The 110874-nt window shown below is 63.9% G+C and carries 111 protein-coding genes, 3 tRNA genes and 3 pseudogenes; 72 read left to right on the top strand and 45 right to left on the bottom strand.

The window, feature by feature from the left end:
- The first annotated feature begins 115 nt into the window (after positions 1-115).
- Positions 116-544 (top strand): RNA polymerase-binding protein DksA, encoded by a 429-nt coding sequence (gene dksA, locus FCS99_RS13380; protein WP_138513397.1) that lies wholly within the window; start codon positions 116-118, stop codon positions 542-544.
- Positions 545-806: 262 nt separating this feature from the next.
- Here the strand turns inward: dksA and FCS99_RS13375 are convergent, their stop codons facing one another.
- Positions 807-1313, bottom strand: coding sequence for a hypothetical protein (locus FCS99_RS13375; RefSeq protein ID WP_138513395.1), 507 nt, complete (start codon positions 1311-1313; stop codon positions 807-809).
- A 20-nt stretch (positions 1314-1333) separates the two neighbouring features.
- Positions 1334-3172: an aminopeptidase P family protein gene (locus tag FCS99_RS13370; protein ID WP_138513393.1), complete on the bottom strand. Its 1839-nt coding sequence runs from the start codon at positions 3170-3172 to the stop codon at positions 1334-1336.
- 143 nt (positions 3173-3315) lie between these two features.
- Between FCS99_RS13370 and FCS99_RS16150 the strand changes: the two genes are divergently transcribed.
- On the top strand, positions 3316-3477 hold the full coding sequence (locus FCS99_RS16150) for a hypothetical protein (RefSeq protein WP_171036380.1): 162 nt from the start codon (positions 3316-3318) through the stop codon (positions 3475-3477).
- Here the strand turns inward: FCS99_RS16150 and FCS99_RS13365 are convergent.
- On the bottom strand, positions 3474-4949 hold the full coding sequence (locus FCS99_RS13365) for a LytTR family DNA-binding domain-containing protein (RefSeq protein WP_138513391.1): 1476 nt from the start codon (positions 4947-4949) through the stop codon (positions 3474-3476). The two genes, FCS99_RS16150 and FCS99_RS13365, sit on opposite strands and share 4 nt — an antisense overlap.
- A gap of 82 nt (positions 4950-5031) precedes the next feature.
- Between FCS99_RS13365 and FCS99_RS13360 the strand changes: the two genes are divergently transcribed.
- A complete protein-coding gene (locus tag FCS99_RS13360; RefSeq protein ID WP_138513389.1) occupies positions 5032-5697 on the top strand; it encodes a serine hydrolase domain-containing protein in 666 nt (221 codons plus the stop codon).
- 525 nt (positions 5698-6222) lie between these two features.
- Here FCS99_RS13360 and FCS99_RS16420 read toward each other — a convergent pair.
- Together FCS99_RS16420 and FCS99_RS13355 are read right to left on the bottom strand one after the other, a co-directional pair.
- The gene (locus FCS99_RS16420; protein ID WP_407658291.1) at positions 6223-6618 is read right to left on the bottom strand and encodes a GIY-YIG nuclease family protein; all 396 of its coding nucleotides are present in this window, start codon (positions 6616-6618) and stop codon (positions 6223-6225) included.
- 2 nt (positions 6619-6620) lie between these two features.
- Entirely contained in the window at positions 6621-7733 is a 1113-nt protein-coding gene (locus FCS99_RS13355) for a transposase (protein ID WP_138513387.1), read from the bottom strand.
- Between the two features lie 86 nt (positions 7734-7819).
- On the opposite strand from FCS99_RS13355, the gene FCS99_RS13350 reads away from it, so the two are divergent.
- Positions 7820-8233, top strand: a complete 414-nt coding sequence (locus tag FCS99_RS13350; RefSeq protein WP_138513385.1) for a DUF6471 domain-containing protein — start codon at positions 7820-7822, stop codon at positions 8231-8233.
- Positions 8234-8238: 5 nt separating this feature from the next.
- Here FCS99_RS13350 and FCS99_RS13345 read toward each other — a convergent pair whose 3' ends face one another.
- The 3 genes from FCS99_RS13345 to FCS99_RS13335 form a co-directional block, all read right to left on the bottom strand.
- Entirely contained in the window at positions 8239-8724 is a 486-nt protein-coding gene (locus FCS99_RS13345) for a hypothetical protein (RefSeq protein WP_138513383.1), read from the bottom strand.
- A gap of 409 nt (positions 8725-9133) precedes the next feature.
- Positions 9134-9373, bottom strand: a complete 240-nt coding sequence (locus tag FCS99_RS13340; protein ID WP_138513381.1) for a helix-turn-helix transcriptional regulator — start codon at positions 9371-9373, stop codon at positions 9134-9136.
- A gap of 770 nt (positions 9374-10143) precedes the next feature.
- The gene (locus FCS99_RS13335; RefSeq protein ID WP_138513379.1) at positions 10144-11271 is read right to left on the bottom strand and encodes an RWP-RK domain-containing protein; all 1128 of its coding nucleotides are present in this window, start codon (positions 11269-11271) and stop codon (positions 10144-10146) included.
- A 196-nt stretch (positions 11272-11467) separates the two neighbouring features.
- Between FCS99_RS13335 and FCS99_RS13330 the strand changes: the two genes are divergently transcribed.
- From FCS99_RS13330 to FCS99_RS13320, 3 genes and pseudogenes are all read left to right on the top strand, one after another.
- Positions 11468-12601 (top strand): hypothetical protein, encoded by a 1134-nt coding sequence (locus tag FCS99_RS13330; RefSeq protein ID WP_138513377.1) that lies wholly within the window; start codon positions 11468-11470, stop codon positions 12599-12601.
- A gap of 585 nt (positions 12602-13186) precedes the next feature.
- Positions 13187-14473, top strand: a complete 1287-nt coding sequence (locus FCS99_RS13325) for a TolC family protein (protein WP_138513375.1) — start codon at positions 13187-13189, stop codon at positions 14471-14473.
- Positions 14470-15039 (top strand): annotated as a pseudogene (locus FCS99_RS13320) (efflux RND transporter periplasmic adaptor subunit); the annotation flags it as partial. The gene FCS99_RS13325 and the pseudogene FCS99_RS13320, both read left to right, overlap by 4 nt.
- A 51-nt stretch (positions 15040-15090) precedes the next feature.
- On the opposite strand, the pseudogene FCS99_RS13315 reads toward FCS99_RS13320, so the two are convergent.
- Positions 15091-15380: pseudogene (locus FCS99_RS13315) on the bottom strand (transposase); the annotation flags it as partial.
- A 307-nt stretch (positions 15381-15687) separates the two neighbouring features.
- Between FCS99_RS13315 and FCS99_RS13310 the strand changes: the two are divergent.
- Together FCS99_RS13310 and FCS99_RS13305 are read left to right on the top strand one after the other, a co-directional pair.
- A complete protein-coding gene (locus FCS99_RS13310) occupies positions 15688-16074 on the top strand; it encodes a hypothetical protein (protein ID WP_138513373.1) in 387 nt (128 codons plus the stop codon).
- Positions 16075-16145: 71 nt separating this feature from the next.
- The gene (locus tag FCS99_RS13305) at positions 16146-16715 is read left to right on the top strand and encodes a hypothetical protein (RefSeq protein WP_138513371.1); all 570 of its coding nucleotides are present in this window, start codon (positions 16146-16148) and stop codon (positions 16713-16715) included.
- On the opposite strand, the gene FCS99_RS13300 is transcribed toward FCS99_RS13305, so the two are convergent.
- Positions 16712-17572: a 50S ribosomal protein L11 methyltransferase gene (locus tag FCS99_RS13300; protein ID WP_138513369.1), complete on the bottom strand. Its 861-nt coding sequence runs from the start codon at positions 17570-17572 to the stop codon at positions 16712-16714. The genes FCS99_RS13305 and FCS99_RS13300 overlap by 4 nt on opposite strands.
- Before the next feature lie 58 nt (positions 17573-17630).
- Positions 17631-18545 (bottom strand): alpha/beta hydrolase family protein, encoded by a 915-nt coding sequence (locus FCS99_RS13295; protein ID WP_171036379.1) that lies wholly within the window; start codon positions 18543-18545, stop codon positions 17631-17633.
- A 123-nt stretch (positions 18546-18668) separates the two neighbouring features.
- On the opposite strand from FCS99_RS13295, the gene FCS99_RS13290 reads away from it, so the two are divergent.
- Positions 18669-19448 (top strand): outer membrane protein, encoded by a 780-nt coding sequence (locus tag FCS99_RS13290; protein ID WP_138513366.1) that lies wholly within the window; start codon positions 18669-18671, stop codon positions 19446-19448.
- Positions 19449-19509: 61 nt separating this feature from the next.
- Here FCS99_RS13290 and FCS99_RS13285 read toward each other — a convergent pair whose 3' ends face one another.
- The 6 genes from FCS99_RS13285 to FCS99_RS13260 all read right to left on the bottom strand — a co-directional run bounded on the left by FCS99_RS13285 (position 19510) and on the right by FCS99_RS13260 (position 25825).
- Positions 19510-21795, bottom strand: a complete 2286-nt coding sequence (locus FCS99_RS13285; RefSeq protein WP_138513364.1) for an ATP-dependent helicase — start codon at positions 21793-21795, stop codon at positions 19510-19512.
- A gap of 266 nt (positions 21796-22061) precedes the next feature.
- Positions 22062-22403 (bottom strand): GIY-YIG nuclease family protein, encoded by a 342-nt coding sequence (locus FCS99_RS13280; protein ID WP_138513362.1) that lies wholly within the window; start codon positions 22401-22403, stop codon positions 22062-22064.
- A 138-nt stretch (positions 22404-22541) separates the two neighbouring features.
- Positions 22542-22952, bottom strand: a complete 411-nt coding sequence (locus FCS99_RS13275; protein ID WP_138513360.1) for a bacteriohemerythrin — start codon at positions 22950-22952, stop codon at positions 22542-22544.
- Between the two features lie 105 nt (positions 22953-23057).
- Positions 23058-23408, bottom strand: a complete 351-nt coding sequence (locus FCS99_RS13270; protein ID WP_138513358.1) for a hypothetical protein — start codon at positions 23406-23408, stop codon at positions 23058-23060.
- A gap of 172 nt (positions 23409-23580) precedes the next feature.
- The gene (locus tag FCS99_RS13265) at positions 23581-24111 is read right to left on the bottom strand and encodes a hypothetical protein (protein WP_171036378.1); all 531 of its coding nucleotides are present in this window, start codon (positions 24109-24111) and stop codon (positions 23581-23583) included.
- A gap of 79 nt (positions 24112-24190) precedes the next feature.
- Positions 24191-25825, bottom strand: a complete 1635-nt coding sequence (locus FCS99_RS13260; RefSeq protein WP_233352831.1) for a chloride channel protein — start codon at positions 25823-25825, stop codon at positions 24191-24193.
- Positions 25826-25941: 116 nt separating this feature from the next.
- Here FCS99_RS13260 and FCS99_RS13255 point away from each other — a divergent pair, with 116 nt between their 5' ends.
- The 3 genes from FCS99_RS13255 to FCS99_RS13245 all read left to right on the top strand — a co-directional run bounded on the left by FCS99_RS13255 (position 25942) and on the right by FCS99_RS13245 (position 27378).
- Positions 25942-26271 carry an ArsR/SmtB family transcription factor gene (locus FCS99_RS13255; RefSeq protein WP_138513354.1) on the top strand — a complete coding sequence of 110 codons (330 nt, stop codon included), beginning with the start codon at positions 25942-25944 and terminating at the stop codon, positions 26269-26271.
- Complete coding sequence (locus tag FCS99_RS13250; protein WP_138513352.1) at positions 26264-26701, top strand: SRPBCC family protein; 438 nt, start codon at positions 26264-26266, stop codon at positions 26699-26701. Before FCS99_RS13255 ends, FCS99_RS13250 begins: the two co-directional genes overlap by 8 nt.
- Positions 26702-26766: 65 nt before the next feature.
- A complete protein-coding gene (locus FCS99_RS13245; protein WP_138513350.1) occupies positions 26767-27378 on the top strand; it encodes a hypothetical protein in 612 nt (203 codons plus the stop codon).
- On the opposite strand, the gene FCS99_RS13240 is transcribed toward FCS99_RS13245, so the two are convergent.
- The gene (locus tag FCS99_RS13240) at positions 27375-27593 is read right to left on the bottom strand and encodes a ribbon-helix-helix domain-containing protein (protein ID WP_138513348.1); all 219 of its coding nucleotides are present in this window, start codon (positions 27591-27593) and stop codon (positions 27375-27377) included. The two genes, FCS99_RS13245 and FCS99_RS13240, sit on opposite strands and share 4 nt — an antisense overlap.
- A gap of 104 nt (positions 27594-27697) precedes the next feature.
- On the opposite strand from FCS99_RS13240, the gene FCS99_RS13235 reads away from it, so the two are divergent.
- Together FCS99_RS13235 and FCS99_RS13230 are read left to right on the top strand one after the other, a co-directional pair.
- Entirely contained in the window at positions 27698-28366 is a 669-nt protein-coding gene (locus FCS99_RS13235; RefSeq protein WP_138513346.1) for a DNA-3-methyladenine glycosylase I, read from the top strand.
- Positions 28367-28480: 114 nt separating this feature from the next.
- Complete coding sequence (locus FCS99_RS13230; protein WP_138513344.1) at positions 28481-28786, top strand: hypothetical protein; 306 nt, start codon at positions 28481-28483, stop codon at positions 28784-28786.
- Here the strand turns inward: FCS99_RS13230 and FCS99_RS13225 are convergent.
- Complete coding sequence (locus tag FCS99_RS13225) at positions 28780-28989, bottom strand: DUF4169 family protein (RefSeq protein WP_138513342.1); 210 nt, start codon at positions 28987-28989, stop codon at positions 28780-28782. The two genes, FCS99_RS13230 and FCS99_RS13225, sit on opposite strands and share 7 nt — an antisense overlap.
- Positions 28990-29077: 88 nt before the next feature.
- On the opposite strand from FCS99_RS13225, the gene FCS99_RS13220 reads away from it, so the two are divergent.
- Positions 29078-30514 (top strand): S41 family peptidase, encoded by a 1437-nt coding sequence (locus FCS99_RS13220; protein WP_138513340.1) that lies wholly within the window; start codon positions 29078-29080, stop codon positions 30512-30514.
- 48 nt (positions 30515-30562) lie between these two features.
- Positions 30563-30892 (top strand): GIY-YIG nuclease family protein, encoded by a 330-nt coding sequence (locus FCS99_RS13215; protein WP_138513338.1) that lies wholly within the window; start codon positions 30563-30565, stop codon positions 30890-30892.
- Between the two features lie 396 nt (positions 30893-31288).
- Here the strand turns inward: FCS99_RS13215 and fumC are convergent, their stop codons facing one another.
- Positions 31289-32683 carry a class II fumarate hydratase gene (gene fumC / locus FCS99_RS13210; RefSeq protein WP_138513336.1) on the bottom strand — a complete coding sequence of 465 codons (1395 nt, stop codon included), beginning with the start codon at positions 32681-32683 and terminating at the stop codon, positions 31289-31291.
- Positions 32684-32867: 184 nt separating this feature from the next.
- On the opposite strand from fumC, the gene FCS99_RS13205 reads away from it, so the two are divergent.
- The 5 genes and pseudogenes from FCS99_RS13205 (at position 32868) to FCS99_RS13190 (ending at position 35699) form a co-directional block, all read left to right on the top strand.
- The gene (locus tag FCS99_RS13205; protein WP_138513334.1) at positions 32868-33206 is read left to right on the top strand and encodes a RusA family crossover junction endodeoxyribonuclease; all 339 of its coding nucleotides are present in this window, start codon (positions 32868-32870) and stop codon (positions 33204-33206) included.
- Between the two features lie 3 nt (positions 33207-33209).
- Entirely contained in the window at positions 33210-33632 is a 423-nt protein-coding gene (locus tag FCS99_RS13200) for a hypothetical protein (RefSeq protein WP_138513332.1), read from the top strand.
- 289 nt (positions 33633-33921) lie between these two features.
- The gene (locus FCS99_RS16305) at positions 33922-34329 is read left to right on the top strand and encodes a hypothetical protein (protein ID WP_233352828.1); all 408 of its coding nucleotides are present in this window, start codon (positions 33922-33924) and stop codon (positions 34327-34329) included.
- A 115-nt stretch (positions 34330-34444) separates the two neighbouring features.
- A pseudogene (locus tag FCS99_RS16300) lies at positions 34445-34696 on the top strand (terminase large subunit domain-containing protein); the annotation flags it as partial.
- 82 nt (positions 34697-34778) lie between these two features.
- Positions 34779-35699 carry a phage portal protein gene (locus tag FCS99_RS13190; protein WP_233352848.1) on the top strand — a complete coding sequence of 307 codons (921 nt, stop codon included), beginning with the start codon at positions 34779-34781 and terminating at the stop codon, positions 35697-35699.
- Positions 35700-35732: 33 nt separating this feature from the next.
- Here the strand turns inward: FCS99_RS13190 and FCS99_RS13185 are convergent, their stop codons facing one another.
- Genes FCS99_RS13185 through FCS99_RS13175 form a run of 3 tightly spaced genes read right to left on the bottom strand, consistent with a single transcriptional unit; the run spans position 35733 to position 37341 of the window.
- Positions 35733-36695 carry a hypothetical protein gene (locus FCS99_RS13185; protein ID WP_138513328.1) on the bottom strand — a complete coding sequence of 321 codons (963 nt, stop codon included), beginning with the start codon at positions 36693-36695 and terminating at the stop codon, positions 35733-35735.
- Positions 36677-37159: an NlpC/P60 family protein gene (locus FCS99_RS13180; protein ID WP_138513326.1), complete on the bottom strand. Its 483-nt coding sequence runs from the start codon at positions 37157-37159 to the stop codon at positions 36677-36679. The genes FCS99_RS13185 and FCS99_RS13180 overlap by 19 nt, the downstream gene beginning before the upstream one ends.
- Entirely contained in the window at positions 37156-37341 is a 186-nt protein-coding gene (locus FCS99_RS13175) for a phage BR0599 family protein (RefSeq protein ID WP_138513324.1), read from the bottom strand. The genes FCS99_RS13180 and FCS99_RS13175 overlap by 4 nt, the downstream gene beginning before the upstream one ends.
- A 221-nt stretch (positions 37342-37562) precedes the next feature.
- Here FCS99_RS13175 and FCS99_RS13170 point away from each other — a divergent pair, with 221 nt between their 5' ends.
- The 17 genes from FCS99_RS13170 (at position 37563) to FCS99_RS13090 (ending at position 56759) form a co-directional block, all read left to right on the top strand.
- Positions 37563-40427 (top strand): baseplate multidomain protein megatron, encoded by a 2865-nt coding sequence (locus tag FCS99_RS13170; RefSeq protein WP_138513322.1) that lies wholly within the window; start codon positions 37563-37565, stop codon positions 40425-40427.
- An 84-nt stretch (positions 40428-40511) separates the two neighbouring features.
- On the top strand, positions 40512-41423 hold the full coding sequence (locus FCS99_RS13165; protein WP_138513320.1) for a DnaJ C-terminal domain-containing protein: 912 nt from the start codon (positions 40512-40514) through the stop codon (positions 41421-41423).
- A 63-nt stretch (positions 41424-41486) separates the two neighbouring features.
- Complete coding sequence (locus FCS99_RS13160) at positions 41487-41828, top strand: PepSY domain-containing protein (RefSeq protein ID WP_138513319.1); 342 nt, start codon at positions 41487-41489, stop codon at positions 41826-41828.
- Positions 41829-41837: 9 nt separating this feature from the next.
- The gene (locus FCS99_RS13155) at positions 41838-42515 is read left to right on the top strand and encodes a response regulator transcription factor (RefSeq protein ID WP_138513317.1); all 678 of its coding nucleotides are present in this window, start codon (positions 41838-41840) and stop codon (positions 42513-42515) included.
- Positions 42512-43897 carry a sensor histidine kinase gene (locus tag FCS99_RS13150; protein WP_138513315.1) on the top strand — a complete coding sequence of 462 codons (1386 nt, stop codon included), beginning with the start codon at positions 42512-42514 and terminating at the stop codon, positions 43895-43897. Before FCS99_RS13155 ends, FCS99_RS13150 begins: the two co-directional genes overlap by 4 nt.
- Before the next feature lie 64 nt (positions 43898-43961).
- Complete coding sequence (locus FCS99_RS13145; protein ID WP_138513314.1) at positions 43962-45323, top strand: hypothetical protein; 1362 nt, start codon at positions 43962-43964, stop codon at positions 45321-45323.
- 58 nt (positions 45324-45381) lie between these two features.
- Positions 45382-46041, top strand: coding sequence for a DUF938 domain-containing protein (locus FCS99_RS13140; RefSeq protein WP_138513312.1), 660 nt, complete (start codon positions 45382-45384; stop codon positions 46039-46041).
- Complete coding sequence (gene ccmE, locus FCS99_RS13135; protein WP_171036377.1) at positions 46041-46490, top strand: cytochrome c maturation protein CcmE; 450 nt, start codon at positions 46041-46043, stop codon at positions 46488-46490. Before FCS99_RS13140 ends, ccmE begins: the two co-directional genes overlap by 1 nt.
- A gap of 62 nt (positions 46491-46552) precedes the next feature.
- Positions 46553-47803, top strand: coding sequence for a bifunctional alpha/beta hydrolase/OsmC family protein (locus FCS99_RS13130; protein ID WP_138513308.1), 1251 nt, complete (start codon positions 46553-46555; stop codon positions 47801-47803).
- A 102-nt stretch (positions 47804-47905) separates the two neighbouring features.
- Entirely contained in the window at positions 47906-49411 is a 1506-nt protein-coding gene (locus tag FCS99_RS13125; RefSeq protein WP_138513306.1) for a Do family serine endopeptidase, read from the top strand.
- Positions 49380-50093: a response regulator transcription factor gene (locus tag FCS99_RS13120; RefSeq protein WP_138513304.1), complete on the top strand. Its 714-nt coding sequence runs from the start codon at positions 49380-49382 to the stop codon at positions 50091-50093. Before FCS99_RS13125 ends, FCS99_RS13120 begins: the two co-directional genes overlap by 32 nt.
- Before the next feature lie 9 nt (positions 50094-50102).
- On the top strand, positions 50103-51536 hold the full coding sequence (locus tag FCS99_RS13115; protein ID WP_138513301.1) for a sensor histidine kinase: 1434 nt from the start codon (positions 50103-50105) through the stop codon (positions 51534-51536).
- Between the two features lie 50 nt (positions 51537-51586).
- Positions 51587-54466, top strand: coding sequence for a bifunctional [glutamine synthetase] adenylyltransferase/[glutamine synthetase]-adenylyl-L-tyrosine phosphorylase (locus FCS99_RS13110; RefSeq protein WP_138513299.1), 2880 nt, complete (start codon positions 51587-51589; stop codon positions 54464-54466).
- 74 nt (positions 54467-54540) lie between these two features.
- Complete coding sequence (locus FCS99_RS13105) at positions 54541-55110, top strand: EF-hand domain-containing protein (RefSeq protein WP_138513297.1); 570 nt, start codon at positions 54541-54543, stop codon at positions 55108-55110.
- Positions 55111-55117: 7 nt separating this feature from the next.
- Positions 55118-55786 (top strand): RNA polymerase sigma factor, encoded by a 669-nt coding sequence (locus FCS99_RS13100; RefSeq protein WP_138513295.1) that lies wholly within the window; start codon positions 55118-55120, stop codon positions 55784-55786.
- Positions 55783-56208 carry a hypothetical protein gene (locus tag FCS99_RS13095; RefSeq protein ID WP_138513293.1) on the top strand — a complete coding sequence of 142 codons (426 nt, stop codon included), beginning with the start codon at positions 55783-55785 and terminating at the stop codon, positions 56206-56208. The genes FCS99_RS13100 and FCS99_RS13095 overlap by 4 nt, the downstream gene beginning before the upstream one ends.
- The gene (locus tag FCS99_RS13090; protein WP_138513290.1) at positions 56205-56759 is read left to right on the top strand and encodes a periplasmic heavy metal sensor; all 555 of its coding nucleotides are present in this window, start codon (positions 56205-56207) and stop codon (positions 56757-56759) included. The genes FCS99_RS13095 and FCS99_RS13090 overlap by 4 nt, the downstream gene beginning before the upstream one ends.
- Before the next feature lie 70 nt (positions 56760-56829).
- On the opposite strand, the gene FCS99_RS13085 is transcribed toward FCS99_RS13090, so the two are convergent.
- From FCS99_RS13085 to FCS99_RS13070, 4 genes are all read right to left on the bottom strand, one after another.
- On the bottom strand, positions 56830-59661 hold the full coding sequence (locus FCS99_RS13085; protein ID WP_233352827.1) for a PAS domain-containing sensor histidine kinase: 2832 nt from the start codon (positions 59659-59661) through the stop codon (positions 56830-56832).
- A gap of 52 nt (positions 59662-59713) precedes the next feature.
- A complete protein-coding gene (locus FCS99_RS13080) occupies positions 59714-60268 on the bottom strand; it encodes a response regulator (protein ID WP_138513288.1) in 555 nt (184 codons plus the stop codon).
- 21 nt (positions 60269-60289) lie between these two features.
- The gene (locus FCS99_RS13075; RefSeq protein ID WP_138513286.1) at positions 60290-61852 is read right to left on the bottom strand and encodes an EAL domain-containing protein; all 1563 of its coding nucleotides are present in this window, start codon (positions 61850-61852) and stop codon (positions 60290-60292) included.
- An 81-nt stretch (positions 61853-61933) separates the two neighbouring features.
- Entirely contained in the window at positions 61934-62485 is a 552-nt protein-coding gene (locus tag FCS99_RS13070; protein ID WP_138513284.1) for a hypothetical protein, read from the bottom strand.
- 132 nt (positions 62486-62617) lie between these two features.
- Between FCS99_RS13070 and dusA the strand changes: the two genes are divergently transcribed.
- Positions 62618-63616, top strand: a complete 999-nt coding sequence (dusA, locus tag FCS99_RS13065) for a tRNA dihydrouridine(20/20a) synthase DusA (protein ID WP_138513282.1) — start codon at positions 62618-62620, stop codon at positions 63614-63616.
- A 3-nt stretch (positions 63617-63619) separates the two neighbouring features.
- Positions 63620-64438, top strand: a complete 819-nt coding sequence (locus tag FCS99_RS13060) for a sulfite exporter TauE/SafE family protein (RefSeq protein WP_138513280.1) — start codon at positions 63620-63622, stop codon at positions 64436-64438.
- Here FCS99_RS13060 and FCS99_RS13055 read toward each other — a convergent pair.
- Together FCS99_RS13055 and FCS99_RS13050 are read right to left on the bottom strand one after the other, a co-directional pair.
- Positions 64435-65139 (bottom strand): retropepsin-like aspartic protease family protein, encoded by a 705-nt coding sequence (locus tag FCS99_RS13055; RefSeq protein ID WP_171036375.1) that lies wholly within the window; start codon positions 65137-65139, stop codon positions 64435-64437. The genes FCS99_RS13060 and FCS99_RS13055 overlap by 4 nt on opposite strands.
- Position 65140: 1 nt before the next feature.
- Entirely contained in the window at positions 65141-65335 is a 195-nt protein-coding gene (locus tag FCS99_RS13050) for a DUF1289 domain-containing protein (protein WP_138513276.1), read from the bottom strand.
- 97 nt (positions 65336-65432) lie between these two features.
- Here FCS99_RS13050 and FCS99_RS13045 point away from each other — a divergent pair, with 97 nt between their 5' ends.
- On the top strand, positions 65433-66710 hold the full coding sequence (locus FCS99_RS13045) for a NupC/NupG family nucleoside CNT transporter (RefSeq protein ID WP_138513274.1): 1278 nt from the start codon (positions 65433-65435) through the stop codon (positions 66708-66710).
- Here the strand turns inward: FCS99_RS13045 and FCS99_RS13040 are convergent.
- Complete coding sequence (locus FCS99_RS13040; RefSeq protein ID WP_138513272.1) at positions 66707-67429, bottom strand: acyltransferase; 723 nt, start codon at positions 67427-67429, stop codon at positions 66707-66709. The genes FCS99_RS13045 and FCS99_RS13040 overlap by 4 nt on opposite strands.
- 133 nt (positions 67430-67562) lie before the next feature.
- Between FCS99_RS13040 and FCS99_RS13035 the strand changes: the two genes are divergently transcribed.
- The 4 genes from FCS99_RS13035 (at position 67563) to FCS99_RS13020 (ending at position 70019) form a co-directional block, all read left to right on the top strand.
- Positions 67563-67994 carry a PaaI family thioesterase gene (locus FCS99_RS13035; RefSeq protein ID WP_138513270.1) on the top strand — a complete coding sequence of 144 codons (432 nt, stop codon included), beginning with the start codon at positions 67563-67565 and terminating at the stop codon, positions 67992-67994.
- Between the two features lie 9 nt (positions 67995-68003).
- Entirely contained in the window at positions 68004-68261 is a 258-nt protein-coding gene (locus FCS99_RS13030; protein ID WP_138513269.1) for a DUF3253 domain-containing protein, read from the top strand.
- Positions 68248-68838 carry a uracil-DNA glycosylase family protein gene (locus FCS99_RS13025; RefSeq protein ID WP_138513267.1) on the top strand — a complete coding sequence of 197 codons (591 nt, stop codon included), beginning with the start codon at positions 68248-68250 and terminating at the stop codon, positions 68836-68838. The genes FCS99_RS13030 and FCS99_RS13025 overlap by 14 nt, the downstream gene beginning before the upstream one ends.
- Before the next feature lie 107 nt (positions 68839-68945).
- On the top strand, positions 68946-70019 hold the full coding sequence (locus tag FCS99_RS13020; protein WP_138513265.1) for a Leu/Phe/Val dehydrogenase: 1074 nt from the start codon (positions 68946-68948) through the stop codon (positions 70017-70019).
- A 68-nt stretch (positions 70020-70087) separates the two neighbouring features.
- Here the strand turns inward: FCS99_RS13020 and FCS99_RS13015 are convergent, their stop codons facing one another.
- The 5 genes from FCS99_RS13015 to FCS99_RS12995 all read right to left on the bottom strand — a co-directional run bounded on the left by FCS99_RS13015 (position 70088) and on the right by FCS99_RS12995 (position 74777).
- On the bottom strand, positions 70088-70672 hold the full coding sequence (locus FCS99_RS13015; protein WP_138513263.1) for a DUF805 domain-containing protein: 585 nt from the start codon (positions 70670-70672) through the stop codon (positions 70088-70090).
- A gap of 29 nt (positions 70673-70701) precedes the next feature.
- Positions 70702-71745, bottom strand: a complete 1044-nt coding sequence (locus tag FCS99_RS13010; protein ID WP_138513261.1) for an ABC transporter ATP-binding protein — start codon at positions 71743-71745, stop codon at positions 70702-70704.
- Entirely contained in the window at positions 71742-73367 is a 1626-nt protein-coding gene (locus tag FCS99_RS13005; protein ID WP_233352826.1) for an ABC transporter permease, read from the bottom strand. The genes FCS99_RS13010 and FCS99_RS13005 overlap by 4 nt, the downstream gene beginning before the upstream one ends.
- Complete coding sequence (locus FCS99_RS13000) at positions 73367-74428, bottom strand: extracellular solute-binding protein (protein WP_138513257.1); 1062 nt, start codon at positions 74426-74428, stop codon at positions 73367-73369. The genes FCS99_RS13005 and FCS99_RS13000 overlap by 1 nt, the downstream gene beginning before the upstream one ends.
- 274 nt (positions 74429-74702) lie before the next feature.
- Positions 74703-74777: transfer RNA gene (locus tag FCS99_RS12995), tRNA-Val, on the bottom strand.
- Positions 74778-75028: 251 nt separating this feature from the next.
- Between FCS99_RS12995 and FCS99_RS12990 the strand changes: the two genes are divergently transcribed.
- A complete protein-coding gene (locus FCS99_RS12990; RefSeq protein WP_138513255.1) occupies positions 75029-75247 on the top strand; it encodes a phosphoglycolate phosphatase in 219 nt (72 codons plus the stop codon).
- Between the two features lie 9 nt (positions 75248-75256).
- On the opposite strand, the gene FCS99_RS12985 is transcribed toward FCS99_RS12990, so the two are convergent.
- Complete coding sequence (locus FCS99_RS12985; protein ID WP_171036374.1) at positions 75257-75940, bottom strand: HAD hydrolase-like protein; 684 nt, start codon at positions 75938-75940, stop codon at positions 75257-75259.
- A 126-nt stretch (positions 75941-76066) separates the two neighbouring features.
- On the opposite strand from FCS99_RS12985, the gene FCS99_RS12980 reads away from it, so the two are divergent.
- The 5 genes from FCS99_RS12980 (at position 76067) to FCS99_RS12960 (ending at position 82369) form a co-directional block, all read left to right on the top strand.
- Positions 76067-77071, top strand: coding sequence for an NTP transferase domain-containing protein (locus FCS99_RS12980; protein WP_138513251.1), 1005 nt, complete (start codon positions 76067-76069; stop codon positions 77069-77071).
- Between the two features lie 102 nt (positions 77072-77173).
- Positions 77174-78664, top strand: coding sequence for an NAD-dependent succinate-semialdehyde dehydrogenase (locus tag FCS99_RS12975; protein ID WP_138513249.1), 1491 nt, complete (start codon positions 77174-77176; stop codon positions 78662-78664).
- Positions 78661-79362: a ribose-5-phosphate isomerase RpiA gene (gene rpiA, locus FCS99_RS12970; protein ID WP_138513247.1), complete on the top strand. Its 702-nt coding sequence runs from the start codon at positions 78661-78663 to the stop codon at positions 79360-79362. The genes FCS99_RS12975 and rpiA overlap by 4 nt, the downstream gene beginning before the upstream one ends.
- Positions 79363-79611: 249 nt before the next feature.
- Positions 79612-81000, top strand: coding sequence for a glutathione-disulfide reductase (gene gor / locus FCS99_RS12965; RefSeq protein WP_138513245.1), 1389 nt, complete (start codon positions 79612-79614; stop codon positions 80998-81000).
- 1 nt (position 81001) lies between these two features.
- Entirely contained in the window at positions 81002-82369 is a 1368-nt protein-coding gene (locus FCS99_RS12960; RefSeq protein ID WP_138513243.1) for a class II 3-deoxy-7-phosphoheptulonate synthase, read from the top strand.
- A gap of 288 nt (positions 82370-82657) precedes the next feature.
- Here the strand turns inward: FCS99_RS12960 and FCS99_RS12955 are convergent, their stop codons facing one another.
- The 4 genes from FCS99_RS12955 to FCS99_RS12940 form a co-directional block, all read right to left on the bottom strand.
- Positions 82658-82924, bottom strand: a complete 267-nt coding sequence (locus tag FCS99_RS12955) for an HU family DNA-binding protein (protein ID WP_138513241.1) — start codon at positions 82922-82924, stop codon at positions 82658-82660.
- A gap of 399 nt (positions 82925-83323) precedes the next feature.
- The gene (locus FCS99_RS12950; RefSeq protein WP_138513239.1) at positions 83324-84064 is read right to left on the bottom strand and encodes a DUF3667 domain-containing protein; all 741 of its coding nucleotides are present in this window, start codon (positions 84062-84064) and stop codon (positions 83324-83326) included.
- Positions 84064-85059: an NADP-dependent oxidoreductase gene (locus FCS99_RS12945; protein WP_138513237.1), complete on the bottom strand. Its 996-nt coding sequence runs from the start codon at positions 85057-85059 to the stop codon at positions 84064-84066. The genes FCS99_RS12950 and FCS99_RS12945 overlap by 1 nt, the downstream gene beginning before the upstream one ends.
- A 25-nt stretch (positions 85060-85084) precedes the next feature.
- Positions 85085-85864 carry a DUF3667 domain-containing protein gene (locus FCS99_RS12940; protein ID WP_171036373.1) on the bottom strand — a complete coding sequence of 260 codons (780 nt, stop codon included), beginning with the start codon at positions 85862-85864 and terminating at the stop codon, positions 85085-85087.
- An 87-nt stretch (positions 85865-85951) separates the two neighbouring features.
- Here FCS99_RS12940 and FCS99_RS12935 point away from each other — a divergent pair, with 87 nt between their 5' ends.
- From FCS99_RS12935 to FCS99_RS12920, 4 genes are all read left to right on the top strand, one after another.
- Positions 85952-86437, top strand: coding sequence for a GNAT family N-acetyltransferase (locus FCS99_RS12935; protein ID WP_171036372.1), 486 nt, complete (start codon positions 85952-85954; stop codon positions 86435-86437).
- Positions 86438-86540: 103 nt separating this feature from the next.
- Complete coding sequence (locus FCS99_RS12930) at positions 86541-87470, top strand: Gfo/Idh/MocA family protein (protein WP_138513231.1); 930 nt, start codon at positions 86541-86543, stop codon at positions 87468-87470.
- A 73-nt stretch (positions 87471-87543) separates the two neighbouring features.
- Entirely contained in the window at positions 87544-89214 is a 1671-nt protein-coding gene (locus FCS99_RS12925) for an NAD+ synthase (protein WP_138513229.1), read from the top strand.
- Between the two features lie 314 nt (positions 89215-89528).
- A complete protein-coding gene (locus FCS99_RS12920; protein WP_138513227.1) occupies positions 89529-89963 on the top strand; it encodes a hypothetical protein in 435 nt (144 codons plus the stop codon).
- On the opposite strand, the gene FCS99_RS12915 is transcribed toward FCS99_RS12920, so the two are convergent.
- A complete protein-coding gene (locus FCS99_RS12915) occupies positions 89960-92275 on the bottom strand; it encodes a pentapeptide repeat-containing protein (protein ID WP_138513225.1) in 2316 nt (771 codons plus the stop codon). The two genes, FCS99_RS12920 and FCS99_RS12915, sit on opposite strands and share 4 nt — an antisense overlap.
- Before the next feature lie 149 nt (positions 92276-92424).
- Between FCS99_RS12915 and gltX the strand changes: the two genes are divergently transcribed.
- The 4 genes from gltX (at position 92425) to FCS99_RS12900 (ending at position 94654) form a co-directional block, all read left to right on the top strand.
- Entirely contained in the window at positions 92425-93762 is a 1338-nt protein-coding gene (gltX, locus tag FCS99_RS12910) for a glutamate--tRNA ligase (protein WP_138513223.1), read from the top strand.
- 165 nt (positions 93763-93927) lie between these two features.
- The gene (locus FCS99_RS16145) at positions 93928-94071 is read left to right on the top strand and encodes a hypothetical protein (protein WP_171036371.1); all 144 of its coding nucleotides are present in this window, start codon (positions 93928-93930) and stop codon (positions 94069-94071) included.
- Positions 94068-94457 (top strand): hypothetical protein, encoded by a 390-nt coding sequence (locus tag FCS99_RS12905; RefSeq protein ID WP_138513221.1) that lies wholly within the window; start codon positions 94068-94070, stop codon positions 94455-94457. Before FCS99_RS16145 ends, FCS99_RS12905 begins: the two co-directional genes overlap by 4 nt.
- Entirely contained in the window at positions 94454-94654 is a 201-nt protein-coding gene (locus tag FCS99_RS12900) for a helix-turn-helix transcriptional regulator (protein ID WP_138513219.1), read from the top strand. Before FCS99_RS12905 ends, FCS99_RS12900 begins: the two co-directional genes overlap by 4 nt.
- A 202-nt stretch (positions 94655-94856) precedes the next feature.
- Here the strand turns inward: FCS99_RS12900 and FCS99_RS12895 are convergent, their stop codons facing one another.
- Complete coding sequence (locus tag FCS99_RS12895) at positions 94857-95408, bottom strand: LOG family protein (protein WP_138513217.1); 552 nt, start codon at positions 95406-95408, stop codon at positions 94857-94859.
- Positions 95409-95541: 133 nt separating this feature from the next.
- On the opposite strand from FCS99_RS12895, the gene FCS99_RS12890 reads away from it, so the two are divergent.
- From FCS99_RS12890 to FCS99_RS12880, 3 genes are all read left to right on the top strand, one after another.
- Positions 95542-96549 (top strand): LysM peptidoglycan-binding domain-containing protein, encoded by a 1008-nt coding sequence (locus FCS99_RS12890; RefSeq protein ID WP_138513216.1) that lies wholly within the window; start codon positions 95542-95544, stop codon positions 96547-96549.
- Between the two features lie 131 nt (positions 96550-96680).
- A complete protein-coding gene (locus FCS99_RS12885) occupies positions 96681-98594 on the top strand; it encodes an ABCB family ABC transporter ATP-binding protein/permease (RefSeq protein ID WP_171036370.1) in 1914 nt (637 codons plus the stop codon).
- Between the two features lie 51 nt (positions 98595-98645).
- Positions 98646-99371, top strand: coding sequence for a prephenate dehydrogenase (locus tag FCS99_RS12880; RefSeq protein ID WP_138513212.1), 726 nt, complete (start codon positions 98646-98648; stop codon positions 99369-99371).
- A gap of 255 nt (positions 99372-99626) precedes the next feature.
- Here the strand turns inward: FCS99_RS12880 and FCS99_RS12875 are convergent.
- Positions 99627-99702 (bottom strand) — tRNA-Asn (locus FCS99_RS12875).
- Positions 99703-100072: 370 nt separating this feature from the next.
- On the opposite strand from FCS99_RS12875, the gene FCS99_RS12870 reads away from it, so the two are divergent.
- Positions 100073-100429, top strand: a complete 357-nt coding sequence (locus FCS99_RS12870; protein ID WP_138513210.1) for a DUF962 domain-containing protein — start codon at positions 100073-100075, stop codon at positions 100427-100429.
- Positions 100430-100466: 37 nt separating this feature from the next.
- On the top strand, positions 100467-100649 hold the full coding sequence (locus FCS99_RS16335) for a DUF2256 domain-containing protein (RefSeq protein WP_138513208.1): 183 nt from the start codon (positions 100467-100469) through the stop codon (positions 100647-100649).
- On the opposite strand, the gene FCS99_RS12860 is transcribed toward FCS99_RS16335, so the two are convergent.
- Positions 100610-102124 (bottom strand): cryptochrome/photolyase family protein, encoded by a 1515-nt coding sequence (locus tag FCS99_RS12860; RefSeq protein WP_325053221.1) that lies wholly within the window; start codon positions 102122-102124, stop codon positions 100610-100612. The two genes, FCS99_RS16335 and FCS99_RS12860, sit on opposite strands and share 40 nt — an antisense overlap.
- A gap of 63 nt (positions 102125-102187) precedes the next feature.
- On the opposite strand from FCS99_RS12860, the gene FCS99_RS12855 reads away from it, so the two are divergent.
- Complete coding sequence (locus FCS99_RS12855; protein ID WP_138513204.1) at positions 102188-102883, top strand: SDR family NAD(P)-dependent oxidoreductase; 696 nt, start codon at positions 102188-102190, stop codon at positions 102881-102883.
- A gap of 8 nt (positions 102884-102891) precedes the next feature.
- On the opposite strand, the gene FCS99_RS12850 is transcribed toward FCS99_RS12855, so the two are convergent.
- Positions 102892-102965, bottom strand: a tRNA-Cys gene (locus tag FCS99_RS12850).
- A 169-nt stretch (positions 102966-103134) separates the two neighbouring features.
- Between FCS99_RS12850 and FCS99_RS12845 the strand changes: the two genes are divergently transcribed.
- The 6 genes from FCS99_RS12845 to FCS99_RS12820 all read left to right on the top strand — a co-directional run bounded on the left by FCS99_RS12845 (position 103135) and on the right by FCS99_RS12820 (position 110745).
- Positions 103135-103788 carry a protein-L-isoaspartate O-methyltransferase family protein gene (locus FCS99_RS12845; protein WP_138513202.1) on the top strand — a complete coding sequence of 218 codons (654 nt, stop codon included), beginning with the start codon at positions 103135-103137 and terminating at the stop codon, positions 103786-103788.
- A 234-nt stretch (positions 103789-104022) separates the two neighbouring features.
- Complete coding sequence (locus FCS99_RS12840; RefSeq protein WP_138513200.1) at positions 104023-105417, top strand: TolC family outer membrane protein; 1395 nt, start codon at positions 104023-104025, stop codon at positions 105415-105417.
- Positions 105418-105511: 94 nt separating this feature from the next.
- A complete protein-coding gene (locus tag FCS99_RS12835; RefSeq protein ID WP_138513198.1) occupies positions 105512-106111 on the top strand; it encodes a DUF2497 domain-containing protein in 600 nt (199 codons plus the stop codon).
- Between the two features lie 173 nt (positions 106112-106284).
- The gene (locus FCS99_RS12830) at positions 106285-106668 is read left to right on the top strand and encodes an endonuclease domain-containing protein (protein WP_233352821.1); all 384 of its coding nucleotides are present in this window, start codon (positions 106285-106287) and stop codon (positions 106666-106668) included.
- Positions 106669-106957: 289 nt separating this feature from the next.
- A complete protein-coding gene (locus FCS99_RS12825; RefSeq protein ID WP_138513194.1) occupies positions 106958-109762 on the top strand; it encodes a valine--tRNA ligase in 2805 nt (934 codons plus the stop codon).
- A gap of 2 nt (positions 109763-109764) precedes the next feature.
- Complete coding sequence (locus FCS99_RS12820) at positions 109765-110745, top strand: DUF3137 domain-containing protein (protein ID WP_233352820.1); 981 nt, start codon at positions 109765-109767, stop codon at positions 110743-110745.
- Positions 110746-110874 lie beyond the last annotated feature (129 nt).

Genomic DNA, 110874 nt, shown 5'->3' with positions numbered 1-110874 from the left:
TGACTGGTATCGGCAGGCAACAGCGCTTGCGCGTTGACTCCGGAAGGTCCGTGCATATTCTCCGGCCCGCTTTCTGGGGGAGAGCACACAACGGCGTAGAGTTGAGTGGAAAGCGATGAGCGAAGCTGAACGCATTGAACTTCCGAAAGACTACGTCCCCTCCGAGGACGAGGATTTCATGAATGATCGGCAGAAGGAGTACTTCCGCCGCAAGCTCATGGCCTGGAAGGACGAGATCCTCCGGGAAAGCCGTTCAACGATTTCAAACCTTCAGGAAGACATGGGCGCGCTGCCGGACCTGGCTGATCGTGCCTCGACCGAGACCGACCGCTCCCTGGAGCTTCGTGCCCGCGACCGCCAGCGCAAGCTGATCTCCAAGATCGAGAGCGCGCTGCGCCGGATCGAGGAAGATGATTACGGCTATTGCGAAGAAACCGGCGAGCCGATCTCGCTGGCCCGCCTGGATGCCCGTCCGGTTGCCACGCTCAGCCTCGAGGCGCAGGAACGCCACGAGCGCAAGGAACGCGTCCACCGCGACGATTAGACGGTGAAGCGCTGCGCGCTTCCGGTTTTGATGTAAGCACCCACTCCACCGCGCATCCGCGCGGTCCCCCTCGCCCGTGAAGGGCGAGGACCCAGCGCTTGTCATCCACGGTTTTGCCGCTCTCATAGCCAAAAATCGTCGTCATCCCCCGGCTTGTTCGGTGGACCTCATCCATCCTGTCTGCGGGTTAGCACAGGTCCCCCGGATGGGGCTGCGCCCCACCGTGGGATGACGGATTAGGGGGTGGTGGACGTCAGAAACCTTAATCCACCCGCCGGTAGACACCATCCACCGGAACCTCGCCCTCATGCTCGCTGATATAGCTCAGCAGGGCGCCGGACAGGCGGTCCCAGTCGCTGATTTCGCAGGCGCCGCGTTCCTCGTCGTGTTCAACGAGTTCGTATGTCTCCCGGGCCGTGTCTGACAGGTCGGCGCATTGGGGCTGGTGATAGGTGGCAACGCGGCCGCCTTCATAGACCCAGACCAGACCGTAGAGATAGCGGCCCTCGCTCTCGCGCTGGGCGGCATAGACGCCCGGGGCGAGTTCGCGCAGGCGGGTGTTCTGGTGCGGGAAGTTTTCATCATCCGAGACATAGCGGCCGCCGCTGCGTTCGATCTCGCCGGACCAGGCCGGCCGGTCGAACGGGGTGCCATCGGGATGATAGGGCGTGTGGCTGTAAAAGCCCTCTCCCAGGGGCGTGTCCAGCGCGAACCGGCCGATCAACGCCTCTTCGGAATAAAAGCAGCCGCCCAGAAGGGCGGCTGCCATGAGCACAAAACCGGCTCGGATCACGGATGTGCGCCAGCGAGCGGCTCGGTGGCCCGGACCAGCCAGTCCGCCACATCACCCTCGACCAGGGGCAGGACGCGCTCACGCACCAGGGCGTGATAACCGTCCAGCCAGGCTAGTTCCTCGGCGGTCAGGAGACCGGTATCGATCAGCCCCTTGTGGATGGGTGCCACGGTGAGGGTTTCAAAACCCAGCATCGGGCGTTCACCGCCGGGAATGTCCGCCGGGTCGGTGACGACCTGGAGATTTTCGATCCGGATGCCATAGCCGTCAGCCTTGTAATAGCCCGGCTCGTTGGAGACGATCATGCCCGGCTCCAGCGGCACGGCATTGGGCGCCTTGGCAATGCGCTGCGGGCCCTCATGCACGCCCAGGAAGCTGCCGACGCCATGGCCGGTGCCATGATCATAGTCGAAGCCGGCCTGCCACAGGCTGAAGCGCGCCAGGATGTCCAGCTGGGTACCGGTCGTTCCTTTCGGGAAGCGAACCATGGACAGGGCGATATGCCCCTTCAGCACGCGCGTGAACTGGGTGCGCATTTCCGCGGTCGGTTCGCCGATCGGCACGGTCCGGGTGATATCCGTCGTGCCATCGGGATACTGGCCGCCACTATCGACGAGGTAGAGTGAGCCCTTGGCGAGTTTGAGATTGGTCTCTTCGGAAACACGATAGTGGGCGAAGGCGCCATTGCCCTGGGCCCCGGAGATCGTGTCGAAGGAGAGGTCGCGCAGTTCCGGCAGGGTCTTGCGGAGGCTTTCCAGCTTTTGCGCCGCCTGGATCTCGTCGATCTCGCCGGACTGGGCCTCGGTATCGAGCCAGTGCAGGAATTTCACGATGGCGCCGCCATCGCGGATATGGGCCTGGCGCGAGCCTTCCACTTCGGCCGCATTCTTCTGGGCCTTGGGACGCATGACCGGGTCTTCCAGCTGCTGCACGCTGGCACCGCCGGCTTCGAGCGTTTCCAGCACCCAGGCCGAAGCGGTCGTCGGGTCGACGCGGACGGTCTTGCCCTGGCAGGCCGCCAGGCCGTCACCGAACTCGCTCTCCGGACGCAGGGCGATCTCATTGCCCAGATGCGCGCGGGTCTCGTCGGTGATCTTGTCCGGGTCGACGAAGAAGGTCGCCGTGCCGTCCGCCTCGATGATGGCGGCGGAGAGGGGCAGTGGCGAACGGGACACGTCGCTGCCGCGGACATTGAACAGCCAGGCGATCGAGGGCGGAGCCGTGATCACGGCGGCGTCAGCGCCGCCCTTGCGGATGGCAATGCCGATGCGTGAGCGCTTGGAGGCATGGTCCTCGCCGGCAAACTCAATCGGGTGCGGCACGACCGGTGTTTTCGGCGCGGCCGGACGGTCGGTCCAGGCGGTGTCGACCGGATTGGTGTCGACGGAGACCAGGGTCACGCCGGCGCGCTGGGCGGCGGTGCGCAGGAGGTTGAGCGCGGCGGGGGAGTGGAGACGGGCGTCATAGCCGATCTTTTCACCCTTGCGGCCATGCTCCTCGATCCAGCCATACAGGCCCTGACCGACGAGGTCGCAATAGTCGAAAATGCTGCCATCGACCTGGTCCTTGACCTGCAGCGTATAGCGGCCGTCGACGAAGACGGCGGCCCGGTCCTTCATGACCAGCGCAGCCCCGGCGGAACCGGAGAAGCCGGTCACCCAGAGCAGGCGCTCATTGCAGTCGGGCAGGTACTCATTGTCGTACTCGTCCTCGTGCGGGATCAGGAAACCGTCCAGGCCGAGTTCATCCAGCGCGGCACGGAGCTTGGGGACGTTCTCGCGACCGTAGTGCGGGCCGCCTTTGACGTCGAAAGTCTGGGAAATCATCTGGGTCATGGCGCGGACACTAGGCCTCTGGCGGGCTCCATTCAATGGGCGACATTCAGGGCATGCAAAAGCGCAAACGGGGCTTGCGCTTGCGGGGATTGTGAAGCGGCGCAAAGGCGCGCAAACGGCGCGCCAACCCCAAGGAGTTCCCGATGTTCTACGGCATTGATGACTGGCGCTACATGAACGCCAATTCCATGATCAACCGCGCGATGGAGCGGTCCCGCGAGCGCGCCGGTGTGAAGTCGCAGCCGCGCAGCACGGATGTCGACGCCTACCTGGCCAATAACGGTCTGGCCGCCAAGCGCCGCTAGCGCGCCAGCCGGGCCCTGAGCCCGGCGACCTGGCTGCGGCTGACCGGCAGGCTTTGGCCGCTTTTCAGCTGCAGCCGGTAACGGCTTCCCGCTGAGGCGGTGAGCGCTTCGGCCTCATCCAGATTGACGGCATGGCTGCGATGCAGCCGGAAGAAGCGGTCCGCCGGCAGGACGTCCAGCATCTGCCCCAGATTGCGGTTGTCCAGGTGCTGCGCGCCGCTGCGCAGATGGATTTCGGTGTAATTGCCGGCCGCTTTCAGGAAGCTGATCGCCGCGATCTCCACATACAGGGTCCGTCCCGTCATCTGCAGGGCCACGCGCTCGCGCGGGGCCTCCGGATCGGGCAGGAGAAAGCCGGGCTGGCGAATGGCCGGCCAGGCGAACAGGGCCAGGGTGAAGGCGTAGATGCCCCGGTCGATGATATCGCTGGGCCAGCGCAGGGCGTAGGCCGCCATCACAGCCAGTCCGACGGCCAGAACCCGTCCCGATGCGTCGCCGCGCCAGGCCAGCCAGGCGGTGGCGGAGACCGCCATCACGGCCGTCGCCACGGCGGATTTGCCATCATATCCCGTCATGCCGAGCGCGGCCGCGAGAACGAGCAGGCCCGTGACCCCGATCCAGGCCTGGGCGATGCGGACCGCGCCGGCGGGCCATCGCACTTGCAGGAAACGCAGAAGGCCGAGCCCGAACAGGATCAGGCCGAGCAGGCTGATCGCCTGGCGTGGCTGGTGCCAGTCATAGGGATAATTGATCAGGGAGCGTGAAATTTCCGCTGCACCGGCCAGGATCAGTCCGACCATGGCGGTGATCAGCCAAAGTCCGCGCCGGTCTGCAGTCTGTCGGGTCCGCAGGATGAGCGCGATGACCAGGGCGAGCAGGATGCTGCCGGTGATGACCAGAGGGAGGTAGTAGCGGACCGGCCGGCGGGCATCATCCATGTAGGGAATGACGAAGACGGCCTGGACCAGGGTGTGCGGCTGATAGCCCGCATGATGGCTGGACAGGCGCAGGGCGATCCAGTTGCCCTCATCCCGGATCAGGCGGGCGGGCAGGGCGGTGACATGCTCGATCGGTCCGGCGCGCTCGCGCGTGGCATCCGGACCCGGCTGGCCCTTGGCGCCGATCACCTCACCATTGAAGACAATCTCGGCCGAGAAGGGGCCGGCGAGCAGAAGGGCGGGCGGAACCCCGTCCCGGTCGAGCGGCACATCTTGCCAGATCAGCCAGGCTTCTTCGTCCGGCCGGTCCAGCGCGTAGAAGGGCAGACGCTCGCCGGTCTCCGGGGCGGCCTGCCAGCGTGCCAGTCCGTCAGACCCGTCGACATGGCGCAATGGCGGCGGCGCGGTCAGGTCGATCCGGGGCTGGGGACTGAAGAGCAGGGCGGCCAGGACGAGGGCACACAGCGCCAGCGCTTCCAGCCCGGTGCGGGCCGGCTGCAGGGCGTTGAGCCATTCATCCGGGATACGAGCCATTCAGCCGATTTCACTTCTGGAACAAGGCATTGTCTGCGCGATTGTGCGGGCCGAGACGGCATTCGCAATCACAGGATAAAGCATGTTGAATTCAAGAAGTCAGCTGGGCACCGAGTTGCTGGCGGGCCTGTTTCTGTCCACGGCGGCCTGCGCGCAGACCGTGCCCTCGCCGGACGAACGGGCGCAAGCCCTGTTCGACACGATGGCGGCGCAATACCCCGCGCTCAACGCCACGGTCATGGTGGATGGCGAGATCGCCTGGGAGGCCGAGGGCGGCATGAACCGCCTGCCCAGTGATGGTGTGGCGCAGGACTATAATGTCTATTCCGTCGCCAAGCTGATGGTGGCGCTGGCCTATCTGCGCCTGGAACAGACGCGGGATCTGGATCTGGACACGCCGGTGCGCGCGATCGATCCGGACCTGCCCGCGCATTATGACGCCGTGTCCCTGCGCCAGCTGATCGATCACCGCGCTGGGGTGCGTCACTACACGTCCGAGGCGGACTGGATTGCCTTCTCCGAGCGGCGTTGTGCGGTGCCGGCTGATGCGCTGGGGCATTTCATCAATGATCCGCTGAGTCCGCCGGCCGAGGGGGAGAGCGAATACACGACCTATGGCTATGTCCTGCTGTCGCATCTTCTGGTGCAGATCACCGGCGCGCAGACGTTTGATGCCGCGATGAGCGAGGTGCTGGGCGAGACCTATACGGCGCATCGTGACAGCGAGGATGCGGTGAAGGCCGGCTAGTTGGCGCAAATGCACAAAAATTTGTGCGGTACATCATTTACGATGCGTCAAATTCCAGTATGCTTGGCGTATGTCAAACGAACTCATCCCAACCGACGCCGTCGCGCCGAACTTGCTGCATGGGCTGGTTCGCAAGCGCGCTGAACTCGCTGGTGAGCTGGAACTTACGCAATCGCGAGTGAGAGCTTGTGAAGCAGATAGATCATATCGACTCCACAATCCGGATCTTTGAGCCGCGGATCGACATCGATAGCATCTCGCCCAAACCCGTTCCGCCTCCCTATGGAGCCTTCCGAGGCGAGGTAACGCGTATCATTTTGGATCTTATGTACGCGGATACTGAGCGGACCTTTACGACCGAAGATTTTACAGACGCTCTACTAGCCGACCGCGGCTTGACTGACGCAAACGCAGAAATTCGTAAGGTTATGGTCAAACGCGCGGGAGCGTGTCTCAGAAAATTACGGGATCGAGATCAGGTTGTCTCAGTTCCAGCCGAGGGCAGATATACCGGTTGGAAGCTGGTTATTGACTGATCTCCTGCGCAAAACGGCGCTTCGCCTGAACGAGCAAGTCCTTCACTCGGCCCTTTTGGCCTTGGATATTACATGTGAAGTCATACCTTTTAAGCAAGAACGCCTCAACACTGCGCGGATAGGTGCAATCGGCCCAGATCAGAGAGGCGTTCTTGCTCAAGAAACCAGTTAGCCATCTCTCAGCTGCTTGGTATTCCAAACAAGGGGCTAGTCCAAGCGAGCGGAAGAGGGACCAAGCGGAAACACGAAAGCCGGAAGCTTTTGCCGATCCGTTAAAGTGCGTCCAACATCTTTCTCTTAGATTGGTCGCGACACCTATATAGGCGACAGTCTCGTTCGAAGGTGCAAGCAATTCGCGGTCCGCGTCGAGCCCGTGGATGTTCATTGCTATAGCGTAGAGGCCAGGGTCCGTCGGAACTTCGGTTGAAAGTGTTGTTTCCACTCCTCTGATGATCGCGTGTGGACGCCCCTTGCGCAGGTCGAAGGCTCTTCGTTCGTTCTGTACCATTGCCAATATCCCTTGAACTTAGACACCCCTGTTACCGCCAGCGCATTGCCAAGCTCATAGAAGGTGTCAATCGCGTCGCGATTCGAGCACTCGCGTCGAAAGCACTCCTCTGCACACCTGAGATGCGCGTATTTCGGAGACCACCCTCTAGCAAAACGCTCGCGCGCACGAAGTCCCGCGAAGACCGCCTCGGCATGGTTTGTATGACGGTCGGGCTCGCCTTCGCTGCCTTTCGCCCAGTAAGACGTCTTGTGTTTGATGGTTATCTGCTTGTGGTAGCCCCAAAGCCGCTTCCAGCCGGCCGCTTCATCGATAAAAGTGGTCGTATTTCTCGCTATTTTTGATTTCAGATACTTTGTTATTTCTGGGGCCTGCAAGTTTTGGAATGGCTTCAATACCATTCGACCTGCATGCCGATTTTCTTTGATGACAAGATAGTGGAGCCGCGTCTTCGAATTGCGCCCTTTTGCGGCCTTGCCTCGGGTACGTAGATTCTGGTTTCTAAGACGGCCATGAAACTCCGCGGTGTCATACGAAACTGGCGTAGTAAAAACACCATCAAACTGACGTCCAAGCGCTAACTCTCCAAATTTTTGGATCCATACACACGCCGTTTTTCGTGAGAGCCGAATACTGCTTGCGAGATTGCTTACCGTGAGATGTTGGTGCTCTAACGCGATCTCACACATTGCCTTGAGAATATCGCGAAGAGGCTTTTTGCGCCGGTGGAAGGGTGTTCCCGCTGTCAAAGAGAAATTCTTGCCGCAGTTAGGCCGGCGGCACCGGAATGAACACCTGGATTTTATGTAGTAAGGGTCTTCGCTACCGCATTCAGGACATTTAGGTTTGCCACCGTTTTGAGAAAACCTTAACCGCACCCAAAGCTCAACGACCTGCTCGTCGGTGAGTGCGTCAAAATCTTCACGACGAAGATTCTGACTTTCTGAGAGGTGCTTAACTGGCGTACCGATTGTGGTCGTTCGGCGTTTCAAAATGGGCTCCCTTGCGATTGCATCAAAAACGATGCAAACTGGGTGCCAATAGCATCAATATTGATGCGAAAACACGGGGCAGGGAAATGGATGAAGCGAAACTTGACCTCGACGCCGCACGCGCGAAATGGGCTAAGTGGACAATTTTCAGCGCGATGAAAAACGCGGGTCTCACTTATCGGGACTTAAAAAAGCGTCTGGAACTGATCGGTGTGTTCGAGGACGAGCGTGTGCTTCGAAACAAGGTGGCCCGGGGCACATTCAGTGCTGCGTTCTTCTGCGAGTGCTTGGCGGTCCTTGGAGTCAATGAGATCCAAAATACTGTGATTCAAGGAACGCGAGGAGGGCGATCCGACTGTGCGCTACGGAAGACCCTAGAAAACCTGTCGGAGGGCATAGCCCTTGAGGACGCTATAGTGGATCCACAATCTCTTACCGATGAGGACGCAATAGAATATCGGAAAGAAGTGTTCGGTTCGACATTTTTCGATAAACCATAGTTTCATTATACATCCCAGTCGAGCACCCATTTATTCGGTTTCCCGGGAATTTTGCGAACCAGATCCCCCTCTAAACGAAACAAGAAAACCGCAACCTGATCTCGTAGGTACTTATTGTTATCTACACGCTTTCCCTTGTTTTCGATTATCTCCTTTATTTTTTTAAATGCATAAGTAGCAGTAAATTCTTCGTCTTGCGCCCACAGAAATTCATAAAAACTTTCTGACAAAACACCCCTATAGCCAAGGTTTTTGCGCGGAACTATTGCGCGGATTCGCTCACCGTCCCAATTTGGTTCTTCTAACCGAATGACTACCGATATCGACACCATTATCTTTTGTATTATCTTTTGCCGACTCTCTATTTCATCCCATTTTTCATAGAGATCGGCCCCGCTCAGGTCCTCACATTCCCGCTCAGCCGCCAAGCTGGCTCCTTTGAGACGGGCATACTTTTTCTCAAGCGTTACGACATGCTGCTTCCTTGCCATCCTCGTCGCTCTCCAAAGTGTGGCTCTCGCCTGCTGGTGGTGTGCAGAGCTTAATATTCTGTGAGCTGGTCTTGGAAAGTCGGACTGTCGCTTAAGGTGTACTCCGCCGGACAACGGTAGAATGCGAGATGGTGGGACGACGCCGGTTTGCGAGCGGTTTCGAGGAGCGTGTAGCGTTTGAGCCGCTGGTTGACACAAGACGACACGAAAGATCTCAAAGCACCTTGGGGGGCAGCCAGGGCGTGCGAGTGAATGGATTGGCCTCGCGTCCCTCGATAGCGCCAGAACGCATGCAGAGCGCCTCATCCCCCATGGGGTGGAGGAATGCCGAAAATGCCTCGGGCAATACCAGACTCTCGGGAGACGATTGTGAGTTTCCCGCACGAGCATGGCGTTACCTATGGAAAGCTTACAGTCGGCCTGCACTCGTCTGGAAGTGTGACCAAAACTGCTCGCTTCCACCCAACCCGGTGGATAGTTTTTTGATCATTCGTTCGGTCAAGATTCCGCCAGCCAGCAGCCACTCCACCTCTCCAACCGCCGCGCCTATCTGGCGCGCCAAGTCTTCTTCATCCCAGCCGTACTCAGCCATGAATTCCTCGCGAAGGATTTCGGCCACGCTGGTCCGCTTGCGCTTGTTCTGGGGCATGGCGTTTCTCACAGGGCCCAGGCTTCGCCAGGCGGCTTTGGTTCAAATGCCGCCCTGGGACGCTCGGGTGTGTAGCTGGTGTACTTCACACGCAGAGAGCCAGACGGCAGGTCTCGGATCAAGTCAGTATGACCATATGTGGGGCGGAACCACTCCGGCAGCTCGTAGGGGCGCAACACCAGGGGGAACCAGGGCGTTACCCGGCCGACGTCGGCCGGCGACCGGACAATGCACGGCCAAAACACAGAATCATCGCTATCGTGAGCCCCATAGACCTCCCCGGCGAGAAACAGGATTGGCCCCTCGGCGGACGTAACGTCCAGATGGCCGTTGAAGTTGACACTCCTGCAATCGCCTTCGATGGCTGCAACGGCCAAAACTGCCCGCTCAGTGTATTGCATGTAGGGCTCGGATTGCGTGAACCGAACGCCTTCAGTGTCATCAGGAAACCGCTCACACCGAACCATGCGGCGAGAGACGCTGCCTGGAGATCCGAAGAAGCACGGGAAGCGCTGGTCGAGGCCTTGCCGCTTGCCACCCACCCATTCCGGTATGCGCCGGGGCGAACCTGCCCGGCCCAGCTGGTCATTCACGCATGCAATAGCCGTCTCTTCCGACGGCAGACGGAAACAAAAAAGCCGCATCCGCGACCTCCGATTATTTTTGGAACAATGGATTATTGTTATAGCACAAAAATCAAACTATACAAGAAAATAATGAGTTTCCAATTGTCAATACATGGGTGACAATTCGAATATGTGGTGAATACTCTAACCGCGATAGGTCCATTCGTGGATCCTGCCGATTTCGGATGCGATCGTCTGCGGATCCGTCAGCGCTTCCCGCTCGCTTTCCAGGCGCGTTCGCGCCCAGGCAACGACACCGGCTGCGTCATTCCCTTCCCGCTGTGCCAGCGCATCGATCATGCGCTCTGCTGCGTCTAGGTCTTCCAGTTGCCGCGATAATTCCTTGAAGCGACGCCAACGATTATTGTCCAGACGGCGGGCGCTCTCGATCTCTCGCTGTTTGGCCTCCTCGATCTCGCGCAAACGCCACGCCTCCTCGGCACACCGGCGCTCGTCATGAATGACGGGAAATGCGGCTTCTATCGTACCCGCAATCTTGCCGACCTGCTCTTCGAGCGATTGCCTGGCGCTATCGGCCCAGGTGTGTTCGAACCGGTTGGGCATCCCGAATTTGACCTCGAACACCAGCGCTCCCGTGCCCACCATCACTTCGCATTCTGTCTTGCCGCTGGACGCCCAGATCGACCTCTCCCAGTCGTCGAGCGGCCGCACGCCCTTCTTCTTTTTCTCGCGGATGGCGATGACGATATTGGCCTCACCGTCGTGAACGCAGATGGACCGGCGCTCGCCGAGTTCCACCTTCAACCCCACCCGCTCAAACCGTTTGAAGAGGGCATCGAGAATGCGGTATCGGCGATCCGCTGCTTGCGTGAACGGCTCCGGCAGGTAACGGGTCAGCCAGCTCTCGACATGCCGTTCGCGTTTCTTTCGGGCGCGTCGGTCCTCCGCGATCCATTCGCGCACCAGGCGGTGAGGTCGACTGATCTCCTCTGGAACCGTCAGGTCTGCAGGGTCGACGCTGACACGTGATGTATCTGTATGAAGGGGCGGTGTCCGGCGGATCGTGACCTCTCGATCGGGCGGCACCTTGGCCTTCGACAACCGATATTTCACTACCGGCTTGCCGGCGGCCTTCTTGGCCCAGTATCCCCGGTAGGGGACCGGGATATCGTGTCGCTCGCAAATCTTCTTCAGACCGCGGCCCGACACACCGAACTCCTCTGCAAGTTGGCTGATCGGTGTTTCCCAGACGCGGTTATAGAGTTGCTCGCGGGTCAGGCGGGCGAGCGCCGGAATGCTGGGTTCATCCATCGTTGTCTCCGAGCTGGAATACGGCGTGCCAAAGAGTATGGCCATTTCGGTGCCGCTCGCTCTACCTTGAATTGGCACGTCTTTGAGGGGATCGGGGCGGACCCATGAACGCCGTTGAGATTGAAGAAGCCGTATCGAAGCTTGCGGAGAGCCCAGCGCGCAGAGCGAAGCTGCACAGGATGATGACGAGGCCGACATGCCAGCTGTGGAAGCGCACAAGCGATGGGATCGCAATGGCGTCAGGCAGCCGGTTTGGTGTGACTCACCCGTTGTCGCGCTTGGCGAACGTGGCCTTGTACCAGTTACCGTTTTTTGTCCCGGCGCCCGAGGCGAGGAGGCACTGAACGCCTGGGAGGAGGCTTTAGAGGAAAGCAACTTGCTTACAAGGCCACTGACGCGAAGGGCCGAGGCCTTGCGACAACGCGTGGCCAATTATGATATCCCCTTCCTGTCATTGGACGTGCGGACTGGCCGAGAAACAGCCCTGGATGTTTTCATCAAGATGAACACGTCCGCCTCGCCTCTGAAGGATTTTGATATTGTGGTGGCCCAGCTGGAAAGCGCGACCGGCGAGTCTCTGCACGACATGGTCCATGAACTCGTGGAGGCGGTTCCAGCGGTAAAGGATTACGGGCGCGTCGAAGACAACATTCTGTCGATCGCGGCTCTACTCATGGGGCGGCCGCCGATCAAAAAGACATATCTTGAAGCCGAGTTCGGCGATCAATTCAGCTCTGTCTGGGAACGCCTGAAGCATGGCGTTCGCCACGGAACCGAATTCCTACGCTCTGAAGCCATTTTCAATGAAAAATGTGTCCCGAGTGACGTAGCAATCTATCTGGCATGCGCGCTCTGGGCCGACGTGCCAGAACATGATTTTGACCGTGGAGGAAATGCTCGCACACTCATCCGTAGGGCCTTGTGGCGTGCTTGTTATACCTCTCGTTATGGTAAGACGTCCGCGACGCGGGCTTTCGCTGACTACAAAACCCTAAGCGCACAGATCGCCGGCGCTGAAACCGGACCGTGCGAGTTGTTTAATGAAAAGCTTTACCCGCTTCCTACTATCGACGAGATGGTCTTGGCTGGCTGGCCGGGCCGAAAAGATCGCCTGCCTCGCGCGATCATGGTCACCGGTCTTCGGCGTGGTGGTCACGACTTCGCAGACGGCGCAGCCATTACGACGACAAACTTTAACGGTCGCGAGTTCCACCACCTCTACCCCGTTGGAATACTCGGCGGAGACCGCGGGGACGAGCGAGTCAACCGTTCGCTCAATTGCGCGGTAATTTCGTGGGCGACCAAGGGTCTGCAATCAACCTGCGTTTAGTCAATTGGCAGCCACCACGATTGAGACAATGTAAAAAGATTCGAAAACCGCTTGCTTCTACAGCCGCTATAGGAAGTAAGGCTTTTCGTAGTTCAATCTGAACGAATCCATTTTGCTCACCAAATTGGGTGTTGGATAACTGAGTAGAGGCGACATCATAGCGGCATCGACCAATATACTCTTGCCGATCGGCCTGACGCTAAAACTTGCAGCCTCACTTCTCGTGGCCTGCGCTTTTTTGTTGGCTCCCATAGCTGATGCCCAGCTATGTGACGACAAGTTCGCTATCGCTTGCGTGATTGGCCAAGAGCCGAACAGCGCCGAGCAGCAGGACGAAGGTCGGGGAGAACACGAAGACCGTGCGAAAAATTGCGGTCCCTGTCACGCGTACAAAACGCGACAAGTATCATACGAGGCAGGTTTGGCACCGAGTGGCGCGCCCTCAGTTAGACCGCAGCCAGTCGACAATTTGCGATCTCGACCGATCGGTAGTCTCTATCGTCCCCCTCGAGCCTGATCCTTAGCAGAACATCGGTCCGCACTTGCGGGCACGCTTTAGCTGGATCCGCTTGAGGAACATACAACATGTCATTTTTTCTAAAGGGCGCTACCGCAGCCCTGGCGCTCGCCGCATTGACCGAAGGCGCGCTGGCCTCACCTTGCGATGGACGGATTGGCGGTTCGCCACAAATTTCGCCGGGAAGGCCCCTAACACTTTCCACCGTACTTTCAGAAGTTCGCCATGCCTCGCCTGCTGTTCGCGCGGCTGGATTGGAGGCCCGCGCCCTTGGTGCAGAGGCGGACCAAGCCGGGCGGCGGCTCAACCCGACCCTATCGCTCGAACTGGAGAATTTTGCGGGCAGCAACGCGTTGTCGGGTTTTGATCAAACTGAATCAACATTCGCATTGGAACAAACGCTCCGTCTTGGAGGGAAGCGAGCGCTCGAGGAACGAGCTGCGCGGGCTCGCCAGGCGCTCGCCAGCGCGGAATGCGCGGTTATCCTGAGGGAGACTGAACTAGAGGCCGCGATCGTCTTTGCTGAATTGGTGGCAGCCGTCCAATTACGAAACCTTGCAGAAGAAAGTGCGGATCTCGCGGATGAACTGGTGAGCGTTGTTGCGCGCCGAGTCGATGCGGGCGCTGCGGCACCACCGGAGCTCTCGCGGGCGCGGGCGGACGCGACCGCTTTGCGCGCGTCTGTCGAAACGGCGCAGGCAGGTATTGATCGCCGCAGATACGCGCTTGCTCTCTTGTGGGGCAGTGCCGAGCCCACATTCTCAGCACCGATGGGAGTGAGCTTTAATTCCACCATCGCGGAAGTCGAAGCAGACGTGACACACCCTGCGCTAAGTGCAGCAGATGCAGCCGTTCGTGTCCGACAGGCCGAAACCAGCTTTGCCCGAAGCGCCATCATCCCAGACATAAGCGTATCGGCAGGAATCCGGCGGTTTGAAGAGACCGGCGATGAGGCTTTCGTCGCGGGTGTTAGCCTGCCGCTCCCAATCTTCGATCGCGGGCGGGATGCTGCGCGAGCGTCGGCGATCCGGAGCGATGCCGCCACACTCAATCGAGCAGTTACCGAACAACGCTTGTTAGCTCAGCAACGGGCTGCAGCTGCGGCTCAACGCACGGCACAAAGCCGATTGCAAATCCTAAAACACGATACGCTGCCCGCGGCGACGGAGGCCTACGAGGCGGCCTCGCGTGGCTATCAGATTGGTCGTTTCGATCTCACCGCCACCCTAAATGCCCGCGCGGCCCTGTTGAGCGCCCAACTCGCTGTGATTGATGCAGAGTTTGCCTTGCAGAGCGCAGAGCTGCGTCTGCGAGCTCTGATTGGGGCAGCCCCCTTTGATGGAGATATCCGATGATTGGTAAACCGCATCTATTCGCGGTCATCGCCGCTACTTTGGCCATTACCGCTTGTGGCAATGGTGGGGACCGAGACTCGGATCGTTCCTCCGCAACGGAAGTGGATCACGATGATGGCGAACAATCTGCCCAAGTTGAGCTAAGCCGGGAGGTGGCGTCAGAGGCTGGCATTGTGACCGCGCGAGCGACACGTACTCCCCTGAGACAGTTTCTCTCTCTCCCGGCCGAGTTGAGGTTTGATGCAGATCGCGTCGCCGCAGTCTCACCGCAAGTGAGCGGGCGGATCATCCAAATCACAGCAACCGAAGGCGATCTCGTCTCTCCCAATGAAACGCTGGCAATCCTCTCCAGCCGTGAACTCGCCGACCTGAAGGCTGAGTTTCTGACAGCCGCCACTTCCGAAAATCTTGCCCAGCAAGCCCTGGCACGTGAGGAAACGCTTTTTGCAGAGCGAATTACACCCGAGGCTGACCTGCAGGCTGCCCGCGCTGCGCTCATCGCGGCCAGCGCCGCACGCGAAGGCGTTGAGAACAAGCTCATTGCTGTGGGCGTTCCTCGCAGTGAGCTCGCATCTCTCGGCGACGCGCCCGACCTAACGCTCGCCCACCCCAACCGCCGCATCCCGCTTCATCCGGGGCGTCGTCAATGCTTTCCCAGCAGGTCTTTCAGGACCGAGTTGTCCAGCAGGCTGTCGGCCAGCAATTTCTTGAGCCGCGCGTTCTCGGTCTCAAGCACCTTCAGCCGCCGGGCATCGGACACGTCCATCCCGCCGAATTTGGCCTTCCACTTGTAAAACGTGGCCGAGCTGATGCCGTGCCGCCGGCAAACCTCTGCCGTCGCCATGCCGCGTTCCTGTTCAGCCAGGATCGCGATGATCTGTTCCTCGGAAAATTTGCTCTTGCGCATCGTCTGTCTCCGTAATGACAGACTCTCAATTCAAATGAGGGACCAAATGGGGCTCAGGTCAGGCTCTAGTGGCGGTGCGATGGAGGCGACAATATTTTCATCGGTCGTGAGCCGGGTGCGCCGGTGAAGCGCGCGTTGTTTTACAAACGGTACAATCGCCACAGCTGCCGGGCGCAAACCAAGCTTCCGCTAAGAAACTGTTTCGAAGGGTGTTTTCGTTCTTCTCGCGGAGGCGCTGCAGCGATCATCGAGCATAGTATGCATTTATAATGATGCTAGGCATGAAATTTGGTGCATTTGCGCCAACATGCCGGTGAAGGCGGCCAACTGGATCGACCTGGGCGAGGGGCTGGAGCAGGTCGAGGGGCTGTCGGCGGAGTGCAAGTTCGGCGGCGGTGGCCTTTTGGCGAGTGCGCGCGGCATGGCTCTGATGCTGGACCGGCTGGCGGCCGGCGATCTGGTGGAGATATCCCGCCTAGGCGATGTGGACGGTCATTGGGCCGGTTATGACCCGCGCGCCGATCTGCATTACGCCGCCCATTCCGGTGGTTCACCGGGCGGGCGGGCCTTCATGATCACCTATGCCGAACCGCGCGTCTCCGTGGCCCTGACCGCCAATGCCGATGGCGAGAATTTCTACGCCCTCTCGGTCGGATTGGCGGACATTTTCGCGGGGCTGGGCGATGCCGAGTAGGGCAGACCCGTTCAGCGCTTGATTGCGACCTGGTCTTCCAGCTACCTCTTTGAGGTGCTGGGGGATCAGGAATGGCAGAGTCTTGGACATTCGAACAGGAAAGCCAGCTGTGGGAGAAGTTTTCCCAGCAGGTGCAGAAGGAATCGGGACTCTTCCACAGCTGGTTAATGCTTCTCGTCCTGGTGAACGCCGGACTGGTTGCGGCCTTCGTAAGCCTGTTGGGCGACCCGCTCTCTGCTGCGCAAGCCAGCAATTGGACGCTCTTCCATGTCGCCATCGCCATTCTGATCTGTGGCGTGGGTCTGTTGTCGTCCGGCTATTTCCACTTCGCTCTGTCAGCGGCCTCGGAACGTTTCGAGGAGTTGCGCGATGCCTATCTGGCGCTGGAAGCGGAAGGACGCTTTGTCAGCTACAGATTTCCGCGCCCGTTCGGTGACGAAAATGAGGAGCCGTTCAATGCGCCGGAGAAGCCCGGACCAAGCTACTGGTTGGGTGTCCAGCTCTACAACTTGGTCGGAAAGCCGGAAGTCATTCCCCGCGCCTTCATTCTGGGCTGGTTTGCCATAGTGGTCGTGGCCGTCGTGAATACGAGTGCTGCCTGGGGCGCCCAACTCAGTGAGGCCATCGCGCTGTCCTTCTAGTCGCGTACGGCGACCAGGGTTTCCCAGTTTTCCAGGGGCGGCTGGCGGTGGACGGTGAGGCCGGCGGCCTCATAGACCTCGCGGACCATGGCTTCCTGTTCGGTCAGCAGGCCGGACAGGATGACCTTGCCGCCCGGTTCCAGGGCGTTCGCAATGTCCGGGGCGAGCTCCATCAGGGCGCGCGCCAGGATGTTGGCGAAGATCAGCTCGAACTTGCGGCCGGCCAACCGGCCGTGGTCGAGGCCTTCAGCGACAAAACACTCGATCCCGGGCGTGCCGTTCTTGCGGCAATTCTCTGCGCTCTCGGTGACGGCTTCCGGATCGATGTCGGAGGCCAGGATATCGGCGTCGGGCAGGGTCTTGGCGGCGGCGATGGCCAGCACGGCCGTGCCGCAGCCCAGATCGAGCACGGTCTTGGGCGAGGCGCCGGCATCCAGCATTTCCGAGAAGGCAATGAGGCAGCCGCGCGTGGTGCCGTGATGGCCCGTGCCGAAAGCCGGCCCGGCCTCGATCTCGATGCCGATCTGGCCTTCGGCCACGGCGTCGCGATCATGGGCACCGAACAGGGTGAAACGGCCACCCTCGACCGGTTTCAGCCCGGCCAGGGAGAGGCGCACCCAGTCCTCGTCCGGCATTTTCTCGCAGGTGAGGTCCATGCTGTCGGGAATGTTCGCGAAACGGCGCACATCGGCCAGGTCCGGCTCGATGTCGAAGATCAGGTCGAGACGCGCGATATCGCCTTCATCGAAGAGCGACCAGGAGGTCATGCTCTCCGGCGCAACATCATCAAGATGCTCGACAATATTCCCGAGAAGGGCGAAATCCGCATGCGTCGTCACGCGCCAGAACTGGGTCATGAAGTCTCCTTTGGCGCGTGGGTGTGGACGCTTTGCGGGCGCTTGGCAAGCGCGGCGTCTATTCCGGTGTCAGCGTCTCGCGGATCACCGCCCAGGCGGGCGCTGTCGGGTCGATCAGTTCGAAATGCCCGGCGTCGGGCAGCACGATGTGGCGGACCGTCTCGCCGCGTTCCTGCGCGCGCTGGAGATAGTGCTCACCCAGACGGGGCGGCACGATCGGATCGAGGGCGCCGGAGATCAGGATCTGGTCCACCGGGATGGCCGGCATGTCGCCGGGGGAGACCTGGGCCAGCAAGGTCGGGGTCTGGGTCTCCAGCGGACCGATCAGATTGTCGACCGTGTCCGGCTCGCCGCAGCGGCCCGGGCCGTTTTCGCGGTAATCGGCCAGGTCATTGATGCCCGCCAGCGTCACGACGCGGCGTGGCAGAAGCGGGTCGGCGACATGGACGGGGCTGTCTTCGGGCAGGCTGTCGCGACCCGCGGCCCACAGGGCCAGATGGCCTCCGGCGGAATGGCCGGTGAAGACGAGGTTTTCCAGGTTCAGATCATGCTCCGGCGCAATCTCGCGCAGGGCATCGATGCCGTCGGCGACATCCTGGAAGGTGCCGGGCCAGCCTCCGGTCTCGTGGCCGATGCGGGCATATTCCAGGTTCCACACCGCGACGCCGCGTGCCCGCAGATCGGCTGCGAGATAGTCCTGAAGGATCGTGCCCGGGATCTGGGACAGCCAGCAGCCGCCATGGATCATCGCCACGACCGGGAAGGGGCCGTCGCCATCGGGAAGCCAGAGCTCACCGAATTCCTGTTCACCCGTGCCGTAGGAAATGCGCAGGTCGGCCGCCTCGCGGGGGCGGTCGAGGAGGTCGTTCCAGGCAATGGGTCGCTGGTCCGAATGGGGATCGCCCTGGAAGGCCAGCTGGCTCAGCGCCAGGGCGGCAATCAGGAGGGGACGCAGAAAAAAGGTAGAGCTCATCCGGAGCAAAACTAGGGCGTGCATCCGGCTTGGCAAGAGGATTTGTGAATTAAAAACTTCTAATAATCCAATGCCTTGCCTTGTCCGTAACCCCTATTGCGTTCTAAATCGATAGGAGAAGACATGACCCAGTCGTCGAAACTGCTCTACGGAACGGCGTGCGCGCTGATCCTCTCGGGCGCGGCTTCCGCGCAGACCTATGTCTCCGGATCGGCAGGCTTCAACTTCCAGAATGACAGTGACAATGCCGGCGCCCTGACGCGCGATTTCGCGACGGGTGACGGGGTGGCCGTGCCGCCGGGCACGGTCCTGCCGGCCAGCACCGACATCGCCTGGACGACCGAATTCGAGACCGGCAGCTTCCTCGCAGGGGCTCTGGGCTATCGCTATAACGAGGCCTGGCGGGCGGAGTTGGAGATTTCGCGCACCACGGCTGATGTGGACACCCACATGGATGTGACGGCCGGCGGCGGGGCGATCGGTGCCGCGGATGCGGCCGTCCTGATCACGGGTTCTGCGCCGCTGGGCGTGACCGTGGCCGATCTGGTGGCCGATGGACAGGGTGACATCACCACGACGGCCTATGCGGTGAACGGATATTACGACTTCACGGTCCAGGACCTGCCGGTCGGCTTCTATGCGGGTCTGGGCGTCGGTCTGGCCGAGGTGAAGGTGGATTACAGCCCGTCGGGTGTTGCCGTGATCGATGACACGGAAATGGTCAGCCTGTTCCAGGTCATGCTGGGCGGCACCTATCCGGTATCGGACACGATGGAGGCCTTTGGCGGCTATCGCTACCGGATGACCGGGGATGCTGAGACCAATTCGGTTCTCTTCCCGACATCACTGGATGTTGAGAACAACAGCCATGTGATCGAGGCCGGTGTGCGCTTCTACTTCTAGCGCCCAGGTCGGATGAAAGCGAAAGGCCCGGCTGTCCAGCCGGGCCTTTTTGCGTTCGGGGTCACGGCAAATCCCGCAGGAAACTCTCCACCACCTTCTTTTCGCCCGCCTTGTCGAAGCGGACGGTGTATTTGGAGCCGTCGGCCTTCTTCACCACGCCATAGCCGAACTTGTCGTGGAAGACGCGGTCGCCGTTTTTCCAGCGGCCGTTCTCATCGCCGCTTTCGATCAGGGTGGCCTTGGCATTGATGGTGGGCGCCGAAGTGCGGCGACCTTCGGCCTGGCTGGCCTGATAGCGTTTCCAGCCGGGGCTGGAATAGCTGGACGCGCTGGCATCGGCGGTCTGGCGGACGCTTTCAAAGCCGGGGCCGCCATCATAATAGCCGGTCTCCGAACGGGCCTCGACATGATCCATCGGCAGCTCGTCGATGAAGCGGGAGGGGATCACGGTCTGCCAGCGGCCATAGATCATGCGGTTGGCGGTGAAGGTGATGATGGCGCGTTCGCGGGCACGGGTGATGCCGACATAGGCGAGGCGGCGTTCTTCCTCGAGCGAGCGCGTGCCGCCCTCATCCAGCGAGCGCTGGGAGGGGAAGACGGTCTCTTCCCAGCCCGGCAGGAAGACGAGCGGGAATTCGAGCCCCTTGGCGCCGTGCAGCGTCATCAGGGAGACCTCGTCCTCGTCCGGCGCGCGATCGGCATCGGTGAGCAGGGCGACGTGTTCCAGATAGGCTTCCAGCGTGTCGTACTCGCCCATGGAGCGGACGAGCTCCTTGAGGTTTTCCAGCCGGCCGGCGGCCTGGGGCGTCTTGTCCTCGCGCCACATGGCGGTGTAGCCGCTTTCGTCGAGCACGATCTCGGCCAGCTCGTCGAGGCGCGATTGCTCCGCCTGTTCGCGCCAGCGATCCATGTCGCGCAGGAAGACGGTGAGGGCGGTGCGGGCCTTGCCGCGAATCTCGTCCGTACCGACCATGATGCGGGCGGCCTCGGTCATTGAGGTCTGCATCTGGCGCGCCGTCATGGCGATCTTCTGGACCGAGGTATCGCCGATGCCGCGCTTGGGCGTGTTGACGATGCGCTCGAAGGCGAGGTCATCCTCCGGCGAGCGGATCAGGCGCAGATAGGCGTGGGCGTCGCGGATCTCGGCGCGCTCGAAGAAGCGCGGCCCGCCGATCACCTTGTAGGGCAGGCCCAGCATGATGAAACGGTCTTCAAAGGCGCGCATCTGCCAGGCGGCCCGCACGAGGACGGCGGTGTCAGAATAGGCGCGGCCGCCGGACACCCAGTTCTCGATCTCTTCGGCGACATAGCGGGCCTCCGCCTCGCCATCCCAGATGCCGCGCACCTGGACTTTTTCGCCGGCCTCGTCCTCGGTCCACAGCGTCTTGCCCAGACGCGAGCGGTTGGCCGCGATCAGGCCGGAGGCTGCGCCCAGGATATGGGCGGTGGAGCGGTAATTGCGTTCCAGGCGGATCACTTCGGCGCCCGGAAAGTCCTTCTCGAAGCGCAGGATGTTGTCGACCTCGGCCCCGCGCCAGCCATAGATGGACTGGTCGTCATCGCCCACGCAGCAGATATTCCCCGTGCCCTGGGCCAGCAGGCGCAGCCAGAGATACTGTGCGATATTGGTGTCCTGGTACTCGTCGACGAGGAGATAGCGGAATTTGGCGTGATAGGTCGCCAGCACGTCCGGATGATCCTTGAAGATGTGCAGGGTGTGCAGGAGAAGATCGCCGAAATCGCAGCAATTGAGCTGTTTCAGGCGCTCCTGGTAGATCTGGTAGAGGCTCTGCCCGCGCCCTTCGGCGAAGGACCATTTGTCCTCTTCATTGAGTTGGGCCGGCATCAGGCCGCGGTTTTTCCAGCCATCGATGACGGAGGCGAGATGGCGCGGCGTCCAACGCTTTTCGTCGATATTCTCCGCCTGGAGGATCTGTTTCAGCAGGCGCAGCTGATCGTCCGTGTCGAGGATGGTGAAGCCGGACTTCAGATCAACCAATTCGGCATGACGGCGCAGGATCTGGGCGGAGACGGAGTGGAACGTGCCCAGCCAGGGCACGCCTTCGACAGCCTCGCCGATGATTTGCCCGACCCGTTCCTTCATCTCCCGCGCGGCCTTGTTGGTGAAGGTCACGGCGAGGATTTCCCACGGTCGCGCCCGCCCGGTCGCCAGGATGTGCGCCAGCCGGGTCGTCAGCACGCGGGTCTTGCCCGTCCCCGCACCGGCCAGCACCAGGACCGGCCCTTCGACCGCTTCCACGGCCGCGCGCTGCTGCTCGTTCAGGCCTTCAAGATACGGCGTCGGCGGCGCGGGGCGCGCCATGTCGGAAATGGAAAGATTGGACATCCTGCCCTGCGTCCGTTGCGAGTCGTGTGACCGCGCAGTGTGGACCGATTGGCGCTGCGGCTAAAGGGGCGGATGTGAGATTGTTCGAGTTTTGTTCGCGTTGGGTGCAGGGTGAAAATCCGGTCGGCCCCGGAACGCGCTGTGCGCGTCCGGGGGAAATCTTCTTGTGTGGGGGAGTGGGGTTGTTCGAAGGAGATGCTCCATTTTTCCCGGATGCGCACAGCGCGTTCCGGGACCTGCGTTGGGCTTATCGATGCAGGATGATCTCAGTCGGTGACGGAGCCCACGGTGGGAATGGGGGCGTCGAAATCGCCGCGAATATCGAACCAGAGGTCCTTCCAGCCAGGGTTCATGGCTTCGATGAGGTTGATCTTCCAGGCGCGTCGCCAGCGTTTGATGAGGTGCTCCCGGTGAGCGGCGGATTCGAAGCCGTCATGCCATTCGAACCAGACCAGCTGTTTGATGCCGTAGCGTTTGGTGTGCCCGGGAATGGCGCCAGTACGGTGCTGCCAGGTGCGCCAGACCAGGTCGCGAGTGCGGCCGACATAGAAGGCGCCATGGGGGTGGCTGGCCATGATGTAGACGGCTTCGGGAGCAAGCATGGTCATGCAATTAATAATTGCATTTTGTGACCATTTCTACAATCGCGGGTTCTCTTTCTGCGATGGGGCTCTTTGGGTGCGGTTGGCCCCGGAACGCGCTGTGCGCGTCCGGGGAAAATGGAGCATCCAGCTTGACGTGAAGGACTAACCCGCCTTTTTCAGCTGGTCCGCTTTCGGGCCGTATTTCATGTCGATGCCCTTGATGTGGGCGGTGAGCCAGAGTTTGAGGAACATGAGGAATTTGTCGGGCAGGACGCCGTTGGCGGTGCGGATGTCGGCGGCGTAGCCGGTGTATTTTTCCAGCAGGTCCTTGTGGATCAGCTTGTGGGTTTTCAGGCCCTCATAGCCGACTTTCTCCATGTAGATTTCTTCATCGCGGAAATGGTCGATCGTGACCTGGGCCAGGTCGTCCACGAGCTTGACGACGGGCGCGCCGGTCTGTCCCGCGGTGGAGGCGTCATGGATGCGATTCATCAGATCGAGGATCTGCTTGTGTTCATCATTCATGGCCTCGACGCCGACATCGAGATCGCTGTTCCATTCCATGATCGGCATGACCGGTCTCCTGACTTGCTTCAGGGCCTGATGCAGTATCCCGATTGAATTTGAGGTTAATGGAGTGTGGGCATTTGCAGATGGACTGACAGCCCGGTGAGGGCCTCAGGCTGCGGCGCGCGGGGTTTCCACCGGCAGGCTTTCCACCAGTTGGAAGAACGCGTCGTCCAACTGGCCGTTCGAACGAATGATCCGGTCGTAATGGGCTGTCAGCCGGACAAAGAACTGGTCGGAAGCCGGGCAGCAGGCACCGCAGGGATGGCCGTTCCCGTCACAGCGATAGGCCAGGATTTCCTCGGCCAGACAGGTGAGTTCATTGACCAGGGCGAGCACGGTGGGGCCGGCCGCCTTGTGGTCATGGGCCTGGCGCAGGGCGACCAGCGTGCGATCATAGTCGCGCATCCGGTAGCGGGCGAAATCGGAGATATTGGAGGTTGGGGTGGGGAAAACAGACATGACAACACCGTTTCTTGCGGTCGCGTCCGGCCCTGCGGAGATCAATCCGGCGCCGGACGCAGCCTTTCCGCGGTCCAGTGTATTCATAACATATGACATGTCGCGTGTCGGAGATCACACCGGTTTACAAAGTGCTGAGAGGGGCTGAGCGAGCCGCAGGCCGGGTGTCGGATCAGCCGAACAGGGCGTCGACATCGGCCTGGGCCGAGTCGTCGGAGAAACCGTCTTCCCCGTCAATGCGGCCATGGATGGCCCCGGAGGCCGCACCGATCAGTGGTTTGATCTCGTGGGTGGCCAGACGGGCAATACGGTTGCAGGTCTCGTCATCGACACCGGAGCGCAGCGCGTCCTGCGCGTCGAGGACTTCGGAATTGATCTGCAGGATCAGGGTTTCCAGATGCGCCCGTACGGCATTCGGGGCTGCGGCATAGGCCTGGACGGCGAGGTCCTTGTCCTTGAAGCCTGACTGGAGGAAATGGTCGCAATAATCGACCGGCTCCCACTCCAGGACATCTTCGGCGCAGTCCGGCATGTCGGGCAGCATTTCCATCAGCATGACCACCTCGTTGAAGTGGTTGAGATAGTCGGTCGCCAGTCCGGTGTCGGGATTGATATTGGCCGCACGCAGGGCGTCCGCGTCCAGCGCGCCCTGGCCGAGCGTCTGTGCGCTCCCCGTGTCCCCGTGCAGCCCTGCCTGTGTCATGCTGCAACCCTAGCCGGAACATCCTTTCCAGAGCGCTAACCGCGCTGATCCTCGACACAATTCGGGGTGGGAGCGGGGATCAGCGATGCTCTTCTTCGCTGATCTCCGCCAGCCGCCGGGCATAGGCGGCCTGGGCATCGGCCTTGGTGACAACACCGATGATCGACTGGTCGCCCCCGCGGGCGCGGACGGCCGCGCTGTCGACCTGTTCGGCGTCGAGAACGCCGAGCGTGCGGCCCAGCGTGTCATCCTCGAAGACGACGGTGCTGTCGGAGATTTCCGACCGGCCCCAATCGTCCAGCGGGACCATGACATCGCGGGTGCGGATGGTCTGCAGGATGAGGCGCCCGGATCCGCCGGACACGTCATAGCCCTTGCGCTGGACCTGGAGCTGGAAGAGCGAGCCGCCCAGGGCGGACTGGGCCAGAACGGTGGCCAGGGAGACGGCCAGCAGGACGGCGACGGAGGCTTCGTAGCTCGTGGTCAGTTCGAACACGATCAGCGTGGTGGAGAGCGGCGCTCCGAGCACGGCGCCGGAGACGGCCCCCATGCCGATGACCGCGAAAAAGCCGGGTCCGGCGGTCTGATCGCCGAAAATCAGCGCAGCCGTCAGGCCGAAGGCCGAGCCGAGCATGGCGCCGAGATAGAGGGAGGGCGAGAAGACACCCCCGCCAAAGCGGAAGCCCAGCGTGACCACGGTGGCCAAGGTCTTCATGCCGATCAGGAGCAGGAGGAGGGGCAGGGCGTATTCGCTGCGCAGGGCGTTGGACGTGGCTTCATAGCCCACACCCAGGATTTCCGGCGCGATCAGGGCCATCAGGCCGATCAGGAGACCGCCGGGCAGGGGCAGGATCCAGAGCGGGATGCCGGTGCGTTCACACCATTGGGCGATGCGGGCCGGCAGGAAAATGGCGCCGCGATTGAACAGGATGGCGAGCCCGGCGGCGGCAACACCGAGCATGGCGGCGAGCGGGAAGTCCCAGACGGTCGCCGCGGCCATTTCCGGCAGGCCGAAAACGGGGTCCTGGCCGAGATGGTGGCGGACAATCAGCGCGCCGACGATGGAGGCGGAGGCCACCGGGGCGATGGAGCGCAGGGCGTAATGGCCGAGGATGACCTCGAAGGCGAACAGGGCACCGGCGACCGGGGCGTTGAAGCTGGCGGACACGGCGGCAGCGGCGCCGCAGGCGAGCAGGACCCGGCTGCCCCGGGCCGGCATGTTCAGCCAGCGGCCGAGCGAAGCGGCCAGGGAGGCGCCCAGATGCACCGCCGGACCTTCACGGCCGGCGCTGGCCCCGCCGCCCAGGGAGATGGCGGAGATGATCGCGGAATAGAGACCGGAATTGAGGTCGATCCGGCCGGCCTTCACGGCGCGGGATTCAATCACGTCGGCGACGCTCTGGCTGCGCGTGTCCGGGGTCAGGTTGAGCCGGTGTCCCAGCCAGAGCAGGAAGGCGACCAGTGCGCCCGTGGCGAGCGGGATGAGGATGATCCGCCAGGCAGGCAGGTGCGCGGCGGCGGAGGCGAGGTGGATTTCGGTGACGCCGAAGGCGGTCTGTTCGACAAAGGAAATGCCCAGGCGGAGACCCAGCGTGGCATAGCCGGCGATGATGCCGATGGCGATGCCGAGCGCCCAGAGGGCCGGTCCCCGTCCACCCCGGAAGGCTTCAACGAGGCGATCAATCCAGCCTGCCTGTTCTTTTGAGTCGCTCACCCTTTTGGTTTCACTGCCAAAAGCGGGTCGGGTCAAGCGCTGCGCGGTGACGGGTTGACATGAAACCAAAGGGTTTCCTATATAAGAAACCACAAGGTTTCATATTGGAGATGCCGATGACCCCCTCCGGCCCACAGGCTGACGAGATCTTCCGCGCCATCGCGGATCCGACCCGTCGCGCCATTCTCGACCTTCTGGCCGAGCGCGATCTGAGCGTGGGGGATGTGGCGGAACGGTTCGACATGACCCGGCCCGCCGTGGCCAAGCATCTCAAAGTCCTCTCCGATGGCGGACTGATCGCGGTCGAGGTGCGAGGCCGACAGCGGATCAACCGGCTCAATGCGGCCCCGCTGGCGGATGTCGTCGGCTGGCTGAACCGGTTCGAGGGCTTCTGGAATGACAAGCTGAATACCCTGAAACAGGAAGTGGAGCGCAAGCATGACTGACCCCCGGATCGAAAAGAGCCTGTACCTGGATGCCAGCCCGTCACGGGTCTGGGCCTTCCTGACGGAGCCGGACTGCCTGGCCCTCTGGTTCCACCCCTCCGATCGCGCCCTGACCAGTCCGGGGCCGTACAATTTCTGGAAGACGACGTCCGAGGCCGGCCGGCCCTATTGCTGGGGCGAGGTGCTGGAAGCGGAGCCGGAAACCCGGCTGGTCTATACCTTCACCCATGAATGGCTGTCCGGGCATCCGACCCGTGTCGCCTGGACGCTGGAGGCGGCCGGCGAGGGCACGCGCCTGAGCCTGGTCCATGACGGGTTCGGCGGCGGTCCGGTCGACGGGCTGGACGCCCTGTTCGACCATGATGCCGGCTGGGACGCGCATTTCACCACTCTGCGCGAGGGCCTTAAACTCGCTGAACCGGTCGTTTGACGCCTTTGACTTGCGCCCTCCGGACGGATGGTTAATGTGCCTCGCGAAACTGGGGGCAGGGCAAGATGAAGCAGATGACGAGCGGGTTGGTCGCCGCCATGGTGATGGCCGTGGCCGGGGCCGGATGGGCGCAGGCCCAGGCGATTACAAGTGTCTATTCGCGGATTGATGCCCATTGCAGGGAACACGCGCTGGAGGACGAACCGGTCGTGCTGATCCGGTGCAATGCGCCGGATGCCTGGCAGATCGAGATCCAGGCGTCCGAACATGGCGCGTCGATCACCTACACCTATGATCAGGGCCCTGTCTCACCGGCGCTTCATACGCCGGCACGCGGGCTGTTCGGCCGTTTTCACGATGTGATCGAGTGGCGCGAAGTCCTGGGTGTGCCCTTTGCGAGCATCCATCGCTATTTCGATGAAACGCCGGGCATGATGTCCGGAGGCGAGGACGAGAGCTATCAGACGCTGATGGTCACGGCCCTGCGGCCCGAGACGCCGGATACGGCCTGCGTGGTGGCGTATATCGATGCGTCCGGCCTGCCGGATGCGAACACGCTGGCCCGGGACGCGGCCGACCGGCTGGCGCGGGGCTGGGATTGTGCGCTGGATCCGATCTGGTTCGATGCGGACATGCCCAGTGTGGACGCCTATATCGCCCACCTGGGACATCACTAGTCTTCGGCTGGTTTCGTCAGTCTTTTCAGGACGAAAACGCGCAGTGACGAGGCCAGGGGCTCTTCGCCCCGGGCGATGTCGATCGCGCCCACCAGGCCGGCGAGACTGTCGCCCTGTTCCGCCGCAGCCCGGTCGATCTCGGCCCAGAATTCCGGTTCCAGGGAGACGCTGGTGCGGTGACCGGCGAGGGAGAGGGAGCGTTTGACGAGCGGCATGGCGGCAGTTGAACCGGCGTCGGGGAGACTGGCAAGTCCGTGCTTGCATCGGACGCAAAACCCGCCATATCCAATCAGCGCACCAGACAGGCGGGAGAGGCCGGATGAAATCCTTTGTACAGATCGAGGACGAGGCCCGGACGCATCATCCCGACCTGGAGGCCCGGCTGGCGGCCCATTCTCCGCCCAAGAGCGCCTCAGAACTGGCGGATATCCCGGATGATCGCTGGCTCTCCCTGATGACCCGAAGCGTCTTCCAGGCCGGCTTCGTCTGGAAGGTGATCGAGGCGAAATGGGACGGGTTTGAAGCGGCGTTCGCCGGCTTCGACCCGGCCCGCCTGTCCTTTTATGCGGATGAGGATGTCGACCGGCTTCTGGGGGATGCGCGCATTGTGCGCAATGGCCAGAAAATCATGGCGACGATTGCCAATGCAGGCTTTGTCACCGAAATCGCGGCGGAGCATGGCAGTTTCGGACGCTTCCTCGCGGACTGGCCGGTCAACGACCAGCCGGGTCTGCTGGACGTGTTCAAGAAACGCGGCTCACGCCTGGCCGGCATGACGGGCCAATATGTGCTGCGCTTTGGCGGCTGGGATGCCTGGATCCTGTCGAAGGATGTCGGCACGGCGCTGGTGCGGGCCGGGATTGTCGACAAGGCGCCGAGTTCGAAATCGGCCCTGGCGAAGACCCAGGCCGCCTTTGATGCCTGGCGCGAGGAAAGCGGGAGAAGCCAGAGTGAAATCAGCCGGATACTGGCCTTGAGCGTGGGCTGAATTCGAATATACAGCAGCCTTAATTCCGCAGTTACCCTGTTTGGGGGAAAGTGTCGCGCATTTTAATGAAATGCCTCACAATCGGGTCGATGAGACTGAAAAAGCAGGATGTTGATGCGTCGCTGGCATAAGCCCGTGCCCCTCCAGATCAAGTGGGCCGACGAGGTTCCGGACACGCCCGGGGTCTGTGTCCTGCTGCGTCGGGCCAATGATATTTCCAGCGTCCTGAAAATCGGTCCGGCCCGGTCCCTGCGCCGCATGTTCCAGCGCGAATGCCGGACGGATTATTCCAGCCTTCCCGATCAGCCCGGCGCCATGATGTGGATGGAAAGCTGGTCGGATGCGGAAGAAGCCTCGCGTCTGGTCGGCGAGTATCGTCGCCGTCATGGCCGGGTGCCGCCACTCAACTCGCCCTACTGATTATCCCCGTCTTTCGCCCGTGGCGTATCCTCGCGGCGATGACTGTCGACCTTCTTGCCCTCCAGCGCCTGCCGCGCCTTTGCCAGATCGCTGACCGCCTTGGGCGTGCCATGGGCGATGCGGTTGGCCTCGGCTGTCTTGGCCTTGTCCTCACGCTGTTTGCGTTTGCGGTATTGGCGCAGATTGATCGGTTTGCTGGTCATGAAGGGTCCGTGATGGCAGCGCAGCCGCATCCATTCGCAGTACGCGGCGCATCTCAGCCTAAACCGCTCGCGGGCTAGGGAGAAGTGCATGCTGCGCCAGGTCTTTCGTTTTCTGGGAACCCCGTTCCGGGTGATCCCCTGGTATATCTGGCTCGGTGCGATCGCCGTCGCCGGCTGGTTCGGCCGGAATATCCTTCTGATCATGGCGACCATCATCGCCTTCCACCCCATTCCCGTGCCGCCGCTCTTCCAGGGTGAACCGGAGACCGTGGCTGAGGCCCGGCTCCAGGACCTGCAGCATTTCAATCATGTCCGCCGCAATGAGCGCTCCATGACGCCGCAGATGCGGGACCGCTTTGATGCCCGGATCGCCGAGCTGACCGATGCGGTCGACACGCTCACCGATGCCGAATTCCTGCTGGGCCTGGCCCGGGCGCAGGCGGAGATCGACAATGGTCACTCCAATACTTCGACCACGCGCCTGGTCGCGCGCTTCCCGCGTCTGCCGGTGCGCTTTGCGGACATGGCCGGAGAGCTGCACATTCTGCGGGTTCGCGCCGGACGGGATGCGATCCTGGGGGCACGGGTGGAGGCGATCAATGGCGTGCCGGCCGGTGAGGTTATGGCCCGTTTCCGCGATACGCTGGGCGGCAATGATGCCTTTGCCGCGACCCTTCTGCCCGGCCTGATGGATGCACCAGACTTCCTGGCCGCAGTGGATGTGGGCGAGGCGCAGGAGGCCGTCACGCTGGACCTGGTCCTGACCGATGGCCGGTCCATGCGGACAAGCCTGCGGGCGGAACCCGCCGATCCGGACGCGCCGCGTGCCTTCCCTGGCGATCTGCCCCAGCCCTGGGTGATGGCCGAGGGCTGGCAGGTCGCACGATCGCAGACGACGCCGCTCTACCTGCAAAATTCCGAACGCGGTTACTGGTTGGAACGGATCGCGGACGGGTCGATCGCCTATCTCAGCCTGCGCACGAATTTCGACGATGAGAGCGGGGAAAGCCTGCGTGACTTCGCGCTTCGGGTTGAGGCCGAACTGGCCGCCAACCCGCCGCGCGCCATCATCGTTGACCAGCGCTTTTCCGGCGGCGGCGACCTGACCATGACCCATGATCTGATGGCGGCCCTGCCGGATCTGACCGATGGCCGCGTTTATCACCTCGTCTCGGGCAATACGTTCTCGGCCGCCATCGTCAATCTGGCCTCCACGGTTGAGGTGGCGCCGGACCGAACGCTTCTGGTCGGCGAACCGATCGGAGACCGGCTGCAATTCTGGGCCGAGGGCTGGGCCTATACCCTGCCCAATTCCGGCTTCCGGGCGCGCTATTCGACCGGTTTCTACGATCTGCAGAATGGCTGTGAAGGCCTGTTCCGCTGCGCCTGGGGCAGTTTGCACATCTTCCCGATCCTGGTGGAGGATCTGGATCTGGATGTGTTTGCACCGCTGACATTCGAGGCCTATGCCGCCGGGCGTGATCCGGCGCTGGAGGCGGTTTTGGGTATGGAGTTGTCTGACTAGACATCCGTCAGGGATGATAAGCTCCAATTTACAACTTATTAGTGCAGTATGGCTCATGGCTATTATGTTTACATGCTCGCATCTCAGCGTATGGGGCCGCTGTATTGCGGCGTGACCAACGATCTGATGCGCCGGGTGTACGAGCACAAGCTGGGTCAGGCAGACGGGTTTACCCGAAAGTATGACGTGGACCGGCTGGTCTGGTTTGAGCACCATGAATTGGTGAACAATGCCATCACGCGCGAGAAGCGGATCAAACGTTGGCGCCGCGACTGGAAGATCGAGCTGATAGAGACAGAGAATCCGAACTGGGATGATCTTTATGTGTCATTGGGCGGCGTCGAACCGCGCGATGTTGTCAGTCGGTTCGAGGAATAGCCCGCACTTGTCATCCCGGCCGTCCGCCCCGCGAAAGCGGGGCATAGAGCCGGGACCTATTGTGCCGCGCGGCGAAATGGGTCCCTGATCTGCGCCCGGCTCAAGGCCGGGCATCCGTCAGGGATGACAAGAATAGAGTTTGCAAGTTTGAGTGGGATCTGAAGGTTGTGGCACTTCCGTTGTCATCCCGGCCACCCGCCTTCGCGGGCGCAGGCTTCCGCCCCGCGAAAGCGCGGCATGGAGCCGGGACCTATCGTGCCTCGGTTGCAAATGGGTCCCTGATCTGCGCCCGGCTCGAGGCCGGGCATTCGTCAGGGATGACAAGGTGTAGATCAGAAACCAAAAAGGCGCGCCGGACGGTCCGGCGCGCCTTTTGTCTGTCGACGGTGTGAAGCCCTAGTCCTTCGGGCCCAGCATGTTTTCCGGGCGGACGATGGCGTCGAATTGTTCTTCGGTGACGAAGCCGAGTTTGACGGCTTCTTCGCGCAGGGTCGTGCCGTTCTTGTGGGCGGTCTTGGCGACCACGGTGGCATTGTCATAGCCGATCGTGGAGTTGAGGGCGGTGACCAGCATGAGGGAGCGTTCCATCAACTGGCGGATATTGTCCTCGCGGGCCTCGATGCCGACGACACACTTCTCGGTGAAGGTGTTGGCGCTGTCGGCCAGGAGACGGATCGACTGCAGGACATTGTAGATGATGACCGGCTTGTAGACATTGAGCTCGAAATGGCCCTGGGAGCCGGCGAAGCTCACCGTGGTGTTATTGCCCATCACCTGCGAACAGACCATGGTCATCGCCTCGCACTGGGTCGGGTTCACCTTGCCCGGCATGATCGAGGAGCCCGGCTCGTTTTCCGGCAGGGCCAGCTCGCCCAGACCCGAACGCGGGCCGGAGCCCAGCAGGCGGATGTCATTGGCGATCTTGAACAGGGAGACGGCAGCCGAGTTGAGCGCGCCATGGGCTTCCACCAGGGCATCCTTGGTGGCCAGGGCCTCGAACTTGTTCGGGGCGGTGACGAAGGGCAGCTTGGTGAAGCCGGCGACTTCCTCGGCGAAGGCTTCCGCGAAGCCCTTCTTGGTGTTCAGGCCGGTGCCGACGGCGGTGCCGCCCTGGGCCAGCTCGTAGAGGGCGGGCAGGGTGGCCTCGATGCGGCGGATCGCATTCTTGACCATGGCGACATAGCCGGAGAATTCCTGGCCCAGTGTCAGCGGCGTGGCGTCCTGGGTGTGGGTGCGGCCGATCTTGATGATGTCCTTGAAGGCCTGCGACTTGTCGTTGAGGGCATTGTGCAGGGTCTGCAGGGCCGGGATCAGGCTGTGCGAAATCTCCTCGGCGGCGGCGATATGCATGGCCGTCGGGAAGGTGTCGTTGGAGGACTGGGACCGGTTTACATGATCATTCGGGTGGATCGGATCCTTGGAGCCGACCGTGCCGCCGAGCATCTGGATGGCGCGGTTGGAGACGACCTCATTCGTGTTCATGTTGGACTGCGTGCCCGAGCCGGTCTGCCAGACAGAGAGCGGGAAATGGTCGTCCAGCTTGCCTTCGGCGACTTCCAGCGCGGCGGCGGCAATGGCGTCCGCATACTCCGCTTCCATATTGTCCAGGCGCTTGTTGGCGAGGGCGGCGGAACGCTTGACGATGCCCAGGGCGCGGATCAGCGGTTTGGGCATGGTCTCCGTGCCGATCGGGAAGTTGATCAGCGAGCGGGCGGTCTGGGCGCCGAAGAGTTTGTCGGCGGGTACTTCAAGCGGTCCGAAGCTGTCGGTCTCGGTGCGCATCTCGCTCATCAGGGGAGGCTCCTTGCAGCCCGCTGCGTGCGGGGGGTAGATGGTAAAGATCGAGTCGAACGTGTAGCACTCGGACATGATGGATCAAGCAGGCGATGCGCTTCGCCGCGGCCCGTCGGGGAAATCCCGGGCCAAAGGGGGGCAGGCGCAAAACTGGACAGGACGCGGGAAGGTTCAGGCTCTGATGTCTGGCGACGAACTCAATTTGCGCGTTGACGCGGTGACCACGCAGACGCGTCGCTTCAAATCCCTGATCGGGGAATTCTTCCGGCTTGAGTTCAAGCGGGCGCGCCCGAAATGGGGCCCGTACGAAGTCACCATCGAGATCCAGCGCACCCCGCAAAGCCCGACCCACGACGTCGACAATGTCGCCAAGGCCGTGCTCGATGCCCTGACCGGCGTGGTCTTCCATGATGACAGCCAGGTGGAACGCCTGCTCGTCACCAAGGTCGAGGGCGACCGCCCGCGCATTGCGGTGACGGCCCGGCCGATGAGTGAAGTGCGGGTGCTGGAAGAGGCTTAGGTTTTGGCTTCCGCCCGGCAGCTCTTTCTCGACTGGATTGACCGCGAACTCAGCGATGATCGGCTGGACGCTGACAATCTCAAGGCTCGAGCTCTGTCGGTTGCTATGGCGGAACTGGTGCAGGATCGTTTTTCTGAAACGGAGCTTGAGGCACTTGAAACAGCCAAGGCCTGCCTGACCGGCTCTGTGCCAGAGCCTGATCGCATGGCCAGGCTTGTTTCCTTGTTCAAGCTCCGTGATGCGCTGGTGAAGGCCGGGCAGGAACGGTCTGAAGCCTTTTTCCTGAATCAGATCCTCCTTGCATCTCTCGTGACACATGGCGGGTTGGACCAGCAAATGTATGAGCTGCTGGACGAGGTGAGGGAAGGGCTGGGGCTTAGCGATGTGGTTTGCATCAAGGTCGCGCGGCGCGTGATCTGCGGCTGAGCCTGCTTTCGGGCTGGTTCTGTGTTTATGGGTCCCGGCTCTGCGGCCTGCTTTCGCAGGCCATTCGGCCGGGATGACAAGGAGATGGGGGGATAAAAGCTTTGCTACCCAGTCTTTTGGAAAAAACTTCCCCAATCCGCCCAATCCCTTCCGGCAAACACGCCGCAAGAAATCCGACCGTCTCGGCGGGGCGGTAGAGTTGGGCATGGTCGGAAAAGAGCGAAACAGACGGGTGGGGCACTGGGATCTTCCAGACTGGCTCCCCTGGTTGCGGCTCGGCGAAGCCGGGATGCGTGACAAGGAAATTGCGGAACTGACCCGCAAGAATGTCAGTTCAATCGGGCATGCGCGGCGGCGATTGGCAGCCTGCACAGCCGATGAAATCGCGGAGATCGAGGCAGTATCCAGACGCCGACTGCAAGGTCGAGTGCCCGGCAAGTTGCTGGTGGGCGACGAGCGCGGCGCGCGGATCTGCAAGCAGGCCAATGCCGAACTGCAGCAGCAGGGGATTGTGATGATTGAAGACAAGACCGGGACGATGGCCGCCCCAGACAAGGAGGCAGGGCCCTATGACCACATGTCCGACGACGAGATCAAAGCCGTCCTCCGAAGCCGGATCGAACGTCAGGCCGATCGCCTTGGATTTAGACGAGAGCTTGACGAGGCTAGAGCGCGCCGAGCTGGAACGGAGCCTTGATGCGTTCTGTCTGAGCGCAAATGACGCCCAATTTGCCCCACCCGAGGACGACTGGCTGATCTGGCTGTTCCTCGGTGGGCGCGGGGCCGGGAAGACACGGGCGGGTGCAGAATGGGTGCGCTTGCAAGTAGAGGCCGGGGTGCGGCGCATCGCGCTGGTCGGGCCGACTTTCAATGATGTGCGTGAGGTGATGATCGAGGGGCCGTCCGGGCTGATGGCGGTGGGGCCGGCGGAGGATCGGCCGCGTTATGAGGCGACGCGCAAGCGGCTGGTCTGGGCGTGCGGCGCGGTGGCCTATGCCTTTTCGGCGGAGGATCCGGACGGGTTGCGCGGGCCGCAATTCGAGCGGGCCTGGGGGGATGAGTTTGCTGCCTGGGCGAAGCCGCAGGCGACGCTGGACATGTTGCGCATGGGGCTGCGGCTGGGCGCCGCGGGCGCTGCCGGTGCAGATGCAGGCGGGTTATGGGCGCAATGCGATTGCCAATCGCTGTGTGCGTCTGGTGGCGGAGGCGGCGGCCTCGCTGGGGTTTCAGGCCTCGGACGCGGCTGCACAAACACTGTTGGACCGGCCGAATGCGGAACAGTCCGGCGCGGAGTTGTGGGAGGGCGTTTATGGCTTCCTGCAGCTGGCGGGCAATGCCTATCTGGAGCTCTCCAGCCTGGAGGGCGAGCCGCGCGAACTGTTCGCTCTGCGGCCGGACCGGATGCGGGTGCTGGCGGACCGGACGGGCTGGCCGGCGGGGTGGGAATACTCGGCAGCGGGCTCTGTGCGGCGTTTCGAGCGCGACCGGGCGAGCGGGCGCTCGCCGGTGTTTCATCTCAAACTCTTTCACCCGGGCGATGATCATTACGGGCTGTCGCCGCTGGAGCCGGCGGGGCGGGCGCTGGATCTGCACACGGCCTCGGCGGACTGGGCGCGGGCGCTGATCTCCAATGCGGCGCGGCCGTCCGGGGCGTTGGTTTTCAACGGGGCGGACGGGCATCTGACCGAGGACCAGTTTGACCGGCTCAAGGCGGAACTGACTGGCGCCCATTCCGGGCCGGACAATGCCGGGCGGCCGCTCTTGCTGGAAGGCGGGCTGGACTGGAAACCGATGGCGCTGAGCCCGGCGGAGATGGATTTTATCGCGGCGCGGCGGGAGGCGGCGCGCGAGATCGCACTGGCCTTCGGCGTGCCGCCGCTCCTGCTGGGCCTGCCCGGCGACAATACCTACGCCAATTACAAGGAGGCCAACCAGGCCTTCTGGACCCAGACCGTCCAGCCGCTGGCGCGCAAGGCGGCGCGGGCGCTGGAAGTGTGGCTGGCGCCCTGGTTCGGGGCGGATCTGAACATTTCGGTCGAGACAGGCAAGCGGGAGGTGAGCGAATGACGGTGTCACAGGGATGGACGCTGCAGCGGCAGGTCACGCTGGGGGTGTTGCTGGCGATCGTGCTGCAGACCTCCGGCGCGCTGATCTGGTCCGGCCGGGTGTCCGCTCGAGACCTGCCACCGACCAGTCCGTCGGACGGGTCGCCTTGTCCGCGGTCTCGACGCAGGGCCGGATCGTGCACTGTCCGCAACGCAGATCATCGCCGAACCAGGCAACGACCAGCTGCACCGAGCGGCAATTCGGCAAATCGCGCTCCAGATCGTCCAGGGCCGCCATGAAGTCCGGCAGGCCGCGCCCGTTATGGACATTCTCCGCGACCTCCTCGCCCTCACCGAAGACGCGCATCACGACGCTGTCGGAATAGGCGAATTCGCCCGTGCCCGGGATCAGGTTCACGCCCGGCACTTGCCGCTCCAGCCCACCCGTTCCCGCCTGCCGGAAAATCTCGAAGGACAGATTGGGAATGCGATGCCCGAACACCTCCAGCGGCCAATCCTCCATCACGACATAGGCCGTGCCCCGGAAAGCCGGCGCCGTCTCGCCCTCAAGGGCCTGGATCAGGGCATCCGGTGCCTGGTCCTCGCCTCCCGCATGGACCCGCACCGGGTAAAGCGATTGGTCCAGCAGTGACCCGTTCGCCCAGATTCGACCGATGCCGGAGATCTCGCCTTCGCACAGGCCCACGGCGAAAGAGAGTGTGTAGTGATAATCCCGCTGCGTCGGCCCGCCCTTGCCACCGCCTGTGTCTTCGAAATGCTCTGCGAAGCGCGCCGCCCAGATCACTTGGCCGGTGATCCGCGCCCGTCCCCAGACGCGGGCCATGGGCGCGCCGTCCGTGGAGGTCTGCACCTCGATCTCGGCCAGGCGTGGCCCGTCCTTGCGGGTGCGGAACAGGGCATCGACCGCCGTGTCCGCCGCCAAGCGGGCCACAGCCGGGCCGACATGCTGCACGCCTTTCAGCGCGGCCTGTCCCGCCGTTACGACAAGCTGGGCCATAGCGTCTCCTTGCTGATGAGGCCGGTGTCCGGCGCGGGCAGATCGGGAAAGGCGAACGCCGCCACACAGCGTCTTCGCCACCAGGGCGTCAGCGCCGTCTCCGCCACGGCCTGGCCCCAATAGGCATGAATAATCCGGTCGGGGCCCGACAGGATCGCGCAATGCTTGGCAGGCCCTTTGAGGTCCGGCCGGAAGAGGAGGACATCCCCCGGCTTCGCCGCCGCTCGATCGATCTCGACCAGATGCCGCAACGCCGCCTCACGCAGGGTCTCCGCGCCCGCCACCTCCGCCCAATCGGGCGTATAGGGCGGCACGCTTTCCGGCTCCGCGCCGTAGAGCGCCCGCCAGATCCCGCGCAGCAGGCCCAGACAATCACAGCCCGCGCCGCGGCAGCTGGCCTGGTGGCGATAGGGTGTCGCGATCCAGCGCCGCGCCTCGCGCAGAACCGCCCCGCGCGCCCTCATGCCAGCCCCCGCGATCCGCCATCGCGCACCGGCTCGTCGCCGGCCGCACGCTGCAGGACATCATTGCCGACCATGTAGGGAAAACCGCGAAAGTTCAGCGTATTGGCAAACCGGTCCCGGCAAGTGCCGAAGGCCTGGTCACAGCCCGTACCGAAATCCGGATGCGCCGGGTCAGGTGCCATGCCCTCCTTCTCCCCTCGCGGGAGAAGGTGGTCCGAAGGACCGGATGAGGGGGCAGACGAAGACTACTCCTCCATCCGCCGTTCAATCCGCACCAGGCTCTCCCGCGCTAGGCGCATCTCCGCTTCCAGGCTGGCCAGGCGTTCCGCCAGCGGCCCCTGCCGCGCATCCATGCGTTCCAGCTGGTCCAGCCGCTCGCTCAGACGCCCGTGCGGTGAGTCAGGTGGAGGGGCGTCCGGCCTATGGCGGCACGCCGGATGATGCCAGTGTGATCGCGGCGATCCGCCAGCTCAAGGCGCGCGGTTTCTCCGTGACGCTCTATCCCTTCATCCTGATGGATATTCCCGCCGGAAACGGTCTGCCGGACCCGTATGGCGGCGGGGAGCAGGCCGCCCATCCCTGGCGCGGACGGGTCAGCTGTCATCCGGCACGCGATGTGGCGGGCTCGGTGGACGGAACGGCAGTGGCGGCGTCTCAGATTGCCGCCTTTTTCGGCACGGCTGCGGCGTCGGACTTTGCGGTCGGCAGTGAGGCTGTCAGCTATGCCGGTCCGGCGGAATGGTCCTGCCGCCGCTTCATCCTGCACATGGCGGCGCTCGCGAAGGCGGCCGGCGGGGTGGACGGCTTCCTGATCGGGTCGGAAATGGTCGCCCTGACGACGGTCAGCGATGCGGCGGGCGGGCATCCGGCCGTGGCGGCGCTGTGCGATCTGGCAGACGAGGCGCGCGACTTGCTGGGTCAGGAGACGCGGCTCTCCTATGCGGCGGACTGGACGGAATATGCCGGGTATACGCGGCCGGACGGGACGCGGCGGTTTCATCTGGACGATTTGTGGAGCCATTCCGAGATCGATGCCGTCGCGATCGATTGGTATGCGCCGATGGGCGATTGGCGCGACGGGGCGGCGCATCGGGATGCGGCCCTGGCGCCCTCACCGCGGGATGCGGACTATCTTGCTGCCGCGATCGAGGGCGGGGAAGGGTATGACTGGTATTATGCCAGTGAGGCCGACCGGGCGGCCCAGATCCGCACCCCGATCACGGACGAGGCCCATGACGAGGCCTGGATCTGGCGGGTGAAGGATGTGCGCGCCTTCTGGCGCGAGCCGCATCATGAGCGGATCGCGGGTGTGCGGTCGGCTGACCCGACGGGCTGGGTGCCACAGAGCAAGCCGGTCTGGTTCACCGAGATCGGGTGTCCGGCGATCGACAAGGGCGCCAACCAGCCCAATCTCTTCTTCGATCCCAAGAGCGCGGAAAGCGGCTGGCCGCATTTCTCCGACGGGACGCGCGATGACCTGATCCAGCGGCGGGTCCTGGAAGCCCTGCTGACCCATTGGTCGGATCCGGCGAAGAATCCGGTCTCCCCGGTCTATGGCGAGCCGATGGTGGCGGTCGAACTGATGCATGCCTGGTGCTGGGATGCGCGACCCTGGCCGGCCTTTCCCGGCCGCAGCGATGTCTGGTCGGATGGCGAAAATTGGTCGCGCGGGCACTGGCTGAATGGCCGGGCCGGGCAGGTTCTGCTGGCCGACATGGTGAAGGAGCTGACCGCACAGGCCGGGCTGGAGGCGGTGGATGTCTCGCAGCTGGAGGATGTCGTGTCGGGCTATTGGCTCGACCGGCCGATGAGTGTGCGGGCGGCCCTGTCGCCCCTGGTCACCGCGCTGGGGATTGGCGTGCATGCGCGGGCACAGGCGCTGCACTTTGTCTCTTCCGGTGCGAGAGCGGCGCAATTGGAGCTGGATGAGCCGGCCTTTGACGGTGGGGCCGTGTGGGAGATGCATGAACCGGCGCGGGCGGAACTGCCGGGTGATGTGCAGCTGCGCTTTGCCGATGACACGGCCGACTACCGGCCGGGGCTGGCCCAGGCGGTCGAGGCGTTCGAGACGGTGCGCAGTGCGGGCCTGTCCCTGAATGTCGTGGCCGATCCGGATCTGGCGCGGCGCTGGTGCCGGGACTGGCTGGCAGACATCCAGACGCGGGCCTCCAGCCTGACCCTGACCGTGCCGCCCCTCGCGCTGGGGCTGGAAACGGCGGACCGGCTGACGGTTGCGGGACGCGGCGGCGAAGTGGTCTGGCGCGAGGGCGACGGGGCGGGCCGTGTGCGCCTGCGTCCGCCGTCACAGCGGGCCCGGGGCGTGGCCGGCAGTGTGGCCGGACCGGATGGTGCCGGACCGCGCCCGCCTGTCCGCCCGGCGCTGGCCGTGATCGACAGCGCGCTGGGGCATGAGGCGGGCCCCTTGCTGGCCGCCCGCGTGGCCGACTGGCCGGGCGCGCTGGACGTGCATGCCGGCGGTCGCTGGCGGACCCGGATCGAACGGCCCGCCGGCCTGGGACACCTGGTCGGTGAGCTGGCGTTGGGGCCGGTGGGTTATTGGGATGAGGCGGGCCGGCTGGAGGTCGAGATGCCGGGGGTCAGCCTGGCCAGCCGGCCGAGGCCGGACGTGCTGAATGGTGCGAACCGGCTGGCCGTGCAGCAGGCGGACGGGGATTGGGAAATCCTGGGCTTTGCCGAGGCCGAACTGGTCGGGCTGAACCGCTACCGTTTGGGCACACTCTTGCGGGGGCTGGCCGGCTCGCCGGTGACGGATGTGCAACCCGGTGCGCGGGTGGTGTGGGTGTCCGACGCGCTGGTGCCGCTGGCACTGGATGCGCACGAGCTTGGTGCGCCGCTGGATGTGCAGGCGGTGGCCGCCGGCTGGCCGGTGACAGACGGGTCGGCGGTGTCCGTGTCTCATACCCATCAGCAAAGAGCGCTGCGGCCCCTGCCGGTCGTGCATGTCCGTGCGGCCTGGCAGGGCGCGCACTGGCAGGTGCGCTGGGTCCGGCAAACGCGGACGGGAGGTGATGACTGGACGGCTCCGGAGGTGGATCTGGGCGAGGCGCGCGAAGCCTATCGCGTGCGGCTGCTGGACGGGGAGATGACCGTGTTCGAGACCGAGGTCACGACGCCGGAGCTCACCCTGGCGGAGGCGGAACTTGCAGGCGCCTTCGGGGGACTTCCGCAGGCCGTCACGGTCGAGATTGCCCAGCTTTCGGCAAGGCTTGGTGCAGGCCGCAGCGTGCGCCGTGTGCTGACACTCTAGCGCCGGCCTGACGCCGTGCTTTGCGAACCGGGCCGAAGCCGCTTACATGAAGGGCATCATCACCGTTCTTGACCGGTATTTCGCATGGACGATCCCTACAAGACGCTGGGCGTCGAAAAGACGGCTTCTCAGGACGAGATCCGCAAGGCCTATCGCAAGCTGGCGAAGGAGCTGCATCCGGATGCCAATCCGGGCAATGCGAAGGCCGAGGAAAAGTTCAAACACGTCTCCCAGGCGTTCAAACTCCTGTCCGATCCGGAAAAGCGTGCCGAATACGATGCGGCCGCACGGGCCGGGTTTGCCGGCATGGGCATGGGTGGCGCCAGCGGAGCGGGCGGCGCGGGCGGACGCGGTCCGTTCAATTTCCGCCAGGGCCGCAACCGGTCCGGGTTCGAGGATTTCGGCGATATCTTCTCCGACCTGTTCACCGATATGGGCGCACAGCAGCGCCAGGCACCGCCACGCAAGGGCCAGGATGTGCGCTATTCCCTGACGCTGGATTTTCTCGACGCGGCCAATGGCGGCAAGCACCGGGTCAGCCTGCCGGGTGGCCGGACGCTGGATGTCGCCGTGCCGCCGGGGGCCTCGGACGGCCAGGTCCTGCGCCTGCGTGGCCAGGGCGAACCCTCGCCGGGCGGTGGCCGGGCCGGGGATGCCTATATCGAGATCAAGGTCGCCGACCACAAATACTTCGCCCGCGACGGCGAGAATGTGCGGCTGGAATTGCCGGTGACGGTGAAAGAGGCCGCGCTGGGCGCGAAGGTGCGCGTGCCGACGATTGACGGACCGGTGGATCTGCAGATCCCGGCCGGTTCCTCCAGCGGCACGCTGCTGCGCCTGCGCGGGCGCGGGTTTGCGACCGCCAAGGGCAAGCGCGGTGACCAGCTGGTCCGCCTGATGGTCGCGCTGCCGTCCAGCGACAAGGCCCTGTCGGAATTTCTGGAAAACTGGACGCCGCCGAAGGGCTATGATCCGCGCAAGGGCATGCGGTCCTGATATGAATGTTTTGGTAGCATGTTGTTCAGGACGGGTTCAGGGGCCCCGGGTAAGATCGCAGTCATGTTGAAACACCTGATCATAATTGCCGGCGCGTTCAGCGCTTTTGCGGTTCCCGCCGCGGCTCAGGCCAAGCCTGATGATTTCGCCATGGCGCAGACCCGCGATCCGCGGGACCGGTATACGCCGAGCGAAGCCCGCGATGCGCGCCGCCAGGGTGATGTGGTCCCGGCCTTGCGCGTGATTTCCACCGTGCGCCAGCGCTATCCCGGCGCCGATGTCCTGGATGCGGAACTCGAGGGCGGGGCGTCGCCGCGTTACGTCATCAAGATCCTGACGCGCGATGGCCGCCGGGTGGATGTGGTTGCCGATGCCCGCACGGGGCAGATTCTGTACGAACGCTAGGGGGCTGACATGCGTGCACTCGTTGTTGAAGACGATCCGGACCTGAACCGCCAGCTGACGCGGGCGCTGGAAGATGCCGGCTATGCCGTGGACGGCGCCCTGGACGGGGAAGAAGGCCATTTCATGGGGGATACCGAACCCTATGATGTCGTCGTGCTGGATCTGGGCCTGCCCAAGCTGGACGGGGTCAGCGTTCTGGAACGCTGGCGCCAGGACGGGAAGGGTTTCCCGGTCCTCATCCTGACGGCGCGGGATCGCTGGTCGGAGAAGGTGGCGGGCTTTGACGCCGGCGCCGATGACTATCTGACCAAGCCCTTCCATACCGAGGAATTGCTGGCGCGCCTGCGGGCCCTGACCCGCCGTGCCGCCGGACACACGACCTCCACGATCGAATGCGGCGATCTGTCGATCGATACGCGCGGCGCGCGGGTCTTCATCGATGGTGCGCCGGTAAAGGTGACCTCGCACGAATTCCGCATGCTGTCCTATCTGGCCCACCATCAGGACCGGGTCATTTCGCGGACCGAGCTGGTCGAGCACATCTACGACCAGGATTTCGACCGCGACAGCAATACGATCGAGGTCTTCGTGGGCCGTCTGCGCAAGAAGATCGGCAATGACCGGATCGAGACCGTTCGCGGTCTGGGTTATCGGCTGGTGGATCCGGAAGCGCGCCCCGTCTCGTGAAGCAAACCCGCTCGTCCCTGGCCTTCCGGCTGTTTGCCGGTGCCGCAGCCTGGGCCCTGGTCCTGCTGCTGCTGGGGGCGGTCGCGCTGACCACGCTGTATCAGCGCTCGGTCCTGCGCACGCTGGACCAGCGTCTGGAGAGTGTGGTCGATGCGCTGGTCGCAGCGGCCGAGACGGACCCGGCCGGTGATGTCGTGCTGGCCCGGCGTCCCTCGGACGTGGCCTATGATCGGGTTTTTTCCGGACGCTATTGGCAGATCGTCGAGAATGGCGAGGCGGAAGAGGGCGGCGATGTGCTGGCCGTCTCCCGCTCCCTCTGGGACGAGGTCCTGATCCCGCCTGCCGAGATTGTCAGCGCCGCCAACCAGGATCCGGGGACCCCTTTCACCGCTGATTCCAAAGGTCCGTCGGGCGAGCCCTTGCGGGTGACCGGCCAGGCCATCCAGCTGTCCGGGCGGACGGGGCTGGTCCTGGTCCTGGCCGCGGAGGACCGGCGTCCGGCCGACCGCGATGTGCGCAACTTCGCCATTGTGTCGGGCGGCATGTTCCTGGGATTCGCGGCGGCGATTGCGGCGGGCGTGTTTTTCCAGGTCAGGATCGGTCTGGCACCGGTCCTGCGCATGCGCGACAGTGTCGCCGAAGTGCGCGAGGGGCAGACGCAGCGCGTCGACGGACAGTTTCCCGCCGAGCTGCAGCCCCTTGCCGACGAGCTCAACGCCATGCTGGACCATTCCCGGGAACTGGTCGAACGCTCGCGCACCCATGTCGGCAATCTGGCCCATGCGCTCAAGACACCCATCGCGGTGCTGAAGAATGAAGCGCACACCCATGACGGCCCCCTGGCGGACATGGTCGACAAGCAGACCTCCGTGATGACCAGCCAGGTGGAGCACCATTTGCGCCGCGCCCGGGCGGCGGCCCATGCCAAGGCCATCGGTGCGCGGACCGATGTTGCGCCGACGGTGAAGGATCTGGCCCGGACGCTGGAAAAGATCAACAAGGCCAAGGGGCTGACCATCAAGGCGGAGGCGCCGGACGAGTTGCGGTTCAAGGGTGAGCGCCAGGATCTCGACGAAATGGTCGGCAATCTGATGGACAATGCCTGCAAGTGGGCGGGCTCCACCGTGACGGTGCGGGCGGAACGCACCGGCGACCGCAGCCTGGCGATCACGATCGAGGATGATGGTCCCGGTCTGGATGTGGCGGAGTGCGAAGCCGCCCTGAAACGGGGGGTGCGCCTGGACGAACAGGCGCCGGGATCGGGCTTGGGGCTGGCGATCGTGGGCGATCTGGCCCGGGCCTATGATGGCGAGCTGACGCTCGGTCGATCTGAGATGGGCGGGTTGAGCGCAAGGATTATGTTGCCAGCGACCTCGCGTTAAAAAAATAATCTTTTAACCTAAATTGTCGAATAGTCTAATCGGGCAAGAACTCATGTCTCATTAGATGATCAGAATTTCGCAGTCACAAAAAGCAAAGCTTGAAGCGCTTTGGCGCTCCATGTCCGCCGAACAGCGGACGGCTCTGCTTGCCACGGCGAAGGCTGGCAAGGATACGGACGCCTCTGCGGCGCAGCTGTTCGAGGTTCTGTCCACGGTCGACGAAGCCACGCGCGATCCGGCCGGCGAACTGGCCAAGCCCTATGTCCTCGCCCCGCTGCGCAATCTGGTCGGCGACCCGAGCAAGGTCCCGCCATCCCGTTTCCGTTTCAGCCCGGAAGACCTGTCCAAGATCTGGGGCTGGCTGGCCCGTCATCTGGCCAAGGACATGGTGGAAACCGCCAAGAAATGCCGAAAGCCGGAATCCGATCCGATCTGGTTCGAATTCCGCCGCACCGCCGGCAAGGCGCTGAAGGATGCGATCGCAGCGGCTGAGCGCGTGCCCAAGGACATGACGGCCCTGATGAAGCGCTTCGGCGGCGGCGATGCCAAGGGCATGCTGGTCGACGCGGCCTCCCTGCTGACCCATTGCGAGGAAATCAGCACGGCCATGAAGACCTTGCCGGACAAGATCGTCGAACTGGATCCCGACCTGGTCGAGCAGATCCGGGAAATGCACGAAAGCCTGTCTGAAGAGACGCCCGAAGCGGCCCTCTGGGTCCTGCTGCTGACGATCGGCCGCCTGGCCGAGCCCTGGCAGATCTTCCGTGTGGTCGCGAAGATCGGGAACCGGGAAGATGATCTCGTCGTTTCCAAGACGGATCTGGCGGCCGTGGGCGACGCCATTCTGGCCGATACGGGCTTCTTTGCGTCCAAGCTCAAGCAACCGCCGCAGACCCTGGAGGAAGCCAAGGCCAGCGCGCATGTGTTCGACCAGTTCGTGGCCCACTCCAATGGCATGACCAGCGAATTCGGCATCCGCAAGGCCGGGCGCTGGGGCCAGGTCCTGTTCTCGCTCCGGGCCGAGGCGTCCAGCAATGTCGAAAAGACGTTGAACAAGATCCCGCTGGCCCTGGACAATGGCCTGCCCGAGCCGCGGCGCGGCCGGTCCGGCCGGATCATCCCGGCGCAATTGCCCAGCGAAGCGGCCATCGACAAGGCGGAAGGCCTGCTCTTCTTCCTCAACAGCTGCCGCGAACACACGAATGCGGCGGCCATTGCCTCGACGCACAAGCGCATTCTGGATGTCTGCGAAAAGCGGATGACCGATGCCGGCGCGCTTCTGGTGGACCTGGTGGCCTCCAGCGAAGGGCAGAACCGGACCACCGCCCAGGACGGGCTGGAGATCACTGCCCGGCTGATGGAGTCCGGCGGCATGGTCGAGCCGGCCAACCTCCTGCGTCGTCGGGGACTGGCAGCCGCGGCATAGCGTCCCGTCCGGCGCTTGCATCTTGTCAGGAGGGAGGCGGGCTTCTAAGTCCGGCATCATGACGTCTTCAGACCCCAATGACCCGATTGCCCTGGAAGCGCGGACCGCAACCGACGGACGCCTGTTTTCGCCTTCGGCTGCCCGTAATCGTGCGGCGATTGCTGATGTTTTGGACGTAGTCCTGCCGCGTCAGGCGCGGGTGCTGGAAATCGGCTCCGGGACGGGAGAGCACGCGGTTGCGGCCTGCGAGGTCCGGCCGGACATCCACTGGCAGCCGTCTGATCCCGATGCTGACTCGCGGGCCAGCCAGCAGGCGTGGGCGTCGGCCGTCGACGGCCGCATCGCGGCGCCGCTGGCGCTGGATCTGACGCAGGACCATTGGTGGCAGGACGTGCCGGAGACGGACGCGATCGTGTGCATGAACGTCATCCATATTTCACCTTGGCGGGTGGCCGAGAATCTGGCGGCCGGGGGAGCGGCTCTCCTGAAGCCCGGGCAACGGGTCTTCACCTATGGGCCCTACAAGGAAGGCGAGAAGACCGCGCCGTCCAATCTGGCTTTCGACGAAAATCTCAAATCCCGCAATCCCGACTGGGGCGTGCGGGACCTGGACGCCGTGATCGCCCTGTTCGACGCGGCCGGTTTCGTGCTGGAACGCCGCATCGACATGCCGGCCAATAATCTCTCCCTCGTCTTCGAGAAAGCGGAGTCCCGTTGATGCGCCATCGCAATCGCCGCCTGGCCACGATCGCCCTTGCCGGACTGGTCCTGATTGCCGCTGTCGGGCTGGGCCTGACCGCCATGCGCGGCGCCATTGTCTATTTCTATTCGCCCAGTGAAGTCATGGCCGAACATCCGGGAACACAGGAGCGGCTGCGTGTTGGTGGGCTCGTGCTGGAAGGCTCTGTCGCCGACCATGACGAAGGGGGTGTCACCTTCACCATCACCGATGGTCGGGCCGAGGTGGATGTGCGCTATGGCGGCATCCTGCCCGACCTGTTCCGCGAAGGGCAGGGCGTGATCGTGCAGGGGCGGTTTGACGAAGCCGGCCCGCTGGTGGCCGAGACGGTGCTGGCCAAGCATGACGAGACCTACATGCCGCCGGAAGTGGCCGAAGCGCTGCGCGAATCCGGCGTCTGGCAGGGCGAAACACCGGATAGTGAATAGCGCCTTGCTTGCGTTGTCCGGCCAAGCTCCTAACTCTGGGACCAGAGTGATGGAGCGCAGGCATGGCCAGAACACAAGCGGTTGAATTCAAAGGCGCCGACGGGCAGACCCTCGCGGCCCGGCTGGAATGGCCGGAGGGGCCGGTGCGGGCCTTTGCCCTGTTTGCCCATTGTTTCTCCTGTTCCAAGGATTCGCATGCGGCGACCCGCATTGCGCGCCGGCTGGCCGGGCAGGGCTTTGCCGTGCTGCGGTTCGACTTCACCGGTCTGGGCGGGTCGGACGGGGATTTCGCCAATACGAATTTCTCCTCCAACATCGAGGATCTGGAAGCGGCGGCCCGGTATCTGGAGGCGGAGCATGAGGGGCCCAGCCTGCTGGTTGGCCACAGTCTGGGCGGTGCCGCGGTTCTGGTGGCCGCTGCGCGGATCGGCTCGGTAAAGGCCGTGGCCTCGCTGGGCGCGCCTGCCGATGCCGCCCATGTCACCGCCATGTTCTCCGAGGATGTCGCGGAAATCCGTGAAACCGGTGAGGCCGAGGTCTCGCTGGCCGGGCGGCCCTTCCGCATCCGCAAGCAATTCCTGGATGATGTGGACGGTCACAGGGTGGAGGAGGCGGTGCGGGCGCTGGACCTGCCGGTCCTGATCGCCCATTCGCCGATCGACCAGACCGTGGGTATCGAGAATGCCAGCCGCCTCTTCCGCGCGGCCCGGCACCCCAAGAGTTATGTCTCGCTGGATCATGCGGACCATCTGATCAATGACCCGCGCGATGCCGCCTATATCGGCGATGTCATCGGCGCCTGGGCAGGGCGCTATGCCATCGAGGCGGCGGGCTATCCCGCACCCGAGGCCCGCCAGGGCGAAAGCGTCACGGTCGCCGAGACCGGGGGCGGCAAATTCCAGAACTATGTCCTGGCCGGCGATCATGCCAGCTATGCCGATGAACCGGCCAGTGTGGGCGGGCAGGACACGGGCCCGTCTCCCTATCAATACCTGGCGGCGGCCCTGGGCGCGTGCACCTCGATGACGCTGCGCATGTATGCCGAGCACAAGGGATTGCCGCTGGAGCGGGTCAGTGTGACGCTGCATCATGAGAAAGGGCATGCCGATGATTGTGAGGCGTGTGCCGAGGGGCAGGAGCGCAAGGTGGACATCATCGAGCGGACGCTGACCCTGGAGGGTGATCTGAGTGACGAGCAGCGAGAAAGATTGCTGGAGATTGCCGACAAATGCCCGGTTCATCGCACGCTCAACGCCCCGGTCGTGATCCGCACACAGCTGTCCGCGCCTGCCCACACTGAACATGACGGGTAAATTACCGTTTGTAATGTTATTGTAATCTTTGAGACAGACCCGGGATAACCGGTGTTTGAAAGATTGCCCCTGTAACCCGCAGAGAAAAAGGTTGTTGTTTCCATGATTTCTGTCGAACGCATGCGCCGCCTCGGTGGCGTCTCGCTCATCGCCCTGTCCACCCTGGCCGCCGTCGCAATGATCGACCCGCTGGCCGGTCCGGCGCACGCCCAGAGCACGGAAGTCCAGCCTCCCTTCGCCGCTGCCGTTCCCAACGGTGCCCCGATGTCCTTTGCAGACCTGATCGAGAGCGTCAGCCCGGCCGTGGTGACCATCCAGGCGGAAGGCAGCGCAGACCCGCAGGGTGCCGGTCCGGACCTGGAAGGCATGCCGCCGCAATTCCGCGAATGGCTGGAGCGCCAGTTCGGCGACCGTTCGCCGAGCCAGCCGACGCCGCGCCAGTCGCTGGGATCGGGCTTCTTCATCTCTGCGGAAGGCCATATCGTCACCAATCACCACGTTGTCCGCGGTGCCGACCAGATCACGATCGGCATGAGCGATGGCGAAGAATACGAAGCGCGCATCATCGGTACGGACGAGCAGACCGATCTGGCGCTGCTGCAGGTCGAAGCCGATATCGACTTCCCCTATGTCAGCCTGGACACCGAGCATGATTACCGCGTCGGTGACTGGGTCGTGGCCGTGGGCAATCCCTTCGGTCTTGGCGGCACCGCCACGGCGGGGATCATCTCCGCCATCGGCCGCCCGATCGGCAATTCCACCTATAACGACTTCATCCAGGTCGATGCCCCGATCAATCGCGGCAATTCCGGCGGTCCGACCTTCGACCTCAATGGTCGCGTGATCGGCGTGAACTCGCAAATCTTCTCCCCGACCGGCGGCAATGTCGGCATCGGTTTCGCCATCCCCTCCGATGTGGCCGCGCGGATCATCGACGACCTGCTCGACGATGGCCGTGTGGCCCGCGGCTGGCTCGGCGTGTCGATCCAGAATGTGACCGACGATATCGCCCAGGCCCTGGAGCTGGACGAGACCCGCGGCGCCATCGTGTCGTCGATTGTCTCCGGTGGTCCGGCCGACCAGGCCGGGTTCGAGCGCGAGGATGTCGTGCTGGAGGTCAATGGCGAGGCTGTCGAGACCTCCCGCGACCTGACCCGGCGTATCGGCGATATCGCGGTCGGTGAGACCGTGCGCTTCCGCATCATCCGGGATGGCCGCGAACGCACGCTCCGCGCCACGCTGGGTGACCGCCCGACCGATGATGAACTCGATGCGATGCAGAGCGGCACGCAGGTCCCGGTCGAGGTCCGCTATTTCGGCATGAGCCTGGTGGAACTGAGCGAAGAAGACCGGGCCGTGCGCGGTCTGGACGAGGACACGCCCGGCGTCGTCGTGGACGATCTGGAGCGGGGCAGTGAAGCCGCGCGCAAGGGTCTGACCACGGGCGATGTCATTCTGGAAGCGGGCGGTGAGCCCGTTGCGACGCCGGACGCGTTCAGCGCCGCCGTCGATGAGGCTCGCGAGGATGGCCGCAGCGCCATTCTCCTGCTGGTCGAGACGCGGGGCGGTCAGCGCTATGTGGCGCTGCAGCTCGACGCGGAAGAATAGGAGAAAATCCGTGCGCATTCTGATTGTTGAAGACGACCGCGAAGCGGCGAGCTACATCCGCAAGGGCCTGCGCGAGAGCGGCCATGTCGCCGATCACGCCGCCGATGGCGAGGAGGGTCTGGAAATGGCCCGGGCGGCGGATTACGACGTGCTGGTCGTCGATCGCATGATGCCGCGCATGGACGGGCTGACCATGGTCAATTCCCTGCGCAAGGACGAGGACCGCACCCCGGTGCTGATCCTCTCCGCCCTGGGCGAGGTGGATGACCGCGTGGAAGGCCTCAAGGCCGGCGGCGACGACTATCTGGTCAAGCCCTATGCCTTCGCCGAGCTGCTGGCCCGGGTCGAGGCCCTGGCCCGCCGCCGCGATCCGGAAACCGTGCGCACCAAGCTGGTGGTCGGGGATCTGGAAATGGACCTTCTGGCCCGCACCGTGATGCGCGGCGAAGAGGAGATCCTGCTGCAACCGCGCGAATTCCGCCTGCTGGAATTCCTCATGAAGCATTCCGGCCAGGTGGTGACCCGCACCATGCTTCTGGAGAAGGTCTGGGACTATCATTTCGACCCCCAGACCAATGTGATCGACGTGCACATCTCGCGTTTGCGCTCGAAGATCGACAAACCCTATCCGCGTGCACTCCTGCACACGGTGCGGGGTGCCGGCTACCGCCTCCAGGCCTAGCCGGGACGGATGGCGCGCCGCTCGACAGCCTTTCTCAGGACAACAGCGTTCCGGCAGACCCTCCTGTCGGCAGCGCTGTTTGCCCTGTCCAGCTTCGTCACCCTGGGCTTCGTGTATGCGGCCTCGGCGGGGATGATGCTGCGCCGGGCGGATGCGGCCATCAATGAAGAGGTCGAAGTGCTCGACCAGCGCTTCCAGGCGGGCGGGATCGCCACGGTGAACCGCTATATCCTGCAGCGCACCGTCGGCGGTGGTGCCGATTATCTCTATCTCCTGATCAATCCCAACGGACGCACCATGTCCGGCAATCTGACCGGCCTGCCGAATGTGCAGCCCGATGCCGAGGGACGCCTGCAATTCACCTATCGCCGCCCGCTGGCGTCCGGCGGGGTGGGCGAGGGGGAGAAGGATGACCGCACGGCGCGGGGCCAGATCATCAATCTGCCCTCCGGCTATTACCTGTTTGTCGGCCTGGATGTGCATGAGGAGACGCGGCTCGTCTCGCGCATGCTCAACACCATCCTGGCGGCCTCGGCCCTGGCCCTGGCTCTCGGTGTGGCGGCGGGGATTTTCGTCAGCCGGCGCTTCGTGCGCCGTCTCGACCGGATCAACAATGTCGCCCGGCGCGTGCGGGCCGGCGATCTCCAGCCGCGCGCCCCGCGTACCTATTCCGGTGACGAACTGGACGAGCTCTCCGAGAATTTCAACAACATGCTGGACCGGGTCGAGGCGCTGATGCTGCGCATGCGCCATACCGGCGACAGCATCGCCCATGATTTGCGCACCCCGCTGACCCGGATGCGCAACCGGCTGGATGAAGCCCTGCGCGAGGATGGCGATCTGGAAGCGCGTGAACAGGCGCTGGAGCGCGCGGTCGCCGACACGGACGAGCTGCTGGGCATTTTCAACGCCATCCTGTCCCTGTCGCGGCTTGAGGCGGGCGAAAGCCGCGCCTCCATCGTGCGCCTGGACCCGGCCGATATCGCCGGCGATCTCGCCGAACTCTACGAGCCGGTGTGCGAGGATGAGGGGCTGGCCTTCGACAGCGAAATCCAGTCCGGCCTGTGCATGCTGGGTGATCGCGGCCTGGTCTCCCAGGCGCTCGCCAATATCCTCGACAATGCGGTCAAGTACACGCCGGAGGGCGGGGCGGTGACCCTGCGCCTGCGCGAGACCGGGGACGGGATGATCGAATTCTCCGTCACCGATACCGGGCCGGGCGTGCCGGATGCGGACCGCGACCGGGTCGTGCAGCGCTTCGTCCGTCTGGACAATTCGCGCACCCTGCCGGGCTCCGGTCTCGGCCTGTCGCTCGTCCAGGCCATCACCGATGTCCATAATGGCCGCTTCGAACTGGCCGAAGGACCCGGCGTGGTGGCTGACGGCCATGGTCCGGGCCTGCGCGCCGCCCTGGTCTTCCCCAAGGCCCCCGCCGAGACGTAATCGGCTGCCAGGGCTTCACCTGTCCGCCGGATCAGGTCAGTTTGCCTGCCATGACTGATACACCGCTCCTTTCGTCCGATCTGCCGGTCCCGCCGGGCCGCAACGGGGCCCGCTGTGCCCATATCCTGGACGGGCTGGAGGAGACGGTGCGGACACCGCTGGCGCCGGCGCGGGATTTCCTGTTGGGCGTGTTCGATGCCGCGCCCTATCTGGGACGGCTGGCGCAGCGGCGGCCGGCAACGCTGGCCGCCTGTGCCACGGCCACGCCGGAGGCGCTGATTGATGCGGCGATCGACAATCTGCGCATTGCCGGTGAAGCGGCCCCGGACAAGACGGCCCTGGATGCCGCGCTGCGGGCCGCCAAGGCCGATTCCCATCTGGTGATTGCCCTGGCCGATCTGGCCGGCCGCTGGCGGGTGGAAGAGGTCACCGCTGCCCTGACCCGGCTGGCCGATGCCGCGGTCGCGGCAGCGCTGCTGGCCCATGTCCGCTTCATGGCGGAGGCCGGCCGTGCTGTGCCGCCCGCCGATCCCGCCAACCCGCTGCCCGGCCTGTTCGTGCTGGCGCTGGGCAAGATGGGGACGGGCGATCTCAACTATTCGTCCGATATCGACCTAGTCATCTTCTATGATGCCGAGCGTCTGGTGATGCCCGAGGGGCAGGAGCCCCGCCAGCGCCTGCCGCGCCTGGTGCAGGCCGTCTCAAAATCCCTGCAGGACGTGACCGAAGACGGGTATGTCTTCCGGGTCGATCTGCGCCTGCGGCCTGATCCGGGTGCCACCCCGGTCGTGATCTCCACCGATGCCGCGCTGAACTATTATGAAAGCCTGGGCCAGACCTGGGAGCGGGCGGCCTGGATCAAGGCACGCGCCTGTGGCGGGGATGCGGAGGCGGCCGCGGACTTCCTGGCCCACATGCAGCCCTTCATCTGGCGGCGCTCGCTGGATTATGCGGCGGTCGATGACATTCGCGGTCTGGCCCGCCAGATCCAGACCGTGGGCCGGCGCGCGGAAATCCGACCGGCCGGACATGATCTGAAACTGGGACGGGGCGGGATCCGCGAGATCGAGTTCTACGCCCAGATTCCCCAACTCGTCTTCGGCGGGCGAAACGCGCCGCTCCGCAAGCCGGCCACCCTGGACGCGCTCCGGGTGCTGGCCGAGTTCGACATCATCGAGGCCGATGCCGCGGATTCACTGGCGTCGGACTATCGCGATCTGCGCGCCTGGGAACACCGGATCCAGATGCGCCAGGATGAGGCCAGCCAGACCATCCCGGAGAGCGAGGAGGCGCGGGCCGCGCTGGCCGCCCTGGCCGGGTTCGACACGCGGGCGGCGTTCGAACAGGCGGTGGAGACCTGCCTGCGGCGGGTGCACGGGCATTTTTCCGACCAGTTCGCGGATGACAAACCGCTCGCCTCGGCGGCCGGGACGCTGATCCTGACCGGGGTGGAGCCGACACCGGACACGCTGAAAACCCTGGAAGCGCTGGGCTTCACGGAACCGGACGCCGTCTGGAAACGCCTCAATGCCTGGTCGGCGGGCCGGGTGCGGGCAGTGCGCAGTACCCGGGCGCGGACCCTGTTTGCCCGCATCGCCCCGCAATTGGTGGACCGGATGTCGGCGACCGGGGAGCCGGATGCGGCTCTGGTCCGCTTTGCCGGCTTTTTCGAAAGCCTGCCCATGGGCGTGCAGCCGCTCTCCCTCCTGTCCAACGAGCCGGGCCTGGCGGCGGATCTGATCGGCATTCTGACCCTGGCCCCGCGCATGGCGACCGATCTGGCGCGGCGGCCCAACCTGCTGGACGCGATGCTGGACCGGCGTTTTTCCGTACCCCTGTCGGAGGAACCGCCCGGTGCTTTCGCGCACCTCATGAAGGACGCGATGGAGCGGGCCGGCGGCTATGAGGAGGCGCTCAATGCGGCGCGTCGTCTGGTGCGCGAGGAACGCTTCCGCATCGGCGCCCAGATCCTGCGCGGCCAGGTCGATGCCGACAGTGCCGGCATGGCGTTCACCGAGATGGCAGAGGTCGCCCTGCACGCCATGGCCGAGGCGGCGCAGGCGGAGACCGAGCGCCGGTTCGGCCCCAAGCCGGGCTGTTATTCCATCCTCGGCATGGGCAAGCTGGGCGGACGGGAGCTCGCTTCTGACAGCGATCTGGACATGATGATCATCTATCAGGCTGACGGCGAGGGCGGCGAGGCCCAGTCCTGGTTCGGCCGCTTCGCCCAGCGCCTGATCAGCGCCATTTCCGCCCCGACCGAAGAGGGCGATCTGTTCGAGGTCGACATGCAATTGCGGCCTTCGGGCAAGGCGGGGCCGGTGGCGGTCAGCATCAACCGGTTCGAGGGCTATTATCCCGGCGAGGCCTGGACCTGGGAAATGATGGCACTGACGCGCGCCCGCGTCGTCGCCGGGGATGATGAACTGGCCCGCCGCGTCGAAGCCGCGATCCGCGCCGCGCTGACGGAATACCGGGACGGGCGCGGCGTGCGCGAGGACGCCCTGTCCATGCGCAAGAAGCTGGAGGAGGCCAAGCCGGCCAAGGGGATCTGGGATCTGAAGGCCCGGGCGGGCGGAATCCAGGACATCGAATTCATCGCCCAGACCCTGCAGCTCATCCATGCGCCGCGCCGGGACGTGCTGCGGCCGCCGACCAAGGTGGCTTTGCGGGCGCTGCAGGATGCCGGCGCCCTGCATGCCCGGGATGCGGCGGTGCTGACGGGCAATCTGGAGCTTTATCTGGGCCTGTTGCAGATGCTGCGCAGCGCCCACGGGTCGGGCTTTGATCCGGCCACGGCCAGTGCCGGTTTCGCGGAACGCCTGGCCGGCCTGGCGGGCCTGCCGGACCTGGACGCCCTGGCTCTGGATCTGGAAGGCCGCACCCAGGCGGTCCGCAAGCTGTTTCGCAGGCTGATCGGAAAAATCTGAGTGTGTCGCGACGGAATGCCGTCACCCGTGCGTTGAATATTCAGCGAGGCGGACAAGACAAAGGATTTCTCCTCATGAAACATTCCAAGCTGATCATTCTGCTGGCCGGGTCGAGCCTGATGCTGGCTGGAACCGCCGCTCAGGCCCAGGGCCCGCATGGCGGACATCATGGTGATCGCGGCCGCGGGGGACCGGGTCATGCGATGATGATGCTGCGCGCGGCTGACGCCAATGGCGACAATTCCATCACCGCGGCCGAAGTCGATGCCCTCCAGACCGAGATGTTCGACTGGATGGACCGCAATGCCGACGGTTTCCTGGACGAGGCGGACGAGAACCCGATGCGCGCCCGCATGCGGGCGATCCGGGAGGCGGACCGCGCCGAGCGGGGCGATGATGCGCCGCGCGAAGGTCGTGGGCACCGTCGTGGCCGGGGCGGGCATGGCGGCATGCCGCCGCACCTGCGCGCCGACGCCAATGAGGATGGCCGGGTTTCCCGCGCCGAATTCCTCGAGCGAGACAACACCCTGTTCAACCGCCTGGATGCGGACGAGAATGGTGTGGTGACCCCGGAGGAACTGGATGCCGCCGTCGAGCAGCGCCGGGAACGCCGTGAAGACCGCCGCCGCTGGTGGCGCAACTGAGGTCACAATGTTTGACGGACGCGGTATGGATATAGGCCAATCGCCTCAGACACGCCTGGCTTCCCGCCGCGTCCGCGAACAAGGGGACGCGTCCGATGATGATGCGCTGATGTCCCGGATCGCCCAGGGCGACCGGGACGCGGCCCAGACCCTGATGACGCGTCATCTGCCACGGATCCTGGGCCTCGCCCGTCGCACGCTGGGTGACGGGATCGAGGCCGAGGATGTCGCGCAGGAGACCTTCATCCGGGTCTGGAACGCGGCCGGGCGCTGGCAGACCGGGCAGGCGCAGGTGTCCACCTGGATGTGCCGGATCGCGATCAATCTCTGTTATGACCGGCTGCGCAAGCGGCGTGAGGTCCTGACCGATGAAGTGCCCGAACAGGCCGATGAGGCGCCGGACCAGGAAATGGTCATGCGCCGGGCCGAGACGGGCGACCGCATTGCCCGGGCTCTGCGCGACTTGCCCGACCGGCAAAGACAGGCGATCGAACTCGTCCACTTCCAGGAAATGAGCAATATCGAGGCTGCCGAGATCATGACGGTGTCGGTCGATGCGCTTGAATCCCTGCTGGCCCGCGGCCGGCGCAAACTGAAGACCATCCTGGCCGGAGATGCATCCGGCCTGATGGAAAGCTATACAGGGCCCTCTACGGCCCGGCATGGTGCAACATGATGAAGCAAGACCGGTTTTTCGAGATCATTGAGGCCTATGGTGCCAATCCGGCCCGCTGGCCGGAGGCGGAGCATGACGCCATGCTCGCCTTCATCGACGCCTATCCGGACACCGTCGGGGAGGCCCTCGCCGAGGCGGCCGCCCTGGATGCGATGATGGAAGCGGACGAGGTCATGCCCTCCGACCTGTTGCAACGGCGGATCCTGAAAGCCTTTCCGGCCGCACCGGCTGCGACACCGGTCGCCCGGCCGCGCTGGCAGATTCCGGTGGCCGCGGCTGCGGCCTTGCTGGTCGGCGTGTTTGCCGGCTTTGCCAGCGGTGCGCTGACGGCGTCGGACAGTACAATCGACGACATCGTCTATGCCGATGCGTTCAATGGACTCGACCAGGACTGGGTCGACTGGCTGGGAGGTGATGTGTGAGACCGTCCACACCCTGGATCATTGCGCTTCTCGTGTCCGTGCTCGCCAATGGCGCGCTCGCGGGCTTCCTGATTCACCGCACGGCGGACGGGCCCGACTGGCGGCCGCGTCATGCCCATGATGACGGCCCGCATCACGAGCGTCGCCGCGGAGGACGCGGCGGACCGGCGGAGGGGTTCGACATGCGCAGCTTCCTCTTTGCCCTGCCGGACGAGGCCCGTGACGAGGCGCGCACGCGCCTGCGCGCCGGGCTGGAGGACATGCGGCCGCATTTCGAGGCCAATCGCGAAGCCCGGCAGCGCCTGGAAGCCTTGCTGGTGGCCGAAACGCTGGACCCGGAAGCCGTCTCTGCGGAACTGGCCGAGATGCGGGCGGCCCGGGAAGTCCTGGAACTGAACCTGGAACGGGTCGTGCTGGATATTGTCGCGGATCTGGATCCGGAGGTGCGGGCTGCGGCGATCGAGGCTGGTCGCGGTTCCTGGCATCGCCGCCGTCACAGGGACGGGCCACGCGGCGACCGCCCGCCACCCGGGGACGAGCCCGGCCGGTAGGATGGTCCAAGAGAAAAGCCCGGCTGCACGTGCAGGCCGGGCTTTTTCGTGTCCGTATCCGGAAGGAGGATCAGCCCTTGCGGCCGGCGATGGCGGCATCGCCATCGACGAATTCATCCTCGGCCTCGAACTCGATATCATCGCCGTCCAGCGCATCGCTGAGCAGGCTGGCCACGCGGGCCATGTCGGCATCGGCGGGGTGCTCCTCGGCCTCATAGCGCGCGATCAGGGCCGCATCGACCTCATCGAGAAGGGCGGCTTCGTCCGCCTCTTCCTCCGCCGCCAGCGGGGCGTTCGGAGCCGGCTGCATTTCCAGATCGGTGATGTCTTCGCCGGCTTCCACGCGCGCCAGCGAGGCCGGGTCGAGCGGCTGGTCCTGGCTGATCGGAATGACGACGGTCACGGTGGTGCCTTCGCCCAGCACGGAATCAATGCTCAGCGTGCCGCCATGCAGTTCGACCAGGGATTTGGACAGGGCGAGGCCCAGGCCGGAGCCCTGGTAGGACTTGGAGTGCTGGCTTTCGATCTGTTCGAAGGGACGGCCCAGGCGCGGCAGGTCGTCCTTGGCAATTCCGATCCCGGTATCGCGGATCTGGAAGGCCACACCGAGACCGGACATGAAGCCGTGCACCGTGACGCGACCGCCTTCCGGCGTGAACTTCACCGCGTTGGAGACCAGATTGATCATGACCTGTTTGAAGGCGCGCGGATCGACATCCATTTCCGGCAGGTCGGAGACGTCGGCGCGCAATTGCAGGCGCTTTTCCTCGGCGCGGCCGCGGACGATGCGGATGGACTGCTCGACCAGCTCGCTGGCATCGGTCGGTTCCGGTTGGATCTGGAATTTGCCGGCCTCGATCTTGGACATGTCCAGAATGTCGTTGATCAGTTCCAGCAGGTGCTGGCCCGAGGTCAGGATGTCCTTCATGTAGCCGGTATAGCGCTCATCCCCGAGCGGGCCGAACATCTCCTTGAGCATGATCTCGGAGAATCCGTTGATCGCGTTCAGCGGCGTGCGCAGCTCGTGGCTCATATTGGCCAGGAATTCGGACTTGGAGCGGTTGGCTTCCTCGGCGCGGATCTTTTCCGTCTCGTATTTGCGGGCGAGCTCGGCGATGCGGGCCTGGGAGCGTTTGAGGTCGTCGACCGTGCTGCGCAACTGGGTCTGGTTGTCCGTCAGCGCGGCTTCGTGGCGCTTCATGTCGGTGATGTCGGCACCGACCGAGACGAGGCCGCCATCCGCCGTGGCGCGGTCGGAATAGTGCAGCCAGCGGCCATCGGCCAGCTCGATCTCGTAGGACTGCTTGTCGTCATCGCCGCCCAGCACGGCCTTGATGGCCCGTGAGGCGGCCTGTTCGACATCATCATAGGACATGCCCGGACGCAGCGTGCCCTCGGCAAAATCGAACAAATCGCGGAATTTCCGGTTCCAAAGGACGAGCCGGCGGCGGCTGTCCCACAGGACGAAGCTCTCCGACATGGATTCCAGGGCGGCGCGCAGGCGGGATTCGGCGGCGGCGACGCGGGCCTGGGCGCCCTTGCGTTCGGTGACATCCAGCGCCACGCCGACAATGCGGGCCGACGGGCTGCCGGCACCGCCGGAAACGATGCGGCCGCGGACCTGGAGCCAGACCGGCGCATGGGCGGCGAGGACTTCCAGATCGATCTCGCCGCCATTCGGCGCGCCGCGCAGCGAGGCGCGCAGGCGTTCGCGGTCCGGGCGGGAGAAGAGGCGCAGGAAGTCCTGGCCGGTACACTCAATGGCGCCTTCCAGGCCGAGGATGCGGGCCAGGCTGTCCGTCACGAAAACGGTGTCGGCATCCGGGTTCCAGTCCCAGACGCCACAACGCGCGCCTTCGATGGCGACGCGGAAGCGCTGTTCATTGTCTTCCAGTTGCTGGCGCGTGGATTTCAGGCGGCCCATCTGCATGAAGATCAGGGCGGACAGTCCGGTCGCCACGAAGATCGGGGCGATGAACATCAGCCCGTAGAAGGAAATGGTGCGGTACCAGGCGTTCTGGTTGATGCGCATGGCGCCGAGCGCATAGACGCGCAGATCCGTGCCGGAAATCGGTGCCACAGCGAAGGTGACGCGCTCCTCGCCGAACCGGGCGTCGGAGGTCGCGCCGCCGCCACCGTCGGCCAGGCGTTCGATAAGACCGGCATCGAGGCCGAAGCGTTCGGCCAGCGGGGTGCCGGGGCGGGCGGTCCGCATTTGCGGACGAATGGCCAGCATGCCGCCATTCTGGTCGGCCAGGGCGACCACGCGATTGTCACCCCAATCGGGCAGGATGGTGTCGGCGCTGAGCCGGGCCACGAAGGCGCCGACCGTGCCGTCGGACAATTGGGCAGGAACGGCCAGGATGAGATGGGCGCGCTCGCCATCGACAATCTCGGCGGACAGGCCGGAGGGCGAGTCCAGCGCCGTGCCGGCGGCTTCGCGCAGCCCGGGGGCCACTTCGACCGCCGAGACGGTACGGCCATCGGGCAGGAGCAGGGCGACGTCCTCGACAATGTCGGATTCCCCGATGGCGCTCAGACGGGCGCGGGCGGCGGGGACGATCTCGTCGAGCGGCGTGTCGCGCAGATCGGCGCTGGCGAAGGAGAGGGCGTAGCGCGCCTCGGCCATGCGGGCGGTGACGCGTTCGGCGAGATAGCCGGCCGCATTGGCCTGGGAGCGCTCGGCCTCGGTGACCAGGGTTTCGCGCTCCTGCTGGATCTTCACCAGGAGAATGCCGCCATAGGCGAGGGTGAAGAGGAGCATGGCCAGCACGATCCAGATCGCACCGGTGCCGCGCTTGGTATTCGGAATGTCCGACTCGGGTTTGCGGATATGCGATTTCGTTCCCCCCACGGAGGAACGCGCCGCCGGGTCCGGGGACCGGCGTGTATCGAACCGCATCTGATTCATCTCATCAAACTAGGGTGCGTCGGCCGCCCGTGTCGACTGCCGATCAACCTTCCGTTCCGGTGCCGGACGCATTCTCCGCGCCGTCATCCTCTGTCTTGTCTTTTTGCCGGCTCTTGCGGCGTTCCGGCCCCTTATAGGTGGCCTTGTCCGGGTCGGCCCGCCGGCGGTCCGGTCCGAAATAGGATTTGTTGCGAATGAAGGGGCGCGGCTCGTTGATCACGGAGGCGATCTTGGAGAACATTTCCTTTGCCGTGACCGGCTTGCAGCAGAATTCCGTCACACCGGCATCGCGGGCTGCCATGACCCGGGATTTTTCCGAGTAGGCGCTCAGCATGATGATTGGAACCAGCGGGTTGGGGCTGTCATCCGCCGTCCGGACCAGGCGCACGAAGTCCAGCCCGTCCAGGATGTCCATCTGGTAGTCGGTGATGATGATGTCGACCGCATCCGACTTCACGAGGTCGAACGCGTCGGCCGGGTCGCGGGACTCGTGGATCTGCTTGATGCCGAACCCGTGCAGGATGGTGCGCAGGATGGTCAGCATATAGCCATTGTCATCGACAATGAGTGTCCGAACGCGACTGAAGTCAGCAGCCATGGGGTCGTTCCGTTACATTCGTCAGGCCGCACGGTTAGGATTGATTCGCGACCCTTTCAGCTCTTTTAGCGCGACAGGCTTACCGAAATAGTAACCCTGCCCATAGCGCACACCCAGCGATGTCATGTGGCGGGCGCAGGCTTCGGTCTCGATGCTTTCGGCGATCGCATCCGCGCCCATGGCATTGACCAGGCCGACCATGCCGCCCAGCAGGCGTTGGTCACGCTCGGTCCTGTCATGGCGGCGGATATAGCTGCCGTCGATCTTGACCATGTCGATCGGGAAATCGCGCAGATAATTGATACCGGCCACGCCGGCACCGAAATCATCCAGGCAGACCGTGTGGCCGCGGGCCCGGATCTTCGCGATCACGGCATTGGCGGCCTTGGGGTTTTTGATGCTGGCCGTCTCGGTCAGTTCGAAAATGAGGCGCGACCGGTCGATCTTCAAATCGGCCAGCAAGGCCAGGAATTTCTTCGCCCAATTGGTATTGGACAGGGATTTGCCCGACAAATTCACGGCGAGGGCGGGGCGGTCATAATCCTCGCGCAGGAAGCTCGCCGCGATTTCGGTCATGGCATAGTCGATCTCGTAGATCAGACCGGTGCTTTCGGCGAATCCGACACTGTCCTGCACAGGACGCCCGCCCGGCAGACGCAGCAACAGCTCGTAATGATGGACCTGCCCGGTGGCCAGTTCGATGACCGGCTGGGCATGGGGTTCCACGACACGGCCGGCGATCGTCGTACGCAGCTCGGTCATGCGCTGCTTGGTTTCCGCGAGCATTTGGGCCGCGGCTTCCTGCAGCGAGATCACGTCCAGGTTTTCGCCGCTTTCGGCCACCGTATTGATGGCGTGCAGGAAGGCCTGGACCGTGGTTTGCGGATCCAGTTCGGGCGCGTCGCATACGGACGCCAGAGAGATTCTGACTTCTTCCAGCTCGAACGCATCGAGCGTTTTGCGGACTTCCTGTTTCAGGGCCTCAACATCCATGTCCCGCGAGTGGATCAGCGCCGTCCTGTGCGCATCGATCGGGCGGGCCACCCCGTCAGGGCCGACCGACATCAGGCAAGTCGCCGCGATGGATTGGTGCAGACGGTGGGCGTCATCCTGACCGAGCAGACGGTCACAATCATCATCGCACTCAAGGGTCAGTAGCGACATGGACAGTGGCTTGCTGTTCTCGCGGGCGCACCGGATGGCCTCGATGGCGCTGCGTTCGAAGGCCTCCGGGTCGATTTCGTCCGGGGCATCCATGGCGTCGAAGGTCAGGGTCCAGCGCACCCGGTCGGAATCGTCCAGCACCCAACCGCTCAGCTGCGCCCGGCGTCCCTTGATCGCGATGCCGGCAGGGCCGAGCCGCCGATTGGACCGCCGCCGCTGCAACAGGGCCCGGAAAATGGGCCGGGAGGTCGGGTCGAGACGGGCTTCAAGCCGGTCGGGCTGGTCCTCCGGTCCGTCGGGCAGGGCCGCTGTGGCGCCGGCAGCAAAGGTGATCTGGCCGTTCAGATCCGTCTCGACGAGAATGTCGGACGCCGCAAAAGCAAAGGAGAGGAAGCGGTTACGCTGTTCAACGAGGGGCATGCACACATCCGGGATACAGGGCACAGACCGGCCAGTTTCACGAGCATTCCTTATGCGGTGATTAAAATTGTAGGCAGTTGGCTAGGCCGCTTCCTGGGAATTGGAATTATGCTTTCCGGAAGGTTTCGTATTGACCTGTTTGAGGATGTCCGCGGCTGAACGGCTCAGCTCGGCGATGGCGGGGGGCAGGTCGGCATCTTCCCGCGCCATGTCGACCAGGCTCTCTGCCAGTGCCATCAGGCGCGGCGCATTGGCCATCAGCCGGGCCTGGGCCTCGATCCGGTTCGGGTCGCGGTCATATTCGGCGGCGGGTACCCGCCAACCGCCCCAGTCCATGCTCTCGGTCACGATGACCGGAAAGGTGCCGGGGAAGGGGTGGCGCGCGCATTCCTCGGCGGATTGCCACTTGTTCTTGGCCCGCAGGACGCGCCAGTGGTCGGCATCCAGGCTTTCCACCTGCTCGGTGGCCAGCTCGTCGGCGGTGAAATCCCGGCCCAGACCGCAATCATAGAAGACGCGGACCGGTTCCTCGACATCCTTCACCCATTGCGGCTTGACCTGTTCGATCAGGGCCCAGGTTCCCACCGGGTAGACATAGACCCGTTGATGTTTGTGATAGACAGCCTTTGCCATGACCGGATCTCCCTCTCCAGGCGTATTGCAACAGGCCCAGGTTGAAACGGCGTGAACACGATCGGTCCAATTTGAGGTTTTGCCGTCTTTGTGTGCTTGGCCTGACGGTCCGCCCGCGCTATGTCGCGCACCATGACGACGCCCGCTCACCCTGATCGCCGCCTCTCCGTGGCCCCGATGATGGATTGGACCGACCGGCACTGCCGGGCGTTTCACCGTGTCCTGACGCGGCAGACCCTGCTCTACACGGAAATGGCGGTCGACAAGGCGGTGATCCACGGCGATCGCGACAAGCTGATCGGGTTCGAGGCGGACGAGCATCCCGTCGCCATCCAGCTGGGCGGGTCCGACCCGCAGGATCTGGCCGAAGCCAGCCGGATTGCCGAAGGCTATGGCTATCACGAGATCAATCTGAATGTCGGCTGCCCGTCCGACCGGGTCCAGTCGGGCCGTTTCGGTGCCTGCCTCATGCAGGAACCGCAACTGGTCGCCGATTGCGTCGCCGCCATGCAGGCGGCGGTCTCGGTCCCGGTGACGGTGAAATGCCGCATCGGTGTGGATGACCAGGAGCCCGAAGAGGCGCTCTTTGCCCTGGTGGACACGGTGCGCCAGGCCGGCGTGACCAGTTTCACCGTCCACGCCCGCAAAGCCTGGCTGAAAGGGCTGAGCCCGAAGGAAAACCGCTCCATTCCGCCGCTGGACTATGATCTGGTGCGCCGCCTCAAGGCCGAACGCCCTGAGTTGGAGATCATCCTCAATGGCGGTCTGGAAACGCTGGAGCAGGGCCTGGCCGAAACGCAGGAGCTGGACGGGATGATGATCGGCCGTGCCGCCTATCACACGCCCTTCATCCTGGCCGAGGCAGACAGCCGCGTCTTCGGTGCGGCGGCAGATCCTTTCGCCACACGGCTCGACGTGGTGGAGGCCTACAAGCCCTATATCGCCCGCCGCCTGGAGCAGGGCTCGCGCCTGCATGACATCACACGGCACATGCTGGGCCTGTTCACCGGGGAGCCCGGTGCGCGGATGTGGCGGCGCATCCTGTCCGAGAAAGCGCCCAAGCGGGGTGCCGGTCTCGAGATTGTTGACGAGGCCCTGGCGGCCGTAACCCGGCGGGATGAGGCCGCGTAGTTCATGACCGACATTGTGATCCTGGTCCTGGCCATGGCGGCCACGGGCGCCTTTGCCGGTCTGATTGCCGGCCTGTTCGGCATTGGCGGCGGCATCGTCATGGTGCCGGCGATGTATTACGCCTTCCTCTTCCTGGGCTATGACGATCCGCGCATCATGCAGGTCGCCGTCGGCACCTCGCTGGCCGTGATCATCGCGACCTCCCTGCGCAGCGTGAACGCCCATGCCAAGCGCGGTGCTGTCGATTTCGACGTGCTGCGCGGCTGGGCGCTCTGGATCATCATCGGCACGCTGATCGGCTCGCGGATCGCCCACATCATTCCCGGCTATATCCTGACCGGGATATTCGGCGGCATGGCGGTGATCCTGTCGGCGCAATTCTTCTTCGGCCGCCCGGACTGGACCCTCGCCAAGGAGATGCCCTCGGGCCCGCTGCGCTGGGTCCTGGGCGGCATTATCGGCATCCTGTCCGCCCTGATGGGGATTGGCGGGGGCGTCATGGGCGTGACCCTGATGACGTTGTGCGGCAAGCCGATCCACCGCGCCGTGGCGACGGCCGCCGGTTTCGGTGTCGCCATCGGCGCGCCGGGCGCGATCGGCTTCATCATCAATGGCTGGGGCCAGGACGCGGTGCCGTATTCTCTGGGCTATGTGAACCTGCCGGGCTTTGCCCTGCTGGCCGGCTCGGCCTTTTTCGTGGCGCCGCTGGGTGCAAAACTGGCCCATGCCCTGCCGGAGCGGACGCTGAAACGCTTCTTCGCCGTGGGGCTGGTGATTGTCGGCTGTCTGCTGGTGCGCGAGGCGATCCAGGCCGCCGGCTAGCGGCGCAGGATCAGGCGGTCATCGCGGATTTCCAGCCCGTCGAACTGGTTCAGGATGGACATGCCCAGCAGGGAGCGTCCTCCACCCTGGATGACCACGCCCGGGACATTCTCGAAACGGTGACCGGCCAGGTCGAGGGTCGGGATGATGACCGGTGCGGCCATGGCCTGGCCGGCAGCGGTCTGGACCGGCAGCATGAAGTCCAGATTCTGGGTCCGGATACCCACGGCGCGGGCGTCAACCAGATCGAGCGCGACCATGGAGGCCCCGGTATCGACCAGGAAGGTCACAGAGCCGCCATTCACGTCGGCATCGATATAGTAGTGCCCGTCCGGGCTGCGATTGAGGATGATCGAGCCGTCGGCAGCCGCCGCCATCAGATAGTCCGAGCCAGGGCCGGCATCACCCCAGACCCGCTCGATCTGCCAAGCATCATAGTCCCGGTCGACAAAGGCAATCGCGATGAAGGCGGCGCCGACACTGACCCAGGCCGCCAGATTGCGCCGGGCCAGATCCCGGCCGGCGATCGCCGTGGCGATGAAGGCAATGGTCAGCAGGAGACCGGCCATTGACCCCATCAGCAGCCGGGTCGGGGCCGCGACACTGCCCTCGAAGGGCCAGGCCAGAAAACGCAGGACCAGGAAGCCGAGCCCGAAGAAGACCAGGGCGAAAGTGGACTGGGCAGCAAGACGGCGCAGCATGTCAGGCTTTCCTCGCATCGCGATAGGCGGCTTCCCGCCCGGGCAGGGCGGCCATGATCGCGGCCCGCTCCTCATCCGTATAGCGCGTCCAGCGGCCCAGTTCTTCCATCGTCCGGAAACAGCCCACGCAGACGCCGGCTTTCGGATCGACGAAGCAGACCTGCACGCAGGGCGTTTTGACGGGGTTGCGGCTCATGCAGTGCAGCATTTCCTGCTGCTGGCATTGAGGCAAGTGCTTGCGACCGTGGGGGCAGGCGGAATAAGGTCCCGCTTTCCGGTGACTGGGGACTTCCATGGACGATCTTCTGCTGCAGGCCCGCAGCTTTGTGGGCCTTTTTGCGCTTGCAGGCATTGCCTGGCTGCTCAGCCCGAAGAAAAAATTCCCGGTCCTCCTGTTTGCTGGTGCCATCGGTCTGCAATTGCTGATCGCCTGGCTGCTTTACGCCTTGCCGCCCTTCCGCGCCTTTCTGGCCTCGCTCACCGGTGTCGTCGCCGTGCTGCAGGAGGTGACCAATGAGGGCGCACAATTCGTTTTCGGATATCTGGCCGGCAGTGAAGCGCCCTGGGAGAGCGATCCGGCGGGAGGCTCCGGTTTCCTCTTTGCCTTCCAGGCTCTGCCCATGGTCATCGTCCTGTCCGCCCTGTCGGCCCTGTTGTGGCGCTGGCGGATCCTCGAAGTCCTGGTGCGCGGCTTTGCCTATGCCTTCCAGCGCCTGCTGAACCTGTCCGGTTCGGCCAGCCTGGGCGCCGCTGCCAATATCTTCCTGGGCATGACGGAAAGCCCGGTCCTGATCCGGCCGCGCCTGCCGGACATGACCCGTTCGGACCTCTTCCTGATCATGACGGTGGGCTTCTCCACCGTGGCCGGTTCGGTGATGGCGCTCTATGTCAGCCAGCTTTCCGACGTGATCGATGGCGCGGCCGGCCATATCTTCACCGCCTCGCTGATCTCCGTGCCCGCCGCCGTTCTTCTGTCCCGCATCATGATGCCGGCGGAACCGCAGGGCGAGCAGCACCGGCTGAAGGAAAAGGTCCCGACCCAGATCTACCACTCCTCCATGGACGCGCTGACCACGGGCGTGTCGGACGGGATCCGGCTCTATTTCAACATCATCTTCATGCTGCTGGTCTTCACCTCGCTGGTCGCGCTGGTGAATGTGCTTCTGGGTCTCTTCCCGGACGTGTTCGGCGGCCCGCTGACGGCCGACCGCATCCTGGGCTGGCTGTTCGCGCCGATTGTCTGGCTGGCGGGCATCCCCTGGAGCGAGGCGACCACGGCCGGTTCCATCATGGGGCTCAAGACCGCGCTGAACGAGGTCTATGCCTATGACCAGCTCGCCCTCACCGGCGATGCCCTGTCCGACCGTTCGCGACTGATCATGACCTATGCCGTGTGCGGCTTCGCCAACTTCTCCTCGGTCGGCATCCTGACCGGCGGCCTCGTCGCCATCGCCCCGTCGCGCCGTGAAGACATCCTGCAGCTCGCTCCCCGCGCGCTGATCTCCGGCACGCTGGCCACGCTGATGACAGGTGCGGCTGTCGGTGCGCTGCCGCAGGGCTTGTTCGGCTAATCCCCGCGCCGCGGAAACAGCCGCGAGCGCAGCCAGCCCAGCGTGGAATTGCCCTTGAGGCTCTGCCGGTAGGCCGTGTCGAAGAAACGGTCCATGCCCGCCGGGTCGGCGAACATGTCGCTGCGCGCGCGCATGGGTTCGTCCGGATCGATGCGGCGGATCACCTTGGCCGGATTGCCCGCGACAATGGTGTACGGCTCGACATCCTTCACCACGACCGAGCGGGCGCCGACGACGGAATGCTCGCCAATCGTCACGCCCTTGCCGACATAGGCGCCATCGCCGATCCAGACATTGCGTTCCAGCTTGACCGGTTTCCAGTCCGGCTGCGGGTCGACGCGGTCATGGATGGAGTGCCAGTCGCAATCACTGATCGTCACGCGATTGGCGATCAGGCAGTCATCGCCCAGCTCGATGGAGCCGGCGGCCAGAAGCTTCGTGCCCGGCGCCAGAAAGACATGGCTGCCCAGGGTGATCCGGCCCGCCTGGGTTTGCGGCGCCCAGACGGTCAGGCGCACCGGATCGGCGGCCGTGGCGACGACATGGATGCGCTCGCCGGCGGTGATGTTGGGGCCGAACACCTCGACATGCCAAGGCAGGACGAACTTCGGATCCACGCCGATCGCGTCGAAATGCGGTGCCAGGAAATGCCGCGCCCAGGCATTCTCGAAACCTTCCCAGGCCTTGTGCATCCAATAGGGGCGGTGGTCGCGGCGCATCCGTGGGTCCGTTCAGCGTCTGGTTTTAGGGCTTGCCGCGGGCAGGCGCGGCAGGAATGCTGAGCGCAATCAGACAATAACATGCGCCGCCTGTCTCGGTTCCCGTGCAGGCCGGGCGCCGCGGAGGGATGATATGGACCACTCGGTCGTGATGACGGCAGAACAGGTGACCGCCTATCTGGATGAGGTGTTTCCCGCCTGGAGTTCCGGCGGCCTGGGGATCAAATCGATCACGCCGGGCTGGGCGGAGGTGACCCAGGAAGCGGGCCAGAACAATCTCCGCCCCGGCGGCACGGTGAACGGGCCGACCCTCTTCACCCTGGCCGATTTCGCTGCCTATGCCGTGATCCTGGGCCATGTCGGCGAGCAGGCCCTGGCGGTCACGACCAATCTCTCCATCAACTTCCTGCGCAAGGCCCCGCCGGGCGCCGTGATCGGCCATTGCCGCCTGCTGAAACTGGGCAAGCGGCTGGCGGTCACCGATTGTGACATCACCTCGGTTGAGACAGGGGAGTTGATCGCACAGGCCCATGCAACGTATTCCCTGCCGCCCACCAAGGCGTAAGAGAGAGCCATGAGCGAAGACACCGGTATTGATCCCATTGAAGCGGCCATCCTGAAACTGGTGTCCGAGGCCCCTGAAGGCCGTTCCATCTCGCCGGCGGATGTCGCCAAGGCGATTGATCCGGAACGCTTCAACCGCAAATTCGGCCATGTCCGCCAGGCCGCGATCCGGCTGGCGGTTGCGGGCAAGGTGACGATCCTGCGCAAGGGCAAGCCGGTCGAGGATCCGGAGAATTTCAAAGGCGTCTGGCGCATTGGCCGCGCCTGATCTCGACCCGCTTCTCGCCGAGATTCGCGCCTGCCGGCATTGCGCCGCGGCGCTGCCCCATGAACCGCGTCCGGTGATCCGGGCGTCCGCGACGGCGCGCATCCTGATTGTCGGCCAGGCACCGGGCACGCGCGTCCATGCCTCCGGCAAACCTTTCACCGATCCCTCCGGCGACCGTTTGCGCGACTGGATGGGGGTGGATGAAGACACGTTCTATGATGAAAGCCGGATCGCGATTGCGCCGATGGGCTTCTGCTTTCCTGGCCTGGACGCCAAAGGCGGGGATTTGCCGCCGCGCCGGGAATGCGCGCCGCTCTGGCAAAATCGGGTGAGGGCGGCCCTGCCGCGCGTCGGCCTGACCCTGCTGGTCGGCCAGTATTCCCAGCGCTATCACCTCGGTTCGCGCATGCACAAGACACTCACCGAGACGGTCCGGAATGCAATGAATTATGCGCCGGAATTCCTGCCCCTGCCGCACCCCTCCTGGCGAAATAATGCCTGGATTCGCAAAAACCCCTGGTTTGAGGCAAAAATTCTCCCGATGCTGCGATGCCGCATTGAAGAAATGTTATCATGAACCCGATTTGGGGCGGTTTAGAGCGCTTGAACGGAAGCTCGTGAAAGGGTATTCCAGCGCCGATTTCGCAGACATCTCTGCCATCGCTTCAAAAGGGTATGCCTGTAATGAGTGTTCTCGAGCATCCGTCTTTCGACAATCACGAGAAAGTTCTGTTCGCGACCGACGAGGTCACCGGGTTGAAAGCCATCATCGGTGTCCACTCGACGGCCAGCGGTCCGGCCTGCGGTGGTTGCCGCATGTGGTCCTATCCCAATTCCGAGGCCGCCCTGACCGACGTGCTGCGTCTGTCCCAGGGGATGAGCTACAAGAATATCATGGCCGACCTGCCGATCGGCGGCGGCAAATCCGTCATCATGAAGCCGGAAGGCGCCTTTGACCGCCAGGCCCTGTTCGAGGCCTTCGGCCGCGCCGTGGAAAGCCTCAACGGCCAGTACACGACCGCCGAGGATGTCGGCGTCAGCCCCGATGACATGATGGCCGTGCGCCGCTCCACCGAGTACGTCGTCGGTCTGCCGGAAGGCAAGGCGGCGTCGGGCGACCCGTCGCCGGTGACCGCTGACGGCGTGTTCCGCGGCATCCAGGTCTGCGCCGAGCGCGGTCTGGGCAAGCGCGACCTCAATGGCGTGAAAGTCGCCATCCAGGGCGCCTCGGGCCATGTCGGCACCTATCTCGCCGGCCATCTGGCCAAGGCGGGTGCCGATCTCTTCATCACCGACATCAACCAGGACGGTCTGGACAAGCTGAAGGCCGAATACGGCGCCACGATTGTCGGCCTGGACGAGATCTACGACCAGGATGTCGACATTTTCGCCCCGTGTGCGCTGGGTGCCGTGATCAACAGGGACACGATCGACCGCATCAAGGCGAAGATCATTGCCGGTGCCGCGAACAACCAGCTCGCCACCCGCGAAATGGGTGAGGAAGTCCTCAAGCGCGGCAAGATCTACGCGCCGGACTATGTCATCAATGCCGGCGGCATCATCAATGTGATGGGCGAGATTGCCGGTGATTTCGATCCGGCCTGGGTCAAGGGCAAGCTGGACGGTCTGGAAGCCACGCTGGGCGAAATCCTTGACCTGTCCGCCGACCAGGGCCGCCCCTCCAACCTCATCGCCGACGAGCTCGCTCGCCAGCGCATCGAGGAAAAGCGCGCTGCGAAACTGTCGAAAGTGGCCTAGCCCATTCCGGCAGACGCTGAAACCGAAAACCCCGCCTCATTGAGGCGGGGTTTTTGTTTGTGCGCTGATCAGTCGGGGATCGGGCCGTGCTTGGTGGGTTTGGTCGTGCTGGCCCCGGCCAGCTGGACCAGGAGAAGCACCAGACAGAGCAGGTAGGCGATATTGTTCACGAACCCTGCGGCGAACAGACGCAAATCGGGCTCGCCAGTGTCGAATTGGCTGAACAGGATCGAGAAGATCGCCATACCTGAAAACAGGAGGGCCACGGGCGCCAGGGCCAGGAAACCGGTCAGACCGCGATCATGCAGGCGCCGCGTCGTTGCCGCCGCGAGCAGAAGCGCGCCGATGAAGACGGACACACCCATCGGGATGAAAATCGCCGAAACGTCCGGCATGACGCCGGAGCCTGGCGCGATGGTCGCCGAGTAATGCCCGGGCGAGCGCTCGATATGAACAGCGTCGGGGTTTTCGGCCGCCAGGGCTTCGATGTCTTCGATCATGCCGCCGAAGCTGGCGGCCATGCCGATCATGCTGACAAGGAGGATCAAGCCGAGGACCAGGCCCGCATAGGGCCAGTAGATCCCCGCTGTCTCACGCCCCCTGAAATTCGTCAGGTTTTTCAGATTGTGCTGGATCGCCGCGATGAAAGCCATGATTTCCCCCGAATACTGGCCCGGACTGTTTAGCGCCGGACGACGCTGAGATAGGCGGGGTCCAGCGAGACACTGACCCGGTCCCCTTCATGGAGCGGTGAGGGCGAGGCCGTGTGCGCATGCCAGTGCGTGTCGCCGCCCTCTGCCGGGGCAAACTCGAAGACCAGATGCGTGCCGGCCGAACGGCGGCGCGTGATCGTAAAAGTGCCATCCTCCGCCAGCGACAGGCCGAAGGCTTGCGGTCGGATCAGGGCGTGGACGGTTTCGCCCTCGTCGAACCCGTGGGCATCCACGGCCCCGAAAGGCGTATCGGCCCGGCCGGTCTCGACCGTGCTTTCGATGATCTCCACATCGCCCAGCAGCCGGGCGGCCACGGCGCTGACCGGACGCATCCAGACCTCGTCCGGCGTGCCGGTCTGGATGACGCGGCCGGCATCCATCAGGGCCAGCTCGTCGGCGACGGCCATGGCCTCTTCGGCATCATGGGTGACGATCATGGCGGTGGCACCGGCAGCCTTGAGGGTCTGGACGGTGCGGTCGCGCAGCTCGTGGCGCAGGCGGCGGTCGAGACCGGAGAAGGGTTCGTCCAGCAGGACCACGGCCGGAGACGGCGCCAGGGCGCGCGCCAGGGCGACGCGCTGTTGCTCGCCGCCGGAGAGTTCATGCGGGAAAGCCTTGGCCTTGTGGCCCAGCTCGGCGGCTTCCAGCTGCGCCTGGGCGATGTCCTTCGCATCCTTGCCCTTCAGGCCGAAGGCGACATTGGACAGGGCGTCCAGATGCGGGAAGAGGGCGTAATCCTGGAACACCATGCCGACACGGCGCGTTTCCGGCGGGATATGGGCCCCGTGGCCGCTCCACACTGTGTCACCGAGGCGGATTTCCCCGCCATCGAGACGCTCCAGGCCGGCAATCGCGCGCAGGAGGGTGGATTTGCCGCTGCCGGAGGGGCCGAGCAGGGCGGTGATCCGGCCCGCATGCAGGTCGAGATCGGCCGAGGCCAGGGCGGCCTGACCCTTCTTCACATAGCGGCGCTGGGCACCGCGTACGCTCAACACTGTCTGCGTTTGGCTCATCCCGTCCCCGAAGGCGTTCGCGTTCTTGAGAGATAGCGCGCCACGAAGATCATGGGAATGAGGGCGACCAGCGGGATGAGGAGGGAGGGCAGTGCCGCCTCGCCGAGTCGCTCATCGGCCGCGTAATTGTGCGCGATGATGGCCAGCGTGTCGTAGTTGAACGGCCGCAGGATCATCGTTGCCGGCAATTCCTTGAGCACTTCGACAAAGACCAGAAGGCCGGCCGAGCTGACGCCTGCGGCAATCAGCGGCCAGTGCACGCGCCACAATCTTTCCCGTGAGCCGGCGCCCAGCGTCCGGGCAGCGCCATCCAGCGCCGGTGTCACCCGGCCCAGCGCGGCCTCGGACGGGCCGATGGCGGCGGCGGCAAAGCGGGAGAGATAGGCAAAGATCAGGGCCGCGGCGCCGCCGGTCAGCAGGATCGGGAAAACCTCGCCGGTCAGGGATTGCCAGGCCGGGTCGATCAGGCCCTGCGTGCCCGACAGGATGGCGATCACGCCGACGGCGGCCACGGCGCCCGGGACGGCATAGCCCAGTCCGGCCGCGCGAGCCGACACGGTCGCCATCACCCGGCCGCCGCGCAGGGCATAGGCCGTGGCCATGCCGAGAATGGCGGCGCAGACGGCGCTGATGGAGGCCAGGGTGAGGCTGTGGAAGGTGGCGGCGACCAGCCCGGTGGCGGGCAGTTCATTGAGCGCCAGCCAGGCCAGCCGGGTCAGCGGGATGATGAGGCCCAGTGCGAGCGGGGTCAGGCAGGCCAGCGTCGCAAGCCCGGCCTTCCAGCCGGTCAGTTCGAGCCGCGGAGCGGGCTTGTGCTTGCCGGAGGCGGCCGTCGTGCGGGCGCGGCGGCGCTGCATGCGCTCCAGGCTGAACACGACCAGGGCGATCGCCACGAGGATCAAGGAGAGGCGCGCCGCATCGACCAGCGAGCCGGCCCCGCTCCAGGCCCGGATCAGGCCGATGGAAAGCGTGGGGGCGCCCAGATAGGAGACCGTGCCGTAATCGGCGAGGCTCTCCATCATCACCAGGGCGACACCGGCGGCGAGGGCCGGACGGGCCATGGGCAGGGAGGTGCGCCAGAAGGCGCTCAGCGGCCCGGCTCCCAGTGTACGGGCGGCATTGTAGGCGTCGGCGGACTGGCCGGTGAAGGCGTCGCGCGCGAGCAGGAAGATATAGGGATAGAGGACCAGGGCAAACATCAGGCCCGAGCCCCAGCCGCCGCGCACGGTCGGGAAGAGACCCCCCGTCCAGCTGTGCAGTGGACCGCCGGCCTGGGACAGGTCCAGCCAGGCATAGGCGGCGACATAGGCCGGTACGGCGAGGGGCAGGATCAGCACCCAGGAGAAGAGTTTGCGACCGGGAAATTCGGTTCGCGCGATCAGCCAGCCCAGACCGGTCCCGATCAGGGCGGCGCCTCCTGCGGCGACCAGTCCGACATAGGCGGAATAGATCAGATAGACGGGCAGGCGGGTGCGGGCGAGGTGGAGAAGATAGTCATCGCTCTGCCCGGTCAGGGCGATCCAGGCGACGGCAAAGACCGGAGCGGCGCACACAAGGGCAGCCAGGATCGCCAACGCGGTTGCGCGATCCGGCCAGACCCCCTTGTGTGCGCCCGCCGTCACTATTGCCAGCCGACGCGGTCGAAAATGCGCTGGGCGGTGGCGTTATGGTCGCCCAGTTCGGAGACATTCCGCTCGTCCGCGACGAAGGGCATCATCGCGTCCAGGGTCGGGTTCTCCCATTCCGCTTCGGGCATGACCGGGATCTCATTGGTCATTTCGGCGAACATGCGCTGGGCCTCATCGCTGAACAGGAAGGCGATCAGTTCACGGGCCTCGTCCGGGTGTGGCGCATTCACCGCGATCCCGGCACCGGAAATGTTCACGTGCGCGCCGGACGTTTCCTGGTTCGGGAAGAGCAGGGTGACGGCGTCGGCGGCGGCGCGGTTGGCAACGTCACCGGACTGGGTCATCAGCGCATAGTAATAGTGGTTGGTGATGGCTACATCGCAATCGCCGGCGGCGACGCCGATGATCTGGGTGATGTCACCGCCCTGCGGGGCGCGGGCCATGTTGCTGACAATGCCGGCGGCCCAGGCTTCCGCGGCCTCTTCGCCCGAGCGGGCGATGATGGAGGCGAGCAGGGACTGGTTATAGGCATTGCCGCTCTCGCGCACGCAAACCCGGCCTTCCCAGCGCGGATCGGCGAGGTCTTCATAGGTGGTGATCTCGCCCGGCTGGACGCGCTGGTTCGAGTAGGCGATCACGCGCGAACGCTTGGCGAAACCGATCCAGTAGCCGTCCGGGTCGATGAGATAGTCCGGCACACCGGCGGCGAATTCGGAGAAGTCGGTTTGCGCAAACAGGCCGGCTTCCTCGGCCCGGTGCAGGCGGGCGGCGTCGACCGTGATGATGACGTCGGCCGGGCTGCGGGCACCGTCGGCGCGGACGCGCTCGATCAGCTGGTCACCACTGGCCTCGATCAGATTGATTTCGATCCCGGTGGTTTCGGTGAAGGCGGCATAGACGGCGGCGTCACTGCGATAGTGGCGCGCGGAATACACATTCACCACCCGGGGCGCATCACTGGCACCGGTCTCTCCCGTCTCGGACGTGGAGGGGGAGCAGGCGGCCAGCAGGCCGGCGAGGACGCCGGCGGCGGCGAGGGAGATGGCAGACTTCATGAAAACACCCCTTGGCTCTTTCTGTCCCGATACCCAGTGCCATTGTTGAGAATTCTTCGCAAGAAGAGCGTGCAGGGATTCCCGCTTTCTGACCTGCGGTGTGCTGTCGCGGGTGGAAAAGCCGAAAATTTTTTTGTTGCATAAAGAATGCGGAATCCGGGCGCAAAACCGGCCGGATTGCGGCGGCCCCTGCCACACTTGCCCACGCAGGTCGAGAGAGGGCGGTTTCCGCCCCCGGTGCGAAAGTGGGAGAATGTTGCGTGAAAGGTGGAAATGGTGGGCGATACTGGGATTGAACCAGTGACCCCCTCGGTGTGAACGAGGTGCTCTCCCGCTGAGCTAATCGCCCGATCCATGTCGGAAGGCGCTCGTATAAGCAGGGTCCGATGACCGGTCAACTACATGTGGAAGTTGAACTGCATATCAGGCTCGACCGGGGTGCGACAACTTGCCACACCGTCATGCACTCGTCATATGCAGCCGGCCCATATATCAGCCCTCCCCAAGCTGGAAATGCGGCCCTCGGGTCGATTCCTTCAATCACCCGATTGGACGTTAATCCCGGCCGGAGTAGCCCCGGCCGCGTAGGAGGTTTTGTTCATGAGCAATGATCTGTGCACGCCCGAAGGTGCTCGCCGTCTTAAAGCGCGAATTGAAGCCTATTGGGCCGAGCGCGGCTATGATGTGAGTGTTGATCTCGTCGACGCCGGCTTCATGCCGGCCATGCGCTCCGCGCGCACCGACGTCCGTTCCAACCTGGTCAATGGCATGCCGACCCGGCCGGCCAATGACACGGGCCGCGAACGCCGCACTGCGTAAGCATCTCGCCTAGGCGCGCCACAGATCGGCCAGCGCCTGGGGTACATCGCGAAAAGCATGAATGACCCGGCCGGCTCCCAAGGAGCCGGCCGGTTTTTCACTATAGCCATAGCTCAGAATGACGCTGGGGATGCCGGCCGCGGCCGCTGACTCCACGTCCGGTGCACTGTCGCCGACCAGGGCCCCCCGCTCATGTCCGTCGCCCAGCGCATCGCGCACATGATCCGGCGCCGGTTTTTTCGCCGTCGTGCGTTCCGGCCCGATGATGCGGGTGAAGTGGCGCGTCAGGCCCAGCTCCTCCAGAACCTTGTCCGACAGCACGCTCGGCTTGTTGGTGCAGACCGACAGGCTCGCTCCCTGTTCCGCCAGCCAGTCCAGCGTCGCTTCGACCTCGGGAAAGACGCGGCTGTCCACGGTGGCCGCCTGGCCGTAGATCTCGATGAATTCCTTCACCCGGCTTTCCGGGTCTTCCAGCGTCCGGCCCTCGCGCTCGAAGGCGCGCTGGAGCAGGGCGAGGGCGCCGCGTCCGACCATGGCGCGGACATCCGACAGCGGCACGGGGGCGAGGCCGAAGCGCTGGGTGACGGCATTGAGGGCGCGCACCAGGTCCGGTGCCGTGTCCACCAGGGTTCCGTCCAGATCAAAGGCGATGGCAGCCTGCCGGAACAGTCCGGCGTCGTCGCGCGTCAGCATGGTCTTCCTGTCTCCGTGCGTTCTGCCGCACCCCTGCGGCACCAAAGCATGGTTACGTGCTTGGGTCCGATAGGCTATAGCGCCTGACAGACACGCCTGAAGAATCGCTCCGGAAGCCCGAACCCCATGTCTCAATCCCGCGCTGCCATCATCCTTGCCGCCGGCCAGGGCACCCGCATGAAGTCGAAGACTGTGAAGGTCCTGCACCATGTTGGCGGTCGCGCCATGCTGGACTGGACCGTGGATCTGGCGCGCCAGTGCGAGGCGGACACGATCGTGACGGTCTATGGCGCCCATTCTCCCGCCGTGAAGGACGCGGCCGAGGCGCTGGGCACGGCGACCGCCTTGCAGGACCCACCTCTGGGCACTGGTCATGCCGTCCTGGCGGCTCGCGAAGCGCTGGCCGGGCAGGACGGTCAGGCGATCATCCTCTATGCCGATACGCCGCTCATCACGCCGGACACGGTGGCCAAGGTCTTCGCGGCCCTGGATGAGGGCGCAGCGATTGCCGTGCTCGGTTTCGAGCCGGAGGATCCGGCGGCCTATGGGCGTCTGATCCTGGCGCCGGACGGCACGCTGGACCGGATCGTGGAATACAAGGATGCCGACGAGGATGAACGCGCCGTGCGCCTGGTCAATTCCGGGGTCCTGGCCGCGCCCGCGCCGCTCCTGCTGGACCTGCTCGATGAGGTCGGCAATGACAATGCCAATGGCGAATACTATCTGACCGATGTCGTGGGCCTGGCCCGCGCCCGGGGGCTGACGGCTCGTGTGGTCACCGCCAGTGCCGAAGAAGTTCTGGGCGTGAATTCCCGCGCCGACCTGGCTGAGGCCGAGGCCGCTTTCCAGGCGCGCAAGCGCACGGCCATGATGGCCGCCGGCGTGAGCCTGATCGCGCCCGACACGGTCTTCTTTGCCCATGACACGCAAAGTGCGGCCGATGTGGTGATCGAGCCGCATGTGGTTTTCGGGTCCGGGGTACGGATCGAAACAGACGCCGTGATCCGGGCCTTTTCCCGGCTCGAGGGCGTCACGATCGGCGCCGGCGCCGAGGTCGGCCCCCATGCCCAGCTCAGCGCCGGCATGGACGTTGCGCCCGGTGTCAGCGCCGGAAAAACTGGAAAGGCGTGAAAAACCGCAGCGGGAGAGGGCGCAAAGCTTGCGCACTTTTCCTATATCGGGGATGCCAATCAAGGCGTGACCGTCACGCGAGGCTCGCAAGGAGACAGACTCATGACCGTTATCGATCGTCCCGACACGATTGCGGAACGCCTGGACGACAAGGCGTTGTTCCGCACTGACAGCTTCATCGGCGGGGAATGGGTCTCCGGCGACAATCCGACCGATGTCATCAACCCGGCCAATGGCCAGGTGATCGCCCAGATCGGGGATGTCGGCGAAGCTGGGGCGCTCAAGGCCGTCGCCGCGGCGAAGACCGCCTTCGAGAGCTGGAAAAAGGTCTCGCCCTTCGAGCGCTCCAAGATCCTGATGAAATGGAACCAGCTGATCCTGGCGGCCCAGTCGGACCTGGCCAAGCTGATCACGCTGGAAATGGGCAAGACCTATCGCGAAGCCTTCGGCGAGGTCGTCTATGGCGCGTCATTCGTGGAATGGTCGGCCGAAGAGGCCAAGCGCATCCATGGTGAAACCCTGGACACGCCCTTCCCGGGCTCGCGCGGCTGGACGATCCGCCAGCCCATCGGTGTGGTCGGCTGCATCACGCCCTGGAACTTCCCGGTCGCCATGATCACCCGCAAGTGCGCCCCGGCCCTGGCCGCCGGCTGCACCATGGTCATCAAGCCGGCCCCGGAGACCCCGCTCTCTGCCCTGGCCCTGGCCGAGCTGGCCAAGCGCGCCGGCTTCCCGGATGGCGTGATCAATGTGGTCTGCGGCGACGCCCCGGCGATCGGCGGCGTGCTGACGGGGTCCGAAGATGTCCGCATGGTCGGTTTCACCGGCTCCACCGCGGTCGGCAAACTGCTGATGAGCCAGGCCGCCTCCACCGTGAAGCGTGTGGCCCTGGAACTGGGCGGCAATGCGCCCTTCATCGTCATGGATGACGCCGATGTGGAGAAGGCGGCCGATGGCATCATTGCCTCGAAATTCCGCGTCTCCGGCCAGACCTGTGTCTCCGCCAACCGGCTCATCGTCCAGCCCAAGGTCGCGGACCAGCTGGTCGCGGCGCTGGAAGCGCGCATTTCCAAGCTGAAGCCGGGTGACGGTTTTGCCGATGACAGTGATCTCGGTCCGCTCATCCACATGGGCGCAGTGGAACGGGTCGATGCCCTGGTCCAGCAGGCCAAAGAGGCCGGCGCCAAGATCGTGACCGGCGGCAAGCGCCTCGATGAGGAGCTGGGCGGTTCCTTCTACGCCCCGACCCTGATCGATGGCAGCACACCGGCCATGGATGTTGCCTGCAACGAGATATTCGGTCCGATTGCCTCGATCTACCGGGTCGAGAGCGAGGAGGAGATCATCAAGCTGGCCAATGACACGCCCTACGGCCTGGCCGCCTATATCTACACGCGCGATGTCGGCCGGGTGCACCGCCTGTCTGAAGGCATCGAGTACGGCATGATCGGCATCAATGCGCCGATGGTCGGCGCGGCCTCCACCCCGTTCGGCGGGATGAAGGAAAGCGGGATCGGCCGTGAGGGCGGCAAATGGGGCGTCGAGGAGTTCACCGAACTCAAATACGTCCTGCTCGGCGGGGTCGACGAATGAGCGCCCAGCGCCAGAAAGCCCACGCTGCCGCAGCGGCCCTGGACTATGTCGAAAACGGAATGACGCTGGGGCTGGGCTCCGGCTCGACCGCGGAGATTTTCCTTCGCCTGCTCGGTGAGCGGGTGAAGGAGGGGCTCGATGTCCGCGGCGTGCCGACCTCCCAGCGCACCGCCGATGTGGCGCGCGAGAACGGTGTGCCGCTGATCGAGGTGGATCATGTCGACCATATCGCCGTCACGATTGACGGAGCCGATGAGGTCGACGGGCATTTCCGCCTGATCAAGGGCGGCGGCGCCTGTCTCCTTCGCGAGAAGATCATCGCCCATGCCTCCGACCTGATGGTCGTGATGGTCGATGAGAGCAAGCTGGTCGATACGCTGGGCAAGTTCCCGCTGCCGGTCGAGGTCGATCCGTTCGGCTTCTCGCTGACCGCCGGCCAGATCTATGAAGCCCTCCGCAAGGCCGGTGTGAAGGCCCCGGATGTGCAATTGCGCCGCAAGGGTGACGGGCTGGCCCCTTTGATCACGGATGGCGGTCACTACATTCTGGACTGCGCCTGCGAAGCCATTCCCGACGCCCGCCTTGCCGACCAGTATCTCAAGGCGATCCCGGGCATGGTCGAGCACGGTCTCTTCATCGACATCGCCCGCGTGGTAATCGTCGGCGAGGACACCGAGGCCCGGGTCCTGGAGCTGTAGGTTTGCCGCTGGGCAGATTGACTGCAATCTCCTTGTCATCCCGGCCAAATGCCCCGCGCAGGCGGGGCGGCGAGCCGGGACCCATAAACGCGGATGTGCCCCAAAAGCGGGCGCAACCTGCATTGCGAACCGGTCGATGAGCGGAGCCATGGGGCCCGGATCTACGCCCGGCCCGAGGCCGGGCATCCGTCCGGGATGACAATCTGGTTGGTGAATTCTGACCGCAGAAAAAAAGACAGGTTTCGTCAGATGAGCAATTACGATTACGACCTCTTTGTCATTGGTGCCGGGTCCGGCGGCGTGCGCGCCTCCCGCATGGCCAAGATCCATGGCGCGGAAAAGGTCGCGATTGCCGAGGAATACCGCCCCGGCGGGACCTGCGTGATCCGCGGCTGCGTGCCGAAGAAATTCCTCGTTTATGCCAGTGAGTTCTCCAAGAGCTTCAAACTGGCCGAAGGTTTCGGCTGGTCCGTGGGCGAGACGGCGTTCGACTGGTCCAAGCTGATCCGCAACAAGGATGACGAGATCGGGCGCCTGTCCGGCATCTATGCCCGCAATCTGGCGAATACCGGCGTCGATCTGATCGAGGACCGGGCCGAGCTGCTGGATGCGCACACGATCAAGCTGGTGAAGTCCGGCCGCACCGTGACGGCGGACAAGATCCTGATCGCCGTGGGCGGCACGCCTTTCATTCCGGACATCGAAGGCGCCGAGCTGGGCATTACCTCGAACGAGGCCTTCGATTTGGAAGACCTGCCCAAGCACATCGTGATCGCCGGCGGCGGCTATATCGCCTGCGAGTTCGCGCAGATTTTCGCCGGGCTCGGCGTGGATGTCTGCCAGGTCTATCGCGGCGATACCGTGCTGCGCGGCTTTGACGACGACATCCGCTCCACCGTCCACGAAGAACTTGTGCGCTCCGGTGTGCGGGTCATTACCCATTCGGTCTTCGAGAAGATCGAGGATCTGGGCGAGGGGCAGAAGCGCGTCCATCTGGACAACGGCCAGCATGTCGATGCCGACGTGGTCATGTATGCGATCGGTCGTGTCCCGTACGTGGACGGTTTGGGCCTGGACAAGGCCGGTGTCGAGCTCGATCCGGCTGGTGCCATCAAGGTCGACGCCTATTCCAAGACCTCTGTCGACAATATCTACGCCGTCGGTGATGTGACCAACCGGGTCAATCTCACCCCGGTCGCGATCCGTGAAGGCGCGGCCTTTGCGGCCACGGTCTTCGACAACAAGCCGACCGCCTATGATCACAACGACATTGCGTCAGCGGTATTTACACAGCCGCCTGTTGGATCGGTCGGTCTCTCGGAGGCTGATGCGCGCAAAAAATATGCGCAGATCGATATTTACAAGACCTCATTCCGCCCCATGAAGCAGAGCTTCTCCAACGACGCCTCCCGCATGATGATGAAACTTGTCGTCGACGGGGAGACAGAGAGGGTGTTGGGCGTGCATATTGTCGGGCCGGATGCGCCTGAAATGATCCAGCTGGCCGGAATTGCCGTGAAGGCGGGCCTGACCAAGGATCAGTATGACGCGGCATGCGCCGTGCATCCGACAAGTGCAGAAGAGCTGGTGACCATGAAGGAGAAATGGACGCCGCCCGAGTTGAAAGCAGCTGAGTGATATGACCTGGTCTCCGAAATCCTGGCGGGAAAAACCCGTCATGCAGATGCCCACCTACAAGGATACGGCCGCCTTGGATGGCGTGATCGGCGAACTCGCCGCGCGTCCGGCGCTCGTTTTTGCCGGCGAGGCGCGCAAGCTGCGCCGCCAGCTGGCCGATGTCAGTGCGGGCAATGCCTTCCTCCTGCAGGGCGGCGACTGCGCGGAAAGCTTCAAGGACTTCTCGACCGAAGGCGTGCGCGACACTTTCCGTGTCCTGCTCCAGATGGCGGTTGTCCTGACCTTCGCGGCTTCCAAGCCGGTGGTGAAGGTGGGGCGCATGGCGGGCCAGTTCGCCAAGCCGCGCTCCTCGGACACGGAAACGGTCGATGGCGTCTCTCTGCCCAGCTATCGCGGTGACAGCGTCAATGGCGTCGAGTTCACGCCGGAAGCGCGCGAGCCGGATCCGCAGCGCCTGATCCGCGCCTATGACCAGTCCGCCTCCACGCTCAACCTCCTGCGGGCCTTTGCTTCGGGCGGTTATGCCGACCTGCACAATGTCCACCAGTGGACCCAGGATTTCGTCAAGGACAGCCCGGCGGCAGAACGCTATGCGGAAACCGCCGCGCGGATTTCCGAGGCGCTGGACTTCATGAAGGCCTGCGGCATCGGCCGGGATTCCACCCCGTCCCTGGAAGCCGTCGACTTCTTCACCAGCCATGAAGCGCTGCACCTTCCCTTCGAGGAAGCCCTGACGCGCCGCGATCCGAATACCGGCCAGTGGTACGCCACCTCCGCGCACATGATCTGGGTGGGTGAGCGCACCCGCCAGCTCGATGGCGCGCACCTGGAATATGCCAGCGGGATTTCCAACCCGGTCGGCGTGAAGTGCGGCCCGACCATGACGGCGGACGAGCTCCTGCCGCTGATCGACAAGATCAATCCGGACAATGAGGCCGGGCGTCTGGTGCTGATCGTTCGTCAGGGGGCCGACACGATCCGCCAGAACCTGCCGGCGCTGGCCCGCGCGGTGACCGAGGCCGGCCGCAAGGTCGTCTGGTCCTCCGATCCGATGCACGGCAATACGGTGAAAGCCTCCTCCGGCTACAAGACGCGGAATTTCGACCGCATTCTGACCGAGCTGGAAGGCTTCATGGATGTCCTCTACTCCGAGGGGGCCTATCCGGGCGGGGTCCATTTCGAAATGACCGGCCATGACGTCACCGAATGCACCGGTGGCGCCAAGCCCGTCACCGAAGCCGACCTGGCCGCGCGCTACCACACCCAGTGCGATCCGCGCCTCAATGCCGACCAGGCCCTCGACATGGCCTTCCGCATCGCCGAGAGCCTCAAGCGGGTGCGGAGCAACAATTCCGCTGCTGCGGCCTGACAGGCGCGCTGACAGCGAAACGAACAAAGGCGGAGCCTCGGCTTCGCCTTTTTTGTTTTCCGCGTCTTATCACGTGCGTCATCCCACGGTGCCCGCAGGGCATCCGGGGGACCTGAGCTACGCTGTCGGCAGGTTGGGAGAGGTCCCCCGGACAAGCCGGGGGATGACGGTGTTTTTGAGACGCTTGGCTGAACCGGGCTCTGCGGTCGTGGTGGCCCCTCAGCCCAAACAAAAACGCCGCCCGGTTGCCCGGACGGCGTTTCGTTCATCAGAACCCGAATGGACTGATTAGATGTCCTTCAGGGCAGCAGCCGGGCGGAAAGCCGCCTGGGTGCGAGCTTTGGACATCATTTTTTCGCCGGTGCGCGGGTTGCGGACTTCACGGGCTTCGCGGTGCTTGGCGTAGAAGGTGCCGAAACCAGCCAGCTGAACGCTGTCATTGCCTTTGACCGAGCCGATGATGGCATCGATCGCGGCGTCGACGGCTTCGCCAGCTTGCGTGCGGGACAGGCCCGTCTTTTCGCTGACGGCTTTGGCGAGATCAGACTTGTTCATAGGGTTCCCCCCAGTTGGCGCAGCGCCAGATGGTCACGGTCATCGTGACCGGCTGGTGTTGCCGCGTGTTCGTTGACCCCGCAAGAAGGCCGATATCCAAACCCGATTGCAAGCCAGAACAGGTGAATCGGGCCGGATTTACTGCAATTTCCTTGGGAGAACGGCCAAAACTCGCCTTCGGCCCCTCATTTGCGTACATTTCGGGGCATGTATCAGGGTGAACCAAAGCCTAACGCGGATATGACGAATCGTTCGATTCGCCTGCTCCCGTTCGCACTTGCAGCAGGATTGGGGGCTTATGCGTGCGCCATTCTCGCAGGTGCGGGAGAGACCTGGTCGCCGATTCTGGGGGCGATCGCGGGCGGCTGGACGCTCGGTCGGCTGATGCGCGACTGAGGCTCAGCCGAGAAGCGCCAGGCAGAGGGCGATGAAGGTGACCAGTCCGGCCCCGATGACGGCGAGGATCAAGGTGATGACGCTGTAGCCGATTGCGCGGCCAATGGCCTGGGCCCGCGTTTCCACGAGCACGCCCGGCGCCCCGCGAATGATCGTGATCGCATAGATGGTCGCAACCACCAGCATGAGCGGCAGGCCCAGGCCCGGCTCGATCGCCAGTAGCGGCTGGGACAGCAGGGCCAGCAGGGATCCGGTGGACAGGATGGCGAAGGTGATATTCAGCCGCCGCACCCAGCCCAGCGGATGGGTGCGCGTCTTGAGCAGGAAGAGGTTGAGCGCGGAGAAAGCGCCCACCAGGGGCGCGTGCAGCAGGGCAGCCCAGTCGCCATAGCGGCCCGTCATGGCCTCCAGCCAGGCCTGAAAGGCCTCCGGGCCCAGATCTCCGGTTCCGAAGAAGCTGTCCAGATCTTCCCGCGGCACCTCGGACAGCGTGCCGTACAGGATTTCGCCATAGCCGCCCAGGACCAGGGCGAGGATCATCTGGAGGCCGATCAGCGTCTGCCAGATCCGCACGGCGGGTGTGTAGGTGTGGTGATCGCCGCGGGCATAGGCGGCGAACACCCGGCCGGGAGACAGGACCAGGTCCCGAACCGTTCGCAAGCTCCGGAAGTTGAGGCCGAATATGTCTTCGGCCAGCTCTGCCAGATCGCTCTTGTGCGCCGGTTCGGGACCCGGTCCGGCCATCAGATCTTGACCAGCATCTTGCCGGTATTGGCTCCGGTGAAGAGGCCCATGAAGGCTTCCGGTGCCTTGTCGATCCCGTCCATGACGGTCTCGGCCAGCTGGATCTTGCCGGCGGCCATCCAGCCACCCAGCTCTTCCACGAAGCTCGGCATGAGATCGAAATGGTTGGAGACGATGAAGCCCTGGATCTTGAGTGACTTGCCGACGATCTGGGTGAGATTGTCGGGGATCATCGAGGCTTCGGTGTCGTTATAGCGCTGGATCATGCCGCAGGCGGCCATCCGGCCCATCGGCTTGAGCACGTTGAGCGCTGCCGTGAAGTGCGTGCCGCCGACATTCTCGAAATAACCGTCAATGCCCTTCGGCGCGACGGCCTGGACCGCAGCGGTGAGATTGTCGGTCGCCTTGTAGTCGATGACATGGTCGGCGCCGAGGGATTTCACGAAGTCGCATTTTTCCGGACCGCCGGCCGTGGCGATGACAGTGGCGCCCATCGCCTTGGCGAACTGGATGCCGGCGGTGCCGACCGCACCGGCGCCGGCGGACATCCACAGCGTCTCGCCTTCCTTCAGCCCGATGATGCGCTTGATCCCGGCATAGGCGGTCAGGCCCGGCATGCCGGCGAGGCCGAGATAGGCCTGGGCCGGCAGGAGATCGGTATCGATCTTGGTCAGCCCGTCACCGGAGGCCGTATAGGCTTCACGCCAGCCATGCATGGAATTGACGAAATCGCCCGGCTTGAAACGGTCATCCTTGGACTCGACAACTTCACCCACGGCGCCGCCTTCCATCACCTGACCCAGTTCGAACGGGCCGATATAGGTGCGAATGCCGCTCATCCGGCCGCGCATATAAGGGTCGACGGAGATGTAGTGGTTCTTGACCGTGACCTCGCCATCTTTCGGGGCCGGGACATCGACCTCGACCAGCGAGAAATTGTCCGGGCGCGGTTCGCCCTTGAGATATTCATTGAGATGGATTTCACGCGATTTCATCGGGATTTCCTTTGGTTGGGGGAGGTTAGTAGAGCCGCATGAGCTCGGCGAAGGAGAGATTGAATTCGTGATTGAAGGTCCAGGCCATGACCAGGAGCTGACCCGTCGAGGAGATGGCCAAGGTGACCGGCAGCAGGGCCAGAAGGCCGAGCGTGCGCAGCACCGTGCCGGTCACGGTTCGGCTGTAAAAGCGCACGATCAGCCAGGTCATGACCACGAAATAGATCACCATGCCAACCACCAGTCCGGCGATGAAGGCACCGTAGGACAGGGTGATCAGCGGGATCATGAAGATCAGGAAGAGGAAACTGGCATTTGTGGAGGTCAGATAGATCTGCACATGTCCCCAGAAGGGTATCGAGGGCCGGTACAGTTTCAAGAGAAGAAGATAGGGCAGGGACGAGATGATGGTGATCGGCCACAGGAAAAGGCTGCCCCATTCATCCATGGCCTGGTCGACCGCCGCGGTCGTGACCGCGCTGCCATCGGGCATTTGACCCGTCGCCAGCCAGCCCTGGATCTGTTCCGGCGTCAGCGTGCCGGCCAGCTGGTCCAGATTGCCGGTCAATGGCGTGTTGAAGACATTCGCGACAACGAACTGCAGTCCGAACAGCGCTACAAACAGGCGGATGGGCGCGATATAGCGTGTATAGTCGCCGGACAGGGCCGCCTGGGCCACATCCGGGGCGCGGACAAGGGAATGCCAGACGGTGCGGAAAATCCGCCCGTCCACGTCGAACGCGGCAATGGAGATGGAGTCGAGCAGATCGGATGACCGATCTTTCGGCTTTTCCTCATTGTCCAACTGGCAGTCCCTCCCGTATGTCATGGTAAAGCGGACGAAAGCCGGTGCAAGCCGTGCACGCTGCAGTTTGAGGTAGGGAGGATGGCCGTGAGCCAAAGCGACTGGACAATTCGCCGGGCCGGTGATGCCGACATGGGCGCCCTGACACGTCTCTTCTTCACCTCCGTGCGCGAAGGCGCCGGCCCCGACTATACTGAAAGTCAGCGCGCCGCCTGGGCCCCGGATCTGCCGGAAACGGAAGTCTGGCGGGTGCGACTCGCACCGCAAAAGGTCTGGCTGGCGGAAGATGGCGAGGGCGAGGTGATCGGCTTCATGACCCTGCGCCAGGACGGCCATATCGATTTCGCCTTCGTGGCACCGGACTATATCGGCCGGGGCGTGGCCTATGATCTCTATGGCATTCTGGAAGCCGAGGCGAAGGCGGACGGGCTGACCCGGTTGACCAGTGATGCCTCGACCATGGCCAAGGCCTTCTTCACGCGCCAGGGCTGGGAGATTGTCCGCGAACAGGCCCCGGTCCGCCATGGTGTCGCCCTGAAGAACTGGCACATGGCCAAGACGCTGGCCGGCTGACCGGCCCGTTTCCTGCAATCGCCGGAAACACGTCTTGATGCAGACCCCGCTTGATTGAGCGGGGCAGGGCGGTATCACGCCCGCGGTCACACAAGGAAATGCCATGTCTTCGGAGAACAAGATCCTGCGTGCCGGTGTTGTCGGCGCCGGAGTGTTCGGCGGGTTTCACGCGTCCAAATATGCCGCGCATGACCGCGCGGAGCTGGTCGGCATCTATGATCCGGATTTGCAGCGTGCGAAGGACCTCGCCTCGAAACATGGCGCGAAACCGTTCGACAATCTCGGCAAGATGCTGGCCGAGGTCGATGCCGTGACCGTGGCCAGCCCGGCCGTGCACCATTTCGAGGCCGCCGCCGCGGCCCTGGCCCATGGCCGTCATGTCCTGGTGGAAAAGCCGATCGCTTCCTCCGTCGAGGAAGCCCGCGAACTGATCGCCCTGGCCGCCGCGCATGGCTGCGTGCTGCAGGTAGGCCACCAGGAACGCTTCGTCTTCAATGCGATGGGCCTGTTCAACGTGCCGGACAAGCCGCTGCGCGTGGTCGCCAGCCGGATGGGCCCGCCGTCGGAACGCTGCCTGGACGTCTCCGTCACGCTGGACCTGATGGTGCACGATCTCGACCTGGTCATCGCGCTGGCGGGCTGTGCCGTGAAAGAGGTGGAAGGCATTGTCGATGAAGGCCGTTTCGGTCAGCCCGATGTGGCCCAGGCCAAGCTGGTCTTCGACAATGGCTGTGTCGCCGAGCTGAAGGCCAGCCGTGTCCATCATGAGCGCGATCGCAAAATGCGCGTCGAATACGAGACCGGCGTGCTGGAGATCGATTTCGTCGCCAAGACCTTCGAGAACTCCACGCCCTATGATCTCAATCCCGATTTCGCCGACGATCCGAGTGCCAAGGATTCGCTGGGGGCCAATGTGAATGCCTTCATCGCCTCCGTGCTGGACGGGGCGCCGGTCGCCGTGCCGGGAATTGCCGGCCTGCGCGCACTGGATGCCGCCCGGGCGATTGACGGCGCGCGCAGCTACGGCGCCTGATCCGCGCGTCTTGCGGACCGCCCCGGCCGTCCTGCCTCTTGCGATGCGGCGCGGCGCGGTCTAAGTCGCGATCATGACAGACCGGATTTCCATTCTCACCGCCCAGCTCAACCCGGTTGTCGGGGATGTGAAGGGCAATCTGGCCAAGGCGCGTGCCGCCTTCTCCCAGGCCCGTATCCAGGATGCCGACCTGATCGTCTTCCCGGAAATGTTCCTGCTGGGCTATCCGCCGGAGGACCTGGTCCTGAAACCGGCGGCGGTGGAGGCCTGCAAGAGCGCGCTCGACCAGCTGATCGAGGACTCCAAATCCGGTCCGGCCATTCTCATGGGCCTGCCCTGGCGGCAGGGCGCCAAACTTCACAATGCGGTCGCGCTGGTGGAGGACGGTCATCTCATAGCCCTGCGCTTCAAGCATGAACTGCCCAATTACGCCGTCTTCGACGAGAAGCGCGTCTTCCAGGCGGGCCCGGTGCCGGAGATCGTCAAATGGCGCGGCATCCGTCTCGGCCTGCCGATCTGCGAGGACCTCTGGTACGGCACCGTGCCCCAGGCCCTGATCGAACAGGGCGCGGAAATGATGATCGCGATCAATGGCTCGCCCTGGCGGCGCACGATCGAGCGCGAACGCACCACGGCCTTCTCCACCTGGTATGACGCCTGGCCGGGCCGCAAGGCACTGGTCTTCATCAACCAGGTCGGCGGCCAGGACGAGCTGGTCTTCGACGGCGCCTCCTATTCGCGCACCGGCGAGGGGGCTGGCGAGATCGTGCAGCGCCTGCCAGCCTTCGAGGAAGCCCTCGACCGGGTCGAGTGGCAGCGCACCGAGACCGGCTGGACCGCCACCGGCGGCAGCCAGGCCCCGCGCGTGATCGGTCTGGAAGCGGACTGGAAGGCCATGGTCCTGGCCCTGCGCGATTATGTCGACAAGGCCGGTTTCCCGGGTGTCGTGCTGGGCATGTCGGGCGGGATCGACAGCGCGCTCTCCGCCGCCATCGCCGCCGACGCGCTGGGGCCGGACCGGGTCTGGGCAGTGATGATGCCGTCCAGATACACCTCCGAGGAAAGCCTGGAAGACGCCCGCGAGTGCGCCGAGCGCCTGGGCGTGCGCTATGACATCATCGATGTCGAGCCGACCATCGAGGCTTTCGGCAAGACGCTCTCCACCGCCTTCCGCGGCACCGAGCCGGACACGACCGAGGAAAACATCCAGTCGCGCGCCCGCGGCGTCATCCTGATGGCGCTCTCCAACAAGTTCGGCCCCATGGTCCTGTCCACCGGCAACAAGTCGGAAATGGCGGTCGGCTATGCCACCCTCTATGGCGACATGAATGGGGGCTATAATGCCCTCAAGGACGTCTACAAGACGGAAGTCTTCGAGCTGGCCTGGTGGCGCAATGGCCAGACCCGCGCCCCCGGTCTCGGCCCGGTCGGCGATGTCATCCCCGAACGCATCATCACCAAACCGCCCACGGCCGAACTGCGCGAGGACCAGAAGGACCAGGACAGCCTGCCGCCCTATGACGTGCTCGATGCCATCCTCTACGCCCTGATCGAGGAGGAGCGCTCGGTCCGCGACCTGGTCGCCGAAGGCCAGGATGAGGACACGGTCCGCCGCATCGAAAACCTTCTCTACCGCGCCGAATACAAACGCCGCCAGGCCCCGCCCGGCGTCAAGATCGGCCCCAAGAATTTCGGCCGCGACCGCCGCTACCCCATCACCAACCACTTCAAGTCGGGCGGGTAGGGCGGTTTTCGCCCTTGATGGGTGGGCTCTATTCTATCTTGTCATCCCGGACGGATGCCCGGCCTTGAGCCGGGCGCAGATCCGGGACCCATAATCCCGGTTTACTTCCCGCTTGAGCGGACGGTGAAGGCTGCTTCGGCCGACTTTCGTGTTTATGGGTCCCGGCTCTCCGGCCTGCCTGCGCAGGCCATGCGGCCGGGATGACAAGTTGTGATTTGGTCCCCATCAGTCTCCAAATCCCTCTGCGACACCCCACCACATCCACGCCTTCTAAAATTTCTGTCAAAACAGAAATCAAGGAAATGGAGGCTGTCATGAGCCCTGCCGCAATCGCCACACGTCCGGTCCACATCATCCGTCCCAGCCTGGCCTGGCTGGTCGCCAGTGCCGCCAGCGGGCTCACCCTGACACTCAGCTTCGGCCTGGTCAGCCTGCTCGAGAGCGTCACAACCAGTCTCGACCTGCTCGACTTCCTCCAGGGCCTGATCCCCGCCAGCCTTCTCTTTGGCGCCTATATCGCCGCCTTCACCCTCATCCCGACCCTGGCCGCCGCCTGGCTGATGCACGCAATGCGTTGGCAGGCGATCTGGCAGGCCGCCCTCCTGGGCGGTCTGACCGGCGGCGTCATGATCCAGGTCTTCGTCTTCACCCTCGATACCGGTGTAGAAGGTCTTTTGGCCAGCGCGCTCTTTGGAGGCGTCGGCCTGGTCGGCGGCGCGGTGTATCGGCTGGTGGCGGGGCGGAGTTAGTCGATCTGGAAACGGCGCCGCAGCGTCAGCAGGAAGAGGAAGAGCAACGGGATGGAGAGCAGCCGGTGCACCATTCGCACCAAGGCAAACCAATAGGGATGACGCCCGGCACCGGGTGCTTCCAGCGCATCGGTCCAAGGATGATGCCCGCCCGGATTAACCACTGGGACCAGAGTCATTTCCAGCGAATAGAGGAGGGGTCCGGTGAAGGCCGCTGTGCGATTGTCCGTCATGTATTGCTGCCAGCGTGTCGGAGGGGGCGGTGCCGCCTCATTCAGCGCCGAAACCAGACGCGGCCTGCCCGCCTCTGGTGGCGTCGGAGCCGGTCGCGGCACGGTCAATGCCAGGCAAAGATACACCCCCGCCATCACAACCCAGAGCCCGCCCAGCCAGCCGAAAATCCGAGTCAGACTTTGGCCATAATCGGAAATGGCACCGTAAAGGCCAGCGAAAAAGGCCTCCCATGCTTTGACGTCGTGATCGCGTGTTTGGTTTGTCTCAGACGGATCTGGCAAACGTCGGGCCCGGCGCGCTTTAAGCTCCAGCGCGAAAAAACGCTGCTCCTCATTGCGCGCACCGATGTGCTCCATGAGGCGTTTCAGCGTCCTGTAATCCGATTCATGGGAATAGGCCTCAGAGCCGCGGTTTTGGAAACAGTCGAGGGACGCCGCGAATGTGTCTCTTAGTTGGATTGTTTCATGGTCCGATAGGTCGCGCCTTGCTCTTTGGCGTACCTTTTCCTGAACTGTGGGCAAGGTAGGAAAAGAGATGTGATCGTCCGACACAGGCCCGTTCGACCGACCCAGTCTATGCTGACAAGCCAAGACTGCGCGCTGGACCCAACTGCGGGTCAGGTACCGCCCGGCCCAGCGGCCAGGCTTAATCTCCGAGCTGAAGCGAAAGCGCGCATTCTTCCAGTTCGTCCCTTCGTGAATCCTGGCACCATGAAAAGTGGCACGACCGAAAAAAAGAGCACCGGCGAATTCGGCAGGTTCCCCAAAGTCACGGTTCGTAAAATCCACTCTTCCGAGGCAAACAGCATCGTTGAATAGGACAGTCTGAAATGTGTGAGTTGCCGCCTGACAGCGCTTAGAGCCGACTCCAGACCAAAAGTTGCCAACGCTCAGAATCGAGTTGAAATTGGCGTCACCGCCGGAAAATTGCGCATTGTAGAAGCGGGCGTCACCGCCGGAGAATTGCGCGTTGCAGAAGCTGACTTCGCCTCCGGAGAATTGTGCGTTTCCGAAGCGGACGTCCCCGCCGGAGAACTGTGCGTTGTGGAAGCTGACGTTTCCGCCCGAGAATCGTGCGGCGTTGTAGCTGGCGTCTCCGCCAGAAAACTGTGCGTTGTTGAAGTGGGCGTATCCTCCGGAGAACTGCGCGAAGTCGAAGCGGGCGTCTCCGCCAGAGAATTGGACGTCCGTGAAGCTAGCGTCTCCACCTGAGAACTGCGCGCTGTGGAAGCTGACGTCTCCACCTGAGAACTTCGCGTCGCGGAAGATTACGCCTCCGCCCGAGAATTGTGCATTGCTAAAGTTGGCGTCTCCGCCAGAGAAACGCGCATCGCAGAAATTGGCGCCTCCGCCTGAAAACTGTGCTTTGTAGAAAGTGACGTATGCGCCCAAAAATTGGGCTTTGATGAAGTTTGAAACCCCGCCAGAGAACTGCGCCGCCGCAAAAGATGTGCTCGAGCCAAATACTTGTCTCGTGAAATCAGCGGTTTCCAACCAGCGAGTCCAGGCGGCCACCAGATGTAAGGGGGCAGGCGTTTGGTCATTCGGCTTGGGACAGCCGGGCAGAACCCGGATTTGAATGCCTGTCAATTGGGCGCGAAAATCCGTCCCAATCAGGTATCCGAACCGGCCGGTCTTTGTTGCTCCACCATGGCTAAGTCGGTTGGCCAATTCTGTTGCGACGGTCTTCCAGGCGCCATGCTTTGGCTGGGCCTTCCAACTCTTTGATCCGTCCGGCCATTGTTCTGGGAGGTGGAGAATATGAAAGGCTGCTGGAACATCGTCTACGATGAGCAGGCCAGCTTCGGCCAACGCGATGTCTTCACGCAATTCTTCAGTGTCAAAATCCCAGCGTAAATAATCCTGCAATGTGGCTGCGCGTGAGCCGTACGAAGCCTGGTCTGTAGGCACGCATCGAGTCTCGTCTATGACTGACCAGCCCCGCCAAGGATGCCGTAGTCTACCCCGTTCATCCAGCCGTGCCAGTCCCTCCCAGGAAAAGTCCTCTTCCCACCAGCCCTTCCACCATTCCTCATCGGCCGCCTTGATGGCCGCTTGTTTTTCGTCCTCAGACAGCATGCCTTACCCCGTCCCCACACTCTCAGCGCGAGTAAACCGCAAGCGCCTGAAAAAGGCGAGCATCCAACCCCCATACTGAACCCCCGCTTGCCCCAACCCGCGCACAGCGCTAAGCCGTGCGGCTTCACACAGAGCCAAGGCCTGCCCCGATGACCAAAGTCCGTTTTGCGCCGAGCCCGACCGGGAAACTCCATGTCGGCAATGTTCGCACCGCGATCTTCAACTATCTCTTCGCGCGCAAGGCTGGCGGGCAATTCCTGCTGCGCATCGACGATACCGACGTGGAACGCTCCACGCAGGCCTTCGAGGACGGGATCCGGGCGGATCTGACCTGGCTGGGGATCAGCTGGGACGATACGTTCAAACAGTCCGACCGGTTCGACGTCTATGGCCAGGCGGCCGAGAAACTCAAGAAAATGGGCCTGCTCTATGCCTGTTATGAGACCGGTGAAGAGCTGGACCGCAAGCGCCGCCTGCAAATGGCCAATGGCCGGCCGCCGGTCTATGACCGCGCCGCCCTGTCGCTGAGCGACGAGGAAAAGGCCAAGCTGGAAGCGGAAGGCCGCAAGCCGCACTGGCGCTTCAAACTCTCCGGCAATCCGGTCAGCTGGGACGATATGGTGCGCGGTCCGGTGACGATCGAGACCTCCTCGCTGTCTGACCCGATCCTGATCCGCGAAGACGGCTCCTATCTCTACACCCTGCCCAGCGTGGTGGATGATATCGACGCCAAGATCACCCACATCATCCGCGGTGAGGACCACACCACCAATTCCGGCGCCCAGATCGAGGTGTTCGAGGCGCTCGGTGGGTCTGCCCCGCAATTCGGGCACCAGGCCCTTCTGGTCGGAGCGGATGGCGGCAAGCTGTCCAAGCGGATGGGCTCGCTGGGCATCCAGGAATTGCGCGATGAGGACGGTCTGGAGCCGATGGCGATCATGTCGCTCCTGGCCAAGATCGGCACGTCCGACGCGGTTGATGCCTTCGCCGATATCGACGGCCTGCTCGAAGGGTTCGACCTGGGCAAGCTGTCGCGCTCGCCGGCCCGTTTCGATCCGGAAGAACTCAAGCGCGTGAATGCCAAGCTGCTGCACTCGATGAGCTATGAAACGGCCCAGCCGCGCCTGGCCGCTCTGGACGCGGATGGCGGCGAAGCCTTCTGGAATGCGGTCCGCCCCAATCTGGAAACCCTGGCCGATGCCAAATCCTGGGCCCAACTGGTCGCCGGTCCGGTCACGCCGGTGATCGAAGAGGCGGATTATGCCGAAGCCGCCGCCCGGCACCTGCCCGAAGGCGAGCTGACCGGTGAGAGCTGGGGCGAGTGGACGAATGCGCTGAAAGAGGCCACCGGCCGCAAGGGCAAGCAGCTCTTCATGCCGCTGCGCCTCATGCTGACCGGCGAGCCGCGCGGACCGGAAATGGCCGTGCTTCTGCCGCTCCTGGGCCGGGAAACCGTGCTGAAACGCCTCAAGGGCGAAACGGCCTGATCCCCGCAAACCCCTGATTTCATGATCTGAAAAGGCGGTGCCGACCCGGTGCCGCCTTCTTCTTTGTCGCGACATCACGACCAATTGTCAGGTTATCTTGACAAGTCTCGCGTAGTTGGTCAGGTTGTCCTGACATTATGTCATGGATGGTTGATGGAGAGAGACATGCCAGCCTGTAAACAAGTCACGCCGCTCGTCGGGGCGATCATCGCGATCAGCACGGCGATCGCCGCCTTTGCTGGCGGAATGTCGGCACAGTCGGATTCCACACCGGCGGCAGAGATCGTCGAGACGGAGGTGGCGCAATGACCGATGCCAATCGCCGCTATGTGAAGCATTTCACCCTGGCGATGATTGCCTACGCCCTGGTGCTGGTGGGCTCGATCATCGCCATCCGCAACGGGGAATTGTCCGGCTGGTCCGCCGGTCTGGCATCGCTGACGCCCTTGATTCCCGCCCTCTACGCGCTGAAGGCTTTCATCCAGCGCTACAAGTCCCTGGATGAATTCCAGCAGCGTATCACCTCCGAAGCCCTGCTCTGGGCGACCGGCATCGTCGGCTTTGCGGCCTTTGGCTATGGTTTTCTGGAAGGGGCGGTGGAAGTCCCGACGGTCAGCCTGCTCTGGGTCATGCCGGCGATCTGTGGCGTTTTTGGATGCGTCCAGGGCGTGCTCTACTGGCGGGCAGAACGGTGAAGAACCGTCTCCGCGTCCTGCGCGCCGAGCGCCGCTGGAGCCAGGCCGAGCTGGGAGACCGCGTCGGCGTCTCCCGCCAGGCCATCAATGCCGTGGAAACCGGCAAGCACGATCCGTCCCTGACGCTGGCTTTCGCTCTGGCCGATGCGTTCGAACTCAAGATCGAGGACGTGTTCGATCCGAAGGGGGAGGGGTAGTTTTCTTCCCCATTCCATGGGGAAGAAACTCCGCGGCCCTCCTTCCCCTTGATGGGGAAGGTGGCCCGAAGGGCCGGAAGGGGTGAAAGCGCAAAGCGCTTCCAAGTTTTGAAGGTCACCCACTCCACCGCTCCGAGGTCCCCCTCGCCCATCAAGGGCGAGGAGAGTCAGAGCCTGACTCTCCCCAGCAGGGGAGAAGGCCTCAGCCCATCATCTCCACCAGATGCGCCACAGCCGCCTCCGCTTCATCCACCAGGTCGAGATGATCGGCCAGGCTCTGCGGGGTGAAGCCTTCGCGGACGGTGTGATTGATCAGTTCGATGACCGGGGCCCAGAAACCGGCGGTGTTGAGGAAGACGATGGGTTTGTCGTGCAGTCCCAGCTGCTGGCGGGAGACCACGTCGAAGACTTCCTCCAGCGTGCCGGTGCCGCCGGGCAGGATGATGTAGGCGTCGGATTCCTCGATCAGCTGTTTCTTGCGGGTGCTCATCGAGTCGACGATCCGCACCTCGACCTTGTCGAGATGGCCTTCACGGGCAATCAGGAAATCGGGAATGATCCCCAGCACCGCACCGCCGGCCTCTGCGGCGGCCGCGGCCGCGCCGCCCATCAGGCCGACATCCCCGCCGCCATAGACCAGACGGCAGTCGGCCGCGGCGATGGCGCGGCCGACACGACGGGCTGCATCAAGATATTCGGTCCGTTCACCCATGCGTGAACCGCAAAAGACTCCGATCGACCTTACTTTTGCCATCTGACACCGCCCATATTTGCTTTATCGGGACAGGATGGTATTCGCCGAAGGCTGTCGGCGCGAGGCTTGCATCCAGCACGGTGATGCTGGAAGACATGTGCCGCTCTGGCAGACGGACGACAGGAGAGCTGACATGACCGCAACGCGGTCCTTTATCATTGCCGCTGCCCTGGCTGCGCTGGCGATTGCTGCAGCGCTCGCCTTCATCATGTACCGGCCGGCTGCGCCTGACGCAGCGGACAATCCGGTCCTGTCTGAAACCGATACACCGACCGAACTGCCCGGCACGGCGCCGGCCGCGATGATCGCGCCGCCCGTGTTCGACATTGTCCGCGTGGCGCCGGTCGGCTCCGCTGTCACCGCCGGCCGCGGCGAACCCGGTGCGACGATCCAGCTCCTGGCCGATGGCGAACCGCTCGCCTTCACCGATGAGGACGGCCAGAGCGCTGATACGCAGCTGATCAATGAGCGCGGCGAATGGGTGATCATCCCGGACGATCCGCTGCCCTCCGGCGCGGTCGAACTCTCCCTGCGCATGGTCGCACCCGACGGCCGTGAAATGCTGTCCGAGCAAGTCGTTGTGGTCTCCATCCCGGAACAGCGCGGCCCGACCCCGCTGGTCGTGGTGGGACGCCCTGGCGAGGCCAGCCGCGTCTGGCAATGCCCGTCCTGCCTGGATGCGGAAATGGGCTCTCTGGTGCTGGAAACCGTGGACTATGATGCCACCGGTGCCGTGATCTTCTCCGGCCGTGCCGATACCGGCACCACGGTCCGCGTCTTCGCCAATGGCGCCCTGGTGGGCGAGACCAGTGTCGGCCGTGATGGCCGCTGGAATCTCCAGGCCGGATCCCTGCTGGCGCCGGGCGTCTATGATCTCCAGATCGACCAGGTCGATCCGGATGGCAATGTCTCCGCCGTCATTGTCCTGCCCTTCGAGCGCGTCGCCCCGGAAGCCCTCAATCTCGGCCCCGACTCGGTCGTGGTCCAGCCGGGCAATTCGCTCTGGCGCCTGGCCCGCCGTCTCTACGGCGAAGGCGTCCAGTACACGGTGATCTACGAAGCCAATCGCGACCAGATCCGCGACCCCGACCTGATCTATCCCGGCCAGGTGCTTCAAGCGCCGGCGGAGGATGAGGGGTAGGTTTCTAGCGAAGGCTGACCCCCCTCTCCCTCGGGGAGAAGGGGGGCGCACACCCCGGCATGGGTGCGATACGGGGAAGAAAACACCCGCCCACTGGCACTTTCCCGCGCCGGGCCCTATCTCTTCCCGCAATGAGACCTTTGCCCACCGATACCGAAGCGGAAGCCAAGCAGGCGCCGAAAGGCTCTCTGGGCACGACGATGTGGCGGCTGTTTGCGCTGCTGGCCTCGCCGGACATGGCGAAATGGCGTTTCCGCATGGGCGTGGCGCTGGTCCTCACCCTGATCGCCAAGATTTTTGCGGTCTATGCGCCGGTCTTCTTTGGTGACGGGATCAATCTGATCACCGAGCATGCCGGGCAGGGCGGACCGTCTGACAGCGAGGCACCGGCCGGCGCCGGGGCACTGACCGGGATCATTTCCACCTTCACCCTGGCCTTCATCGTCTATGCCGTGGCGCGCTTTCTCTCGGTGGGGGCGCCGCAATTGCGCGATGCCCTGTTTGCGCCGGTCAGCCAGGACGCCCAGCGCCTGACGGCCGTGCGCGCCTTCGCCCACGTCCAGACGCTCTCCATCGGCTATCACCAGACCAAGCGCACCGGGGCCCTCAACCGGATCATCGAGCGCGGGGCCCGCGCCGTCGATTTCCTGATGCGCTTCCTGATCTTCAACATCGCGCCGACCCTGCTGGAACTGGGCCTGGCGGCACTGGTGCTGAGCACGACCTATGGCTGGGAATTCGCGGTCATCGCGATCATCACCGTGGCCGTCTATATGGGACTGACCTGGTCGGTGACCGAATGGCGCGTCCAGATCCGCCGCACCATGAACGAGGCCGACAATGAAGCCTCCGCCCGCGCCGTCGACAGCCTGATCAATTTCGAGACCGTGAAAGCCTTCGCCGCGGAGCGGCGCGAGGCAGAGGCCTTCGACACCTCCATGACGCGCTATGCCAAGGCGGCGGCCAAGTCCCAGTCCTCCCTGGCCCTGCTCAATGGCGCCCAGGCGCTGATCATGAATGGCGGCTTGTTGGCGATGGCGCTGATGGCCGGCTGGAAAGCCTGGAACGGCCAGTTGCAGCCGGGCGATGTCGCCGCCGTGACGCTGATCCTGATGAATGTCTACCAGCCATTGAACATTCTGGGCTGGGCCTATCGCGAGATCAAACAGGGCGCGGTCGACATGGAGCGCGTCTTCGAAACGCTGGCGATCAAGCCGGACGTGGCCGATGCGCCCGATGCCAGGCCGCTGGAAGTGAAGGGCGGCGCAGTCAGCTTCGACCGTGTCGGCTTCACCCATGATGGCCGGTCCCGATCGATCCGGGATGTCAGTTTCGAGATTCCGGCGGGCAGTTTTGTCGGGATTTGCGGCCCGTCCGGCGCCGGCAAGTCCACCGTGTTGCGCCTGCTCTTCCGCTTTTACGATCCGGAGAGCGGGACGGTGCGGATTGATGGCCAGGATCTGCGTCAGCTCACCCAGGAAAGCCTGCGCGACATCCTCGCCCTGGTGCCCCAGGACGTGGTCCTGTTCAATGACACTTTGCGCGCCAACATCATCTATGGCCGTCCGGACGCGACCGAGGCGGAGATCCGGGACGTCGTGGAACGGGCGCGACTGGCCGCTTTCGTCGACGGCCTGCCGGACGGTCTGGACACCATGGTCGGCGAGCGCGGGCTGAAACTGTCCGGCGGTGAGAAACAGCGCGTCGGCGTCGCCCGCGCCATCCTGAAAAACCCGGCCATTCTCGTGCTCGACGAGGCCACCTCGGCCCTCGACAGTCAGACCGAGAAGGATGTCCAGGTCGCCCTGGCCGAAGCGGCCCGGGGCCGCACCACGATCGCCGTCGCCCACCGCCTGTCCACCATTGCCGGTGCCGACCGGATCCTCGTCCTGGATGATGGCCATGTCGCCGAGAACGGCACCCATGCCGAACTTCTCGCAAAGGACGGCCTCTACGCCGCCATGTGGAAACGCCAGAGCGAGGCCGGGGAGGGGGGTGAACTCACCCTGGACGCCGACACGGTCGAGGCGCCCGCGGCGCAATAGGCATTCCCCGTTGGCCGATTCCCGCTAATGTGCGGGCAGAACGGGGTTTTCATGACGCAGACCAGCCAGATCGGCCTCATCGGCCTGGGCGCGTTCGGCCGGTTGGCCGCGACGCATCTCGCACCGCATTTCGATCTGGTCGGGCATGACCCGTCCGTGCGCGATCTGCCGGGCGGCCGTTGGGTGTCCCTGGACGAAGCGGCGGCGCGGCCGGTCGTGATCCTCGCGGTTCCGGTCCAGGCTCTGGCGGGTGTGGCCGAGGCCATTGCCCCGCATCTGGCGTCCGGCGCCCTGGTCATCGACGTTGCTTCGGTGAAGCTGGAACCCTTGCGCATCCTGCGTGAAATCCTGCCCGCCGGAACCCGCATCCTCGGCACCCACCCGCTCTTCGGTCCGCAATCGGCCGCGCAGGGCGTGGCCGGCCAGTCCATCGTCCTCTGTCCCGAGGCTGGCGTGGAGGCCGATTGTGTCGCGGAATTCCTGACGGACCGGCTCGGCCTCGACGTCCACCTCTCCGATGCCGACACCCATGACCGCACCATGGCCAGCGTCCAGGCGCTCACCCATCTGGTGTCCAAGGTGATCACCGATCTGGGCCTTACCGACGCACCCTACACAACCCGCTCCTATGACCTCCTCGCCGAAGCCGCCCGCCTGGTCGCCGAGGACAGCGACGAGTTGTTCCGCGCCATTGAGCGTCACAACCCGCACGCGGCAGATCTGCGGCGACGGTTTTTCGACGCGGCGCGGAAACTGGATGAGCGGTTGGTGGACTAGTTTTGGTGGGCGCTTCGCGCTGCCCCCCTCACCCGGCGCGTACGCGCCACACTCTCCCGCAAGGGGGAGAGGGAGTATGGAGCGCTAACCGTCCCCCTTCTCCCCTTGCGGGTAGAGGAGCCCAAAGACAGTCTGGGGGACTGTCTGACGTGACGATGGGTGCCCGGAGGGCGGATGAGGGGGCGTCCGCAAAGCGGACCACTAAAGCCCGCACACCGCTCAAATCACCAACACTATCAGGGAAATTCGCGAGAGTGGCTCCCCGGGACGGGCTCGAACCGCCGACCCGGTGATTAACAGTCACCTGCTCTACCAACTGAGCTACCGGGGAACACTCTTCTCGCAAGCGAGGCGTGGCTTGTATCAGAGCTTCGCGCCGCCGCGCAAGCACCCTTGTGCGCTGAATTGCAGGCGTTTCTGCAAAAAAAATCGGGAGCCACGAAGGCTCCCGAAAAGGCATTGGGTGGATGGTGGGGTGTCTTCACGGGAAGACATGTGAAGAATTGGGTCAGAACCCTTAAAGCGGAGTTAACAGGAAAGGGGCAATTCGGTATTTGGTTTATCGTCCTTGCCGAAAACCTAATGGAATCATCGAAATGCGCCGTTTTGAGGCGATGTTTGATTCACCACGAAATCCCGATTTATCCTGACGGAACAAACAGCAGATGTGATTCGAGCAACGAATCACCCGGGAGAGGACGATGCGGGAACACACACGATTTGAGTCGTTTTGGCCCTTTTACCTGCGCGAGCATGCCCGGCCGGCGACGCGGAACTGGCATTATGTCGGCTCGACCCTGGCCCTGATCGTGCTGGTCGCGGCACTGGTGACGCAGGCCTGGTGGCTTCTGCTGGCCGTGCCGGTATCGGGCTATTTCTTCGCCTGGGTCAGCCATGCCTTCGTCGAACGCAACAAACCGGCGACCTTCACCTATCCGCTCTGGTCGCTGATCAGCGATTACCGCATGTACGGCCTCTTCCTCATGGGCAAGCTGGGGCCCGAGCTGGAGAAGGCGGGGGTGAACCCGGACGGCACGCTGAAAGCGGAACACGCCTGACCTTTCCGACCGCCCGGATCGGCCTATCTGGCCGGTCATGGCCAGGCACGTCTCCCGCAAACCCAAGCCGGACAAGACCTGCCTGACTTGCGGCCGGCCCTTCCAGTGGCGCAAGAAATGGGAAAGCGTCTGGGATGAGGTGAAATACTGTTCCGAGCGTTGCCGCCGGTCGAAACTGGTTCAGAGCCCGTCCAGTACCTCGGCGGCCCGGTCGCGATAGGCCTGGCGTTTCTCGTCGCTCATCCGGTCCCAGTTGCGATAGACCGGACCCAGGCGCGGATTGTTGCGCAGCGTGTCCTCATTGCGGGCCAGGAAGTCCCAGTAGAGCGAATTGAACGGGCAGGAATTCGGGCCCGTCTTGTCCTTCACATCATAGCGGCAGCCGGCGCAATAATCCGACATCCGGTCGATATAGGCGCCGCTCGCCGCATAGGGTTTCGAGCCCAGCAATCCGCCATCCGCGAATTGTGACATGCCCACCGTATTGGGCGCCTCCACCCATTCGAAGGCGTCGATATAGACCGCCAGATACCATTCATGCAGGGCGTGCGGGTCGACCCCGGCGATGAGGGCGAACGTGCCGGTCACCATCAGGCGCTGGATATGGTGGGCATAGGCTTCCTGGCGCGTCTGCCCGATCGCGGCGGCCAGGCAGGCCATGTCGGTCTCGCCGCTCCAGTAGAAGTCGGGCAGGGGCCGATCCGCGCCCAGCGCATTGCGGCGGACATAGTCCGGCCCCTCGCGCCAGTAGATGCCGCGCACATATTCCCGCCAGCCGATGATCTGCCGGATATAACCTTCCGCCGCATTCAGCGGGGCATGGCCACGCTTCCACGCCGCCTCCACCGCTTGGCAGATTTCCAGCGGGCCGAGCAGGCCGACATTGAGATAGGCGGACAGGAGGGAGTGATAGAGAAAGGCTTCGCCCTTGAGCATGGCATCCTGATAAGTGCCGAATTCGGGCAGGGCCTGTTCGATGAAATGGTCCAGCGCCTTGAGGGCATCCTCGCGGGTGACGGCGAAATGGAAGGGGCGGAAATCCCCGAACCCCTCAAAGCGCGCTTCCACCAGGTCCAGAACATCCGCTGTGATCGCGTCCGGCTCGACCTGGAAAGGCTTGGGCATGAACAGGCTGGAGGATGCCGCCTCGCGATTCTCCGCATCATAATTCCAGCGCCCGCCGGCCGGCTTGTCGCCTTCCATGAGGAGGCCCGTCTCGCGCCGCATTTCGCGGTAGAAATACTCCATTCGCAACTGCTTGCGCCCCTCGGCCCAGCGCGCGAACCGGTCGTGGGAGCACAGGAAACGGTCATCCTCCAGGATCACCACTTCCACGTCGAACCGCTCGGACCAGGTCTCCATCGCCTGCTTCAGCCGCCATTCCCCCGGCTCGGTTACGATCAGCCGGTCGTACTCACCCGTCTTGAGCCTGTCCTCGACGGCGCGGGCCAGGTCGGGGCAGGGCGGGGCTTCGTCGAAGCTGTGATAGTGCACACGCCGACCCTTCGCGCGCAGCTCATCGGCGAAATGGCGCATGGCGGAGAAGATGAAGGCGATCTTCTTGCGGTGATGCCAGACATACGCCGTCTCTGCCGTCACCTCCGCCATCACCACATCGGCCGCGTCCGGCTTCTGGCGCAGGCTGGGCAAATCGTGATTGAGCTGGTCTCCCAGGACCAGGACGAGGTCTGTCATCGCATCCATCCGCTTTGGCCCTGTTTACGTAGACAGTGGCAGAGCAGACCAGTGGATGCGGGTATGAGTGACAGTGAGACCGGACAGGCCATCGTGATCGGCGCAAGTGGCGGGATCGGTTCGGCCCTGGTTGAAGCGCTCGCAGTGCAGGGCTGGACGGTGACCGGCCTGTCACGCCGCAGTGATCCGCCGCTGGACCTGCTGGACGAGGCCTCCATTGCCGCCGCGGCCGAGACCTTCAAGACCGCCGATCCGCCTGTCCGCCTCATCATCGACGCGACCGGCTTCCTGCATGATGAGGATTTCTCGCCCGAGCGCAGCCTGCGCGAGCTGAATCAGGAGCATTTCGCTCGTGCCTTCGCGCTCAATGCGACAGGGCCGGCCTTGCTGATGAAGCATTTCCTGCCGCTCCTGCCCCGCATGGGACGGTCGGTCTTCGCGACCCTGTCAGCGCGTGTCGGCTCGATCTCGGACAACCGGCTGGGCGGTTGGCATGCCTATCGCGCTTCCAAGGCCGCGCTGAACCAGATCCTGCGCAGCGTCTCCATCGAGATGAAGCGGCGCAAGCCGGAGGCCATCTGCATCGCCCTGCATCCCGGCACGGTGGACACGCGCCTGTCCGACCCCTTCTCCAAGTCCGGTCTCGACGTCCGCCCGCCGGACGAGGCCGCCCAGGACCTGCTTACCGTCATCGCCGGACTGAGCGCCGATGATTCGGGGGGATTCCGGGACCACAAGGGTGCGAAGATCGAATTTTAGGGGAAGGGTGGAGGCACCGCCCGGAATCGAACCGGGGTACAAGGATTTGCAGTCCTCTGCGTAACCACTCCGCCACGGTGCCTCAGGAATGGAGCCGGGAGCTATAACCCCACGCGCCGTCAGGAGCAATGCGCCAATTCACAGCGATGTGAGATTGCGGCGCTTTGCCCCGCGCTTCGCGCAGTCTGGTGGTTGCCGATCCTTGCGCACACAGGATATATCAGCGGCTTCCGGACCGCAGGGAGAGACCCGTGAGCGAATTCGACCAGGCACGCAAACACATGGTGGACAGCCAGATCCGGCCGTCCGACGTGACCGACCGGCGTCTCATTGCCGCCTTCCTGAACACGCCGCGTGAACTTTTCGTGCCGCGCTCGCGCCGGGCTTCGGCCTATGCCGACAGCCAGGTCGTGACCTCGGACAACCGCACCCTGATGCGTCCGCGCGACATGGCCAAGCTGATCCATGCCGCCGACATCCAGCCGGGCGACATCGTGCTCGATATCGCCAATGGCCGCGGTTATTCCACCGCTATCCTGGCCTGCATGGCCGAGACCGTGGTCGGCGTGGAGAATGATGAGGACGGGCTGTCCCGCTCCTCTACCCTCCTGTCCGATATCGGCGCCGACAATGCCGTGGTCGTCGAAGGCGACCCCAAGGCCGGTGTGCCGAAACAGGGACCGTTCGACGTGATCTTCGTCAATGGTTCGGTCGATGCCGTTCCGACCGCCTGGTTCGACCAGCTCGCCGATGGCGGCCGCCTGGTCGTGATTGTGCGCAAGGGTCCGGTCGGCAAGGCCACCGTCTTCACCAAATCCTCCGCCGGAATCGGTGAGCGCGTGGTGTTCGACGCCAATGCGACCGTCCTGCCGGGTTTTGAAGCGGAAGCCGGCTTCGCCTTCTGATCTGTTTTTGAGCAGAAACCCTGTCCCGGCTGCGACGGAAAATTCGCACTGGACCGTGTCATGCCTGACGGTGTATTTGCAAACTTAGCAGAATAAGTAAGTAAACACTGTTCACTTTTTGATGCCGGCACCCTATATCAGCGTCAATGCGCCGCTGGCCATGTGGGGTGAGGGCGTTATGATGACATGGATATGGGGCGGTGGAACTGTCCCGCCGGTTTCAGGGGAAGTTGGATGACGCGATTGAAGCATTGGTCGATGGCGCTGGCCGGGAGCGTGTCCCTGTTGGCCTTCGCAGGGTTTGCGCAGGCCCAGACGCTCGAAGAGACCCTGTCCCAGGCCTATAATTCCAACCCGACACTGCAGGCCCAGCGGGCCAGTCTTCGCGCCGTCGACGAGCAACGCGTCCAGGCCCGCGCCGGACGTTTGCCGACGGTCTCCGCCTCGGCCTCCATCTCGCGCCAGCATGTCGAATCGCAGAGCACCTTCGTCATCAACGGCCAGCGCGTGCCGTCCAACAGCGAAAGCGATGCGACACCGAAGAATTATTCCCTGACCGCCTCCCAGGCGATTTATCAGGGCGGCCGGATTTCCGGTGCCATTGACCAGGCCACCGCCGTCATCATGGCCAGCCGCGAAAACCTGCGCGCCACCGAGCAGACCGTGCTGGTGAGCGCGGTCACCGCCTTCATGGACGTTCGCCGCGATGCCCGGGTCGTCGAGATCCGCCGCAATAATGTCGACGTGCTGGCCCAGCACCTGGAAGCTGCCGCGGACCGGTTCGAAGTGGGGGAGATCACCCGCACCGATGTCGCCCAGGCCGAGGCCCGCCTGTCCGGCGCCCAGGCCCAGCTGGCCGCCGCCCAGTCCCAGCTTGCGGTCAGCCGTGCCGCCTATGAGCGTGTCACCGGCAATCCGCCGGCCACGCTGCAGGATCCGCCGGCCCTGCCGGACCTGCCGGATCATCTGGCCGATGCGGCCGAATACGCCTTTGCCAATTCGCCGCAATTGCTGGCCGCCCAGTACAATGAACAGGCCTCCCAGCACGCCATCCGCATCGCCCGCGGCAATCTCATGCCGGAAGTCTCCCTGTCCGCGACCGCTTCGGCAGCCCGCGACAGCAATTTCTCCGGGGATGAGCGCGACAGTGTCTCGGTGATGGGCCGGGTGTCCGTGCCGATTCTCACCGGCGGGTTGAATCGCTCCCGTGTCCGCGCCGCGGTCGCCCAGGAGGAGCAGGCCCGTTTCCAGGTCCGCGAAGCGCGCCGTCAGGTGACCGAGGGCGTCACCAATGCCTGGAGCGGCTATATCGCTTCCCTGGCCGTGATCGAGAGTTCGCGCCAGGCTGTCCGCGCCAATGAGATCGCGCTCGACGGGGTGGAGCAGGAGGCCTATGTCGGCATCCGGACCACGCTTGATGTGCTTGATGCGGAACAGGAATTGCTGGAATCCCGCCTGACCCTGGTGACCGCGGAACGCGATTCCTACGTGGCCGGCTATAATCTGCTCCAGGCGATGGGCGCCGTTTCCGCCCGTCAATTGGGTCTGAATGTAGAAATTTATGACCCGGGTGCAGATGATGGACGCGAATCGGTTTTCCCTAACCTTGACTTAACGCCCTGGGACTAGCCTTTCCGGCGACTCTCGGACTGGACAGGCCGATTTTCGGCCCGTTTAATTCGCGTTAGAAGAGAAAACGCCCGCATATCGCAAGGAATGGCGCATGGCTGAGCAAACCGCCGATAACGAACCGTCGATGGAAGAAATCCTCTCCTCGATCCGCCGGATCATTAACGAGGATGATGAGGAAGCCGCGCCGGAAGCCGAAGCCGAAACCGCCGCTGCGCCGGAACCGGTCGAGGACGAGCCGCAATCCCAGGACGATATAGATGCCCTGTTCGGCGGCGATGACGATTCCGGCGGCGATGATGTGCTCGAACTGACCGAAAAGGTCGATGATGCCGATGCCGGCACCGACCCGATGGCGATGGACGATGATCTGATGATAGTCGACCGCGAGGACGAGGAAGAGCCGGTCGTTGCAGCCGAGCCGGAGCCCGAGCCGGATATTGATTTCGACGCCCTGGAAGAGGAAGTCTCCGACGGCATCATGTCGGAACCGGCCGCCAGTGCCGCCATGTCCTCCTTCCACACGCTGGCCGACAATATCCGCATTTCCGAAGAGGAAGGCCGCACGCTGGAAGGCGTCGTTCGCGCCCTGCTTCGCCCGATGCTCAAGGAATGGCTCGACGCCAACCTGCCGTCCATCGTCGACGAAAAGGTCCAGGCCGAAATCGACCGCGTCGCCCGCCGCCGCCGCTAGGGCCGGCCCCGACACCCGGTTTCAAAAGGCGCGCCCAGCCGGGCGCGCCTTTTTTGTTTTGGCGTGAGCGGCGTCACAAGGTTGGGCGAGGCTCAGAGTTAGGCTGGATGCGACCTCCCTCTCCCTGGGGAGAGGGTGCCCCGAAGGGGCGGGAGAGGGGGAAGTCACCGCCCGTGCCAAGCCAGTCCCAACACAAGAACATCAACCGTGCACGCGCTTTTCGCCGTCGACAAACGCCGGCCGAGGCCCGGCTGTGGTCGAGACTCAGGAATGGCAATCTGATGGGCGTGAAGTTCCGGCGTCAGGTGCCCATCGGTCCCTACATCGTCGATTTCGCCTCTCGAACGGCCCGTGTGATTGTCGAGGCGGATGGTGGGCAACACGCGGATACGGAAGAGGAGAATCAGCGTCGAACCGAGTTTCTGGAGTCCCGCGGCTACACCGTGCTGCGCTTCTGGAACCACTACATCCTCAAAGAGACAGACGCGATCATGGAGGTGATTGGTGAAGCTGTTCATTGGGGCATTCATCCGGACAATCCGGTGAACCACCCGTAAGGGCGAAAACCTCGCTTCCCCCTCATCCGGTCCTTCGGACCACCTTCTCCCCGGGGAGAAGGAGTGCCGTCAGCGCTGAACCCACCTCTCTCTCCCTGGGGAGAGGGTGCCCCCCCGGATCCGGCCAAAGGCCGGTCCAGGACAAGCTCCGGGGCGGGAGAGGGGGGAAACCCGGTGCTGGAAGACCGAAAGCATCACCCCATCCGCAGTTCCCGGGCTGACTTTCCGCGTCAGATTGCCATAACAGTGCAAACGCCCGCTCTGTGCGGCCAATCAAGACGCGGATCCCATGATGGACAAGACTTTCAACCCCCAGGACGCTGAAACCCGGATCTATGAGGCCTGGGAACAGGCCGGGGCTTTCCAGCCGATCGATGACGACAATGCGGAAGCCTTCTCCATCGTCATTCCGCCGCCCAATGTGACGGGCCGCCTGCACATTGGTCACGCGCTGAACAACACGCTCCAGGACACGCTGGTCCGCTACAAGCGCATGCTGGGCTGTTCCGTGCTCTGGCAGCCGGGCACCGACCATGCCGGCATCGCCACCCAGATGGTGGTCGAGCGCCAGCTCTCGCAGGAAGGCAATATCTCCCGCCGCGACATGGGCCGCGACGCTTTCATCGAACGCGTCTGGAAATGGAAAGAGGAATCGGGCGGCGCCATCCTGCAGCAGCTGCGCCGGCTGGGCGCCTCCTGTGACTGGTCGCGCGAGCGCTTTACCCTGGATGAGGGCCTGTCCAAGGCCGTGCTCAAGGTCTTCGTGGAACTGCACGAACAGGGCCTGATCTATCGCGACAAGCGCCTGGTGAACTGGGACCCGCATTTCCAGACGGCGATTTCCGATCTCGAGGTCGAGAACAAGGAAACCCAGGGCCATTTCTGGCATTTCGCCTATCCGCTGGCCGATGGCTCCGGTGAGCTGGTCGTGGCGACCACGCGTCCGGAAACCGTGCTGGGGGACTGCGCCGTCGCCGTCCATCCGGACGATGAGCGCTACCAGCACCTGATCGGCAAGATGATCAAACTGCCGATCGCGGATGTCGAAATCCCGGTCGTCGCCGATGAACATGCCGATCCGGAACAGGGCACGGGCTGTGTGAAGATCACCCCGGCGCACGACTTCAACGATTTCGAAGTCGGCAAGCGCAATAATCTGCCCCTGATCAACATTCTCGACCGCGAAGCCCGCCTCCTCAGCGAGGATGACGGGATGGGCGGTCTCGCGCGCATTCCGGCGGAATGGCGCGGCATGGACCGGTTCGAGGCCCGCAAGGCGCTGGTCGCGAAAATGGAGGAACTCGGCTTCCTGCGTGAGGTCGAGGACAAGACCATCCAGCAGCCCTATGGCGACCGCTCCGGCGTGGTCATCGAGCCCTGGCTGACCGACCAGTGGTATGTGAATGCCGGTGAACTGGCCAAGGAGGCGATTGCCGCCGTCGAGGATGGCCGCACCACCTTCCATCCGAAAACCTGGGAAAAGACCTATTTCGAATGGATGCGGAACATCCAACCCTGGTGCGTTTCCCGCCAGCTCTGGTGGGGGCACCGGATTCCGGCCTGGTATGGGCCGAGCTATCAGGTCGAAGAGCGTGACGGAGAACGTCATTTGGCTCTTGACCACAGTTCGCCGCAGACATTTGTCGCCGAAAGCTTTGAAGACGCCGAAACCAAGGCCCGCGCCTACTATCGAGAGTTCGGCCTCGAACCTGAAGTCGTCGGTGAGTTCGAGACCGCCCGCGAGGCAGAAGAAGCGAACAGTGCGGCACCGCGGGCCGTCGCGTTGTGGCGTGACGAAGACGTCCTCGATACCTGGTTCTCCTCCGCGCTTTGGCCCTTCTCCACGCTGGGCTGGCCGGACGACACGCCGGAGGTCGTCGAGAAATTCTACCCGACCTCGGTCCTGATCACGGCCTTCGACATCATCTTCTTCTGGGTCGCGCGGATGATGATGCAGGGCCTGCACTTCATGAAGGAGGCCCCCTTCAAGGATGTCTACATCCACGCGCTCGTGCGCGACGAGAAGGGTCAGAAAATGTCCAAGTCCAAGGGCAATGTGATCGACCCCTTGGAACTGATCGACGAATACGGCGCCGACGCTGTGCGCTTCACCCTGGCCGCCCAGGCCGGGCAGGGGCGCGACATCCGCATGTCCAAGGAGCGCGTTGAAGGCTATCGCAATTTCGGCACCAAGCTGTGGAATGCGGCGCGCTTCTGCGAAATGAATGAATGCGTCACCCCGCCGGATTTCGATCCGAAATCCGTCACCAATACCGTCAACAAGTGGATCCTCTCCGAGGCTGCCGCGACGGTGAAGGCGATCAATGCCGGGCTCGACGGCTTCCGCTTCAATGATGCCGCGGCGGCCGCCTACCGCTTCACCTGGAATGTGTTCTGCGACTGGCATCTGGAACTGGCCAAACCGCTCCTGCAGGGCGAGGACGAGGCGGCCAAGGCCGAGACCCGCGCCACCACGGCCTATGTGCTCGACCAGGCGCTGAAAATGCTCCACCCCTTCATGCCCTTCGTAACCGAAGAGCTGTGGCAGCAGACCGGTCAGCGCGACACCCAGCTGATCACCGCCAGCTGGCCGCAGCTGGACGGTCTGGAGAATGCCGACGCCACCGCCGAGATGGGCTGGCTGATCGAGCTGATCACCGATATCCGCCGCCTGCGTTCGGAGATGAATGTCCCGGCCGGCGCCCAGATCCCGCTGATCGCCGTTGGCGCCTCGGCTGAGACCGCCGCGCGTCTGGAACGCCACCAGGCCCTGATCCAGCGCATGGCGCGCCTGGCCGATATCGGCGTCTCCGACACGGTCCCGCCGGCCTCGGCCCAGACCGTGCTCGGCGAAGCCACGCTGGCCCTGCCGCTGGAAGGCGTCATCGATTTCGCCGCCGAACGCGCCCGTATCGAGAAGGAATTGTCCAAACTGGATGGCGAGATCATGCGGCTCGAGAAAAAGCTCGGAAATGAGAAATTCGTCGCCAACGCACCGGAAGCCGTCGTCGCTGAACAGCGCGAGAAACTGGACGACTACAAGAACCAGAAAACCAAGATGGGCGAGGCTCTGGAGCGTCTGCAGGGGATGTAGCATTGACCCAGCCCAAGAATTACGACTGGGACAAATTGTGGGATGAGACGCTCTATCCCTGGCTCAGCGAGCTGGAGGGTGAGCGCATTGCCGCCATCAAGCAGCGCAATTACTGGATTGCGGGCGCTGTCGCCTTTGCGGTGGTTTGTTTCATCCTCTTCGTCATCGTCTGGCCGATCCCGCAAATCGCCTTCTTCGCCGCCATTGGCGGCGTGGCGATCGGCGGTGTGGTGGGCAATAAGCGCGTCAGCGCGCTCAAGCGTCAGGTCAAGCAGCGTCTCAACAGCGCGATCGCGCACGCGCTCAACCTGACCTATTCCGACCGTCCGCTCCTGCCGGCCCGGTTCGAGACCTTCCGCGAATATTCCCTGCTGCCCTCCTACAACCGCCGCGCCTTCGAGGATCATTTCGAGGGTGAACGGGAGGGATGCTCCTTCGAACTCTATGAGGCGCATCTGGAGCAGAAGCGCCGCTCCAAGAAGCGCACCTATTACGTCACCGTCTTCCGCGGTGCCCTGATCCGCATAACATTTCCGCGCAAGGTGGAGGGCGTCACTGTGATCTCGCGCGATGCCGGCTGGTTCAACGGGCTCAGCAGTTTGGGCAAGGGATTTGGCGGCAAGGGGCTGGAGCGGATCGGCCTGGTGGACCCGAAGTTCGAGAAGATTTTCGAGGTCCATGGCAATGACCAGGTCCTCGCCCGCTACATGCTCACCCCGTCCTTCATGGAACGCCTGCTGGCACTTGAAGAGGCGATGGGCGGCAAGAAGGTGCGCGCCATGTTCGACGAGCATTCCGGCCAGGGCGAACTCCTCATCGCCGCGGAAACCGGCAACCGGTTCGAGCCCGGCTCCATGTCTAAACCGCTCGCCGACAAGGACCGCGTCCACACCATGGTCCGCGAACTGGAGGAAATCCTCTCGGTCATTGATCTGCTCGTCGAGCCCTCCCAGTTCGGGGAGCATGCGGCGCCTGAGGGCTAAGGCCCCCTCATCCGCCCCTTCGGGGCACCTTGTATGTGAGTTGGGTGCTAGATTGGGCTGTCTTCCGGGACAGCCTGTCTGGCGCACCACCGCCAGACAGGCTTGGCGTCGGACGGGTCGTGGGCACCT

This window comes from Maricaulis alexandrii (assembly GCF_005871165.1).
GTDB classification, from domain to species: Bacteria; Pseudomonadota; Alphaproteobacteria; order Caulobacterales; family Maricaulaceae; genus Maricaulis; species Maricaulis alexandrii.
The sequence above is the reverse complement of the archived record's forward strand: the minus strand, read 5'-3'. Positions and strand labels throughout refer to the sequence as shown.

Bases quoted from the DNA above. Each gene is read 5' to 3' on its own strand.
- FCS99_RS13140 (WP_138513312.1), top strand. From the start codon at position 45,382: ATGACGTCTTCAGACCCCAATGACCCGATTGCCCTGGAAGCGCGGACC.
- FCS99_RS12920 (WP_138513227.1), top strand. From the start codon at position 89,529: ATGAGCCCTGCCGCAATCGCCACACGTCCGGTCCACATCATCCGTCCC.
- rpiA (WP_138513247.1), top strand. From the start codon at position 78,661: ATGAGCGCCCAGCGCCAGAAAGCCCACGCTGCCGCAGCGGCCCTGGAC.
- FCS99_RS16150 (WP_171036380.1), top strand. From the start codon at position 3,316: ATGTTCTACGGCATTGATGACTGGCGCTACATGAACGCCAATTCCATG.
- FCS99_RS13105 (WP_138513297.1), top strand. From the start codon at position 54,541: ATGAAACATTCCAAGCTGATCATTCTGCTGGCCGGGTCGAGCCTGATG.
- FCS99_RS12840 (WP_138513200.1), top strand. From the start codon at position 104,023: ATGACGCGATTGAAGCATTGGTCGATGGCGCTGGCCGGGAGCGTGTCC.
- FCS99_RS13040 (WP_138513272.1), bottom strand. From the start codon at position 67,429: ATGCGCCGCGACCACCGCCCCTATTGGATGCACAAGGCCTGGGAAGGT.
- FCS99_RS12915 (WP_138513225.1), bottom strand. From the start codon at position 92,275: ATGCTGTCTGAGGACGAAAAACAAGCGGCCATCAAGGCGGCCGATGAG.
- FCS99_RS13365 (WP_138513391.1), bottom strand. From the start codon at position 4,949: ATGGCTCGTATCCCGGATGAATGGCTCAACGCCCTGCAGCCGGCCCGC.
- FCS99_RS13305 (WP_138513371.1), top strand. From the start codon at position 16,146: ATGGCAGAGTCTTGGACATTCGAACAGGAAAGCCAGCTGTGGGAGAAG.
- FCS99_RS12885 (WP_171036370.1), top strand. From the start codon at position 96,681: ATGAGACCTTTGCCCACCGATACCGAAGCGGAAGCCAAGCAGGCGCCG.
- FCS99_RS13335 (WP_138513379.1), bottom strand. From the start codon at position 11,271: ATGGATGAACCCAGCATTCCGGCGCTCGCCCGCCTGACCCGCGAGCAA.
- FCS99_RS13180 (WP_138513326.1), bottom strand. From the start codon at position 37,159: ATGAGGGCGCGCGGGGCGGTTCTGCGCGAGGCGCGGCGCTGGATCGCG.
- FCS99_RS13220 (WP_138513340.1), top strand. From the start codon at position 29,078: ATGCTGCGCCAGGTCTTTCGTTTTCTGGGAACCCCGTTCCGGGTGATC.
- FCS99_RS13060 (WP_138513280.1), top strand. From the start codon at position 63,620: ATGACCGACATTGTGATCCTGGTCCTGGCCATGGCGGCCACGGGCGCC.
- FCS99_RS13100 (WP_138513295.1), top strand. From the start codon at position 55,118: ATGTTTGACGGACGCGGTATGGATATAGGCCAATCGCCTCAGACACGC.
- FCS99_RS12950 (WP_138513239.1), bottom strand. From the start codon at position 84,064: ATGGCCGGACCGGGTCCCGAACCGGCGCACAAGAGCGATCTGGCAGAG.
- FCS99_RS12945 (WP_138513237.1), bottom strand. From the start codon at position 85,059: ATGAAATCGCGTGAAATCCATCTCAATGAATATCTCAAGGGCGAACCG.
- FCS99_RS16145 (WP_171036371.1), top strand. From the start codon at position 93,928: ATGCCAGCCTGTAAACAAGTCACGCCGCTCGTCGGGGCGATCATCGCG.
- FCS99_RS13205 (WP_138513334.1), top strand. From the start codon at position 32,868: ATGTCTGGCGACGAACTCAATTTGCGCGTTGACGCGGTGACCACGCAG.
- FCS99_RS13285 (WP_138513364.1), bottom strand. From the start codon at position 21,795: ATGTCCAATCTTTCCATTTCCGACATGGCGCGCCCCGCGCCGCCGACG.
- dksA (WP_138513397.1), top strand. From the start codon at position 116: ATGAGCGAAGCTGAACGCATTGAACTTCCGAAAGACTACGTCCCCTCC.
- FCS99_RS13015 (WP_138513263.1), bottom strand. From the start codon at position 70,672: ATGGCTTTCATCGCGGCGATCCAGCACAATCTGAAAAACCTGACGAAT.
- gltX (WP_138513223.1), top strand. From the start codon at position 92,425: ATGACCAAAGTCCGTTTTGCGCCGAGCCCGACCGGGAAACTCCATGTC.
- FCS99_RS13245 (WP_138513350.1), top strand. From the start codon at position 26,767: ATGAAGCAGATGACGAGCGGGTTGGTCGCCGCCATGGTGATGGCCGTG.
- FCS99_RS13295 (WP_171036379.1), bottom strand. From the start codon at position 18,545: ATGAGCTCTACCTTTTTTCTGCGTCCCCTCCTGATTGCCGCCCTGGCG.
- FCS99_RS13240 (WP_138513348.1), bottom strand. From the start codon at position 27,593: ATGCCGCTCGTCAAACGCTCCCTCTCCCTCGCCGGTCACCGCACCAGC.
- FCS99_RS13270 (WP_138513358.1), bottom strand. From the start codon at position 23,408: ATGTCTGTTTTCCCCACCCCAACCTCCAATATCTCCGATTTCGCCCGC.
- FCS99_RS13155 (WP_138513317.1), top strand. From the start codon at position 41,838: ATGCGTGCACTCGTTGTTGAAGACGATCCGGACCTGAACCGCCAGCTG.
- FCS99_RS13225 (WP_138513342.1), bottom strand. From the start codon at position 28,989: ATGACCAGCAAACCGATCAATCTGCGCCAATACCGCAAACGCAAACAG.
- FCS99_RS12925 (WP_138513229.1), top strand. From the start codon at position 87,544: ATGACAGACCGGATTTCCATTCTCACCGCCCAGCTCAACCCGGTTGTC.
- FCS99_RS13045 (WP_138513274.1), top strand. From the start codon at position 65,433: ATGGACGATCTTCTGCTGCAGGCCCGCAGCTTTGTGGGCCTTTTTGCG.
- FCS99_RS12895 (WP_138513217.1), bottom strand. From the start codon at position 95,408: ATGGCAAAAGTAAGGTCGATCGGAGTCTTTTGCGGTTCACGCATGGGT.
- FCS99_RS13265 (WP_171036378.1), bottom strand. From the start codon at position 24,111: ATGACACAGGCAGGGCTGCACGGGGACACGGGGAGCGCACAGACGCTC.
- FCS99_RS13000 (WP_138513257.1), bottom strand. From the start codon at position 74,428: ATGAAGTCTGCCATCTCCCTCGCCGCCGCCGGCGTCCTCGCCGGCCTG.
- FCS99_RS13035 (WP_138513270.1), top strand. From the start codon at position 67,563: ATGGACCACTCGGTCGTGATGACGGCAGAACAGGTGACCGCCTATCTG.
- FCS99_RS13030 (WP_138513269.1), top strand. From the start codon at position 68,004: ATGAGCGAAGACACCGGTATTGATCCCATTGAAGCGGCCATCCTGAAA.
- FCS99_RS13215 (WP_138513338.1), top strand. From the start codon at position 30,563: ATGGCTCATGGCTATTATGTTTACATGCTCGCATCTCAGCGTATGGGG.
- gor (WP_138513245.1), top strand. From the start codon at position 79,612: ATGAGCAATTACGATTACGACCTCTTTGTCATTGGTGCCGGGTCCGGC.
- FCS99_RS13375 (WP_138513395.1), bottom strand. From the start codon at position 1,313: ATGGCAGCCGCCCTTCTGGGCGGCTGCTTTTATTCCGAAGAGGCGTTG.
- FCS99_RS13230 (WP_138513344.1), top strand. From the start codon at position 28,481: ATGCGTCGCTGGCATAAGCCCGTGCCCCTCCAGATCAAGTGGGCCGAC.
- FCS99_RS12880 (WP_138513212.1), top strand. From the start codon at position 98,646: ATGACGCAGACCAGCCAGATCGGCCTCATCGGCCTGGGCGCGTTCGGC.
- FCS99_RS12825 (WP_138513194.1), top strand. From the start codon at position 106,958: ATGATGGACAAGACTTTCAACCCCCAGGACGCTGAAACCCGGATCTAT.
- FCS99_RS12860 (WP_325053221.1), bottom strand. From the start codon at position 102,124: ATGACAGACCTCGTCCTGGTCCTGGGAGACCAGCTCAATCACGATTTG.
- FCS99_RS13250 (WP_138513352.1), top strand. From the start codon at position 26,264: ATGACTGACCCCCGGATCGAAAAGAGCCTGTACCTGGATGCCAGCCCG.
- FCS99_RS13080 (WP_138513288.1), bottom strand. From the start codon at position 60,268: ATGGCTGCTGACTTCAGTCGCGTTCGGACACTCATTGTCGATGACAAT.
- FCS99_RS13115 (WP_138513301.1), top strand. From the start codon at position 50,103: ATGGCGCGCCGCTCGACAGCCTTTCTCAGGACAACAGCGTTCCGGCAG.
- FCS99_RS13010 (WP_138513261.1), bottom strand. From the start codon at position 71,745: ATGAGCCAAACGCAGACAGTGTTGAGCGTACGCGGTGCCCAGCGCCGC.
- FCS99_RS12855 (WP_138513204.1), top strand. From the start codon at position 102,188: ATGAGTGACAGTGAGACCGGACAGGCCATCGTGATCGGCGCAAGTGGC.
- dusA (WP_138513282.1), top strand. From the start codon at position 62,618: ATGACGACGCCCGCTCACCCTGATCGCCGCCTCTCCGTGGCCCCGATG.
- FCS99_RS12985 (WP_171036374.1), bottom strand. From the start codon at position 75,940: ATGCTGACGCGCGACGACGCCGGACTGTTCCGGCAGGCTGCCATCGCC.
- FCS99_RS13075 (WP_138513286.1), bottom strand. From the start codon at position 61,852: ATGCCCCTCGTTGAACAGCGTAACCGCTTCCTCTCCTTTGCTTTTGCG.
- FCS99_RS16420 (WP_407658291.1), bottom strand. From the start codon at position 6,618: ATGAACATCCACGGGCTCGACGCGGACCGCGAATTGCTTGCACCTTCG.
- FCS99_RS13125 (WP_138513306.1), top strand. From the start codon at position 47,906: ATGATTTCTGTCGAACGCATGCGCCGCCTCGGTGGCGTCTCGCTCATC.
- FCS99_RS13145 (WP_138513314.1), top strand. From the start codon at position 43,962: ATGATCAGAATTTCGCAGTCACAAAAAGCAAAGCTTGAAGCGCTTTGG.
- FCS99_RS16335 (WP_138513208.1), top strand. From the start codon at position 100,467: ATGGCCAGGCACGTCTCCCGCAAACCCAAGCCGGACAAGACCTGCCTG.
- FCS99_RS13255 (WP_138513354.1), top strand. From the start codon at position 25,942: ATGACCCCCTCCGGCCCACAGGCTGACGAGATCTTCCGCGCCATCGCG.
- FCS99_RS13130 (WP_138513308.1), top strand. From the start codon at position 46,553: ATGGCCAGAACACAAGCGGTTGAATTCAAAGGCGCCGACGGGCAGACC.
- FCS99_RS13345 (WP_138513383.1), bottom strand. From the start codon at position 8,724: ATGGCAAGGAAGCAGCATGTCGTAACGCTTGAGAAAAAGTATGCCCGT.
- FCS99_RS12975 (WP_138513249.1), top strand. From the start codon at position 77,174: ATGACCGTTATCGATCGTCCCGACACGATTGCGGAACGCCTGGACGAC.
- FCS99_RS13110 (WP_138513299.1), top strand. From the start codon at position 51,587: ATGACTGATACACCGCTCCTTTCGTCCGATCTGCCGGTCCCGCCGGGC.
- FCS99_RS13050 (WP_138513276.1), bottom strand. From the start codon at position 65,335: ATGAGCCGCAACCCCGTCAAAACGCCCTGCGTGCAGGTCTGCTTCGTC.
- FCS99_RS16305 (WP_233352828.1), top strand. From the start codon at position 33,922: ATGCGTGACAAGGAAATTGCGGAACTGACCCGCAAGAATGTCAGTTCA.
- FCS99_RS13235 (WP_138513346.1), top strand. From the start codon at position 27,698: ATGAAATCCTTTGTACAGATCGAGGACGAGGCCCGGACGCATCATCCC.
- FCS99_RS13190 (WP_233352848.1), top strand. From the start codon at position 34,779: ATGCAGGCGGGTTATGGGCGCAATGCGATTGCCAATCGCTGTGTGCGT.
- FCS99_RS13020 (WP_138513265.1), top strand. From the start codon at position 68,946: ATGAGTGTTCTCGAGCATCCGTCTTTCGACAATCACGAGAAAGTTCTG.
- FCS99_RS13160 (WP_138513319.1), top strand. From the start codon at position 41,487: ATGTTGAAACACCTGATCATAATTGCCGGCGCGTTCAGCGCTTTTGCG.
- FCS99_RS13325 (WP_138513375.1), top strand. From the start codon at position 13,187: ATGTCATTTTTTCTAAAGGGCGCTACCGCAGCCCTGGCGCTCGCCGCA.
- FCS99_RS13085 (WP_233352827.1), bottom strand. From the start codon at position 59,661: ATGCGGTTCGATACACGCCGGTCCCCGGACCCGGCGGCGCGTTCCTCC.
- FCS99_RS13120 (WP_138513304.1), top strand. From the start codon at position 49,380: ATGTGGCGCTGCAGCTCGACGCGGAAGAATAGGAGAAAATCCGTGCGC.
- FCS99_RS13185 (WP_138513328.1), bottom strand. From the start codon at position 36,695: ATGGCCCAGCTTGTCGTAACGGCGGGACAGGCCGCGCTGAAAGGCGTG.
- FCS99_RS12990 (WP_138513255.1), top strand. From the start codon at position 75,029: ATGAGCAATGATCTGTGCACGCCCGAAGGTGCTCGCCGTCTTAAAGCG.
- FCS99_RS13070 (WP_138513284.1), bottom strand. From the start codon at position 62,485: ATGGCAAAGGCTGTCTATCACAAACATCAACGGGTCTATGTCTACCCG.
- FCS99_RS12870 (WP_138513210.1), top strand. From the start codon at position 100,073: ATGCGGGAACACACACGATTTGAGTCGTTTTGGCCCTTTTACCTGCGC.
- FCS99_RS13280 (WP_138513362.1), bottom strand. From the start codon at position 22,403: ATGACCATGCTTGCTCCCGAAGCCGTCTACATCATGGCCAGCCACCCC.
- FCS99_RS13095 (WP_138513293.1), top strand. From the start codon at position 55,783: ATGATGAAGCAAGACCGGTTTTTCGAGATCATTGAGGCCTATGGTGCC.
- FCS99_RS13340 (WP_138513381.1), bottom strand. From the start codon at position 9,373: ATGCCCCAGAACAAGCGCAAGCGGACCAGCGTGGCCGAAATCCTTCGC.
- FCS99_RS13165 (WP_138513320.1), top strand. From the start codon at position 40,512: ATGGACGATCCCTACAAGACGCTGGGCGTCGAAAAGACGGCTTCTCAG.
- FCS99_RS12960 (WP_138513243.1), top strand. From the start codon at position 81,002: ATGACCTGGTCTCCGAAATCCTGGCGGGAAAAACCCGTCATGCAGATG.
- FCS99_RS12955 (WP_138513241.1), bottom strand. From the start codon at position 82,924: ATGAACAAGTCTGATCTCGCCAAAGCCGTCAGCGAAAAGACGGGCCTG.
- FCS99_RS12890 (WP_138513216.1), top strand. From the start codon at position 95,542: ATGACCGCAACGCGGTCCTTTATCATTGCCGCTGCCCTGGCTGCGCTG.
- FCS99_RS13370 (WP_138513393.1), bottom strand. From the start codon at position 3,172: ATGACCCAGATGATTTCCCAGACTTTCGACGTCAAAGGCGGCCCGCAC.
- ccmE (WP_171036377.1), top strand. From the start codon at position 46,041: ATGCGCCATCGCAATCGCCGCCTGGCCACGATCGCCCTTGCCGGACTG.
- FCS99_RS12835 (WP_138513198.1), top strand. From the start codon at position 105,512: ATGGCTGAGCAAACCGCCGATAACGAACCGTCGATGGAAGAAATCCTC.
- FCS99_RS13290 (WP_138513366.1), top strand. From the start codon at position 18,669: ATGACCCAGTCGTCGAAACTGCTCTACGGAACGGCGTGCGCGCTGATC.
- fumC (WP_138513336.1), bottom strand. From the start codon at position 32,683: ATGAGCGAGATGCGCACCGAGACCGACAGCTTCGGACCGCTTGAAGTA.
- FCS99_RS13310 (WP_138513373.1), top strand. From the start codon at position 15,688: ATGCCGGTGAAGGCGGCCAACTGGATCGACCTGGGCGAGGGGCTGGAG.
- FCS99_RS12980 (WP_138513251.1), top strand. From the start codon at position 76,067: ATGTCTCAATCCCGCGCTGCCATCATCCTTGCCGCCGGCCAGGGCACC.
- FCS99_RS13350 (WP_138513385.1), top strand. From the start codon at position 7,820: ATGGATGAAGCGAAACTTGACCTCGACGCCGCACGCGCGAAATGGGCT.
- FCS99_RS13300 (WP_138513369.1), bottom strand. From the start codon at position 17,572: ATGACCCAGTTCTGGCGCGTGACGACGCATGCGGATTTCGCCCTTCTC.
- FCS99_RS13275 (WP_138513360.1), bottom strand. From the start codon at position 22,952: ATGCCGATCATGGAATGGAACAGCGATCTCGATGTCGGCGTCGAGGCC.
- FCS99_RS13360 (WP_138513389.1), top strand. From the start codon at position 5,032: ATGTTGAATTCAAGAAGTCAGCTGGGCACCGAGTTGCTGGCGGGCCTG.
- FCS99_RS13055 (WP_171036375.1), bottom strand. From the start codon at position 65,139: ATGCTGCGCCGTCTTGCTGCCCAGTCCACTTTCGCCCTGGTCTTCTTC.
- FCS99_RS12905 (WP_138513221.1), top strand. From the start codon at position 94,068: ATGACCGATGCCAATCGCCGCTATGTGAAGCATTTCACCCTGGCGATG.
- FCS99_RS12930 (WP_138513231.1), top strand. From the start codon at position 86,541: ATGTCTTCGGAGAACAAGATCCTGCGTGCCGGTGTTGTCGGCGCCGGA.
- FCS99_RS13330 (WP_138513377.1), top strand. From the start codon at position 11,468: ATGCCAGCTGTGGAAGCGCACAAGCGATGGGATCGCAATGGCGTCAGG.
- FCS99_RS13175 (WP_138513324.1), bottom strand. From the start codon at position 37,341: ATGGCACCTGACCCGGCGCATCCGGATTTCGGTACGGGCTGTGACCAG.